Below are 94,836 nucleotides of genomic sequence, written 5' to 3'. Positions count from 1 at the left end.
TACTCATTGGGCTTGGCCTTTCTCATTCCTTGAGGTGGGGGTCTTCTCGACTGAAATAATAAATTGATCAGCTCGTCAACCAACGATTAGTCATTAATTGTAAACCCATACAATTCAAGCAAGGCACCCACGACAATAGCCCAACTACCAACAAATAAAAGGATCTTCCCTGTCGTTTCTTGCTCGTTAATCCTTGATATATGTCCGGATGACTCAATAGCTGAACCGACTGCGATAAACTCATTTCCTAGCACTTCTACTCTCCCTCTTCTTGTTGGCCTTGCAGATAATCCAACAGCTTCAAACCCTGCTCCTACGGATTGAACGCCACTTCCTAATGCATTTAAAGGTGTGCCTTCTTCTTCATTTCCTTGAATCTCTAAGGTTGTCGCCACTGCGTTTGTCGTGTTACCTGCTGCTTGAATCCAACAACCGATAATCGTATAAAGATCGGGTTGAAATCGCTCTTTTTCAAATTGTTTTGTCCGTCCAATGGCTTGAAGCGTATTCGCAACGGCTTCAACGCCATTCCCTTGAATAACCAAGACTCTTCCACTTTCCTCATTATAAATGGATTCTCTTGTTTGTCCGACTGCTGCAATCACCGTACCCACCACTAAAAGAATCGCACCTGCAATAATTAACTCTTCGTCGCTACCTATTTCTTGATTCATTTTATCCCCACCGTTCACGTGTACATATGTTAGTGTATTCAGTTTAGGGAAGATGTGCATGTAACAGTGATAACCCGATTTTATTCCTCCACATAATAAATCCCTTCTAGTTGCAATAACATTCTTTTCATATCGAGACCACCGCGATAGCCTGTGATTTTCCCGCTTTTCCCTATGACTCTATGACAGGGAATGGCAATCATAACTGGGTTTGCACCGATGGCAGCTCCGACTGCACGAACGGATGAAGGGCGGCCGATTTTCTCCGCAATATCTGAATACGCACACGTTTCACCGTACGGAATATCCATTAACGCAAGCCATACTTCTTCTTGAAAAGCCGTACCATTCACGTCAACTGAAAGTGAAAATGTTTTTCTTTGTCCGCTTATGTATTGTTGTAACTCTTTTATATAAGGCTGAAGTGCAGACTCATTTTCTTCAAAGACCGCACCTAGAAACCGCTTTTTAACAGCAGTCATACACGCTTCTACGTCTTCTCCTGGTGATCCAACATAGCAAAGTCCTTTTTCTGTTTTAGCAAGATAAACAGTTATTTCATCTGTTTTTAATACACCCCACTGAATGGTTATCATTTTACTGTTCACTCCTTCTTTTACTAGAGACAAAATTAACCCGATACGTTCCGTTTCTATCAATTCCTACATATAGTATACTAGATGAAAGGATCAACTTACATCTTAAAGGAGAGGAAACATGAGCAATCAATGGTTAGAATGGGCAAGGCGAATTCAGTCGATTTCGCAGGCTGGTCTGACGTTCTCAAAAGATGTGTTTGATATTGAGCGCTATGAGGAGCTTCAGAAACTAAGTGCTGAAATCATGGCTTCTTATACAAATATGAAACCGCATCAAATTATGGACCTATTTAAGCAAGAAAAAGGTTATCAAACTCCAAAAGTAGATGTGCGTGGCGTCGTCTTTCAAAATGGAAAGCTATTATTAGTAAAAGAAAAACATGATCATAAGTGGGCACTGCCTGGAGGGTTTTGCGAAGTTGGACTATCTCCTAGTGAAAATGTTGTAAAAGAAATAAAAGAAGAAGCAGGCTATGACGTTGTTGCAACGAAACTACTAGCTATACTCGATATGAACAAGCACCCTCATCCACCACAACTTTATCATTATTATAAGTTCTTTATTCAATGCGACATTGTCGGAGGAGAAGCACTCATCGGAACCGAAACGAGTGATGTAAACTTTTTCTCTGAAACGAACCTACCTACTCTTTCAACATCACGAAATACCCTTTCGCAACTTCACATGCTGTTTGATTATGGGCGAAATCCTAACAAACCTGTAACGATCGATTAAAAAAAGAAGACAAGCGTGACGAATCATGCGTACACCTCGTCTTTTTCACTTTGTTGACTGATCACTTGTTCGACTTCAAGTTACTGTAAAGAAGAACGATGATACTGTTTAAAAAGCAAAGCACTCTCGCTAACACAAATACCATCAATATAAAAAAGCAAGCTGAGCAAAAAATTGCTTAGCTTGCTTTTTATTTCTTATTTCACAGTCGGGAAGCCAAAACCTGATGCGTAATCATCACCCGCAGCTGCCCCACTTCCACTTAAAATGTCGTTACCTTTCGCACGGTTTTGAATTTCAGTACGAAGTTGATCAGCCGTTAAACTCGGATTGGATGCCCAAATTTTCGCTGCTAAACCTGATACATGTGGAGTCGCCATAGACGTTCCACTAATTGTGTTATATGATCCATCAAACCACGTTGATTCGATTGCACGACCAGGAGCAGACACTTCTACATCACGTTCTTGAATGACATAGTCGCCATCAGTTGAAGATACACCGCGAGATGAGAAATCCGCCACACGGTACGTCCCATTTTCTTGTACGTTCTCTAATGCAGCGACTGCCATCGCATCCACTAATGCACCTGGATAGCCGATTGTGTTTTCACTTGGTCCTTCGTTACCAGCCGCTGCGACAACGAGCACCCCTTTATTTTTCGCATACGTAACTGCATCAGAGATTAACGTATTTTTAGATGCAGCACCTAATGACATGGAGATGACTGTTTTTTGTCCTAAACGTGTGGCTTCATCAGCCGCGTGACGAATCGCATTGGCAATATCATCAGAATAACCTGATCCACGGTCCCCAAGTACTTTGTATGCCCATAGTTTTGATTCTGGCGCAACACCGTAAATGCCCTTCCCATCAGATCCACCGTTTGCTAACACAGTTCCCGCTACGTGTGTACCGTGACCATTTTTATCACTGCACGAGTTATCAACAAGCGGAGATTTACGCTGTGTAAAGTCTTTACATTGATTAGCCGTTCCCGCTAAGTCTGGGTGAGCTATGTTCACACCCGTATCTAATACCGCTACTGCTACGCCACTTCCACCTGATGTGGTCGCAATGGATTTATTTTGATACATTGCTTCGATTCCCCACGGAGTTTGATCGCTCGGTGTTGTACGAGTCGTCGTGCCACCTCCTGGTTTTGCCGCTGTTGTTACGATGTCAACAAGTTCTACTTTAACATTTTTATTTTTTTGAAGCGCCTCATATTGTTTTTGGTTCATTTCCGTTGTAAATCCTTTTTTACCAAAATCCGACCGCACTTCATAGTTAGCTTTTGCACGTTGAGCTGCGTGTTCGTTTGTTGAAGTAATTAACACACGAACCGTTTTCCCTTCGTCTACTTGAGCTGTTGCTGTCGATGCATACATTGGCATTGCAATCATCGCGCCCATAACTAAACTACTGACTACTTTTACCTTTTTCATACCTTTTCCCCCTTTAACTAGTTTGAAAAATCTAAAAATTTAGATTGTAATCTATCTTATCATAGAGGTAGAATGTCAGGTATTGAGAAACATGGTGAGTTTACTAGTTTAATAGAGTATAAAATGCCACTCTATCAGAAAGTCACTAGTTCTTTACACCTAGTTACATATGATGCAATGATGAAGGATTTCGAATATAATAAGTGTAGAATCAATTGTAATTTGAGGGGGTGATGGTGTGGCAATAAGGAGAGTGCCAGAGTTAGTAGCAGCTCATGCAAAGCCTAGCATCAATCGGGCGATTCTTTGCATGAGGTAGAAATCATTAATCGCCTACCGACATGACGTTTCATTGATCATAGGCTTTGCACCTTATTTAAGATGATTAAAAATAAGGAGCGAGCAATGATGAAATACGTAAAAGCAACTGCTGTTTTACCAGAACAGCTACTAACTGAAATTCAAAAGTATATACAAGGTGAAACGATCTACATTCCGAAGCCGAAAGCTACTCGCCAAAAATGGGGATCGCAATCAGGTGAACGGAAGCGGTTAGATGAACGAAACGCAGCGATTAAGCAAGCATTTCGAAATGGAACATCCATTACAAGGCTAGCAGATGAGCATTTCCTGTCTACTGAAACGATCAAGAAAATTGTATACTCGAAATGACTGTAAAGGCACGGATGATCTTTCATTTGTGCCTTTTTGTATCGATATGCCGAGTTTCATTCTAAATGATTGTCGCCATTGAATCATCACCTCCCATTAGGTAAAGTAAAAGCAGGAGTGATAAAAATGGAACCTTTTATTCGAAGTGATCAGTACAATTTCATAAAAGAACAAGCGCAAATACTAATCAACGCCCATAGTACGGTGAATGAAGCTCACGTTTTAAACGCATTAAAAGCAATCACGATTGAAAAAGTGGAAAATCAATTTTCAGCGCTAACAGACGCCCAAGCGCCACTTATTCACACGATTATGGATATCACAGATCGACTAGAGGCTGATAAAGCATTAGAACAACTAAAGTCTTCTGTCATTCCGTTTCAGATGATTAAAAGTGAAACGCTTCAAAAGCTTTTTCCAAAAGCAAAAAAACTCAAACTTCCTTCGTTTCCTGACTTAGACTTAAAAGAAACGACATTTTTAGGCTGGGACGACAAAGGCTCAGGTCGTAGATACATCGTTGCTCCCTATAAAGGAAAACTGACAGGTCTACACGGGACATTTACAAAAATGAATCAAAAAGGAATGTGTACGCTCTGTCATAAATACGAAGATCTTGGGATGTTTTTGTACGAGAAAAAAGGAAAAGAACCTGGAACGTTCACAAAACGAGGCAATTACATTTGTTATGACGCACAAACATGTAGCTCACAAGTGACGTCACTTGAGAAAATTGAGGAATTTGTAGAATTACTTAAAAAGTGAGTATGTGAAGTGGACATCCTATCAGTTAGAAGACGATGTGATGTCCATTTTCTATTTTAATCGCGTGACTCTAAGTACTCTTTTAACGATTCAAATTGTTCCATGTAAAGCCCTTTTGTTAGCCAGCCAAATAGTTTGATCATGATTTTATAATAGAAGTTACTTGGCTCTACTTCTAAATGCATCACGACGCGTGTGCGGTTTGCTGCCAGTGATTCACAAATGTATGTTATTTTGTTAACTCCTTCTTTTGTATTAGACTGAGCCGTCGTCTTATACGGCGCATCATATTCAAGTAACGTTCCTTCAAATGCGTATTCTTTCTTTCCTATTTTTGTCACACTCGTGTATTTCGTTCCAGGCTTATAGGTATGTCGGTCTTCCTCTGACTCGTAGCGATTTTCAACAAATAGACTATTCCATTGTTTAATCTGCTCATCTTCGTTAATCGCCGCAAATACCTCTTCTTGTGGTGCGTTAATGACAACTTCAACTGTATATTTCAACCTATTTCTCCTCTTTCTACTAAACTATGAGAAGATTATAGCACGGACTCTCTTTTTATGACGCTATTTTTCTAAAAAATAACGTGTACAACTTCAGTGTTTCTTATCACTTCACGCCTTTCCTTTCCACCCTTGCCTTCGTGAGAGTGGGACATAACGAAATGATTCCTTCTCAAAAACGAACAATACCGTTTCTGTCATCGTGATGTTACAACAACAAGTTCATTCCATTTCGCTCCAGTCACTCGCTTTCCGCAGGGAGGAACCCGAGCCTCCTCGTTCCTGCGGGGTCTCAGTCTTTCCTCTATTTCCCGCAAGAGTCGAGTTTCCTACGCTCCATTCCACTATTCTTTTAAACTGGTTTTTTAACCAAAAATACCCGAACTATAAATAGAGTATATTATAAATAGTTCGGATTTATTATCAACTGACACACTTATGTCCCAGCCTCGATTGAAAAAGCTATGACCTAGAAGGATATACACTTGAAACATTTGCATGTTGTCATACAAATCCCTTATAGTCATGGTATGAATAACTAATCGTTACACTGCAAAGTTATGGCTTTACTCGAAGAAGTTGATTACATATTTTTTTGAATAGAGGAGGACGATAAACATGACAAAGCTCATTGCGATTGACTTAGATGGAACGCTATTGAACAACGAAAATGAAATTAGCAACGAAAATCTACAAGCGATAAAAGACGCTCAAGCACAAGGTGTGGAAGTGGTTGTCGCGACAGGTCGTGCGGCGTTTGATGTGAAACAGATTTTTGCCAAAACAGATGTAAAAACGTGGATCATCGCTGCAAACGGAGCAACCATTCACGAACCAACGGGTGAGCAATACGTATCGGTTCCGATGGAAAAAACAGAAGCGCTTGCTATTTTAAAGTGGCTCGAAGAAAACGACTATTATTATGAAGTGTTTAGTGATGAAGCAATTTATACACCACAAAATGGTCGAGAGCTTATTGCAATTGAAATGGATCGTTTAAAAAGCGCAAACCCAGAACTAGATGTAGAGTCGTTACAACTGGCTGCTTCTAAACAGTTCAGTCAGTCAGGTTTTGCGTTTATCCCATCTTATACAGAACTCGAAAATCAGTCCTTACCAATCTACAACATTTTAGCGTTCTCATTTGATGAAGAGAAACTCACAAACGGCTGGAATCGCTTTAAGGACCGTCAAGATCTTACACTTGTTACATCAGCAAACCATAACTTTGAGCTTGAACATAAAGATGCGTCAAAAGGAAACGCGTTAAAACGATTAGCTGACCACTTACAACTTTCGTTAGATGAATCGGCTGCTATTGGCGACAGTATGAACGATTACTCGATGCTCTCTGTTGTCAAAACAGGTATTGCAATGGGAGATGCTCGCCAAGAAATCAAAGACATCGCAACATTTGTAACGAAAGAAAACGATGAGCATGGTGTAGCGCATGCCATTTATCGTCTGTTAAAGAGAAAGTGAATGAACGATAAAAAGTGAGGACTGAAACAAAAGGCACGAAGAACGCTCCTGCTTAATTCAGTCCTCTTTTTACGTTCCTGATTTAGTATGGTGATCTTTCCATTCCGTTCGACATTTGCATCACCTTTTTCACTTCAGCTAAAAACACATCATAGTTCAGTTTAATCCCAATTCTCGTTTGACCAGTGACGCCTTTTGGTCGTAAGTCAATATAGGAAAGTCCTTTAACATCTCCTTGTTCAACTACTTTTACGTCATAGTAAATGTAGTCAGCAACCTTTGAATTAACAATCATAACAAGTGGCACAATGTCATGAATTGGCGCACCGACAATGCCTGGCGATAACTCTTGATAGGCGCGAAAATAATATTGGAAAATCGGTCGAACCATGAAATAGTAAGGGTTTTTCACTGTTCTAGCAATTTCATCAATCACTTCAGGTGTTAAATATGCTTCATTGGTGACGTTTAATGGTGCAATCGTTAAATTATGGGCAAATTTTAAGATGAAATTAGAGGAAGTCGGATCTCCGTGAAAATTCGCTTCAGCAAGTGGGGTGACGTTTCCTGGTTTAAAGAAAGAGCCTCCCATTACATAAAATGCTCCGACTTTTTGAATTTGTTCATTAAATAAAATAAACGCAGATGCTAGTGTCGTTGAACGTCCCACATCCACAATGATTAATTCTTCTTTATAATGTTCAATGAGGACTCGAATTGTATCAAACGGATATACATAATAGACGAGATCATCTGGTGGCTGAATTGGACCAATGCCATTTTCACCGTGAATTTGTGGATAATAAATGACATCTTCTTGTTGAACGGGTTGAGCAGCACCTGGAATTACTGGGACATTTGGCTGTCCAGCTAGCTGCAATAAATAAGCTGCGTTACGAGTTGCTTGTTCTTTCGTCACGTTTCCAAAACTAGTAACGACACCAACGAGTTCTATATCAGGGCTTAACAAAGCATACATAATCGCAATCGCATCATCAATACCCGGATCACAAAAAAGCAGTACTTTTTTTACCATAAACGCCTCCTTCTTATTCCATTTTTTGTAATATTATATATGTATCTTTTCTATTAAATAGCACCTATTGTTCCTTTCATAACTGAAAAAGAGCCCCTTCTTCCTAAAGGGCCCATCTTTATAAGACGTCTCTTATGCGTTCTTTTTTCAAATTGATAATAAATAAAGCGGCTGTTAGGCCTACGAGACTAAGTAGTAAAACCGGCCAAAGGTGCTGTGGCAAAAAGACACTTGTTACGTCTTTTACTATGTAATCAATACCAATGACAATTAGTAAAAACATAACCGGAATTTGACTACCAATATTCGTCATGTAGTTTGGCGTCATACTTGAAAGGTAAGCAACAAGCAATAACAAAGAAAATCCGACGATGTAAATTCCGACAATTGTTAAGAGGATGTAATGCAAAAACGTGAGATCGTACCATGATAGTAAGTAATTAAAAATAGAGTTCATGTGTAACGGTAGAAACATCGATGTTCCGTTTCCTTTATATAGCACAAAGAACAGAAGCAATTGTAACGTGATAACAGCTGTCGTTGCGATCAATGCCGCAACGAACTTGTGCGAAAACGATCTTCTTCCTACTTTTGACGTATATTGAAGCAAGATGACGTTGTTTTTTCGATCTTGTAAATAGAGTGGGGTGACCATCGTCATGATGCTTAAGAAAATAAGCAAGGCAACATTTCCGATGAGGTTGTTGTAGTTTTCATACACAACCCAGCTCATTGTCGAGGTATGTTGCTTCTCTTCCAGTAGTTCATCAATGCGACTTTTCTGCTTTTCAGTTAACGGATCAATTGACATAGCGTGACCGAAACGTTCTGGATGTTCATACTGTGTAATGATCCCCTCTCTTGCTTGCATCTCCCAAAATACATCCACTTCTTCTTCAAAAAGAATGCGGTCTCGAACTTTATTAACGGTTTGATCGTCTCTTTCATACGCTCTAAACTTCTCATAAGAATCAATCCCTGCATTTACTAGCTCTTTTTGTGAATCGATGTAGGTTTCTGCTTCTTGCTTTTGTTGTTCATAGATACGCTTAAAGTTCTCAAACTCTGCTTCATCCATCCACTCTCCGTACTCATCAATCATTTGTTTCGCTACGTTAAATTCATCTGTAGCAGGGCGACCATTTGGGAAATGATCAAAATCAAACATGATAAATAAATGATAAAATACAAACGTAACAAGGCCGAGAAGGATGACCGTTTTAAGCGTGAACATCTTTTTTAACTCATTCCAAATCATCATTGTTTTCGCTTCCTTATGATAAATTTTGTTGATAAAAACGTTTGATGCAAACGAGACTTGTGGTTACAAGTAACACGAGCCATAAGCTAACGGTTACGAGTTCGTAATAGCGAAACGTCGTAAATGCTCCGCTTTCCATCCACCACTTTTTTGCACCAAGCATAAGTGTAAACGGTGTGTAATGCGCATAAATGATCCACTGGCTATCTCGTGGTAACTCTCCTGGCAAAAGAATAAACAGTCCAACGACGATTAAAAAAAGAAAGAAGACCACATAGCTATTTCGAATCCACATCGACAACACAAATGTCATGAATGTGACGAGAAACTGACAAACAAATACAAACAAACAACTCAATACTACATACTGAAGGAACGACAACTTCCACCAACTCATCAATGCCATGTTGTTGCTTTCTGTTAAAAAGCCTGAAGAGATTGGAACGTGCCACAGTCTTGAATAGTCGAATACAAGAAAATACGTAATCAGTGTACTACTTAATAAGAAAGCAACCATTGTCATGGATGCGATGATCGCCGCGCGTAATTTATCTTTGACGACTTTTCTTCCTCGCTTTGTCGAGTACGTAACAAGTGATGTCCGCTGATCAAACTCATAGTTCACAATAAAGGCGGTCACCAGCGCAATGAGCAATACTGCTTCAATCATCACAGAAAGAAAAAGGGTCTGAAACAATAAGTTATGAGTTTCATAGGCTTTTCCATTGAAAAAAAGGGACAAATGCTCATCATTCTGCTTTAGTTCATCTAATCGTGGTTGAAACGAATGGTATTGCTTTTTCACGAACTCAGCCGCTTCCCCACTCAATCCATACAGGCGAATATACATCGTGGCTAATTCTTCTAAATTGAGATCATTGTATCGTTGAACAATGTCTTCTGCCTCAAAAACATACGATTCTTTCACCGCCAACTCACTTGCTTGAACGAGCTCGTTTTCGGTGTACACCTTTTTCTCCATGATTGAATAGTAGTTTTCTGGTTTAAAGAAAGCTTCCATTGACTCATAGGTTTGTCCATGTTTCTCTTTTGACAGCTCATTCCACGCTTGCAGCTCTTCAAGGTAATCTGCTTTTAAGTTAGCTCGTCCCTGCTCGTCCATTACAACCCCATGCTCGTCGATGATCGCGTTTAATAGATGCATACTGTCTTTCATCGGCGCATGTAAATAAATTTGATAACTATTAAAAGCGGTAAACAAAAGCAACAGCACCCATACAATTGGTGACCTTGCGATTTTCTTCAACTCTAGCCACGTAATCATGACGATAACACTTCGTCCTGATAAAGATGTAGAAACACATCTTCTAAGTTCGGAGATACGGCTTTCCAATGAGGTTGTGCGGGCTCATTCGTTAAAAAACGCACGTGCATCTTTCCGTTTTCTTGTTTTTCGGATAGAGAAAGATACATTTTACGAAAAGAAGCTACCTCATCAAACGCCACTTCTGTTTCATACACAAGACCTTTGATTTTTTGACAAATGTTCGACACCGTCTCTTTATATAGTACTTGTTTGTCTTTGATCATAATGATTTCATTCGCAATCGACTCCACGTCCGAAACAATATGCGTCGATAAAATAACAATGCGGTTTCGTGCTAATTCTGTAATTAAATTCCGAAAGCGAACCCGCTCTTTTGGATCTAGTCCTGCTGTTGGTTCGTCTAAAATTAACACTTTCGGATCATTCAACATCGCTTGAGCAATCCCAACACGTTGAATCATTCCACCGGAGAATTTCTTCATCTTTTTATGTGCTACATCCTCTAAGCCCACCAGCTTTAAAAGCTCCACAACACGAGGGTTGGCTTCTTTACGATTGATTCCTTTTAACGCAGCTAGATAAAGTAAATACTTTGTTGGTGTGTAGTGCTTGTAGTACCCGAATTCTTGTGGTAAATAGCCAAGTACGTCTCGGTACCGTTCATCTAACTTACGAATGTCTTCTCCTTCGTACAAAATTTCACCACTTGTCGGAAATAAAAGTGTCGTAAGCATTTTAATTAACGTCGTTTTTCCCGCCCCATTTGGCGCAAGAAGACCATATACGCCGTGATGAAATTCAAGGTTCACATCGTGTAACGCTTGAAACGATCCAAAGTTTTTTGATACGTGTTGTACAACTAACATCTACAAAACCCCTTTTACTTGTTGATGGAACATCATATTTTTTAAACGTAGTACATACCCATACGCAAAAAGAATGAAGATCAGCATATAGACATACATCGGGATATGACGAAGAATGAGGGTATACAACTCTTCGCTATAGACAGCTGCCGTCATGTTTCCTATCACCCACACTCCGATAAACGCATAACTTCCCCATTTGCTTCTAACTTTTTGTGATAGATATAAAAAACTTGTAGCAAATACACTAAGCGAGCTCATTGACATACATAGTGCTTCTAAAACGTGAAGAGCTGGATAGAAACTTGATAGAACGACAATGAGTAGACCGTTGCATCCAATTGCTCCTACTCCAAACACAAGCATGCGAAAAGCTGCTAATTGAAACACGTGATATTTACATGTCATTTCGACTTCAAATGTACGTTGCTCACTCGCTCGGACGAAAAATAAAACAGCCAGCACTAAATAAAGGATCGGAGATGAAATAAATAGAACCGAATACAGTTCATTCATGGAATGTAGTTGCTCAGCCGTATAAAACCACCCTAATCCAAGAAGAGAAAGACCGATGAAAAACACAAACAATACGTCCGTCGCATCATGAAACAAGTAGCGCACTCCTACTTGCTTGTACATTTCTTTTAAATGAGCGGGAAATGAGCGTGGTTTTTTCACTCCTTTTGCGACGATTTCACGAATGTGTGACTTCATCGTTTGTTCATCTGGATAGTCAATGTTCCACGTTTCTTTTTTCATTGTTTTCCCCCTCCAGTTAGCTTTCGTTTTAATGTTCGAATGGTCGTGTAATATTTCGTTTTCACAGACGACTCAGGTACATCAAGCGTTGTCGCAATTTCCGCAAACGTATGATTAGCAAAGAGCTTTAAACGGAGAATTTGTTGAGGATATGAATCTAACTCATTAATATGAGCAATCACTTCCTCCACTTCTTCTTTTCGCTCCAAGGTTACTGTAAAATCTTCTTCGTCTGACACCTTATACGCTTCGATCTCATCAGATGTTCGGTCGTATCTGTAATGCTTTGAACGATAGTAGTCGACAATTCGATTCGTCGCAATTTTATACAGCCACGTTTTAAAGGACGCGCGCTTTCCTTCAAAATGGTGAATCGACTGAAGCATGCTTATAAAAATTTCTTGCGTCAAATCGAGTGATAACTCTTTGTTCATCGTTTGCTTGTACACAAACGCATACATTTGGGAATAATACATCGACACTAGCTCGTTCGCCGCCTGTTCATCTGCTTTTTTCTGAATCAGCTTGATCCACTTTTTCTCTTTGTTCAACATGTTATCTCGTCCATTTCTAGCTCGTTGTTTGCTCGTTCATTTTCTATAGTCGTAAAAAAGGTCGATATAGTTTTAAAAAACGCAAAAAAATGTAAACTTTTTATTCCCTGCTTTTTTCAGGTAGGATTTAGATCTTTTCGTATGTAAAACGATTATGAATGATGATTGGTTGCTGGCTAATAAGAAAAAAATTGTACCTCTTCTATTCTACTAATATAATGAAAACCAAACATCCATTTATTTACACAAAAAAGGAGAACGATTCATTCCGTTCTCCCTCTCCTTACACATCTTGTGACAACCGTATCATGTCCATACATTGAATACCGTTTTCATAAATGTCTTCCTCATAATGACGAAGAAAGAAATCTTTATCTACGCTAACAATACGAAAACCACATTTTTGATAAAGCGCGAGCTGTCCGATGCTGGAGTTTCCCGTGCCCACTTCAATCGTTTTGTATCCTGCTTCTTTCGCTCTTAAAATCGTATCTTGTATCAATTTCTTTCCAATCCCTCTGTTTTGTTGGTGTTCAGAAACTGCGATATTTACAAGTTCGACAGTTTCAGGTCTTGTCGGAAGGAGGACATAAACACCAACCACTTCCTCTTCTTCTATCACCACACACTGCCCTCGTTTCACGTAGTCGCTAACTAGCTTTTCAGACGGATCGGCTAGAAGGAGTAGTTGCATAGGAGGTTGTTCGTTTTTTGCTAGCAGACGTATGTGCATCTTCTTCACCTACCTATTAATAAGTCTATCGCTTTTGTCGCAAGTGAAAATCGTTCTTTCCACGTTCCTTTTACCTCGATATACTCGATCTTTTGCTCCAAAAGAATTTCTTGAACACGATCTCGAAATGCGAGGCGACGATGAAACAAGTTACGCTGACCATCATCGATCCAGTCAACATCTGGTTGGGTAAACAAGACACAATCCCACTGTTCGTTTTCGATAACTTGTCGTAACTCTTTGCTTACTCTCCCAAAATATATTTCTTGAAAAATACTAGAGACAATGGCATCTGTATCTGAAAAAACGAGTTGGACATTCGGATTTTCTTTTTGCTTTTCGACGAGTTGGTTTTGAGTGACGCCAAAATGAGTAATGTGGTCAAATGTTAGCTTCTCCATGTCACCATCAAGATTCGTATCAATCCAGTCACGAGCATACTCTTGTATGTCAGATGTTAAGTAACCTAGCTTTTTATAGTGATCTGCTAGATGGGTAGTGAGTGTAGATTTTCCTGTACTCTCCCCACCAATAATTAAAATCTTTTTAGAAAAATACGTTCGCACCTGTTCATTCATAAAGTTCCAATGTTTAAACGGCTGTGTTCGAATCATCGTACCACTCACGGGTACTGTTTCTCGTTTTACATCCACTAGCACAGGTTCACACGCTATGTAATGAGAGACCGGATAGACATATTCTTCCGATGCAAACATGTAGTCGATTTTAGCTCCGACAATGGCTTTTAATACGCCAGCCCACGTCCCGTAAAACACTTCCCTCGAATAACAATCGCTTGGTTCTTGTGGAATCCAATCTTCTTTCAAGTGAAAAACACGCAACCGACCTGCTGCGATTTCATGTTTGAAGCGCTGTTTCATCCACTGAAAGCGCAACTCTCCATCGATAGGCTCGGTAGATAACGTACAAACCACAACGGTAAGCTCATCACATTGAGTCACTCCTGTTTTAATTAAATGCTCATGTCCTAAGTGAAGCGGCATGAATTTACCTAGTACTACTCCACGTTTCATTGTGACTCACCTCCGTTACAGTTTTGTATTCTCGTTTCCATGTAATCCATCCATAAATGGCGATCATCAAGAACACAACATACGTAAATGCAATCATGAATAAATCTTTGTACACGTACATTCCAATGGATACGACATCAATTGCAATCCACAAAATCCAGTTTTCGAGCACTTTTTTCGATAAGAAATATTGTGCGACTACACTTGTGATTGCAACCGTCGCATCGATATAAGGGATGCTCGCATCGGTCCATTGATGTAACGCAAATCCCCAAGCAAACCCGAGAATCGGAATGAACACAATCGTTCCAATCACTTCAGCTTTTGTCATTTTTCTTGTTGGACGCACTTTTTGACCTTGACGTTTTGTCAACCAAACGTATAAACCAATCACCATTAACACAGCAAAAAAACCTTGTAAAATCATATCTGCATATAATTTTGCTTCGTAAAAGATGTAGGCAAACAATGCGACATTGATAAAGCCTACAGGATAATTCCAAATGTTTTCCCGCGCATTTAACCACACGCATATTAACCCCGTTAATGAAGCTAGCATTTCAAGGGTTGTTGAATTTGTCCATATGGCGAATGCTATAAATGCCAGTAGAACACTATATGTATAAACGTGTTTCACAACTCATCACTCTCCCTATCTAGTTGTATTATTATTGTAAAGGTTTGAGCTCCATAACGTTAGGGATTTTTTGTCATTTTTAAAAATTAAGTCAATGTTCATAGAAATTCTTTTTCAAAACCCCTTTACATTCACGCAACGTCAACCTGTATAGTTGAAATTGTCAGGAGGTGAACTCATGGAATATACAGTGAAAAAACTGGCGAAGTTGGCTGGAGTGACGAGCCGTACATTGCGGTACTACGATGAAATTGACATTCTAAAGCCGGCTAGAATCAATTCATCAGGTTATCGCATTTACGGAGAAGCAGAAGTCGATCGTCTTCAACAAATTCTCTTTTATCGAGAGCTAGATGTAGACTTAGAAACGATTCGCAACCTTTTGTCCTCCCCTACTTTCGATCATGTAAAAGCATTAGAAGAACATCGTGAAAAACTTCTGACAAAGCGGAAACAATTAGATTTATTAATTCAAAACGTAAATCAAACATTAGCCGCAAAAGAAGGGAGAATGACTATGACTGACCAAGAAAAATTTGAAGGTTTTAAACAACAACTCATTGATGAAAACGAGAAAAAATACGGAAAAGAAGTCCGTGAAAAATATGGGGAAGAGCAAATAAACAAATCAAACGATAAGCTAAAAGGCATGTCACAAGCACAATTTTCAGAAGCGGAAAAGCTTGGTGAAGAAGTACTGAATGTGTTGCACGAGGCGCTTCAAACGGGTGATCCTGCGAGTGAAGTAGCACAAAAAGCAGCGGATTTACACCGTCAATGGCTAAGTTTTTATTGGGATCAATACTCTAAAGAAGCACACGCAGGCCTTGCTCAAATGTATGTCGACGATGAGCGCTTTACCTCTTTCTATGACAAAAAGCAACCTGGCACAGCAGCGTTTTTACGTGATGCGGTTCTCATCTACACAGGGATGAAATCGTAAAGAAAAAGAGCGAAGACGATGAATGTCTTTGCTCTTTTTTATGCCAACACGTTTTTTTCTAGTCAGCAACAAATGAATAAATGTTTCACTACGTATCTGTCATTTTTAATTAATTAAAGAATTATCAATTCGAGATATTAATCCCGAAATAAGTACGCTTTAGAAACACTAAACGTTTAAATAAATACGATTTCCAGATGGATCTGTCGTCACAAAGCTGTTAGTTTCTTTTGAAACAGTTGCCCCTATCTTTCTTACATTATTTACGACGTTAGCTCTTGTTTCCTCACTCGGATACATTAATGTAAATGACTTCAATCCTACACTATTTTCTGAAGGGGTAGGTGCACCAATACCATTCCATGTGTTTAATCCAATGTGATGATGATAGTTTCCAGAAGAGATGAAAAGTGCCTGAGTTCCGTACTGATTCACCAATTCAAAGCCAAGCCCTTTCGTATAGAACTCCTTCGTTTTTTTAAGTTCTGATACATGTAAGTGAATGTGTCCCATTAATGTACGTGCAGGAAGCCCACTCCAAGAATCAGCTTGCCCTTCTGATAAAACACTTTCTACATGTAATGGTTCCGTTGCCATTAAGACTTCACCATTATTCCACTCCCATTCGGATGCTTCACGATCTGTATAAATTTCGATTCCATTGCCATCAGGGTCAGCTAAATAAATCGCTTCACTTACTAAATGATCGGATGCACCTTGTAAAGGATACCCGCTTTGAATAAGATGTTTTAGCATGTCACCTAAATCTGCACGACTAGGTAACAAAAGCGCAAAATGGTACAAACCTGTTGTGCGTGGTTGTTTTGGTATCACATGATCTGGCTGTTCGATGGACAATAAGATCGTTGTTCCATCGGCTGTTAAATGAGCTGTCCGCTCCGTCTCTTTCAATACCTTCAGACCGATTAGTTCTTGATAAAACGTGATGGATTGCTTTACATTTTGTACTTTAATCGTGACACTCTTTACAAATGTAATAGGCTTTGTGTGAAAATCCAATTCAAGCACCTCCAAATTGTTAGTTGATTACTTTATGTAAGTAACTATATAATTATAATTAAAAATTATCAAGCATTTACTTTTAAAAAGGACGTTCATTTTAAAATACAAAGGGATCATAAAAAGGAAGGACTGGGTTCAGTTGGATAAATCGATTTGTCCTAGATTTGAGAAAGCTATGGGGTTATTAAGTCAACGGTGGGCTGGCATGATTATTTACCAGCTCTTATCAGGGCCTCAGCGTTTTTGTACCATTGAATCATCAATTGGCATAAGTGGAAGAGTTCTCTCAGAAAGGTTAAAGGATTTAGAAAGTGAAGGGATTGTGAATCGGCAGGTATTTCCCGAAACCCCTGTTCGAATTGAGTATTCCTTAACTGAAAAAGGAGTAGCCTTAGAACCACTTATGAGACATATAGAGAAATGGTCGCAAGAATGGCTAGATTCTTAATGACGTGTTGAACATGTATAAGTAGACTTGTCTTGTTTTTAAAAAAAGAGCGAAGACGATGAATGTCTTTGCTCTTTTTTGAGCACCTTCTTTTTGATGATTACTCTATTTTCAATCTCTTTCTCCATCGCACCTAATTTTGCTTGGTACTGCTTTTTTAGCACGTTATAATGCTTTTCATGCAACTCTTTCTCATTAAAGATAATCAAGGCAATGTCACTTTTATTTGTAGTTCTGTCACCGGATTGTTTTCCCAATGAGTCGTTCCGTCACGATCATTATAAGGTTGAATGGTTAAAGATTTTGGTACTTCTTTAAATGGTGGTAGAAGTAACATGATTTCACGGCCGTTATGTCCTGTTGTTCCGACTTGCAACTTTAAGTCTCGATACACCTTCCCTTGATCGTCGGTAACCTTATAACGAAACATGGACCACGTATCATTTTGGTCTTGTTCTGCTGGATACTCCATTCCTAAATCAATGCGCGTTCCAAGTGTCATAAAAGCGATTTTCTTTACCGTCATTGCATACTGTTTATCATTTGTTTCTACTCGCTCATTTGGTTGAACAACGACTCGTTGCTCACTTCTCTTGTCTAATGGAAATGCGACTTCCCATGTTCCTTTTTGACCGAAGATGTTTTCTCCGTGAACCGTTACATCAATGTTGTCACCGAACTGATCGAGTTGTTTCAATGTATATTGATGAGATTCAATGACCGTACGTTCATCGATTGCATCTGAACTCACCCCGCCGAGTGCCACCTCTGGTTCTTGTCCATTAATGGTTAGGTAGCGAAACCCTTGGTCAATTTCTCCTTTTTCACCAATTAGTACACCATCCTTTCCTGTATATTCAACGGTTACAACTAAACGATTTCCATCGTAAACGGCTTCTTTTACTTTCATTGTAATCCCATTTGTCGTCACTTCTTTTTCAATTGGATCTGCTAGTTGCTTTTGTTCAATGTCTTTTCCTGCAATATCGTAAAGTTCTAGATAAATAGAGCCGACCACTGGCACTTGTGTTAACGTTTGAGCAAAAGCAGGTGATAAAAACCCGGCTCCTAGCATCGTTGTAAGTAAAAGTCCTGATGCGACCGTACCCGATACGATCCTTTTAACGCTTCGCTTTTTCTTTTTTGCTTTCATCATCGCCATTGATTCACGCTCTTTTAATTTTTGTTCTGGAACAATAATTTCATCCATTAACTGATTAAATTCACCTTTATCCATGTAAATACCCCTCCTTTAAAATGGGACGCATCGCTTTCTTCGCTCGATGTAAACTCGACTTAATTGTTCCTTCAGGACTGTTTGTGAGTCTCGAAATCTCTTTTACAGGTAGGTCGTAATAATAGCGAAGTAAGATGAGCGTTTTTTGCTCGTGATCTAGCGCTGCAAAAGCCGTTGTTACATCAAGTGAATGTTCAACATGACGAATCATATCCACTGAACATAAATGAGAGAATGAATCTGAGTCTGCAATAAACTGCTTGGATGACTTGCGAATAAAATCAATCGCTTTATTTGCAACGATTTTGACAATCCAAGCTTGAAAATGCTCCCGGTTCTTAAGTTTTTTTAGAGATATGTACGCTTGATAGATGGCATCTTGATATAAATCGAGCGCATCTTGTTCGTTTCGCACATAAAGGTAAGCTGTTTTGTACAGTCGATGACGAACACTCTCTATAAGCTGTTCAAAGGCTTTATCGTCTCCTTTTTGTGCGCGCTTTACTAATTCTGAAATTATCATCTCTTTGCTCCTTTCTTTCTTAGTAGTCGTTTGAATGATGAAATTCGTTGCAAGAAATGAAGGATTTTTAACGAATGTTTCATTTCGTTGTTCAATTTGTCGTTCACAATAAGCAAAAGCATTCACAACCTGTTCGAACCTTACTAAATATGGTAATATTTAAATAGATTGTTAGGAGGTAATTAAGTTGTTCGATAATTCATTACTCATTTTTTTCTTGATCTCTTTTGGCGTTCTTTTAATAGGAGAACTCTGGATAAGAAATCGCTTTCATATTCATCAACCGAAAGGAACTTGGTTTTATCGGCCTGTTAACCGACTACATACTGTATGGGAACTTACACTCTTTGTTGCGTTTCTCGCTGCCATCTTCTTTGTTGTCTCTGCAAAACAGCACTTTCTCCTTGTCTTTTTTTCATTTTTTGCTTTAAAAGACTTTATCCGAGGAATAATGGAGTATGTCTATAAAAGAGAAGAAAGACGTCATTTTGTTTCGTTTTTCAACTCAGCCGGTATGCTCATCTTATTTGTAGTTATATTTCTTTTTTTCACTTAATATGATCGGGGATATGTGATGAAACAGACGATTCGCCTTTTCTTGACGCTTGCTGTTATTCTTGTTGTTTGGCTGTTCTTTTTTGGATTTCGATTAATTGGTTATGTAGAATCTGTTCAACAAAAAGGCTTACGTGCAACCGAATGCGGAACGATGGGCTGTAGTGACCTTTCCTTTATCTTTAGCACATTGTGGACCGCTTCATTTTTTGTATTCATTCCCCTTTTATTACCAATTATCGTAGCTGTCTACGCATTTAAGAAAAAAGTATAAAAGGTTGAGACATCAGTTTCTTAGTAAATAATCGATTTGAAGTATTGTGAGTTATCTTTTTTGTTGGTTCGAAAAACACTTTGAAAAGAATAGTAGAATGGAGCGTAGGACACTCGACTCCTGCAGGAAATAGAGGAAAAGCTGAGGAGATTCGCAGGCACAAGGAGACTCAGGTTTCTCCCCGCAGAAAGCGAGTGGCTAGAGCGCAATGGAATGAACTTTCTTTTACAATCTAACGATTATAGAAAAGTGATGGCTCGTCTTTGAGAGGGAATCATCTCGTTATGCCTCAGTCTCCTTTCACCTCCTAAACCACTTTTCTTTTAGTAACAATCGAGTCTACATCGTCTAAACATATGACTTTATCCATTGAATAAGTGACACAAAGGCCATAACCCCTACCATCAAAACATGAATCCAAACGAACATTTTCAGTACAAATTGTGCCCACCCTTTTTTTCGTTTCGCAAACCAGAAAATAAGCAATAAAATCGGTAAACTAATGAAGCCTCTTATGTATTCTTCCTCCATAAAAAAGGGAACCATGTTAAAGATGACGACGAAACCAAATACGATGTGATAGATCGTTGCTTTTTTCTCGTTTCGTTTTGCTTCAAATGCTAATTGATACATGAACGTTCTCCTTCTTCTTATTTCTGTTTCTATTTTAACAAATTTCCCCTCTTTCTGGTTTTGTTCATTGAAAAAAAGCTTACCGAACTCGGCAAGCTTCTATCCTTATTCTTTGGCTGACAATTCACTTTCTGTTACCCATTGATGGTTTTTCACTTCTTCGCCATCAGTAGACGTGTAGTCAATCATATAAACGGTTGTTTCCTCCGCCGACTCAATTGTGGCTTTTGCACCGTTCATTCCTTCCATATGATTCGCTTCTAACGTCACTTCTTCTCCTTGTTCAAACGGCTTGTCACCTGCATCTTTGATTTCTTCATGAACGATCCATTTATGGTCTTTTACGCGCTCTCCACCGTTTGTTGGATCGTACGAAACGACATAGGCAACTGTGTCATAAGCTCCGACAATCGTCGCTTCAACACCTTCCATCCCTTTCATATGACCTTTTTCAATCATCGCTTGACTTCCAACTGGGTACGTTGGATTTTCTGCTTCTTTTAATCCCTCTGGCACTTCACCTGAACTTGAATGGTCCATTCCAGAATGATCCATTCCCTCATGTCCTTCATGACCTTCTTCCATGCTCTCTTCAGAGCTTGGTTGTTCCTCACTGTTTGGCTCTTGCGTGTTTTCATTGTTTCCTCCACAAGCAGTTAAAGCGAAAGCTAAAAAGGCAGATGTCATAGCTAATGTTAGTTTCTTGTTCATATATGGTCCTCCCTGAGAAATTTTCTTCGTTTCATTTTTTATAGAAGAAACGATTTCTTCTACTCTACATTCCCTTTACAGTGACGACTAAACTTTGTCTTTTGTAAATAGGTAGAAGTTTTATGTAGATTTTTTTCAAACAGTTCAATTGTCGCTCTTTCCATCACGAAACGCCGTAATTGTTGTTTTTAAAGATGCATACATCCCCACTGCAGCACTTCCATACACAAAGCCCATAAACAGTCCCGCACTCAAATGATCAGGATGGCTGTAAAAAAGGGAAATGGCTAGGCCAATCAGGTTCGCAATCGTCGGAACAAACGTACGTTTAATTGGAAAGATGCTTTTAATGAGTTGGGTAAGAATCATCGTAACAGGTACGGCAAGCACCGCATCCCATATATTCGTGTGAATAATAGGAAACTCTGTCATCTGTTACTTCTCTTCTTCCTTTTTATCTTCCTCTTCATTTCCCATTTCAATATGCATATTTTCTTCATTTTCTTTTTCTTGTTTCGACTGCTGCTCTGTTGGCTCTTCCTTCTTTTTTGACTCCTCTTTTGGCGGACCACAAGCAGTAAGGGCACAAATATAACCAATTAACGTGATAAACGCAAACACTTTTTTCATGACGATTGAACTCCTTCTCATGTTTTTACGGTTAGCGTGTTCATTCTGATTTGGATTCATTCATCACAAAAGCTGCGCTTACAATCTGTTGGTGTTCCACTCTTAGTTTTAGATACAAAACAAAGTTATGCTAATCTTATGAAGCTTGTCGACCACACAAAGAAAATGGCGTCATCTACTTCTGAACCTGTAACTAGTATTGGAAAATAAACGTTTTAAATAAAAACAATTAGAACACCTATCTTGTCCTTATTCCTCATCTACTCGTTTCACAACACGGCACGGATTTCCTACTGCCACCACGCCACTTGGAATGGATTTTGTGACGACACTTCCTGCGCCAATGACACTACCGTCACCAATGGTCACACCTGGCATAATGGAGACATTGCCGCCAATCCACACGTTATCACCAATTGAAACAGGGATGGCACTCGTTAAATAAGGTGCTTCTCCTTTTTTGGGAGAGGAAATAATGCGCTCTTTTGGATTAAGTGGGTGGGTTGCTGTGTAAATTTGTGTTCCAGGACCGATCAGTACACTTTGACCAATCGTAATTTTATTACAGTCTAAAAACGTACAATTGAAATTAATAAATGTATCTTTTCCAATCGAAATGTTTTCACCATAGTCACAAAAGAAAGGACGTTCAATCCAAACACCTTCTCCCATTTCACCTAGTAACTCCTTTAATATATCAGTTGGATCACCGGATGATGTGACATTTAATGTATGTAGTAACTTTCGAGCTTTTTGATTCATCGCTGAAATCTCAGCATCTCTTGTGTTGTAATTTTCTCCGTTTAACATTTTCTCTTTTTCCGTCATTGTAAGATTCGCCACCTTTTTAATGAATTTCAAACAGTGTATCATATAAAAAGGTAAAACAGTAACAAAAAGCTTTCTGTTTCTCATTCGTATCTTTCTACCCTATTTAGCACATACTTTTTACTAGCTAAAAGTTTGAACTTAAACGTGTACGAAGCAACGATGAAAAGGGTGAAAAGCATGTCACAGCAAAAATCAATTAGTGGAAGTGAACTCGCTACATTATGGATGACGTATCAACAAAAGACAATGATGCAGCGAATTTTAGACTATTTCATTGAAGTAGCAGACGATGAACAAGCAAAAGAGATTTTACAAGATACTCACAGTCAAGTGATACAATACATCGCGCGAATTAAAGACATTTTCACAAATGAAGGAGCCGTCATTCCCGTTGGTTTTACAGAAGAAGATGTAAACAAAGGTGTACCAAAGCTGTATGATTATCACTTTGATATTATGTTCCTTCGTTTACTGAAAGAAATTAGCATGGGACTTCATACGTTACACATTGGAATGGCTTATCGAAAAGACATCATTCTTTTTTATAAGGAGCTAACTGCCTTTACACAAAGTGTGTACGATCGATGTGTGGACTTTTTACAAGAAAAAGATGTGTTACCTAGTTCTCCATCTGTCACAATGCCAAAAGTCGTTGAGTTTGTAGAAGGACCAAGCTACATGTCAGGGCTCAACTTATTTTCTGACAAACGATCGTTAAATACAGTGGAACTTGCTCACATTTATTTTGCGATTGAATCGAATATCTTCGGAATGCAATTAATGACGGGTTTTGCACAAGTCGCAAATGAGACAGAAGTAAAGAAGTATTTTATTCGCGGAAAAGAATTATCGAAAAAAATTGTAGCTGACTATACACAAGTGTTACTTCAAAGCGACATTCAGCCTCCTTCAACATGGGGAGCAAAAGCGACGGATTCTAAAGTTGCACCATTTTCGGATAAACTGATGATGTATTGCACAAGTTTATTTTGCAGCTTTAGTTTAGGAAGTAATGCGTTAGGAACCGCTTTTAGTTTCAGAACAGACTTGCCACTTAAATTGATTGCAACCGCAAAAGATGTGCTAACCTACGCACAAGATGGTGGGAAAATCATGGCTAAAAACGGATGGATGGAACAGCCTCCAAGAACTGAAGATCGTAATCAATTAACAAAATAAGAAAGAGAGTAGGACATAACGAAAAAGGGATTTTCTTGTATTTTTTGCGCAAAAAAATATCGTAAGCTGAGTTGATTGAAGTGGAAAGCGCGAAGACTCCTGCGGGCGCAGCTGGTCAGGTGAGACCTCGCAAGAGCGAAGCGATGAGGAGGCTCAGCGCCAGCCCCGCGGAAAGCGAAGCGCCTGGAACGGAAATCAACGGACTAATTTTAGAAGCTAACCTAAAAAGAGGGTGCCCAAAAGTTTATACCTTTTGGGACATCCTCTTCTTATCGACTGAAACACTTATGTCTCAGCCTCATTTTGATGAGAATTGGCATCAAAACACCCTATTTATAGCTCTTCATCATTTCTGATAAAAGAGCTTTGTATGTGTTTTTATCATAGTGAGAATTGTTAACTTTTACTTTTTTAAGTGATAATTCTTTTACAATCTCACTCTCTAGCGCTTGTCGCTCTTTTAAGATTTGAAGTGTGCCCTCGATTCCTTCATAACCTCGTTTTCTTCCGTACTGTTGACCAGTGTAGTAAGATACAAACCCATCTAGCCACTCTGTTGGACGTTCACGCATCGCTTTTTCAAATGAGTACGTCAAATCGACTTGCTCTACATAAAACAAAACAGGCTGTAACGGCTCAATGATTTCTGCTAGTTCCTTTATGTATTGTTTAATTAGCGTAGGAGGTGCATCATATTTCATCATACCAATGGTGACTGGATTTTGAATAAAGCAACACTCAAAAATAGACGTTTTATTTGCTTTGTTCACAAATTCTTTCCATTGCGCTTTTATGACTTGCATATGTTTCTCTAGCGGAAGCTCATACACATCATATTGTGCAAAAGAATCATATAACGTTTCCGACAACTCATTTCTAAGTTTTCCATAAGGCACAAACACATTTTCTTCTTTGTGGATTGCTTGTTTTAAGATTAACTCTTTTGGACATTTATGTTGGTTTACTAGTTGATTGAGTTCTTTTTCGGTTAAACAAGCCACACTTTCAAAGTCAACAGGATGATGCACATCTCCTTCTAAAAACAATGTTGAAGGAATACCTTTTTCTTGTAAAATGTCGTAAACTAGTTGAGCCGTTGTTGTTTTTCCGAACCCTGGTAATCCTTCTATTAAATATAGCCGTCGTTGCATGTCATAGTCTCCTTTAGCTGTAGATAACGCTACACTTCTAGACAAGCGCTTCGTTTTCCTTCTTTGGATACAAAAAGCAACCTACCTATGTAGATTGCTTTTCAACTGCTTATAAAATATCCATCCAAATTTTCACCGCTGTTGCGAAGATTAATAAAGCTAAAACAACTTGTAAAATTTTTGTGTTAATCTTTTTACCTGCCATCGCACCTAGTGGCGATGCAATTAAGCTTGCAACAACCATAATCAGTGCAGGGAAGTAGTCAACCTGACCTGTCGTGATTTTACCGATTGTTGCGCCAATGGATGAAATAAATGTAATCGCAAGCGATGAAGCAATTGTCATGCGCGTTGGAATTTTTAACACAACGAGCATAATCGGTACGAGTAAAAACGCTCCTGCTGCTCCAACGATACCTGAACCAACTCCGACGATTAATGCTAACACAGCCGCTAACCATTTGTTAAACGTCACTTGATCAAGCGGGATGTCGTCGATGCCTTTTTTCGGTATAAACATCATCACCGCTGCAATTAACGCTAAAATTCCGTACACGACGTTAATGCCGCTTTCTGACATGACACGTGAGCCGAATCCACCGATAAAGCTACCAATTAAAATACTCACACCCATATAGGCAATGAGACTTTTGTTTAAATAGCCACCTTTACGATATGCCCACACACCACCGATTGTCGCAAAAAACACTTGCACAGCGCTAATCCCTGATACTTCATGCGCACTAAACGCAGCTAAGCCAAATAATGGCGGAATGTATAAAAGCATTGGGTATTTAATAATAGAACCACCAATTCCAAGCATTCCTGAAATGTAAGAGCCGATAAACCCGATTAAGAAAATAGTCATAATAAATGCAAAATCCATGATAAGCCCTCCTTTAATCTAAGCAGATCATATGTCAGTTCAAGACGAAACAAAGAGACTATTCAAACAAAATCCCTTGCCTATCTATCCACTTTTTTTACGGATCAATAGGCAAGGGATGTTGCGAGCTTTCTCAAATGAGACGTTGTCCACTCTCATCGAGAAAGCTCTCTCTCATTAGCCCTTCTTAATCCAGAATTTAAACACATCGCCTGCTTCTTCGTGCTTCACTAATTCGTGACCGCCCGATTTTGCCCAAGCTGTTAAGTCGCTTTTTGCCCCTTTATCTGTTGCGTGAATTTCTAAGACGTCACCTGACTGTAATTCATTCATTGCTTTTTTTGTTCGTACGATTGGCATTGGACATGCTAATCCTTTTGCGTCTAATACTTTTGTTGCTTCCATCATTAAAACCTCCTAAGTATTCATTCATTGGAGGGAGCTTCATCCCTCCAATTGTTATGGTTTAGCGAACTGCACAACGGTTTGGACCAATCTCCATTTCACGTTGTTTATCTTCATCTGGTGTGATTTTCCCCATGTTTGTTTGACGAATTTCCTGATATGCATTTGGTTGTGGTGGTAAGTTCTCTGTCACTAGTTTGCGGAATTCTTCTTCGTCTTCAATGTTTAAACCGTGGTTTTCCGCATAAAGTGTCCCTAACTTTTTCGCAACACTTCCGTCTTCATTTAACTCTTCGATAATCATAAAGTGTGCAGGCAACACGACTAGCTCATCTGATAATGCTTTGTAGCGTTTGTATAAGCTTTCGCGTAAGTCACCAACCCAATCTTCTGCCATACCTGCTAAATCAGGACGACCGATTGAATCAATGAATAAAATATCACCTGATAACAAGTACTTCTCATCAACAATAAATGATGTTGAACCGATTGTGTGACCTGGTGAATACAATGCATGAATGTTAATCGTTGTGTTTCCAATTGTCACATCACGACCGTCTTCTAACGCTTCATATTCAAATGTAACTTCTTCTGCATCTTTAGGTGGTAACCAGTATGTTGCACCTGTTTTTTCGGCAATTACGCGGCCACCTGAAATATGGTCAGCATGTAAGTGTGTATCAAATACGTGCGTGATATTTACATTCATGCTTTTAGCGAACTCAATGTATACATCTGTCATACGTGTAGAGTCGATGATTGCTGCTTCTCCATTTGAAACAACCATGTACGATAAGCAGCCTTTACCGATACGTACGAATTGGTACATCTCACCGCCATCTTTTAAATCTCCTACTTTAACTGGCTCTAAATACTCGCTCCATGCGCGCATACCGCCTTGTAAATAAGCAACATCCAATCCTTCATCTGAAAGCATCTCTGCCACCATAATGGATGAACCTTCTTTTGCACACACAACTAAAATCTCTTGATCTTTCGGAAGTTGATCCATGATTTCTTCCACGCCGTCTAATAAGTCGAAATAGGGAACGTTTAAGTAGTTGAAGTTTTCACCTTCAATTTTCCAATCTTGAAATGCATCTTCGTTACGAACATCTAAAATAAAGAATGATTCTTTGTTGATAACCTTTTTCGTTACTTCTTTCGCTGTCATTGGTTTTACTGCCATTTTAAATTACCCCCCACGGTATATAAGTAGTTAAAAAAATATTAAAATGTTAATGTCATAGCATCTTTGGCGAACTCTAAAAAGGTAACCGCTCCGCCAACTTCAATTCCATCGACAAACGCGTCCTTTTCTAAACCCATTACGTCCATTGTCATTTGACAACCGATGAATTTCACGCCCATTTCTTGTGCCATTGCTGCTAGTTCAGGAATGGATGGTACGTTTGCTTTTTCAAATCCTTCTGCAAAATGCTCTTTTCCTTCTGGCATTGGAAGATTTGCGTTTGCTTGTTTATGAATTAAGTTTAATCCTTCAAATGTGAAGAAAATCGCTACTTCTTGCTCGGTAGCTGCTGCTGCCGTTGCGATATTAAATACTTTGTATGCATCGAATAATCCACCGTTACTTGCGATAATTGCTACTTTATTGCTCATGTTAAATGCCTCCTAGTTTTGTAGTGCTATCATAATTTGTTGTGGGTCAAAGCCGATAACCCATGTGCCGTTTACATTTGTTTGTGGCACACCCATTTGTCCTGTCGTATTGACAAGCTTTTGCATTAGGGCAGGGTCACGCTCAACATTCACTTCGTTAAATGGAATGTCTTGATCGGATAAAAAGTTTTTTAACATTACACAATACGGACATCTTGTTGTCGTATAAACGGTTATAGACTTCATATCACTTACTCCTTTTAGTTTTTGCTCGTTGTCTGTCCAGTCCATTGACTCATACCAGGTACAACGTTCAACACGTTTTTAAAGCCTTGCTCTGTTAGTTTTTGCGCTGCTAAGTCACTGCGGCTTCCTGTACGACATACAATGAAGATATTTGCGTCTTTGTTTAATTCATTCACACGAGCCTCTAACTCACCCAATGGAATATTCACAGCGTTTGGAATATGATTAAATCCATATTCTGCTTCTTCACGTACATCTAACACAACAATGTCTTCATTAGCATCAAGCTTCGCTGTTAATTGTTCGTTAGTTACAACGTGTGGATGCTTTTTCTCAATTGCTTCATCATTGGATGATTTACGTAAAAAGTGCTTTAACACGTCGCCTTCTTCAATCGTGCCTAAATATTGATGACCTGTACGTTCAGCCCACGCTTGAAGATCTGCTTTTGACCCTTTATCAGTCGCTTGCACTTCTAATACTTGCCCTGCTTCTACATCATTCATCGCTTTTTTTGTTTTCACAATCGGCATTGGACATGCTAATCCTTTTGCATCTAACGTTACGTTTGCTTTCATATCATTACCTCCTAAGGTATATGTTCACTAAAAATTTTATTCAGTACGTCCTTCCCATGCAAGCATACCGCCTGTCATGTTGATGACGTTAAAACCTTGTGATGCTAAAAATTGTGATGCACGACCGCTACGGCCACCTGAACGACAAATCATAATATATTCGTTTGCTTTGTCTAATTCATTCATACGAAATTCAAGTAATCCTAACGGAATATTGATTGCTCCAGGAATTTTCCCTTCTGCTACTTCATCAACTTCACGTACATCAATCATGTTCAATTTTTTTCCTTCATTGATCAATTGTTCTACTTCTTTTGGTGAAATTTCTCTCATCATTTTTCCTCCTTAATGCCAAGCGTTCATGCCGCCTTTTACGTTTGTAACTTGCTTAAATCCTTTTTTCACGAGCTGTCTACTTGCTGCATTACTTCTCATGCCACTTTGACAAATAACCACGACTTCTTTTTCTTTCGATAGTTCATTTATTCGATTTGGCAACTGTTGTAGCGGGATGTTTTTAAATCCTCGAATGTTTCTTCCTTTAAACTCACCAGGTGTACGAACATCGATATATTGCTTATTTTTATCATTCAGCTCATTTTTTAGTTGAGCTGTTGTAATATTTCGCACACCATTTGTTGGTAATAAACGTCTTAGTAAAAAGAAAGCGACTAATCCAAAGAGTACGTATTGAATGTATTCCAATGAGCCTCTCTCCTTTTTAGATAAATAAGTTGACGTTACCTTCTTCAGCATCCGCTAAATAAGCTGCAACTCCAGCATAATCAATGTTGTCTAATAACTCTTCTTTTTGTAAACCTAGTAAATCCATTGTCATCGTACATGCAACAAGTTTAATATCTTGTTCTTGTGCCATTTCGATTAACTGTGGTAATGGAACGGCGTTATGCTTTTTCATCACATCTTTAATCATTTTCGGACCCATACCTGCAAAGTTCATTTTTGATAAGCCCATTTTATCAGCACCACGCGGCATCATTTTTCCGAACATTTTTTCCATGAAACCTTTTTTCACTGGTACTAATTCTTCTTTACGTAGTGCGTTTAATCCCCAGAACGTGTGGAAAATCGTTACCTCGTGATCGTAAGCTGCTGCACCGTTTGCGATAATATACGCAGCCATTGCTTTATCATAATCACCGCTAAATAAGACGATTGTTGTTTTTTTCTTTTCCATTGTATGTCCTCCTTGGTGTGTTTACTTATACCTGTATAGGTATATAAGTTTGTAAAAAAATTAGCCTTTTTGAATCCAGAACTTAAATACATTTCCTTCTTCTTCATGTTGTAATAACTCATGGCCACCTGATTTTGCCCATGCTGTTAAATCACTTTTTGCACCTTTATCCGTTGTATGAATTTCTAACACTTGACCTGACTCTAATTCGTTCATTGCTTTTTTTGTTTTCACAATTGGCATTGGACACGCTAATCCTTTTGCATCTAATACTTTATCTACATTCATTTGTATCCCTCCGTGTTTTTGTTTGTTTTATACCTATAGGGGTATATTACCAGTTATAAAAAAAGTTGTCAACACTTTGTTATCGACTTTTTACAAGTAAGTTAACCGCCTCTTTAATCATCTCATCGGCTGGTTGACCGTTTCTTTCCGCTTCTAGTGCGCATTCGACTAAGTTTGAACTAACAATGACACCGACTGTACGATCAACCGCTGAACGAACCGCTGATAACTGGGTAATGATTTCTTTGCAGTCTTTCTCTTCATCCATCATTTTCAAAATACCGCGAAGCTGACCTTCCATACGCTTTAATCGGTTTTTTACTTGCGCATTGTATTCCATAATTAAATGACCCCTTTCTATTTGGTTGTGTTTATGCTTTATATGCTTCTTTACACGTTATTGTTTAATACATTGCAACGTATGATTGCTTTCTACCTATTTTATAAGCAATCCTTTTTAAAAAAATTCCTTTTTTAATAAAGCATATCTTCTTTCTTTTTGTAAGAAGAAGTATTACTGATAATGTTTATTTTATACCCCTATAGGTATAATGTCAACTGTTTATTTGTATTTCCTTTTAAGTTAGTTACTTTTGTTTTCATAAAGCACATCTTCTTTCTTTTTGTAAGAAGAAGTATCGCTGACAATGTTTATTTTATACCCCTATAGGTATAATGTCAACTACTTATTTTACTTTCTTTTTATACGCAGATCATGATGATCTATCGAGACGTTGTAAGTATCAGCAAACTACCGCTTATGGTTGTGCTAGAATGGTCAATATTCATTTCTCATTTCTTTGTAAATAGCTTAAAATTGTAAAATCATTCTACTTTATTAAAGGAATTTCAAGATAAAATTGATGATATATGCCATCTGTTTTTACATATACACGTCCGCCTTGTTGGGTCATTAATTCTTTCACAATTGCTAAACCTAATCCATTACCACCAGATGCTCGACTACGTGAAGAATCAACTCGGTAAAATCGCTCAAAAAGTTGTTCGGATGTATCAGGAGGAATTTCTTGACCTTTACCCGCAACGCAGATTATATAGATACCTTCTTTCTTTTTTCCGCTAATCAATATCGTTGTATCTTCAACTGCATAACGAATAGCGTTGTCCAGTAAATTACCAATCACTTGCTTCATTCGATCTTTTGAGGCCATAATGGATGCCGGTTCAATTAATTTATTTAGTTGTACACTCTGCTTTTTAAGTTGAATGGTATAAAGGTCAATCATTTCATTTATAAGAGGTTTAATGGCACAAGATTCATTTGTGTCATGCCTTTTATACTCAGCCCACTCACGCTCTGACAGTTGATAAAGCTGTTCAATCATTTTTTTTAATCGTTCGGCTTCAGCATGCAACGATGTCAGCACTTGTTTATCTGGTTCGATTACATCATTTTTCAACGCCTCTAAATACCCTGTAAGGTTTGAAAGTGGCGTACGAACTTCATGCGCTAAGTCTGCGGTCATTTGCTTACGAAGTGCCTCACTACGCTTCATTTTAATGATTAAGTGATTAAATTGCTCTGTTAACTGACCAATTTCATTTTGTGTGACAACAGGAATAAGATCTGTATCTTTCTCCTCCCTCATCCGCTTTGTTGCCTCCGAAAGAGTTTGGAGCGGAACGACAATACGCTTTATCCATATGTAGTGAATGATAGCTGCGACGAAGAAAGCAAGAATGCTCGCACGTAACAAATAAAAGTCCATCGTTTCATTAAAAAAAGCTTGACGCTGATCTCCAATCATATTTAGTTCGTTCGCTAACACACACGAAAAATCTTTCACTGACACACCTGCAATCCAAATAACAATTGCAATAACTATAGCGTTAATTGTCGTTAATTCCCAAAAAATCTTTGTTTTCCACACGTTACGACGAGGTTTTTGAATCAAGTTTATATCCCACTCCCCTTACAGTTTGAATTGTCACGCCAAAAAACTCGTTCTGTTTAAGCTTCTCACGAATATTTTTCACATGCACATCAATCGTTCGCTCAAAAATTTCTTTTTCATGAAGAGGATCAATTGCTTGTATTAATTGCTCTCTTGATAACACTTGATTTACATTCAACATTAGCTCTTTCAATAATAAAAATTCAGAGACTGTTAGTTGAAGCTTGTGATGACCTAACCAAATTTCATGCTTTCTCGGTTTTAAAGTAAGTAAACCTATCTCGATTTTTTGACAATGGTGAGTCGCTCGCCGCAACACTGTCTCTACTCTTATTACAAGTTCTTCAGGGCTAAATGGTTTTACGACGTAGTCATCCGCCCCCATTTTCAATCCATTAATTCGGTCTTGTTCATCAATTTTAGCCGTTACCATAATGATGGGTACATCACTTTGATATGTCTCTCGTATGTATTGACACACCTCTTCTCCAGACATTTCAGGTAGCATCAAATCTAAAATAACAAAACATGGATGTTCTCGTTCAAAAACAGCGATTGCTTCCTTCCCTGTTGAAGCGGTAACGACATGAAAACCTGCTTTTTGAAAGTAAATAACCATAAGTTGCTGAAGCATTGCATCATCTTCAACCACTAATAATGTTTTTGACATCAATTTCACCTACTTATTGCTTGCTTTGTATCTGCTCTTCCATCCACTCATACGTCATTGGCCCTATTATCTGTTGCTGAATTAACCCTTCTTCATCAAGAATATAACTTGTTGGAATGGAATACACATTGTATTGATTTGCTATGGTACCTGTTTCATCGAGTGGAATAATAAATGTCAGCCCATATTCTTCTTTAAACCGTTGAATGTCTTCCTTATTCTTTTCAGCTTGAGTTAAGTTAACCGCCACAATCTCAACATTCTCTTTGCCGTACTTCTCATACAGTTTCTGCATATCTGGCATTTCTGCTTTACAAGGCGGACACCACGTTGCCCAGAAGTTTAAGATGACTTTCTTGCCACGATAGTCATTTAAGCGAAAAGATCCACCATCAAGAGTCGTTAACTCAATATTTGGTGGTCGTTGTCCTTCTAACAATCCCATTCCTGGTTGCACTGACGTTGTCGTAAATGGTTGTTGCTCTTCCTTTTTCTTCTCATTCAAGGTCACTTTCGGTTCTCCATATTCTTTATATAGAAAGAAGCCGATCACTGCCACAATTAGCATAAGTAACGACACATTCCATTTCATCTCTTCACTCCTCTGTTTAAAATGTAAACGGCGTAAGCCTTGCAAAATATGAGCTCAATTTTGTCATTTGTCCTGTAAACACAAGCAATCCAAGAATAATCATAATCGAACCATTCACTATCGCAAGCTTTCCTAAGTATCGATTAATCGTTCGAATGATTTTAACAGACTTCGTCATCAAATACGAAATCGTTAAAAAGGGAATACCCATCCCAACTGAATACACAACTAACAGCATCATTCCTTCGCTTAACGTGCCACTTGAACTCGCAAGCAGTAAAATCGATGATAGTGTTAATCCTACGCACGGAGTCCAGCCGCTTCCGAATGCAATACCTAGTAAGACAGACGAAAACCAGCTTTTTGGTTTTTCAAGACGATGATCCCACTTTTTTTCTTTCAATAAAAATGAAAACTGAAACACCCCCAGCATCTGCATTCCAAACACCACAATTAAAATGCCACTTAAATGTTCAATAAGCTGACGATTCATTTGAAAGAATTTCCCTAAAAAGGTAGCTGATGCGCCCATTAAAATAAATACGATGCTAAAGCCAATGACAAAGGCAATTGAGCGTTGAAGAAGCACCTTTTGATCTACGTGTAATTTTTGTTCTTGAATACTCCCACCCGTTAAGTGCGATAAATAAGCAGGGAGAATAGGGAAAATACAAGGAGAAAAAAATGATAATACCCCTGCTCCTAATGCAATCCATAACGATAATTGTTCCATCTCTTCACCTTCTTTATTTTTTACTTCTTTTGATTGTAAAGCGCAATTGTTAAATTTTGATGAAGAACAGAAAAAGAGGGTGGGACACAATGAAATAACTTCTTTTCAAAGACGAACAATGCCGTTTCTATTATCGTTAGGTTACAACAACAAGTTCGTTCCATTTCGCTCCTGTCACTCGCTTTCCGCGGGGAGGAAGCTGAGCCTCCTCGTTCCTGTGGGGTCTCAGCCTTTCCTCTATTTCCCGCAGGAGTCGAGTGTCCTACGCTCCATTCCACTATTCTTTTAAACTTGTTTTAATCAAAAAACACCCGAACTATAAATTGTTCGGGTGTCTTATTGACTGAAACACTTATGTTCTAGCCTCTTTCATCGATGGTTATTTTTTTGGAAACACAGATGAATATAATTTATAGCCACCATCTAGGTTTTTCACCTTAAAGCCGTTTTCCATTAAAATACGTGAAGCTAAATAGCCACGCAAGCCGACTTGACAAGTGATATAAAGATCTTTATCGGTAGGCACTTCACTTAAACGTTCGCGTAATTCATTGACGGGAATATTAACAGAGCCGCTGATAGCACCGCGTGCCACTTCTTTTTCATCACGAACGTCAATTAAATAGCCCCCATTTGCCACAACCTCATCAATTTCATGCCATTGAACGGTTTCAACTGTGCCTTCAATGATATTCGTTGCGACATACCCTGCCATATTAACCGGATCTTTTGCTGAGGAGAATGGTGGTGCATACGCTAATTCTAAGTCAGGTAATGCTTGAACCGTTAATCCACCTTTTATCGCGGTCGCAATGACGTCAATTCGTTTATCAACCCCTTCTTTTCCAATCGCTTGTGCACCGTAAATTTCGCCTGTTTCTTTGTTAAAGATAAGCTTTAACGTCATTTGAGAGGCACCTGGATAATACCCTGCATGATTATTCGGGTGAACGTGCACCACTTCATACGGCACACCAATTCGTTTTAGCGTTTTTTCATTGTTACCGGTTGCTGCGACCGTTAAGTCAAAAACTTTCGCAATGGATGTTCCCATCGTTCCGTTATAACGCACGTTTTTCCCATGAATATGATCTGCAACGAGGCGACCTTGGCGATTTGCTGGCCATGCAAGCGGCACAAATGTTTCAAACCCATTCACAAAGTCTTTTACCTCAATCACATCTCCAACTGCATAAATCGATGAATCCGACGTTTGTAAATGCTCATTCACTTTAATCGCACCACGTAAGCCGAGGTCTAACCCCGCATCACGTGCAAGTGTATTTTCAGGTTGAACACCAATTGCTAAAATAATCATATCCGTTTCAAGCTCTTTACCACTCGTTAAACGAACAATCTTTCCTTGTTGTTCAAATGAGTGCACACCGTCTTCTAATACAAGATTCACACCGTGCTCACGCATATGTGTATGAACGATTTGTGCCATTTCCACATCAATCGGTGCCATCACTTGATTGGCCATTTCAACAAGTGTTACATCAATGCCTCGCTCTATTAGGTTTTCAGCCATTTCAACTCCGATAAACCCCCCGCCGATAACGACTGCACGCTTTGGCTTTTCGCTATCTACGTAGTGTTTAATTCGATCTGTGTCAGGTACATTGCGTAACGTAAATAGTGCGCTCGCTTCAGAAAGACCTGGGATTGGTGGTACAATTGGTGTTGAGCCTGGTGATAAGATGAGTATATCATATGATTCGTCGTACTCTTCTCCTGTTTCAACATGACGAGCAGTCACAGTTTTTTCATCACGATTAATGCGAACAATTTCTGTTAAGTTGCGAATGTCCATATTGAATCGCTTTGACATCCCCTCTACCGTTTGGACAAGCAACTTGCTTCGCTCCTCAATTACTTCACCAATATAATAAGGTAACCCACAGTTTGCGAATGAAATATACTCTCCTCGCTCAAACATCACAATATGATTTTTTTCACTTAAACGACGTAATCGAGCAGCCGCAGAAGCCCCTCCTGCAACGCCTCCAACAATTAAAATCTTTTTCATTTCATAATCCCCCTCGAAACTAAAAATACCTATAGGGGTATAATAACAAATAAACAAAAAGTGCGAAAGTCTTTTTATTATACTTTCACACTTTTGTCATAACTAGCGTACCGCACAGCGATTCGGACCAATCTCCATTTCACGCTTTTCTTCGTTATCTGGACTGATTTTCCCCATATTTACTTGACGAATGTCTTGATATGCGTTTGGCTGAGGCGGTAAATTTTCGGTCACAAGACTTCTAAATTCCCCTTCGCTTGCAATCGATAGACCATGATTTTCACGATATAAAATGCCAAGCCTCTCTCCTACACTGCCATCTGCATTCATTTCTTTGCTCGTCATAAAGTGGGCAGGTAACACGAGTAAATCATCAGTTAGTTCCTTGTAGCGGTTATAAAGGGTTGTACGTAAATCCCCCACCCAGTCTTCTGCTTTACCCGCTAAGTCCGGGCGACCGATAGAGTCAATAAATAAAATATCGCCTGTTAACAAATATTGATCATCCACTACAAATGACGTACTACCAATCGTGTGCCCTGGTGAATAAATCGCTTTAATGGTCGTATCTCCCACTTTGTATTCATCACCATCTTGTAACGGTGTGTACTCAAATGTAACTTCTTCGGCATCTTTTGGTGGTAAATAGTAAATAGCCCCCATCTTTTCTGCTAGTTCTCGGCCACCTGAGATGTGGTCTGCGTGAAGGTGTGTATCGAGTACATGTTTAATTTTGATATTGTGTTGGGAAATAAACGATTCGTATTGATCCAACATGCGATTCGTATCAATGATTGCTCCTTCACCATTTGATTCAATGATGTAAGATAAACATCCTTTTCCAACACGGACAAATTGATAAATTGCTCCGTTTTTGACATGCCCAATTTTCACAGGCTCTAAATGTTCACTCCATGCTTTCATCCCACCTTCAACTGAATACACGTTGTCATATCCTGCTTCTGCGATTTGCTCGGCTACCATTTGCGATGATCCACCTTTTGCACAAATCACATAAATCGGATCACTTTTCGGTAAGTCGTTTACGATTGGATCAATACCTTCCATTAAGTCAAAATACGGTGTATTCATAATATGAACATGCTTCCCTTCGACTTTCCAATCATCAAATGCATCTTTATTTCGCACGTCTAAGATAAACAGATTTTCATGGTTTAAAATCTTTTTTGTTAGTTCTTTTACTGAAATGTGGTTTACAGTTGCCACGACCTTCACCTCGTTCAATCGAATTTTCCTTGCTTAGTTTATACTGTCTTGTTTACATGTATACCTGTTTAGGTATACATGTAAACAAAAAGAATGGAACATAGAGACAAACTTCAAAAAAGTAGATTTACATGCAAAAGCCCGCGCCTCTCTATCCATTGTTATTAATGGATGTTGTCGGCACGGGCTTTTGTAGGCTAAGTCAAACAGCGGCATTCTACCCCTTTTGACTCAAGTTCCTTTACGTTCGCTTCCTCGCAATTAAAATTGACAATTGAAAGACGGTCATCGGGAGCGACTGCCTTCTTCTACACGCTAAATATTTCGGTTCCCACCTCGTTGCGAATTTTTCTTTGTACCGTCGGATGCCATCAAATTGGTACAAGTAATGACCGTGACGATAAATGTTAGCGGCTACCTTTTCATCTAAAAAGGCGTACTTATTGCGGCCTACATTCGATAATGGGGCCATGCCTAAGTGAAACGCACGATAGCCTTGCTCTTTCGCATACTGAATGGCAGATAAAAACATCATATCCATCGTTCCATTTGGGGTTTCACTTTTATGACGCATTAAATCAACCGATATCGTCTCGTGTTCATCATACATTGGTACAAGGTTCATAAAAGCAATGATGTCACCCTCTTCATTTGAAAGCGTCGCAAGTTGTGATTTCTGTAAATAATTACAGTCAAAGAAACCGAGTGAGAACCCTTTTTCACGTCGATTGCCGAGCCATTCATCGGACACGACTTTTAACTGATGCATGAATTCTTTTGAAAACGGTGGGTCGTGAACGGTGAACGTGTGGCCACTTTTAGCGAATTTATTTAACACAGTGCGCAAGTTGGTTTTCTTTTTACCAACTAACGTGAATTCATCAAGGTCTACATATGCTTCTTCACCAAGTTTGAAAAATTGACAGCCATTTTCGTGATAAAGCGGTAGGTGTTTCGCTTCGACTTGATAAAACACAGGTGTTAATCCACGTACATCAGCATATTCATGCAGTTCACGAATGGCCTTTGGGAATGCTTTTTCATTTCCAATTGGATCGCCAAGCACGACTAATTTATTAGAGATTGTCGAAAACATAAAAAACACTTGTTGATCACTTGACCAAAAAAACTCTTTATCACGTAAAAACGCAAAGTGTGTTAACACATTTCCTTTATTTTTTTCTAAAAACGAAACAAGTTCTTCTTCATTAGCATCAGGCTTTTGCTTTTTAGTCATTAAAAACCGAAAACCTGTAAGATTAAATAAAAGTGCTAAAACAAACCCAATCACCGCTGTCATCACTAAATCAGCAGGCTGTTTCACTAATACACTTTCAATTTGTGGTGGTAACAATCGCTTCGGTTGATTTATATATCCAATCGCCACGTACGAGACAAGTGACGCAATCGTAACTGCACTCATTGTTAAAAAGCCAGTCCATGAATACGGATAGCTTTTTCGATAAAAACGCTTCTTAGAAAATCGCAGTAAAAGAGCGATGACGAGTAAAAACAACGCTTCTTCAAAGTCTAATCCTTTCGAAAACGTAAATACCGCACCGCTTAGTAATACGATATACGTTAATTTGTAAGCGGGTTTTACTTTTAAATAAATGCTTCGTGACAACAGTAAAAGCGAAATCCCCGCTGTAACGGATAATTGATTCGATACATTTAAAATCGTTTCTGATAATACTTTTTCAGCAATCGTGATGCGCTCAATTACACCTGGAGTAGCAGCTGACCCTAATAAAATGAGGCCACTTACAAATACTAAAAATGAAAGCATCCAATGGCTTACATTTGGAATGACACGTTCAGGAATTAATCTATACTTTTTTAATGACTGCCCAAACTTCGACTGAACAATCACGTCTTTTACTTCATTGATTCCTAATAAGCTCATGTTAACTCCTTTAATTTCGGTAATGAAAAATTGTGCTTATTCTCATTGTATCTAAATCAATTAATCCGTCAAATCCTCATCGTCTTGAAACAAGTGATGAAGCATTCGCTCTCTATTTTCAAGAAAATATTTTGTGATTTGATAATGATCCGTGTCTTCATACTGCACTTCGCTAATTTCTCCGTCATCGAAGCTTAGAATTTGCGCATTGGGATAGCCAAGTAAGATTGGTGAATGGGTTGCAATGATAAATTGGACGTTGTTTCCCTTTGTTAAGTCGTGAATGATTTTTAGTAGGGCTAACTGTCTCGCTGGTGATAGCGCGGCCTCGGGCTCATCTAATAGATAAATCGCTTTTTCGTTAAAGCGATTTGTAAATAATGATAAAAAAGATTCTCCATGTGATTGTTCATGAAGTGATTTACCACCATATGAACCGTACACATCGAACCCTGGCTCTTCTTTTTGAAGTTGATCAAGATAAGAGGCAAAGTGATAAAACGATTCAGCACGGAGAAAGAAACCACTCTTTATCTTCGGCATCCATGACAAGCGAATGTAGGAGCTTAACGCAGATTCACTTGCATGCACATCATAAACATTATTTTGATTACCACCTGATAAATTAAATCCACACTGATCGGCAATCGCTTCAAGTAAAGTCGATTTCCCAGAACCATTTTCTCCGACAAAAAATGTGACGTTTTTTGTAAACTGTAGCTCTTTAAACTGTTGAATGGTCGGAATTGAAAATGGATATGTGGAATACGAGGAGATTTTTTCTTTTAGTAACGTCACTCGTTTTAAAAACATAGAACGAACCCTTTCTTTTTTTAAAAAATACATGAATGAGTAACAATCATCCATGTGTTTTTTGTTTTTGATCACTTTAAGTAAGATGAAGCAATATAACCGACTACTTTGTTATCTGATGTACGAACTGGGTACCAAACGAATTTGTTTTCTTTTTGTTCATTCTTTTCATAAACAAAAGGACCAGCAATCGTCAATTTCGTTCCACTTGCAAGTTTTCCGACAGCTTGAGATTCTGTCGTGGCTTCTTTTCTCACATTCACTTCTGAAGCAGTTACCGTCACTTCATCGCCTTTTTTAAACTTATACGTCGTCTTGTTCATCGGTTGAGATAGTGTGTAGGCTTTCTTCACAAATTTAATGCTTTCTGTACTGTTACGGTCATAGTCAAAGTCCGCAGGTGTAAAGCCAAAATCTGCAAACGTTCGATTGCCCCATAAGCTATCTTGTAAAATACGCGCGAATACTTGTTCTTGATACGCTTTTGTATTCTTATTACCTGTTAGTTGTTCAGTTGGGCTATTGACGGGTTTAATGCCGTTATACGCCATCACCGCAAAGTACCAGCTTTCCATGTCATCACGACTTGCTCCTGTTACTTTAGGTAAGGAAGTGGAATTGTACTTTTCATTTAAAATCGCAATACCTGCTTCAATGTTATACTGAATGTCTGTTTTTAACTTCTGTTCATCGTATCCAGGGTGATTTGTAATTTGCATGATGCCAATTCCACCATCGTCTGATGCGACAGGCGTGCCATCTGAATTAAATTGAGTCCATTTCCCACTTTCTTGTGTTGCAACTGCTTTTACTACTTCAGGTGGAATGTTTTCTTTTAGTGCTGCTTCTGTTAATAACGCATTGATTTGCTGATAAGATGGATTTGTATTCGGTTTTACAGAACCTTTGTTTATCGCACGATCCACAAACGACGCAAATTGACCTCGTGTTACGTTTCCTTTTGGGTTAAACTTCTCCACATTCGTTATACCGTTTTCTGATAATATCGTAATATAGCGACGATACTCATCATCAAATGCTTCGTGTAAATCGGTTACTTTGCTTGTCGCACCAGAAACTCTCTCTAACTTAAACGTCTCGACTAACACTTTCGCCATTTGCTGACGCGTAATATTATTTTTCCATTTTAATTCCCCATTTGAGCCAGTAAAGATGCCTTTTTCTTTCATTTCATACGCCGCTGTTACGAGTTCCGAATCTTGGCCATTAGCTGGAACGTCAGCGAACACTTGTTGCATTTTCCCGTCACCTGGTAAATAGCGAGCGAAAATCTTTGAAACTTGTCCGCGTGTAATCGAGTTTTCAGGACGGAATGTTCCGTTCTCATATCCATTAATTAACCCACGCTCTGTCAGACGATCTATCGCTTCTTTATGTGTATGATTCGTTGACACATCCGTAAAACTAGCTGCTTGCGCAGGTAATGTCGAACCTGCTAACCAAACTGTTGCAACAGCTGAAATAGCAAGTGATTTCACTACACGTCTCATTTGTTTCCCCTCCAAAACTACTAAACTTCATCAATATAACTCTACTAAACAAATCTACCATAACATGGAATAAGATAAAAGATTAAACTCCGGAGCATATCCCACTTCCTCAATCCCCTCCTTCAAAGGTTCACCTATAACGAAGAGGCCATGACAGCTCTACCGTCATGGCCTCTTCGTTACATCAATCCATCATATTGGGTTGTTAACTCTTTTCCCACCTTATTTCGATCCACGCCTTCTCGAATGTACATGTTAATTAAACGAGTAAGAACCGAGACACCTTCTACAACGTATGGACCTTTGTTTAACATAATGCATTGCGTATGATTCGCCATCACTGCATCTGTGATTTCGGCGCGGGACGGAATTCCTTTTTTCAGTAACCGATCTAGCACTTGAGTCGCCCAGATGACGGGCACATGAGCAGCTCGGCACATTGATAAAATTTCTTGTTGGACATACGCTAAATGTTCAAATCCGACCTCGACCGCTAAGTCACCGCGCGCAATCATCACGCCGAAATTTTCGTGATCAAGTCCTTCTAATAAAATGCGGCCGAGATGATGAATGGCATCTTTCGTTTCAATTTTTGCGACAATCGGCAAATGACCAGCCGATAATTTAGTAAGCTCTGCTCGCAAATCCATCAAGTCTTTCGGTGAATGTACAAATGAAAGCCCAACAATATCCGCATGTTGCACAATAAACGGTAAATCATCGATGTCTTTTTTCGTTAAAGCCGTCACATTTAAACTAGGAAGCGAATCAGGCAAGTTAAATCCATTCCCTTCACGTACTTTTCGAGCTTTAACAGATGGATGCAAAATGTTTACATCAATAAAAGCAGACGTTTTATAGGAAACGATGCCGTGAACTTTTCCATCATCAATAAAAATACGATCGCCTACTTTTACGTTTTTAAACGCACTTGGCAAGGTTACTGTTACCGTCGGACTATCATTGTTATAGTGATGAAAGTGATAGTCATATAATTGCAAACGAAGTGTGTCTCCCTTTTTCACTTCAATGATTTCAGGAACGGAGACGAGAGAACGTACCACCATTTCAACTGTATCATGATGAAGAATCGTTCCTTCATCTACATAGGCTATGTCGTGAAGATGCACTTTGATGCAATTTTTATCGATTTTCTCAACGACTGTCACACTCCTTGCTTTTCCTCGTGTGTCAACAAAGTGCAGCTCATCTCCTTCTGTTATGTATTGAAGAGATGACGTTGCGCGCACAGCAAGCGTAAACGTTTTAAAGGGACTATCTGATTGTGCATGAATCATGGTATTTTCCGCTTCTGTATTAATATACCCTTCGACAGCACCTAACTTATGGCCATAAACATCACGTGGAATGGATAACTTAACTGGCGCAGTAGTCTGTCGAACAGGTCCAACACGAATTTTAGGTCCACCTAAATCCATGTAAATTTTACAGCTTACATGCTTTCCGTCTTGTTGGAGATTTTGTTCAGCTTCACGAATGCGATCAATGAGCGCTTTCCATATTGATGGAGAATCGTGGGCACAGTTAATTCTTGCGACATTCATACCGTGTAAAAGCAATCGTTCCATTAATCCATGTTCACTTACCATTGTCGCATCCATTGTAACCATAATAAACGGAGCAGCGCTGCTTCCAAACATATTTATTGTACGCTCTCGTAGCACCGCAGTAGCTTCATCGTTTGTTGGACAAGTAAATATAGACGGAGGTGATAATTTCACTCCGATATGATGAGAAAGCTGATGAAAATACGTCATCACATTCGTTTCTGCAGCACTTAAATCTGCTAATCCTTCTTTTTGTAGAAGACGTTGAAGTCTAGAAAGATTGATCTCTCTTAAAGCTAAAAATGCCAGTAAGTTATCTCGACTACATGACTCTTTTTCAGACGAAGAAAAAGGCATCATGCTCGTTATTTTTTGAGACAATTGATTGTAAAGATGAAGAATGGATTGAGTCATTTCTTCTCGTTGTGGAACGTGTTCCTTTTCCATCTCACTTCCTCCATTCATTTTTTCTCTGTCTATATTGTATTCGTTTAAAAGAAGGAGTATGTTACATAGTAAAAAGATGAGTTAACTAGAGAACAAACGGCTCTGTTCAACTCATCTTTTGTTCATTTCCAAACATATAAAGCTTCGTACGCATACTAACCCCTAACACAATGCCAATGGCCATCATATTCGTTAAAAGAGCACTTCCTCCATAGCTAATAAGCGGCAGCGCTAGTCCTGTTACAGGCATAAGCCCAATGGTCATGGCGATATTTTGATAGATTTGAAATGTCAATAGGCCGATGACACCCGCTACTAAATATGTAGCAAAAAGCGTATTCGCCTCAAAAGCAATCACAACCATGCGATACAGCATTATAAAATAAATAGCTAGTAAAACGGCTGCACCAACAAAGCCAAACTCTTCACCAATGACTGCAAAAATAAAATCAGTATGAGCCTCCGGAATACGTCCACTTTGAACTTGAATTCCGTTTGTAAATCCTGTTCCTTTCACTTGACCAGACCCAATTCCTAGTAACGATTGAGTAAGTTGATATCCGTAATTTGACGCATGTTCATGCGGATTGAGCCATCCATAGATTCGATCGAGCTGATGCGATTTGATGATTTTGCTAAATACATCAAAATAATGATTGTGCAAGAATACAAGAAAGCCAATGCCCGCAACAATACTTGCGACGATTAACCCAATCATCTTCATTGAGATACCTGATACAAGAATAAGGGTTAATGCAATAGAACCTATCACAAGTGCCGTTCCAAGGTCAGGCTGTTGCAAGATAAGAAAAAAGGGAACAATGCTGACAACTCCTACTAACAACACAATGGAAATACTTTGTTTAAAAGAAAAACGAGTCGCGCGGTGTTTACTCAGTTTACTTAAAATCGTGGCAAGTAGAATGATAAGAAAGATTTTCATAAATTCAGAGGGTTGTAGTAAAAAACCTCCTAAATTGATCCAACGCTGTGAGCCATTTTTATATGTACCAAAAAAATGGACTAAAATGAGCAGAAATAAGCCAATGCCATAAAGAGGCCAAGCAAGGTTCGGTAAAAGCTCATAATCAAACTTCATCACCACATACATAAGAATACCGCCAATCACATACCAAGCAAATTGACGTTTCACATAAAAATAAGGGTCTTGTACTTGATATTGTCCAGAACCACTATATACAGCAAGCAGGCTATAAATGAACAGTAACAGAAGCATAAAAAGTAATACGGAGTCAACAGTGAAGGAGTGTCGTTGTGTAGGTTTCATTTCATTACCTCCTTTTCATGAGTGTTTATTTTTTCTAAAGCGGTAGGCCTTTTCGAACACCCATCGTATCATATCGAAATTGACTGTAAAAGAGATAAGAACTAATTTTTTCTTTCTTTTCAAATTCACCTATGTCATTTCTTATTTAATAGAATTCATAGAATCTGATAGAGTGTATAAGAGGATAAAATCGACGTAAACTGAAGAAAAAATTTTTCCACATGCAACATCCCTTGCTTCTCTGTCCATTGTTATGACTGAATTTTAAAGGCAAGGGATGTTCCGGACGGAGCCAAACAGAGGTTTTTTTCCTCTTTTGTCCCTATCCTTTTGTCATATTAGTCTTCTTTCTCAACTTTTAACACTTTGCCTGTAGAAGCATCAATCGTTACTTCAAATACTTGGTTTTGTGATTTAACATCCACTTCATACACCTGTACACCATTTTCTGTATCAAGCTCCACTTTTACTACTGTACCAGGTACTTGCTTAAGCGCGATTTCTTTTGCTTGCGCTTCAGTGATTTGCCTTTGAGTAACCTCTACATTAGAAGTAGAAGCGCTTGCTACTGAAAAAGCTGAAAACGTTAATGTTGTGGCTACCACACATGCAGATGCAACTTTTACATATGTTGATTTCATATTTATCATCTCCTTTCATCGACCATATGTTTCCAAAAACAATCGTTCATTATACCTTTCTTTTCAATCACTTTTGATCCTAATCAAAAAAACGTTGGCAACACACTTATTCTTTGCTAGAATAAAATTATTGAAATAGGCGATGGAGTTCGCCACTAACTGCCAACGAGCTAATGACTCCTTCCAGTGAAGATCTGAAATGATCTGTCCCTGGGAGGAGTCTCTTTGTTTTTAAACGCGGGATTAGTGAACGCTTATCTTCATAACAAGAACAAAAAGGAGTTTAGTATGAAATCATTTCTTCAACATCAATTACATATCAATCTTCTGATTTACCTTGTAAAATGGACGTTATTAGGTGGAATTGTCGGAATTCTTGCGGGGTCCGCTTCTGCTTTCTTTTTAGTAAGTTTGGAGTGGGCAGCTGCTACACGTGAGACGTACACGTGGTTTTTATTTTTGCTTCCATTTGGCGGAATGTTTGTAAGTTTTCTTTATTGGAAGTACGGCTTAAATGCTGCAAAAGGAAACAACCTGCTTATCGAACAAGCGCATGGAGCAAGTGAAAGTATACCTTTTCGAATGGCTCCACTTGTACTGTTTGGCACGATTGTAACGCATCTATTTGGTGGGTCGGCAGGTCGTGAAGGAACAGCCGTGCAAATGGGTGGCGCATTTTCAGAGCTTGTCGGGAAGGTATTCAAGCTTGATTCCTTTGACCGTAAAATCATCATCATTTGCGGGATTAGTAGTGGATTTGCTTCTGTGTTTGGGACGCCACTTGCAGGTACGGTTTTTGGTTTAGAAGTATTGGCACTTGGTCTTATTCGTCATGAAGCGCTCTTCCCTGCTTTTATTGCGGCATTTGTAGGCGATTATGTGACGACCGCTTGGGGAGTGCATCATCACCATTATGATATCGGAATTATTCCAGGTGTATCGACGTTACTTCTAGCTAAAATTGTATTTGCGGCCATGTTATTCGGCTTAACCGCTATGCTTTTTTCTCAGTTGACTCATCATCTTAAAAAGCAGTTTACAAAACTTATGCCAAACCCAATGATTAAAAGCTTCGTAGGTGGACTCATCATTATTACACTTGTGTACATCGTTGGCACACGTAAATATATAGGATTAGGAATTCCACTCATTGATGACGCATTCACTGGAGATGTTTCACCGTTTACCTTCATTACGAAACTACTGTTTACATCGCTTACGCTCGGTGCAGGTTATCAAGGCGGTGAAGTGACACCGTTGTTTGTGATTGGCTCCACACTTGGTAGCTCACTCGGTGAATTTCTTAACGTCTCCATTCCGTTTTTAGCCGCATTAGGGTTTATTGGTGTCTTTTGCGGCGCAACGAACACACCGATTGCGTGCTTCATTATGGGCATTGAACTCTTTGGCGCAGAAGCGAGCATTTATTTATTTTTAGTTTGTACGATTAGCTATTTGTTTTCTGGCCATACAGGTATTTACACCTCACAAAAAGTAGCTGTCACAAAAAGCCGAATTGTAAAAGCGAATGAAGAAGACACATTGAGTACGATGAAACAAACGAACAAACAACTAGAAAGCTAAAAAAGTAGGCTGTTCCGTAAATGGGGCAGCCTACTTCTTTAGCCAATCCGTTTTTAAAAGCGAATAACTAACCGCATCATGTGACACACCATCTTGCATCATGTATTCTCGCAAAATCCCTTCTCGTTGAAATCCTTTTGTCAGAAGGAGTTGGTGTGAAGCTTCGTTTTCAACAAACACAACCGCCCCAATTCGGTTGAGTTGCCATTGTTGAAAGCCAAATTCAAGAGCGGCGTCTAACGCTTCAGACGCATACCCTTGTCCCCAATAATCAGGGTGTAGTTCGTAACCAATTTCTGCTCGTTTATGTAGATTGCTTTTTAAATGAAAACCAATCGTGCCCACCAGCTTTTGTGTTCCCTTTATCGTGATTCCCCAGCGAATGCCTTTTTCATCACGTGTTACTTGTTGAAAATGAGCGATGAGGTTTTCAGCTTGATAAATGCCTGTGAAGGTACTCATTCCATAAAAGCGCGTCACCTGATCGTTTGAAAAATACTCATACAACTCATCTACATCATCAAGCGTGAGTTCACGAAAATGAAGCCGCTTTGTTTCAATTGTTGAGAAGGTCATGTGCTAGTTCTCCTTCCGAAACCGATTACCTGTGTTGGAGTAAACGAGCGTGAACACAATAATGCCTGTAAACAACACCATACCGATCATAAACAAGAGTTGGTTGTGAAACACGTCACTTAATCCCCACAAAAAGATACTCACGCAAATGCCAAGCATCACTTTTCCCATAAACTTGCAGAGCGCGACTTCATCGTACTTCGCTTTTTCTTCTGCAGACTTTGTATTGTACCCAGCAATTAAGAAAGCACCTTTTCCTCTTAGTAACATAATTGCAAACACTAAAAATGGAATGAGTATGATGAAATTCGTGATAGCACCAGCCACAGCTATCCCCTCCTTCTTGAAATCGTTTTCTTCTACTATGTACTACGGTTAGTGAGACCGATAAGTTTCACAATATGCACAAAAAAATCTCTTCCTCATCAATCCGTAGAGTGAATGAGAAAGAGATGTGTATCGTTAAACACCTGGTCTGTCCGACGAGTTGTTTGGTGGAAGACTAGCTTCATCCATTTCATTCTTCACATGGTTTTCATCATGTTTTTTTAAGCTTGGTGACCACTGAAAGGCTTTCACCAACAACCATCCACCTGCCGCTAAAAGAACAACACCTAGTATAAGATCAAGCATCCGAATTCCTCCTTTGAAAGACGTTAGCTTTTATATAGGTTATGCTCCTTTACATATTCATAGCACGTGTCAGGCAACAAATAGCGCGGCTCACCACCAAGTGCGAGCTCATCACGAATGTACGTAGAGCTAATTTCCATTGCTAGTCCTTTATCAATGAGTTGGAATGTGCCGTAATCATTGTTGCGTAAAATCGGTGATTGACTAATCGCTTTTAGCATATCAATGCCGTTTCGGGCCATCACGATGAATTTGTTTTCTTTCACTAACTCTTCTGCGTATGCCCACTTCTGGTTGCCGATGTCAACAAGTAAGTCCGCCCCCATAATAAAATAAATCTCGTCCAGTGGATACGCTTCTTTAAAATGCTTCAACGTTTCGTAGGTTGATAGCTTCCACGCTTCTTGCTTCATTTCATAATCATCAGCCACGAACGTATCGTTTCCTTCGATTGCTACTTGCACCATCTTCCAGCGATGCTCATCGGTTGTATGAAGTCGTTTATCTTTTCGCTTGCTTGAACACGGTAAAAAAATGACTTGATCTAATCGGCAACGGTGTGCAACCGTACTTGCCGTCCAAAGATGTACGTTTGTGATTGGATCAAATGATGATCCATAAATTCCGATTTTCCCCATCGTCATCCCCCTTGTTTTATCGCGACATCTGTTTCACTTTTTCTTTCACTTCTGCAATTCGCTTCATTTTATTATCCCAACATGCTTGACTTAAATCGACCGGGTACTCTTCTGGCATCATCGGTCGCTTATACTCATCCCACAGTAACTCTAAGTTTTGTTTCGCAAATGCTTGAATGTCTATCAGTGCTGGTTGGTCGTATATACATCGACCGTTTTCAAAAATCGGATGCAACAACGCACGTGCTTCAAAGTTCGTCACAAATTTACTAATGAACGTATGAACAGGATGGAACATCTTTAATCGCTCTTCTTGCTGCGGATTTTCATCGTGAAGCGTAATGTAATCTCCTTCTGATTTACCGTTCACTGTATTCACAATGCGATACACATTTTTGCGACCTGGCGTGGACACCTTTTCAGGATTCGCACTAATTTTAATACGATCCATCATGTCACCGTGTTCATTTTCAATGGCCACAAGTTTATAAACGGCTCCAAGCGCTGGTTGATCGTACGCTGTAATAAGTTTCGTTCCGATCCCCCAACTATCAATTTTCGCACCTTGCGCTTTTAAGTTGATGATCGTTTGTTCATCTAAGTCGTTTGACGCAATGATTTTCGTATCTGTGAACCCCGCTTCATCAAGCATTTTGCGTGCTTCTTTTGATAAATACGCCAAGTCTCCGCTATCAAGGCGAATGCCTTTAAATTGAATGTGATCACCCATTTCTTTTGCGACTTTAATCGCATTTGGAACTCCTGACTTTAACGTATCATACGTGTCGACTAAAAAGACGCACTCTTTATGACATTGTGCATACTTTTTAAACGCCGTGTATTCATCTCCATATGCTTGCACCATGGAATGCGCGTGAGTTCCGGCAATCGGAATACCAAACTTCTTTCCTGCACGTACATTTGATGTGGCACTAAATCCTCCAATGAACGCCGCTCTCGTTCCCCAAATAGCCGCGTCTAACTCGTGAGCACGGCGCGTACCAAACTCCATCGCCACTTGATCACCAATGACTTGTTTAATTCGTGATGCCTTAGTTGCGATTAACGTTTGATAATTAATGATATTTAAAATCGCTGTTTCAATGAGCTGCGCTTCTACAAGCGGTGCTTCAACTTGTAAAATCGGTTCATTCGCAAACACAAGCTCTCCTTCTTTCATCGAGCGAATGTTTCCCGTAAAACGAATCTCTTTTAAAAAGGCAAGATACTCATCTCTATAGCCTTGTTCACGTAAATACGCAAGGTCATCGTCTGTGAACCGAAACTCTTTTAAGTATTCAATGACGTGCTGTAATCCTGCAAAAACACCGTATCCATTGTTAAATGGTAACTTTCGAAATGAAACATCAAATACCGCTTTTCGGTTGTGAAAGCCATCATTCCAGTACGTTTCTGCCATATTAATTTGATACAAATCGGTGTGTAATGTTAAGCTATCCCCGTTCATCGTAAACCCTCCGTTTTTCTCCAAAGCTGTTCGTTATTTAACAGTTGCACCCATGCACGCCTCAAAATGTGTTAACGCCCATTCATGTCCTGCTTGATTAAAGCTCGCAACTGCATCTTTGTACACGACGATCTTAAACCCTTTGTTGTAAGCATCAACTGCCGTATGAAGCACACAAATGTCGGTACAAACGCCCACTAAGTGAACCTCTGTAATGCCTCGTTCACGTAATTTAATGTCTAAATTAGTTCCTGCGAATGCCGAGTATCTTGTTTTGTCCATCCAATAGACGTTCGCACGTTCCTTTGATTGTTCATAAATCGCTTGCATGCTCCCGTACAAGTGACGTCCTTTTGTATGTTGAATGTTGTGCGGTGGAAATAATGTTGTTTCTGGATGATACGCATCCTTTTCATTGTGAAGATCAATCGCAAACACAACATACTCGTCATTTTCAATAAATTGCTTCGTAATCTCCGCTACGTTTGCTTCAATTTCTTGCCCTGGCGCACCGCAAGTGAGTGCTCCATCTTGTGCGACAAAATCATTCGTATAATCAATATGAATCAATGCTTTTTTCATTGTTTTTTCCTCCCATATCCCTTTTTAACTTGTCATTCTTTCACACATGGAGTCACGACAATCAATCTCTTCTTGACATCATGAAACCATCTTCACATCTTAATAACGCGCTGTATAGATTGGTTTAATCACATTCATTTCAACAAATTGATAGAGCTGTGTTGGAATCTTAGATGTACGTTGTGTTTTTTGTCCTTCAACCACTTGGATAAAAGGCAACGTTTTAATTTTTCGAGCAAAGGCTTGATCACTTGCGATAGCCGGATCATTCGTGACCGTGAGAAGTACGGCTTGAAGTTCTGAATAGGTGAATGTTTCTGGTAAAAATTGCTTCGCCACCGTCGTTTGTAATAAGTCGTTTGTAATGCGATCAATAGCTGCTTGAATAATGTCTGCATGATCAAACGCTATGTTCAGTGTGTTTATTTCCTCTAGTGAAAACAACTCGACTTCTGCCGCATCATCATTTGCTTGTCGTTTTGTTAACAATCGTTCAGGAACAATCGCATAATGCGCACTCGAGATAATCCATCCACGCGGATCTCTCCCTGGTTTGTCATATACCCCAAAATGGGTTAGATGAATGCCTTTTACACCTGTTTCTTCTTCTAGTTCACGCTGAGCTGCTTCAAAAGCAGATTCATTCTCTTGCACAAATCCGCCAGGTAATGCCCATTTGTTTGCTTCAATGTTCACGTCTCCTTCTGCATTATGCGAAGAGCGTTTAATGAGCATGAGTTTCAGCGTCATCTTTGGTGGCTTGTATTCCATTACTTTTTCAGAGACAATGGTAAACACCGCGATATCAGAGGTGTAGCCGTCTGGTGTTCTGTATTTCGATACGTTGTATTGTGTTAATGCTTCTTCGTTCGACACGATGCCGCCTCCTTTTAATTAACATTATGTTAATTGTTAATTATATTATATCCATTTTTCCAAAAATGTCTACAAAAATAACTTACTTTTTTTAATTCAAGTAAAAATACAGATGAAAGGTGGGGAAATTGTGCTAACTTATGTCCCCACCCCTTTATCTTAAAAGACATGTACCATCAACTCTTCATCAATACTCGTAAACTACGACTCTAGACCGAGAAGGTTTTACAGCTTCCACTTCTATTGAATACGTTTAAAAGTCATTATACTTTGGGTATGGAAAAGAAAATGGAGTGACAAACATGATGACAGTATTAAATGAATTAGGTACTTTAGGTGTCTTTCTTTCATTATTTATAGAAGGTAGTGCACTCCCTTTTTAGCAGGCATGACAAAAATGAAGTTGCTTCCTTATACGTTCCTAACGATGATCGGCATCGCACCGACAACGTTTTTCTTTTTAACCGTTGGGCAGTTTTATGGCGGAAGCAAGCAAGACATTATTCAGATTATTGAACAATCACAGTGGATGGTCGTTATGATTATTGTTATTGCAGCTATTCTCTACTTATGGAAAAAACGACGCGTGGCTTGTCATTGAGGCCAACGCGTCGTTTTTTATTAAAAAGTTATAGAAGCTTTAGCTTCCTGCCCTCCTCCTTCAAAAGTCTGAGTCTTTTTCCTACTCATTGGGGAAGGTACAACGAATAAGCATGTGCTATCATGACAGTAATGGAAGAAAGAAAAAGGAGGAACTTTTTATGATTCAAGGATTATATGAAGCACATTTACCGGTTCGGAATTTAAAACAATCAATTGAGTTTTACAAAAAACTAGAGTTAGAAATAGCGTTTCAAAATGACCAAGCGGCATTTTTCTGGATTGTGAAAGGGCAAAGCTGGATTGTGCTGTGGGAAACAGACTTTGTTGATACACCGTATCACCCATCTGTCCGTCATTTAGCACTTCAAGTGGAACTAGAAGATATCAAGAACGCTAAGCAGTGGTTAGCAGAACGGAACATTCGCGTGGTCGAAACATTTGGCTTTCCACCAGAGAAACAGCCACTCGTGCTACCGAACAACCCTCAAGCGCACGCAGCCATTTACTTTGAAGACCTTGATGGCAACGTACTAGAATTCATCGCACCGCTTCGACTAGATGTGAAAGAAGACTTTCCGATGATGTCGTTAGAGGAGTGGGAAAAGCGTAAGAAGTAAGATGAACAAACGGGGCAAAAAACATCCCTGTTTGACTCAGTCCGCAACCACCCTTGCCTCGGAATCCAATTATATCAATGGATAGAGAGGTAAGGGTGGTTGCATGTAAACGTAGTTTTTTTTGAATATATTAACTTATGCCCCCTGTTTTATTCTTCTAAACCCCAATCATTGTACGTATATGTTTCATTACGCTTTGATATCAATTTATGTTCTTCACAAAAATCAAGAAGCTTTCTACTCCTTCTATAAATGCTTATGTATCCATTCTTTCTAGGCAAGATACGCTCTTTCCTTCTAAAACGAAAAAAGGCGAGCTCCTTGCGCCTTTTTACTCACCATTCTGCAACTGAAATGTTTCTTCTTGTCCGTTCCATTTCACAGTAATTTTTATCACTTCATCTTCCTTCATTTTCGCTGCTCCTATAGAAGCTCCGCGATGCGTGATGATAATATCGTCGTTTTCATTAGGAGATTCAAAGGTTGTCGTTCCACTTCCCGCTCCAACTGTTGTTTCATACGAATACTCAAGCTCTTTTATCGATTTCTTCTCTTCCTTCATCCCAGTGAATGTCAAAATAAGCTCATCTTCACTTTCATGCTCATACCCCGTACGCCCATTCTTCTCGTTCCATACTTCCGTTCCTTTTACTGAATACTCTCCTGTCCAGTGCTCACTTTCACCTTTCAATGTATACTCGTACGTTGTCGTTTCTTTTTCTAAACAAGCAGTTAACAGTAAGATGGCTATAAACAAGACGAACCACATCATTTTTTTTATGTGAAGCTCCCCCTATCTTTGTGAAAGCACGCTACTTTTTTACGTTTACTTCTCTCACGTACTTTTCCTCTCCTTAATACGTTTTAATCTCCGCCGCCTCCACCGCAGCTTCCTCCACTATCTCCACCGCCCCAACTGCCACCACCATGACAGTCGGAGTTGTTGTCGCTACCGAAAAAGCCCACACTACCTGCAGAGTTATCCGCCCCTTGACTTTTTGAGCGTATTCGTTTTTTTGGAGATGGTGAAATGGTTTCTTTTACAACAATTCCTATCATAATGATAAAAGCAATGATTATAAAACCAGCAAACGTTTCCATATAAACAACTCCCTTCTGTTTTCTTATTAGTATATACGAAGAAAACAAAAAGAAGTTTCAAAAAATTGTCATTTAATTTAGTAATTCACCGGTTGGGTTCGTTGTTTTCTTCATAAACCAACGAAAAAATTGCCGAACAAGGAATAAAACAAGTACATTAATTATCGCTCCTATGTACCATTTCCATCCTGTATACGTAAGAAGATCTGTTGTTTCAGACAAGACGTCATTCATTAAAGCTGTTCCTATGCTAAATAAGATGTAATGCATGACTCTTTTTACACGATGACCTTTTGTTGGATACGTGAACATAAAGAACACAATGAGCCCTGGATACACAAAGTAATGAAAAGAAAAACTCAAATTGGTTGCGTGTGGAAATTCACGAAATGGAAACTTCACAAAGTCAAATGCGACTTGTAAAAACTGAACAAGCCACGTTAATGTTTGACTGAACCAAAAGATGAGCTGGGCTTCTTTTATCTTCTCTCTTGGCACGATGCGAATGAGTAATCCAATGATAAGTGCCAATGCGACAAGAAGAATAATGACTTCTGATTTCATACGGGATCACCATCAATGAACTTATGTTGAAACCAGCGGTAATAAATGTGATTAAGTAATAGGGCAATCGTGACAGAGATAAATGTCCAATACCATTTCCATTCGTCATATTGAACAAGGTTGGTCGTCTGTTCAACGATGACCTCTATCAATGTAAAAGCTCCCACAAAGCCAATTGTATACAACATGATACGCCACCATGACGCTTGCTTCGGATAATAAATACTAAATAAAATAGCGACAACAGGAAATAAAAAGAATTCAAAAGTAAAGCTTGATCGATTAAACTGATTTTCTTTCGGAAAAAGCTGAACGGGGTAATGTATCCACTCCATTTCAACCGCTAATAATCCCGCTGGCCATGTGATAAATTGCAAAAAAATCGCAATGATAACAGCATCTCTTACTTTCTTTCTCGGAACAAACAGAAACAACAACACCACGCTAAACAGCAAAATTACGATTAAAATCCATCGATCAATTATCAACGCTTGGATCACTCCTCATTTATCCTTGTTATAGCGTCTGTTGATTGTGTAAAATTCATTCATTAAACAAAAAGGTGAAAATGTTCACACAATCGTGACATTTTCACCTTTATAAATAGACAGAATTATCTTATTATTTAGATAAATACTTTTAAGAAAGTTGTGAGGACATGAGCCGCAAATTAAAAAAATCATTAAAAGAGCTTGTCAAAGAAAACAAGCAAGCATTATTAAAAGACAAACAAGCGATTGAAAAAATTGAAAAGCGTATTGAAAAAAGGCATGAAGTATAACAAACATGCTTCCCACCTTTGCGGGAAGCATGTTTGTTATGACTGTACATTCACAATTGTACGCCCTTGAATCTCTCCATTTGTAATACGCTCAGCATATTCTGGTACATCTGTTAATGTAATTTCAGTGACCATGGACTCAAGCGCCGGTGCATCGACGGACTGAGCTAACTGTTTCCATGCTTTCACTCGCTTTTCGTATGGAACCATGACTGATTCAATTCCAATCAGCTTCACACCACGTAAAATGAATGGAAATACAGTTGCTGGTAGGTCATTTCCTGCTGCAAGTCCACATGCTGCAACGGTTCCTTCATACTTCGTTTGACTCAATACGTTTGCGAGTGTTTGACTGCCGACTGTATCAATGGCCGCTCCCCATTTTTGCGCATCTAACGGCTTACCTTTTTCCGATAAAAGAGCTCGATCGATGATGTCAGATGCACCAAGCTGACGTAAGTAATCATGAGACGATTCTTTTCCTGTTGACGCGATGACTTTGTAGCCAAGCTTTGCTAACAAATACACCGCAAAGCTTCCAACACCACCAGTTGCTCCTGTAACAAGGACGTCTTCTCCTGTTTTCACCCCTTGCTCTTCTAATGCAACTATGGAAAGTGCTGCCGTAAAGCCCGCTGTTCCGATAATCATCGCGTCTTTTAACGAAAGACCGTCTGGAAGCGGCACAAGCCAATCTGCTTTCACGCGTGCATATTGTGCATAACCACCCCAATAGCGTTCTCCGACTCCCCAACCTGTTAAAATCACTTTATCTCCAGGCTTATAAGAAGCTGAATTCGATTCTTCGACGACACCAGAAAAATCCACACCAGGTACAAATGGAAACTCGCGTACAATTTTCCCTTTTCCTGTTACAGCTAGTCCATCTTTATAGTTCACAGCCGAATAATGAACCTTGACGAGCACCTCTCCTTCAGGTAATTCATTCAATGATAACTGTTTGATTTCTGGTTCCTTATTTAACACAAGTGCTTGAAAGTGACGACTCATCGCAATCTCCCTCTCTTTGTTTAGACTTTATCTCTAGTGTACGACTTGTATGGAAGATGACTCAACTATTAAGTTTGTATTTTAGGATTTTTTACCAAAACAAGTGATTGACATATGGAAGTTTATGCTAAAATAAGCAGCGAAGGAGTGAATATGATGATTGATGAACTAAAGAAACTTGTAAATGACTTAGAAGAAGACGAAGCAAAAAGCTTATTGTTTCACCTACTATACCGAGTGAAAATGTTTAACGATCCTGTTTATCCTAACGATGAGGTTATCAAAAGCTTACAGTATACAACTGAGGGATTTATCTCGATGAAAACGAACACGCCAACACCCATTACTAGTGATGTCGTCCACATCGTATTTGGTGACTCCCCAAAAGGCTCTCTAGGAATTGCGTTAGATGGAAAAGAACCAATCATTTCTCTTCCAACGATTCTTTCTGTTGGCCCGCTTTTTAACTTACACAATCCATCCGGAATCGAGGTGCGCTTTAACTGGTTTGACGAGCACTTTGTAAAAGAAGACCAAGATGAGATTGTTCTGTTTAAAGAGAGCTTCAAACAATCAATCAAAGACATTGAAAGCATTCCTGAAAATCAATCGGTGATGATTTGGATGGGTGAAAATGCACACGAACAAATCGGACTACGACTCGCGGTATATTTGTTAAAAGAAAAAAAGCATTCCATCTATACGATTAACACCAGTTTAGCGTACGAAACATTCGCAGCCAAACCTGACATTCTTTATACCGTTCGTCATATGGGAGAACTTCCTCCAGAGAAATTAGCGCAATTTTATTCAACTAAACAAACCGCGATTCTTTTATCAAAGGAAGAACGTCAATCGCTTGAACAAGATTGGGAACAACTTGCGATGACAGAGCATGTACTTAGGATTTGGCAAGACCGACACATTCGATCTGTCGATTGTCACTTTTATGATAATGTGCTAATCGGTGCAGCTCAATCGTTACACGAAAAGCGACAAAACACTAACTTTATGAAGTCCGCTCGACTCATTGGCGAAGTCATCGGGCATCTCGAGCAATACATCGGAGACGAATTTTTAGAATATCGGTTACGAATGCTGATTGAAAAAGGTGTCTTTGAGATGAAAGGATCACTAAAAGCAATGCGCTATTATGACGTACGATTAAATAGATAAGTGAACGTTGAAAGGTTTGGCTACTAGGTGGACATCGTCGCCTCATTTTCTAAGCTTTTTTACATACTGCGAAAAAAGCCTCTACGTCAAGCAAGCTATAAGGGTGGTAAATGGTGGATCGTGCACATAAAACGCAAAAGAACACGATTACTCGTGCTCGGTTGTTTTCTTTTTCAAGCGATAAACAATAGGTGTTAAAACATTTAACCCACAAATCGCAAGAAACATATACATTTGTGTCGCGTCTCCACCTAAGCCAATTTCATCGACAATAATCGCTTCATAGTAAATTAATTGTACGGCGATGATGATCGATAAAATGGAAATCCAACTAAGTAAAAAGCCATTAAAGTAACGCTCAAATCGTGGCAACAGCACAAGAACAAATAGTACAAACGAAGCAACAAACATGAACATAAAAATCGGTCGCATCAATGTAAACGCACCTAACGTTTCAAATGACTCGTATGTATACACCGTAACCCCTCGTTTCGTTTTAATTTTTCAAAAGAATGATAACAAAAACTTCCCTTATCGTACACTCCAACGATAGTGAACAAAATTGATATCCACGACATTCACACGTCCAACAAACTCGTCCTCTTCGTTTCGAATGAGATGGATAAACAAACGGAGGTTCAAAAGATGATGACGATTCACGAATTAAGTACAAAAGTAGCGTTATTCGAAGATGCCCTACAAGCGTTTTGGGGACAGTGGGGAAGCGATGACAACAAAGCATTTTACGAAGACTGCATGCGACATTCTTGTACCGCTAAAGATGAACTGCCCCGCTTTTATGTTGCGTTAGATCAAGAAAAAATCGTTGGTACATATGCTCTTCTTCGCAATGATTTAAATAGTCGCCAAGATTTATTCCCTTGGTTTGCTTGCTTATATGTGGACCCTGCTTATCGAGGTCAACAACTAGGAGCGACATTGCTGCAGCATGCCCTTAACGAAGCACGACGCAAAGGCTATTCGCAACTCTATTTAACCACCGACCTCGAAAACTATTATGAAAAGTATGGTTGGACACATTCAACAGAAGCAATCGGTTTAAGCGGGAACGTGTTGAAAGTGTATGAAAAGTCTGTATAAACAAAGGGGCTGTTAATATTGACATAGCCCCTTCTTTACTCTGGTGTGCCAACGACGGGATAAGCCAGTAACAGCTCATCTAGTTGCTCTATTAACTCATTCAAATACGATTGATCAGAAGCAAATTCAAACGTTAAAACCGCTCCATATCCTGCGGGGTAGCACGTTTCAGCTGTCCAGTGAATCATACCGGTTTTCGTCATTTCACCTTCAATTTGTATATAGTTATCTAAATTATGAAGTGCAGCTTTTCCTGTTAGCGTATCATTCATTTTCTTTAGTTGAGAGAAAAAGTCTTGTAGTTCATCCGTTCGAAGATACGAATCAAAGTGAGCGACATATCCTGGTATCTCTACTTTTATTCTAGAGTCAACCCAATTCCCATCCCAATAATCCATTGATGTCGGGTAACTCCGATGGATTAAATCAATCTCAATTTTGGCTTCTTCTCCTACTAGTAAACATTTCATCAAGCCAACTCCTTTCCATGTAACCAATGGTTGCACCAGGATGATACACAATCGCATCTGAACCTTCACACGCTTTATGCATATCTTCTTGCCCACCAATGATAAGTTCATTCAACTCATCGTTTTTAAAATTTAAACTTGAGAAAAATTTAAGAGGACCGTTTGCTTCTTTCACGATTCCACTCTCAATAATTTTCGTGACATCTCCACGAAGTTTCGCATATTCAAATCCATACCCTTCAACAAGCTGTTGGTACGATTCAGAAGCAGCAATACGCACGCGATATCCTTTCTTTTTCAACGCAAGTCCTAACGCAATAAAGGGTTGTGTGTCTCCTCTTGTACCTGTTGAAAGCATTGTAATTAACATCTTTGAACTACTCCCACTTAACACTCTTACGAGCTGTTTGAAGTGGGCGATTCCTAAGAACACTAACCTAACGGTTAGTTATTGATTAGGCGATCCCCGTAGTCCCTACGGTTAGAAGTCTTATTGCTTCATTTTTAAGATTTTGTCCTGCGTTAATATCTCGATCATGATGGGTGCCACAAGAAGGACAATCCCATTCACGGAGGTTGAGATTTTTAACGGCTTTGTTTTGGTAGCCACAAATTGAACATAATTGAGAACTTGCAAAGGTTTTAGACACCGTGACTACCTGTTTCCCATACCACTTTGCTTTGTACGCTAACATCGTTCTAAATTGCGACCACGATACTTCACTAATTGCTTTCGCTAACTTATGATTCTTCAACAGATTTGACACTTGCAAATCTTCGATACCGATTACATCGTGGTTTTTGATGATTTCAGTAGAGATTTTTTGCAAGTAGTCTGTTCTTGCATGCGTGATTTTCTCATAGAGACGAGCTACTTTACGTTTTTGCTTTTGATAGTTTTTTGCTTCCTCCAGTTGACAGTTTCGTTTGAATGCTAATTCCTGTCGTCTCGAAAGAACACGCTGCGCTTTGGCTAATGTTTCTTCTAGTTTGCGAAACCATTTAGGATTGCTAAATACTTCACCTGTTGAAAGAATCGCAACATCTTTTNTTTAGACCAACATCCACACCAACAGACGAGCCCGTTTAGCGAGAACAACCGATTGTTTTAGCGATTAAGATTTCTTGTTCCTTATTAGGATAGATCCGAAACTTATAGGCTTTATTGACTAACATGACTTTCACCTCCTCGCGTGTTGAGATATACATATTATACCATATTAGATAGATATTACATTTCATTTAGAGGTGAAGATATGGAAACACAATCGGTTGTCTTAAGATTTCCCAAGATTTTTTTAGATAGAGTCGACACATACAACGAGCGAAAGGGTTTTGGTACTCGTACACAAGCTATTTTTCATTTACTGCAACTCGCACTCGAACAGTCGGACAATCGAGATGGCAAGTAAGCCATCCCTTGTCCGAAGACGATTCATCCCCCACCTACTCATTGGGCTTGGCCCTTCTCATTCCTTGAGGCGGGGGTCTTCTCGACTGAAATGATAAATCCTCCTGGAGTATATTTTTTACAAAACGACAACATTGTCACTTTTCGATTCAACTGTTAGGACTTATACGAAAATCAGTGGAACTAAATAACACCCTCTCCTTATCATTTGATAAAAAAAGGGCGCAATCACCTGACGCTAACTATTTATCTGTTTTCAGTTTTGATCTCTCTTCCTCATCCGAATACACATCCGGTTTAACAGGGGTTAATTCTTCTGCCATTTCGGTTTGGTATTTAAACACATGCCAATGTGGCTTTCGATTGTCTGGATCCATGATGTCATCACGAATATAGCGATGAAAAAAATAGTCAGCAATGGCTAAACCGGTTGCGGACATCAATGCTGCTGTAAACGCGTTATATGTTAAGGAAAAATTACTTGTAAAAAACCAAATAAGAAAAAAAGTAATGGCTAGGTCAGCAAGGGATGCTTTAAACGACGTCGTTTTTGGTAACAACACATCATCTCCAATGACGTACGATACAGCACTAATAATGGTCGCCATAATAAAAACGGAAGGGAATCCTATGCCAAAAATAGACCCAAGCACAATGTATAAAATCAGTAAGCTAAATAAAAACTTAATTAAAAATGGCTTTACATGCTTCATGTGCAAGCCTCCTTTTACCACTAGTTTGCTTGTCTTTTCATTCCTTATTCCTTGTAGGATGTGGAAACAATGACGGATATAATAAAGAAGAAGCAGACAGAAAGGATGACTATATACGAACTATGGGCCATGCAACAAAGGCAAAAATAACGTTTATTGAAGAACAACATATGTGCCTAAAACAAAAAACATCTCTTGCCTATCTGTCCATGACGATCATGGATAGATAGGCAAGAGATGTGGCGAACTGAGCTAAGAAAGAGCACACTTTCCGCTCAGTTCATGCCCATTTGCTTATTGCTTTCTAAAAATGCCGTGAGCTGTTTCACATTTACCGCATTCACACCGTAGTCAACGAGTGTTAACGACTGAGATGGTCGACTAGCGATTGTCACTTTCGTTGTGTGCTCGTTTTCTTTCTCGAGTTGAATGGTCACGATTTCACCAAATGATTTTAACGTTTGACCGGTTTCTACTTCAATTAACCCTTGTGTCTCATCTTGTGTATGAATGGTTGGTTCATGTAATTCAGATAGTGCTTGCACGCATAACAGAAACGTCTGTTCATATGGTAGCGGCAGTGTCACCACATGATGTTGTTTTACGGATCCTTTTAAAGGCACACGGCTTTTTAGGCGCGATACCACATTATATGTTCCTAAACATACACTCATCAATCCACCAAATAATCCACCTGACCACGTTGCAAGCCACCAGTCGAATTCCCACGTAAAAACAGCAGCGAACCCTGCCATAATGAGGCCAAATGGAATCCCGCAGTAAAACAAGATTTTAAAATAGGTTCCCATGTTCCTCCCCCTTTCATCTCTCTAAAAAAACGGCTCGTCTTTGTTGCTTAATTTAATAATGAACGGAAAAAAAAGCGCAAACGCAAGACTAATATAACCAAGAGTCATCATCTTTTGCGTTTTCGCTGATATGTATTGACGTTCTCCACAAACCGAGCACGCTTTTCCTTGTTTTGAAAAGCCTAATCGCCAAATGTCTTTTGCTTTCCATCTCGTTTGACAGCTTGTACACCTTGCCATATTTATCACTCCCTCTCTTAGTATATACGAAAAGTGATGGAAAAAAGTTTCATTTTTGAAAGAATTTAATTGACAACGATATAGTTGTATAATACAATTATCCCAACAAGCAAATAATTAGAGGTGAAATCAAATGAATGAATCACATCAGTTACGTCAGATGCTTCAACTATTGATTCGACGTTTTGGATTGCTCGAAAAAGAAGGAGCGCAATGCTGTGGCGTCACTCTTGTACAAAGTCATATTTTATTTGAAGTCGGACGCACACATGCACCATCATTAAATGAGCTTTCCGCTTCTTTAGGGCTAGACAACAGTACATTAAGTCGTCACATTCAAGGATTAGTTGAACGTCATTTCGTTAACCGTGTACAATCACCAACTGATCGTCGTTATGTCACCATTACATTAACGGATGAGGGCAAACAGTACGAAGCTGAGATTGCGTCACAAATGAATGATTACATTCAAGAAATTTTATCCAACGTTCCACGTGACAAACAAGGGCAAGTAATTGAAAGCATCGATTTACTTTTAGAGGCTATGCAAAACAGCAGCTGCTGTTAATGCCTCTTTTTTAAAATTATATAGTTGTATTTTACAACTATCCTAAAAACCAACTAAAAGGAGAAATCAATTTATGCTTGATGCCATATTAACTGTTTTACATGAATTTTTATCGTTAAGCACACATTTACTTCTATTGTTTCTCGTGATTTCATTTTTCATTAGCTTTTTACAAGCATACGTCTCATTTGAAAGAATGGAAACATGGATGAAAAGTCAAAATCCGTTTCTCGGTAATGTAGCAGGTGCACTATTAGGTTTTGTCACACCTTTTTGCTCATGCTCGACCATTCCATTACTCATCACCATGTTAAACCGCAATGTTCCGTTTCAAACGGTGATGACCTACTTGTTTACATCTCCACTTCTCGACCCTTGGATTCTTGGTTTAATGGCATACATTTATGGAGTAAAAGTAACGGTCATTTATGCAGTGACTACGTTTGCCTTTTCTATGCTCGTTGGCTGGTATTTAGACCGAAAAGGATACAAAGATCAAGTGAAACATGTCATTGTCAAAGGAACACTTGGGAATCCAGATGAACAACGCCGAAAACACGTTTTGCTCAACCTAAAAGAATCTGTGAAAGAAACATTCCAGCTCATTCGCTCGGTAGTGCCCTACATTCTAATTGGTGCATTCATTGGAGCCATGATTAAAGAAGTTGTGCCCACAAACGTACTAGCATTTGTGTCAAACCAAAATCAATGGTGGGTCATTCCACTCGCAGCGATTATCGGTGTACCACTTTACATTCGCTTGTCGACAATGCTGCCGATTGCTCAGTCGTTACTCGTTAGCGGGTTCCCGATTGCGCCAACGATGGCTCTTTTAATCGGTGGTGCCGGTGCGAGCTTACCCGAAATAATTATGTTAAAAAGCATTTTTCATCAAAAACTTATTCGTGCCTTTATTGCATCTGTATTTTTAATAGCAACGTTTTCAGGTTATTTATTTTTACTACTTGAACGTTAAAGGAGGTGAAGGAAATGCTACTGTTTTCACTATTTAAATCAACGAAAAAGGATTGTTGTGAACTAGAGATTATTGAAGTGAAACAAGAAAAAAGTACGTGTTGTTCAACAGATAAAAATAAAAAAGGAAGTGACAACGCATGATGTACGAACTAGAATGGATCATTTTAGAAGAATGGCGACGACTGAACAACGAAACGTTTCATCATCAAACGGATGTGATGGTTTCACCGAAAGAACAAACAATTGAAAAACCAGCTTCTCCACCTTGTTGTGTGCCTTGCTGTTAATAAAAAAGAGATTAAGACATAACGAAAATACCCGAGCGATAATAGGTTTTAACCTATTATCGCTCGGATTTATCACCAACTAAAACACTTATGTCCCATCCTCTTTTTATCTTGTTAACAGCAGCTACTTTCCATTCCAACTAACACAAACCCTGGTCCTTGTGGGCTATCTTGTACGTCAAGTGTTAGTCCGTCTGTTGTTGATAGAATCGTTGTTTCAATAGCAACTTGAATGCCGTTTACTTCTTTTACAGTGTCAACATCTGTTGGTGGCTCTAATGATAAACCGATTTGTGGTCCGCAGCACCCTCCGCCTTCTGAGTAAAAGCGAATATTGCTTGCCCCTTGTTGCTTAAATACGTTTTCTAACATGCTTTTTGCTTCGTTTGTGATGTTCATCTCGTTTCCCCCTTGTTTTGTTTACGCTTCTGGAAATAAGCGTTGAAGTGATGCTTTCATTTCAGGTTTTACGTTAATCTTTGCACGAGCTGCTTTTGCTTTTTCTTCGGCTTCTTCGATTGTTTTTGCTTCGCCTAACGCAAGCAACGTTCCAATTGCCACTGTACCTGTGCGGTTACTTCCACCCGCGCAGTGGAAATACACTTTTTTACCCGCTTCGTACGATTTTACTACTTCGTTAATCGCTTTTTGAATGGATTCATCTTGTTGCTCAGCATCATCGACGATTGGTGTATGAACGCGTACATCTGGTGCATCGTGATCTAATGCTTCAGCACGTAGGTCATAAATGACGTCTGCTTTGTCATGTTCCATGACATCTTTTACGTCAGCTGCTCCTCCAATAAAAATGCGGTCTTTTAGTAATGGTTGATAGTTTTTTGTCATCGTTACTCCACCTCAATTAATTCTTTTACTTTGTCATAGCCAATCTTTTCTTCTGGTTGCCATGGAATAATGGCACAGTGAGCTGTTAATTGTTCACTCACTCGTTTAATCCACGCTTTTTCAGCATGTGCTCGACCCTTTAACACAGAATCTGTCGTGTTCGTTGCATACAAGCTTTGATTCACAACCCACCATTTTGGATTGATATTCGCTCGATTTAAGTCATCTTGTAGGCGAGTTGCTTCTAATACTGGTGTCGCTTCTGCTAATGTGACGATTACAACACTCGTTTCTTCTTTATTACGAAGGCGTGGAAGGAGCTTTTTCACATTCTCAGGCACATCTCCCGTCGAACGTTCAAGCTCTTTATGATAAGACTCCGTCGCGTCGAGTAAAAGAAGCGTGTGACCCGTTGGTGCTGTATCAATGACCACAATTTCATCATCAGACTTCGCGACCACATCGGCAAACGCACGGAACACTGCAATTTCTTCTGTACACGGTGAATTTAAATCCTCTTCCATGTACGCGACTTCATCTTCACTTAGCTCTGCACGCGCCTTTTCTAATACTTCTGCTTTATAGGCCTCGACTTCTGCTTTTGGATCGACACGACTTATACTCAATCGCTCTTTCGCTTCACTACTTTGAAACACAAAGTCTAAATGTGCCGCAGGATCAGTCGTCGTTAAATGAACAGAATGGCCTTTTTCAACTAAGCCAACCGCAATAGCTGATGCGACCGTTGTTTTTCCAACGCCACCTTTGCCCATCGTAAAGATAACCTTTGTACCATTCGTTGAAAAGTCATCCACCACCGCTTTAAATGGTGATAGTTTATCAGGTGAAAGCTGTACGTCTTTCACTTCCACTGCTGGTAATGTATAAGACTTAAATAAATGACGTAAAAATGAAACACCTGTTAGCGGGTACGATACGTACGGTAGTGAATAACTAACCATTTGCTTCAACTCATTTGGCATCTCCTTCAACGCACGTTGTTGACGCTCATAAAAGGCCGTTGAAATGTGATCTTCTCTCACACGTTCTTTTAACAAGCCATTAACGATTAAGCATTGATTCGAAATACCGATTTCTTTTAATTCTTTTGATGCTCGGTTCGCTTCTTGTAGAGATGAATCATCTGGGCGAGCGACAAGCATCAATGTTGTTTGCGTTGGGTTTGCTAGTGCTTCAACCGTTTTCGCATAAAGGCCTTTCTTTTTATCTAGACCTGATAATGGGCCTAAACAAGAAGCACCGTGTGTACTATCTTGTAAAAAACCTGTCCACGCTGTGGGCAATTGTAAAAGGCGCAGTGTATGACCTGTTGGAGCTGTATCAAAAAGAATGTAATCAAACTGATTGACCATCTCCTCATTCGCTAGCAAGTTTGTAAACTCGTCAAATGCGGCAATTTCAACCGTGCATGCACCGGATAATTGTTCCTCCATTGTCGCAACTACCGAATCTGGCAACTTCCCTCGATACGGCCCAACGACACTTTCACGATATGCGTTTGCAGCTTCTTCAGGATCTAAGTTGCATGCATAAAGATTTGGAACGGATGGAATCATCACAGGATCATTCGTTAATGGGATTTCAAACACATCTTGTAAATTTGAAGCGGGATCGGTACTTACAATAAGGACTCGATGACCTGCATCAGCTAACGACACAGCTGTTGCACAAGCTGTGGATGTTTTCCCTACACCACCTTTTCCAGTAAAAAACAAAAACGGTGTTTTCATCACATGTTCAGGTTGAAACGGTTGATACATGTTAGTCCCTCCTTACTTTAGGTCGTTTAGGTTTAACTTAATACGTACTTGCGGTTTTTCTCCTTTTAGATCTGACTCTTCTACACCGAACCACGCCGCAAACTCTTCATTCGTTGGGTAGCTTCCTTCTTTCGCTACTTCCCCGTTGACAAGAACGACTGGCAAGGCATCCGGACCTTTACTCATTAAGATGTTGTTCACAATTTCTTGTTCCACAAATTGATCCGGCTCACTTGTTAAGTTGTAACGAGTAATATCAAATCCTTTTTTCTCAAGTGCAAAAACCGCTGAAGCTACGCGCGTTAATTCAGGGTCAACACTCGGACCACATACACCTGTTGAACAACACATTGCTGGGTCGAAAATTTCCACTTTTTTCATCTCTTCATCCCTCTCTTTAAACAAAAAGCCGAGAGTGATTAAACTCTCGACTTATGCGTTTTTCTTACTCACCTGTTTCGGCAAAACGCTTAATACGCTCACCGATTTCGTCACGTACACGTTGGAAAAATGCCCATTTCTCTTCTTCTGTACCTTCTGCTTTTGCTGGGTCATCAAAGCCCCAGTGAACACGTTTAATGTGAGGTGGTGTCACTGGGCAATGATCAGCTGCATGTCCACAAAGTGTCACGACTAAGTCAGCATTGTTTAAAATCTCAGAATCAATCACATCTGATGTTTGATTTGAAATATCAATTCCTGCTTCGTTCATTGCTTTAACAGCGTTTGGATTTAATCCATGTGCTTCAAGACCCGCACTATAAACGTTCCACTCATCACCTAAATATTTTTTGGCCCAACCTTCTGCCATTTGGCTACGGCAAGAGTTACCTGTGCATAAGAAATAAATTGTTTTTTTCGTCATGTTGTCCATCTCCTTTTATGATGATTATGAAAGTATAAGCAACCAAATATATAACCCAACAAGTGTAATGAACAATGTTGGAATGGTTAACACAATTCCTGTTTTAAAATACGTTCCCCATGAAATCTTCACGCCTTTTGTTGAAAGAACATGTAGCCACAAAAGTGTCGCAAGAGAACCAATTGGGGTAATTTTCGGACCTAAATCCGATCCAATGATATTCGCATAAATTAATGCTTCTTTAATCGTGCCTGTTGCCGTCGTTGCATCAATCGCAAGCGCATCAATCATCACAGTCGGCATATTATTCATAACCGACGATAAAATCGCAGCGATAAAGCCCATTGAAATGGTCGCGATAAACAAACCTTGATCAGCACCTAACTGAATGACACTTGCAAGTACTTCCGTTAAGCCTACGTTACGTAAGCCGTATACAACGACGTACATTCCAATTGAGAAAAACACGATTGCCCACGGTGCACCTTTGATGACCGTTTTCGTTTGAACCGCTGGACTTCTGCGTGCCATTAGTAAGAAGAAAATCGCAATGATACTTGCAATAATTGATACTGGAACATGTACAAATTCAGATACGAAATAGCCGACTAATAGTACCGCTAACACAATCCATGAAAGACGGAACATTTTCTCGTCTTTAATTGCGTCAACCGGTTTCTGCAAATGTTCTAAATTGTACGTGCGCGGAATGCTTTTTCGGAAGTAGAGATAAAGAACAAGAATACTTGCACCTAATGCGAAAAAGTTTGGCACAATCATACGTGATGCATACTCAGAAAACCCGATGCCAAAGAAGTCAGCTGATACAATGTTTACTAAGTTACTCACGACAAGTGGAAGTGACGTTGTATCGGCAATAAATCCACTTGCGATAATGAATGGAAAAATCATTTTCTCATCGAGCTTTAATGCTCGAACCATTGCTAAAACAATGGGTGTTAAAATAAGTGCGGCTCCGTCGTTAGCGAAAAACGCCGCAACTAACGCACCGAGTAACGAAACATACACAAACATGCGAATTCCGTTTCCTCTTGCTGCACGGGCCATATGTAACGCAGCCCATTCAAAAAATCCAATCTCATCTAAAATTAATGAAATAATGATGATGGCAATAAACGTAAGTGTGGCGTTCCACACAATTTGCGTTACATCCACAACGTCGTTGAAATCAACAACCCCAACAAGTAATGCAACGGCCGCTCCAATACACGCTGACCAACCAATGGATAATCCTTTTGGTTGCCAAATGACAAAGATAAGCGTTACTAAAAAGATTGCGGATGCTACTAAAACTGATGTCAATGTCTAAACCTCCAATTACTCACAGCAACTAATACGTAACCCTTGTTTCTCTAAGTTTTCTAAGTGTGGATCTTGACTTGGCAATGATTCAAGTACACCTGAAATGAACTCATAATGGGCACTTTCCGTATTGGCTGAGTAAAAAATCCATTGTCCTCTTCGTCTTTCTTTTAGCAGGTCGGCATCTTTTAACTTGCGTAAATGCTGACTAATTGATGGTTGACTTGCTTGATAAATCTCCACTAACTCACACACACAACATTCATTTGTATGAAGTAACTTCATCATTGAGAGGCGTGTTTTATCACCTAGTAGTTTTAAAAGCTGAGCCCCTTTTTCAATTTCAATGGTCGTTTTTACACTCATTATTTGATGTCGCCTCCTTGTTTACGTAAATCATTATATAACAATATACTTATATAATCAACCGCTAATATAATGTTTTTTCATCCTTTATAGTATTTACGATATTTCCGTAAATAACGACGAAAAAACGGCAACTTTCTTTGACGATAATTAAGCAAAATGGTGACACCGACAAACATGCCAAACAATACAACGAACGCTGGCAATAATTGATCAACGTTCAGCATCTCTACCCACTCCCCTCTTATGGTCGTGTCTATTATCTTCACTATATGACGAAACATAGGCGGTTGTTCCTCATATAAGCTGTTAATTATATGGTAATAAGTCGTTGTGTGATTTTTGTAGGAATGTTGTTAAACCCCTGTAAAATGGGTGCTTAGAAGCAACTTAGTTTTATCATTGATTATTTAGAACATATATTAATTAGATATTATTTAAAGTGACTTTGACCTGTATGTTATTTCTCGATAATCAAAAAAATCCTTTCTAGTGAAGACATTTATATCCTTCTTCACTATTCAATTGCTCTAACTCTTGTTTTGATAATGGTTCTGAATCCGGCTCTTTCTTATCAATTCGTTCCCAACTCCCAAGTTTCTTTTTTGAACGTTGAACAAGAGATTCTAAAAAGTCAAATGCTGCCTTTTCATCTTGGCTATTCAGTCATGCTATCAATTGATGCAAACCTTCTTTACCAATGATTATACGTTATACCTTCCTTCATTTTCACATACGTTCATACATTATTACGTTAAAATTAGCATGTGCTTGGTCATCAACCAACAACGCAAAAAGCAGCGAGCACCAACGCTCACTGCTTTCCTCTTTCAATAGACCTTTTCGACTAAGCATGCTCTTTAGTTTTTTCAAACAGATTTAATAACGAGTCAAGCTCTTGGCTGCATGTAATGACTTTTGCGTGATGAAAGCCATATTTAGCGACAAGCTGCATGAGCTGCTCTCGCTTTTGTTCAATCTTAGCCGATAATGTGCTCACTTACCTAGACCCCTTTCTGCGTTTAGTGTGTCGTTTCTTGTTTGACTTCAACTGATTTAATTTGATGACCATCCATTTCTTTGACAATAAACGAATAATCCTGTTCGGTAATCACTTCGTTCTCTTTCACATCTACTTTTTGCGAAAGAATCCAACCACCAATTGTATCTACATCGTCATTCTTAATGTGCGTACCTAATAGATCATTAACCTCATCAATTAATACTTTCGCATCAAATGCGTAACGATCATCGCCTAATGATTGAATTGGAGCTTGTTCATCTCCGTCAAACTCATCACGAATTTCACCGACAATTTCTTCTAAAATGTCTTCCGCTGTCACAAGCCCAGCCGTACCTCCATACTCATCAATAAGCATCCCCATATGTGTACGTTTTTTCTGCATTGTCACAAGCAAATCGTGAATCGCAATTGATTCAATGACTTGAATAATTGGCTTCATATACGTTGTAATGGGTTGTGTTTTCACTGCATCATTTAACACAACATCATTTAAAATTTCTTTTATATTCACCATGCCGATAATCTGATCTTTATCCCCGCTTTGTGCGACAGGATATCGTGTATATCGGTCATGAACGGCTTCTTTTAAAAATTGTTCCACTGTACCCTCACTCGACACAAACGCAAATTCCGTGCGAGGCACCATAATTTCACGAGCAATCCGATTGTCAAATTCAAAAATGTTGTTTACGTATTTGAACTCTGACTGATTAATTTCGCCACCTTCGTAGCTTTCTGATAAAATGATTCGAAGTTCATCTTCACTATGGGCTTCTTCATGTTCAGACGCAGGTTTTAATCCAAACAAGCCAACAAGTAATCGTGCTGATCCATTTAAAAGCCAAATGAATGGATACATAAGGCGATAAAACCAAATAAGCGCTGGCGCAAAAAGTAACGTGACCGCTTCTGCTTTTTGAATCGCTACTGTTTTAGGTGCTAGTTCCCCTACAACAACGTGTAAAAACGTCACAAGCGTGAACGCAATCACAAATGAAACAACATGTGAAAGAGTTGCCGCAATCCCAGCATCTTCAAGTACAGGTGTTAAAATACGTGCGACAGTCGGCTCACCTAACCATCCTAATCCAAGTGCTGTAATCGTAATTCCAAGCTGACACGCTGACAAATATTCATCAAGATGCGTTGTCACTCGTTGAGCAGCCATTGCCCCTTTTCGTCCTTCCGCCACTAACTGATCCACACGTGAACTACGAAGTTTCACAATCGCAAACTCCGATGCGACGAAAAAAGCGGTTAAAACTAAAAGTAACACAAATAAAGCTAATTTAAATCCTATCAAACGTCCTGTCTGTCCACCAACTTGGTGTCAGACAAACACCTCCTACTTTCATCAAAACTTCATCTTGCTTGACGTTCTACACTCTCGAAAAATGAAGTTCAAAAAAGTATGATCTCTTGCATTTGTGCAGAACGCCTAAATGCAATTAGAACACATGGTACAACATCTTTAAAAAAAAGAAAAGAGATTCGGTATGAATGATACAAACTTGAAACATTTGTTTTACTTGTTCGTCTAATTCGTATAAGAATAAGATAGGAGACAATCATGATAAAAAAATGGATTTGGCTGGTTAGCTTTATTGTCGTTGTTATACTGTTACATAGTCACCCTCACACTGCGTTGCGTACACACGTATTATTACTTGGGTATCCAAAAGCTGCGATTACATCTGACATTGTAGACGATACGTATCATAATGATGTCGATCGTGAGAAGTTTAAAGAACTGAACGCAAAAGCCTACACACTCACCGAACCACCCATTGAAAAAGCTACACAAGGACTGCTTAGGAACTACCTTGTAAAGCGGATTGGCTTTTTGTATGTTGCGGAGTTTTATGGGGAGATGTGAATTCACCAACGAAACACATGCTCATATTGTGCATTCATAACCCCCTTGTCTTGTTTATCCATTACTTGCTCCTTAACTATGATACAATGAAAAAATCATACATATGGAGGTGCTTTTAATGTTACCTACTATTTTGATTACTGTTTCTCTTATCATTATCACCTTGTCATCAGTTGCCGCTTGGTTAAATACACAGCTCATCGTTCGAGAATTATCGCAAATAAAAACGCATTTAGGGATTAAAGAAGAAACGAAACCTTCCTTTTTTGACAATGATTTAGATCGTGATGTATGAAGGTTCTTTTCATACTCACAACTACCCTTGCATGTATTAATGGTTATTTACAATGAAAAAGTGTCCTCTTTCATGTGATGGTTTATTTCCTTCTCGATAACGAAATTTATATGTCCCATTCGCTCTATTAATCTATTATGCTTTCGTTATAACAGAAATATCCAAATTCATTACCACCTTGTAGTAAAATAAAACCATCCACTAACATTAAAGGAGAAATTACAATGAAGATCCATACTGAAGGAATGTCTGAACTTGTATTAGAAGTAAAATCGATGGAACGAGCTGTTGATTTTTGGTCGAAGCAGTTAGGTTTTCCGATTGTTGAACAATGGGGTTATGATGAAGGGCAATTTACTAATCGTCATGAACATGTATGGGCTACGTGGCTTTATGTAGGAGGACCTACCCGGTTAGGGTTGTGGTTACCTCGAAACTTTACTGAAAAAGAGCGAACAGAGAAGAACAAGCCTGTTTCTAAATGGGACGGACTGTTTGACGAAGGTGGTTTGCATGTCCATTTTGCTTTACATGTAAAACAAGAACATTTTGATGATGCCATCGATATTTTGCAAAACATCGGTGTGGATATGAAACTAGTAGAAGAAGAGACGAGTTCAAAAGAACGAAGAGTTTATTTCAAAGATACCGAAGACAATATTGTGGAGTTTTACACACGTGATATGAAAAGAGACTATTTAAATCGGTTATAAAAGGAAGAAATGAAAAAAGAGTGTTAACGAGTAACGCTTGCATCGTTAACACTTTTTTCTTATGCATCACGTTTCACAACCGTATCAATCATTAAAAATGCTCCGACGCCTGAAATTGTAAACAGTGTATTGGACAACGAGGAATCATGTGTAAGAAACCCTGCGGTAACAAATACGATCAATAGAATGAGTTGATAGGCAAGTTTGACTTTCCAGCGCTTCATCTTGTTCATATGACTCCCCTCTTTTTTATGTACAGTTATCGCGCGTTCCTCGGTAAATACTTAATAAAATACGCACCTGTTAGTAAAAAGATGAGATTGAACATCACAAACATCATTGCGATCTCGCTAAACGTTATAATTCCTAAACTCGATAAGCTCACACCGAACATACAAAGTGATGGCATCGCACTTTTCCAGCCCTTCAAGCCTAACTTTTTGCGCTTTTGAAAAACATAGAACATCGTGATAAATGTTGCAAGTAATAGAATAAGTGTAATGGATAATTGCATGCTTGAATCACTCCTTTTTTGTGCTGTTAATAGTTATACGAACGACAGCGAAAATGGTTTCGATTTTTTGGTTCTTTTCATTTTATAATGCTTCAATGACGGTTATTTTTTGCTGGATAAAAGCATCTAACTTCTTAGTAAGCTTGTCCATTTGACCGATCTCTGCTTGTAAGCCAAACTGAGCTCTCATGTAAAGAGGTGATTGGAGCTTATTATCCGTTAATACATCGATGCCAACAATGCCTCGAACCTCGTACATAAAGATACGTAATTTCACATAATGTGTGACGTTTTCACGGTCTTCTCCAGATGTCCAAACAAATTCTTTTCTTCTCAAGTAAGTAACATAACATGCCTTGTTTTAATTCTTCTAACTTGCTATTTGCGGTGTAGAAATTCAATTCTCCTTGACAACAATCACCACAAACTCAAAAATCCACTTCGAAAAAGTCAACATCTTCCCATCTTTTTTTCATCTGTAATCGGCAAGGATACCCCCACTTCAATCGTGTGAAGGGCATAGCCCAACGATAAGTGGGGGAGGAATTGCCGTCAGATACGGTAAGGTACGGTAAAATCGTAAGATTTTGTACCATAACAAGTATCTGAAATTCCACCTTGCCCTCCTTTCGTGCTATAATTTTAGATAAGAGAAAACCGTTGCGTAAAAGGCACTTTTATCAAGTTCTTAGACAACTAAAGATAGTAGGTTGGTTGCAGGAAGTCGTTGCAACCGTAAAATCTTTAACGTACAAACATAACCGTTGAAACGGTTACCACAAGGGCATGACCCTTGTGGTAGGGGCGAAGTCAACCATCCTTATGTTCCACCACGCTAAGGTAGGAGAGCATGGCTCGTTTGCACTACTGGGTAGGAACAAGCGTAGTTGCTATCTATGAGGGTAGAAGCACTGTCGAACTCTGACAGACGCAAGCCCCCACTTCAAACAGACCGCAAGGTCGTTAAGTGGTGGGTTGTTGACGCAACGTCATTGCCTGAGCAAGCGTGGCCGTTGTTTCGATATTACCAAATGATAAGCCTAACTGCACAGCAGTTTGAGCGATTTCAGCGCGAATACCTGACAGAGTTACCGTCACACCTACTAATTTTAATGCATCAATAAGCTGGAAAATCTGGTGAGCAACCATCGTATCAATGATAACGACACCTGACAAATCAATAAATAAGTGTGTGATGCGCTTGTCCACACACTGCATTAACGTATGTTCTAAAATGAATTTGGCACGTACTGTATCAATGTCTCCTACAAGCGGCAACAATCCATTTTGTTCTCTTAATAAAATAACAGGTGAGCTTAGCTCGTTAATCATTTCTTGCTGTGCTTGTAGCTTTAGTTGTAAGTGATTATGATGTTCTTCTGTAAAACATGACATCACTTCCGCAAACGTTTTGGTCACAATGTTTGTCCATGACTGAATGACTTCTTTGGAATAGTTGTGGCCATATTGCTCAACAAACTCATTAATTAAATAAAGATATTGCTCTTGTGTTCGGAAAAATTCATTCAAAATAAGATGAACTGGCGTATTTAAATGTTCTTCATCTTTGGCAATCTTTAAAATCCAATCCCCAAATTCTTTCTGAAATTCAACGTTTTCTTGTTGAAACACTCGGCAAAAACGCTGATGAAACTCATGATTTTGTTGCTTAAGTGTGTGAATGACATCCGGGTCAGTCGATGCATATACCCCGCCTGATTGACTTTTATCTAACGACTCATACCATTGTTCGGTTAAATCCCACGTTTTATCCAACATATACTCATACAACTTTTTATCTTTATGCATAAAGCCCCCTGGTAATCTTGTAAAATTGTTTTCTTCTATTTATTCTATAATTTTTGGTGTAGATGTCAATGCGACAAACAATTGGAAATAACCTAACAATTTAACACTTCTTGCACATTAATATCTAACTTCTTCATTCGATACTGCAACGTTTGTCTACTTAACCCTAATAGCTTTGCAGCATGTGAGACTTTGCCATTACTTTGCTTTAGTGCATGTTCGATACATTGCTTTTCATAAGCATCTAGTTGGTCTTTTAGTGGTTGTTCTTCTTTTTTCTCTTGAACGAAAGCTGTTATCTTTGGAGCGACTGTAACACGATCTGTTTTTTTCCATTTGTTTCGATATTGAAGAGGTAAGTGTGCATATTGAATGATGTTATCCTCAATCATCACATTCATTGCCGCTTCGATAATATGTTCTAGTTCACGGATATTCCCTGGCCAATCGTATGTCAGAAATAAGTCCATTACTTCGCTATCCAATCCTTTTATGTCCATTTGGAATAGTTGATTATACTTGTTAATAAAATGCTCCGAAAGGAATGGAATATCTTCTTTTCGCTCCCGTAACGGTGGGACAAATAATGTTACCACTCCTAAGCGGTAGTACAAATCCTTTCGCAAGTGATTGTTCGCAATCGCCTCAATTGGATCTTCATTGATGTTGGCAATTACGCGCACATCAATAGGTGTTTCATTCGTATCACCAATTCGTTTAATCGTTTTTTCTTGTAAGACGCGAAATAATTTTGCTTGAAGGTTCGGGTTGAGCGAGTTAATTTCATCTAATAAAAGCGTTCCCCCTTCAGCTTGTTCAAACAAACCCGGGTGGTCCATCGCACCAGTAAATGCTCCTTTTTTCGTTCCAAACAAAAGACTCTCAATTAAATTCTCAGGTAACGCCGCACAGTTTTGTGATATAAACGGCGCTGATGAGCGATTACTGCCATTATGTATACCTTGTGCAAACAATTCCTTCCCCGTTCCTGTCTCACCAATAATTAAGACGTATGAAGACGTGCGAGTGGCACGCTTTGCATTTTTCAACAACTCTTGAACAGCCGCGCTTTTTCCGATAATGCTGTCAAACGTATACCGAGCACTCCCTTTTCGCTTAATGTTTTCGCGTACTAACCGTTCAATTTTCGTCACATCTTTGGCAATTTCCACTGCACCTTGTATGTCACTTCCTTCAATAATGGGAAAAGTGTTATTAATGGTCGTAATCTTTTTCCCTTTATTATTAAAATACGTTTGTGTCACATTTGTTGTTGCTTTCCCCGATTGTAACGCTTTAACTAACGTACTTTCTTCATTCTCTCGGAACATAAACACATCTAAAAAGTGTTTATTCATCACATCTTCACTATTCATTGATTCAAGCTGCATCATTTTTTTGTTGTATAGAATCGTTTTCCCAGTACGATCCACAACATGAAGACCAACGTCAAGCTCATCCATGACCTTTTCATACGTGCGCTTGACATATTGTAAATAATTAAGGTCTTGTTCAGACATTTTCTCTCCTCCTTGTATGTAACCCCTTTCTTTCATTTTAAAACAACCTTTTATTAAACGCGCAAATTTTTTTGCATTTTTTTACTAAAATTCGTTCTTGCAAAATTTTCGGCGCACTTTTGCTTCATTTTTTTCGTACAAGCAAAATTTTTTGCCACTTGTTTTCTAAAAAACTTGATTAGATACCATTTGGAAAGTTGGCACACTACTTGCATTATATAAAAGTGAACGCTTTAGCGGTGCAAGGATTTCGTATTTTGTACAAAATATCAGACTGCTATTGCAGAGGAGGTTGCTCATGCCTCTCACTTTAGAGGATAGAGTTAGATACAATCATCTGGAAATGATGAAGCTTTCTAAACAAATGGAGGAATGAAAAATGTGGATTATTACAGGCTACTCAAAAAAGGAGATTAAGATGTTTGAATTTAGAACAGAAAAAGAAGCACGCGAAGCGTTAAAAACGATTCAAGGTTGCAAGATTTTGACGCATGTGATGTAAAGTGATACTTACTTTTAACGATAAACAAGAGTGACTTTTATGTTACGTAAATAGGACTATCAATGCAAACTCTTTGTATAGTAGAGCTTATATTGCAGTCCCATCTGTCTTTTCTTTATCTAAAATACATGCCACAACTATATAAAACAGCTGCTTTCATTCCCAAAGAATGCTGCTAAACTAGAGACCTGTTTTCAAGTATTTGTTTCAATCTACCTATCCATATAGAGTGCGACAAAAAGGAGCGATGAAAAATGAAAATTAATTATATTTCAATCCACGCACCCATATAGAGTGCGACAAAAAAGGTGAAAATCCTTCCAGTTAAATTATCAATTTCAATCCACGCACCCATATAGAGTGCGACAGAAATTGAAGACGAAGAAGACATGTGCGATTGGATTTCAATCCACGCACCCATATAGAGTGCGACTAGAGCTAGACCTGCACCGTCAATCGTAAAAGGAATTTCAATCCACGCACCCATATAGAGTGCGACGATTGTAACAATAGTAAAATGAGTAATCAAAAGATTTCAATCCACGCACCCATATAGAGTGCGACATACTTCAGTTCGCCCACCGTAATAACCTTGACATTTCAATCCACGCACCCATATAGAGTGCGACAATTATAAACTGCCTAACTATGATGACCTTTTGAAATTTCAATCCACGCACCCATATAGAGTGCGACGCTTATCAGCCAGTTCAATTGGAACTATTCACGGATTTCAATCCACGCACCCATATAGAGTGCGACAGCGATTTTCAGGTAAATATCGGGTAGGTTTGATATTTACATCTAAGTTTTCGCTATTTTCTTTACAATAGTAAAGAACAAAGTATTTGACAAAAGATTAATCGACAAATTTCTTCTAATTATGAGGTGCGAATACCCTTAGTAAATCATGTGCGCTTTATATTCGCACTAAAAAATTAATGGCGCTTCTATATCAATTGATTTTTTTGATCCAATATGACTGACTTTATTTTTATAATTATTTCCAAGTTGATAAAATCTAAGACTGTCAGTGTTCTCATCAATTATACTTGATAATTGTAGCTTTAGAGATGTAAATTGCGTAGTATCTACTACACATTCGAAGACAGAGTTTTGTACTCGTTGACCATAGTTTTGACACACTTTAGCCACTTTGCGTAATCGTTTCTGTCCACTACTACTCGTTGTGTTTACATCATATGTAATTAATACCAGCAACTTATCCACCTACTTCCACAAAAACGGTGGGTATTCGTCTAAGTCATGGCGTAAATAACGAGCAAGCAACAAAGCTTGGGCATGAGGCACTAATCCCCACGTGATTTTCTCACCTAAGTAAGGATGAGTAATTTTTTCTTGTTTCTTACTTTGCCAAGAGGTTAAAAACTTTTTTCGTGCTTCATCAGACATAATGACCGCACCGTTTTCTTTTTTTATAAAGTCGTTAGAGTTGATCACTTTTTTATTTATTAGTGATAACACAAACTTATCTGCATAGATCCCTCTTAATTCTTCCATCATATCTAAAGCTAGAGAAATTCTACCTGGACGATCTCGGTGTAAAAATCCTACGTATGCATCTAGTCCCACTCCTTCTAGTGCGGCTGCTACATCTTTAGCTAGAAGTGTATATGCAAACGACAGTAACGCATTTACATTATCTAAAGGAGGCCTTCGGGAGCGAGTATGAAAATAAAAATCCTCTTTTTGTTGAAGAATCATATCATTAAACAATTTGTTGTAACTAAGTGCCGCTTGTCCCTCTAAACCTCTTAATCTTTCTAAGTCCTCACACTCTCGAATTTCCATTAATAGACTCGATAAATGTTTTGAGGTTTCTTTAAATTTAGATACATCAATTCTCATTGGGTAATCCCTTGTCATTCGTTCAACAACCCATTTATTGTTGTATACTTTACCAATGATAAAATTACGGGCAATTTTTGCTGATTTCACTTCATCATCAGAGATGCGATATTGTGTTTTTCTTAATGTGACATTTCCTTTTGTCTCACCCGAAACTCTTGCAAGAAAACGGCCATTCATTTTTAAAAATACGATTGAAATATTTCGCTCTGCACAATATCCCATCAACGCTGGACTTGCTCCTGTGTATCCAAATGAAACAATCGATTCTAAATTATGAAGAGGAAGCCTACCTAACTTTTCTTCTTCTTTTAAAAGAACAACATTGTCTCCATCTAATGATAGGTAAACATCAGGTTGTGTGACGAATAACGTATTCAACAGTTTTTTCACTCCGCTATTCTCCCTTCGATATAGCGCCTTACCGATTGCTTATTCATCAAGGTTGGTAAGCAAATATGTTCAAGAGAACAACTCTTGCAAAACGTTCCTGTCTTTACTTTTGGAGTGTATCGACGATCATAGTAATCTCTCATTTCTGACACAACACGTTTTACTTTTGTCTTTTGCTCAGGTGAGATTGATACTTCAATTCTATGTTTGATCTCATTATAAAAAATGTATCCAGTATTTACTTCACAAAGTAACATTTCTTCCAAACACATTGCCTGAGCTACTAATTGCATAATATCCTCATCATCTGTCTTAGGCTTTCCTCGCTTATATTCAACAGGATACACTCTATACTTTCCCTCTTCACCATGTAATTCTACACCTTTATCATCCCTTACAAACTCCACAACATCGCATATACCTGAAATTTGTAACTCATTTGATTTTACAGGCATCGCTCTAACCGTCAACTTATTTCCCCGCTTTTCACGAACGAATGGTTGATCTGCTTTTTTATGGAGGTATTGACCTTCAACTGTTTTTGTATTCTCAGCCCATTCTTGTTCAATATGAATGAGCGCCCATTGCCTTCGACAAAATTCAAAATGTTGAATGCCCGAAAGCATCAAATAATAATCTTCGTTATTGACCATCAATTACTTCGACCTTTAAGCCTTCTAATTCTTGGACTTCAATAATATAGTCCTCAAAAGATTTTGGTTCCTCTACCGACTCAATCTTTAACGAACGGTGTACTTTTGCAGAAGAATATTGACCTAATTTTGTGGAATGCTCCCACCAAACTACTTTATTGACTTCCATACTTCCATCAGGACGTGCAGCAGATGAATCATTTTCAAATAGTGTAATTAATGCTTGCTTTAACTTTTGTGCATCTTCAATTGAAAACCCAGTTTTTTCAGCTAACTGAGTATTAATACTTCCATAAAACACATATGTTCCAAAATCAACACGGTGCTTCATCCCCATCGTATCAGATCCTTTTTCTTTACCAGGCTCTGAATTAACACTTTTTGTAATTTGCATGCTCGTAATATCAATTGGATCAATACTCGTAGCTGTATGAATCGATACAGGACCTCTTACACCGACTGGTACACCAGTTTTCGCTCCTTTAAAAGCAAATACTTGACCAAAACTTCTAACATCTAACCATTCTCGACAAGCAACTGCTGCAAATTCTTCATTTGAAATTTCTTTTGCTTTAAACATTTTACCTAATAATTCGTTACCTTCTACACGCTCTCTCAAACTTCTAAACTCATCTACATTGCGATCATTTGACTGAACAAAAATGGACTCACCCATATCTTGAAGACGGTTACGAATCTTACGCTTAATAGCTACATCTGAAATTTCTCCATATCCATCATAGTTTTGACGCGGGCGATTACCATTTAGCGGATCACCATTTGGATTTGCTTTCGTTACTGTTAAAACAACTGCAAAATCAATCTTATAATCTAGAATCGACATGTTATTTTCCTCCTTCGTTTATTAAAACTTCTACTTCTGCGCTTTTCTCTTTCTTTTGATAAAGATCATATCGTTGACTATAAAAACCCAGCAAATACTTTCCTGATAACGGTTTATTATTAAAATCATCAAATTGAATGTGCGACGCTACCTCATCAATTAAACTAGATAAATAGCGAGATTTTGTGCCTAACTTTGCTTGATAAGGTTGCAAAGCATCTTGAATCGTTTTCCACGTTCGAGCAGGGTGCTTAGAAAATGAATTCATATAACGAATGGCATTTGTTGCGCGTGTTTCTTCTTTTCCTAGAGCTTGTCTTTCAAGTACATCTGCAATAGCTAGTAATCTTCCAAACAGGTAGTCACGATTTAGATTTTCTTTATCTAACGACACTTCATACCCCTCCTCTTTATTGATTAAAGAACATGTGACACTTAATGTTTTTTCCCACTCCCATCTCTCCATTGAAACTGGGCTTGAAGCACGCTGGATGGCACTCCTAACAATATCTAACGGAATTTTTTTATCATCAAGAATACAAGGTAAAATTCGCTCTACCAAACCTTTCACAACTTTATCACTCGCTCTTGTACCATATGCAGCGAACGCAATGTCTTTAGGAGATGGCGCTCCGATAAATTCAATATATCGATCGTTTTCATCTTTCCGATAGCGATGTTGCCAAATACAAGATGAATACCATGACTTCAAGCGATTTAAATAAAGTTCTTTGTTCATATAACGATAGTAAAGAACCGCCATTCTTCCAGTTGTTGCAGAATCCAGAATAAGAATGTTTACTTCTTTTTTATTAATCAACGTTAAGTCACCTTTATAACCATCTAACGCTTTCGCTACTTCTCTCGCAAACTCTTGATGTGTAAACGCTTGTTTTTGAATAGTAGAAACATCTAGTGCAAACGAATCATCTAACGGGTCTGGAATGTCCTCTGCATCGTTTTGCCATACAAGAAATACACGTTGATCCATCACTTTCCCTTGACGTTGAATGAGCCACTTTAACGCATTATGGGCTTTTTGTGATACATCGTAGCCAATACTTGCTACTTCTTTACTAATTTGAAAACGTCCTCTAAATGTGAAACCACTTGTATCATTTGCTGATATTAACTTAGCTTTATCTCCGGCGTGCCTAATTTTATTCGCATGTTTATCAGTACTAGGTACGCGCTTTCCTGTTACAAAGCATAAATCTTGATCGCCTAATTGATTTTGATAATAGCTAACAAACGATTCAAACATTTCTTGGTCTGCCCATACGTCTCTTAAAATTTTTGTTGGTGAATAAACATTAAATCGAACGAAAGCGCTTTCTTGATCACTTGCGATAACCGAAAAGATTGCTGGCTTTTGATGATACAAAGAATCATATTTAGTTTGCCATTTCTCGATAAGTTCATCATTTTCATCTAAAGCTAGTATATTTGCCTTAACCAAATCTTTTACTAGAGACTCTTTTTTTAGGTACGTATAGATACTTTTTACTTTACCCGTAGCGTATGGGGATTGCGCCCAGTCACGCAAATTCTTTATATAATAATGAAAAGGCTCTTCTTTTTTTATTTTTCCACCATATGTTACAAAATCACCTGCAACATAGCTTAATTTATCATGCAGCGGATAAGGGGCAATTTTAGACCCTGCTCGACTAGATGATTCTTCTGTACACGGAATAAGTGTGTTTCCTTCACCTTTATCGATGACAAAAGCCGAATGAAACTCTCCATCTTCCGTTACATTCACCTGAATATGTGCAGTTTGAGTTGTATGAGAAATGGGGAGTAATGTATATTCTTGGCCATTTCTTTTCTTTTCTACTTTTCCTACTTGTTCAATATTCGCTTCATACGTTTCATAAAGGTTTAACAGCCAACTCATTGATTCATCTCCATTTCTGTTACAAGAAATGTCTCATCCACTGACTCTACATTTGTGTGATCAAAATTCTTAACTGACATATCCCTAATCGTTCTAACTTGTGTGCATTCATCAGGACGAATAAATTCAATGACACCATCTTTCATTACCGGGGTCCATAATCGTACTTCCATTTGATCACGACCTGTTTCGTCAGGATAATTAATCCCATGAACCATTGTGCCTAAATGTAGTTCTCCATATCCATCGTAAAAGCTTTCACCTTCTCCAAATACACAAGGCTCAACATATCCTTGACACTCTCTTGTTCCTAAGAAGATATCTCGCCTTCCACCCATTTTTAAAGAACGCTTTAAGATATTGTGGTGTTTGTGTTCATTCCGATCAAACGCCATCTCAGGTCGATGTGGATTAAAGATGAAATGTGCCTTTACTTGATAATGCACATCTTTTAGATAGGTATAATTGGCAAGTGTATTTCTTCCACTGTAATCAATGGGCCTAATCCCTTTTGATTCCATGCGAATCGATTTCATGACGCGAATTGCATCAACTACCATTAATAGTGTTGGTTTCCAATATATGCTTTCTACAATTCCTTTTAACGCTTGATAAGTAGGAACATGGTATGAATGCTTTTCTCCACCCATCTTTGTGAGCGGATCAGTAAACAATGCATAGTTACCGAAAACTTCAAATTCAATTGAATTTCTCATCGTATCCTCCTTTCCTCTATATGAAAATATTACCATAATAACGGTATCATTTTACCATTTATTTTGTAAATATTTTTAATAATATATTATATGAATTTTTTGTTAACTTTTAAGAATATGCTATAATAAATTGTCACTTACCTAAGTGCGGATTGAAAAATATAGTATATGATTAACTGAATCAAAAAAGACACCCGATCATCGTTGTACAAACAACTTGAAATGATCGGGTGTCTTTTTGTAAAAATGGAACACACCACTAAAAGGATAGAGGTTTGATTATAAATGATTCGACTAGGGCTGGGCCAAAAGGGATAAAGAGCACCCCTGTTTAGCTCAGCCCACAACAGCACGGGCTGTTGCATATACACGTTCTTTTTTAGTTTTATTAACTTATGTACCAACCTCAATCAAACCTGAACAGATTGTAATAGTCAAAATTCCAATCCGCGCACTCATATAGAGTGCGACGGATATGAGGCGGTGCGCTCAAAGACAGTTGAAGATTTCAATCCACGCACTCATATAGAGTGCGACCAATAAGTATCTCACATCTGCATTATCTAGTTGGATTTCAATCCACGCACTCATATAGAGTGCGACTTGACCAGGCGATAAACCAATCGTACAACGAAATATTTCAATCCACGCACTCATATAGAGTGCGACTTTTCCTAAAAGTTTTTTGAGTAACAAGGAAAAATTTCAATCCACGCACTCATATAGAGTGCGACTTCCGATGAAAAAACGATGATGATAAAAGGTTAATTTCAATCCACGCACTCATATAGAGTGCGACCGTGTAAACATACGAAACATATCAGTAAACATCTATTTCAATCCACGCACTCATATAGAGTGCGACTTTAAGCCCCTCAGCATCATCAGTTAATGCTCTTATTTCAATCCACGCACTCATATAGAGTGCGACTTATATTGGGATTTATTAGAAAGTAACGGGAGTTTTATTTCAATCCACGCACTCATATAGAGTGCGACTAGGCAGTTTATAATTAGATGGAGTATCCAAAGATTTCAATCCACGCACTCATATAGAGTGCGACCAGCCACAATAGCACCAGCTAATGGCAAAAGTAATTATTTCAATCCACGCACTCATATAGAGTGCGACAAAACCCTTTTATATCAACATTTTGACCACAATATTTCAATCCACGCACTCATATAGAGTGCGACAGCGATTTATCGATAAAAATAGGCTCATAGTACATACTTTCACCTATAAACCACTATTTTCTTTACTAAAGTAAAGAACAAAATGTTCAAATGAAGATTACTCGACAATTATTTACAAATCATGAGGTGCGAATGTCCCTAGAAAATGATGTGCACTTCACATTCGCACCCACTAGTCTATAAAGTACATTTCTTCATAGACTAATCACTTTCCTGTATTACAACAAGTTTTATCTTCCGTACTCAACAGATTACTCTACTTAAAAAAAGTTTAATTCCATTACACTATCACTTTCTAAATTCAATCCATATTCTTTACTGTATGATCCTTCTTTTAAAACAAGAAGGTTGCCATCTAGATAACTTACAATTCCGTCTTGCTGAGATAGATGTTGAAATTCGTGTTGGTAAATATTAATTGTATATTGTTGTGCTCTTTTTAATAGTTTTGAAAGTTCAGCAATGGTTCTTTGGCTGTTTAATTCAGCAATGATATCTTTTCCTTCTCCGTATGGAACGATTACAGATTTAGTATGGTTGGCAATGACCTCAAAATAATCCGCTGCTGTCTTATAACTATTCGCTAAAAAGAGCGGCAATTGTTTCCCTTCTTTTTGATACAGTGCTTTGTAGTAGCTATGGTTATATTTTGTTTCGGTCAATAGTGCAATCATTGTTTTTTCCAACTTCGGGATGAAATAATCTAAATCAAGTGCGAATGAAGTATAATATCGTTTGAAAAAGAACTTCATTGCTTGTCTGGACAAAAGGTGTCCCCCATGATTCTCTTTATTTTGTTTTAAATCTAATAAAATTCCTTGCGCTATTTGCTTTCCTTGTTTAATTTCTTTTAAGCGAATTAAGTTTTCTTCCTCATGATCAATGATATAAACAGATCCCATTTCTTTTTCACCATGTCGATTACAACGACCAGACGCTTGCGCAATTGAATCAAGCCCAGCCATTGAGCGTATGACACAATCAAAGCTAACATCAACACCAGCTTCAATTAACTGGGTACTGACACAGATGATAGGATTGCCTTTTGCTAAATGATTTCTTACTTCGCTTAAGATATCATTTCGATGAGCGGCACACATAGACGTACTTAAATGATAAATAGGGATTCCCCATCCTTGCTCATTAAGTCTTTCATATAAGTCCTTGACTACTGACTTTGTATTTAAAATCACTAATATACTCTGGCTATTTTCTTTCTTTTCGTTAATGAAATCAACCAGTTTATGATTACTGAATGTTTCATTTGTCGCTCGATCAATGAGCTCTACACGTTTAAATGAATCGATTACTGTATCTAAGTCACTTATCATCTCTCGATCTGGCTGTAGATCTAATTTATGTTCAACAAAATCTAAGGCCGGCTGAGTGGCCGTACAAAGCACAATACTTGTATTTCCATATGTATGTAAAAAGTTGAGCGCATCATTAAAAAGTGAAACACACGAAACAGGAACTTTTTGTACTTCATCAAAAATAATAACCGCTTCCGTTAAATTATGAAGCCTTCTAGTATTTCGATTTCCTTTTGCATAAAAGACATTTAAAAATTGAACCATTGTTGTCAAAATAATGGGCGCATCCCAATTGTCTTTCGCATGCTTTAGCTTTTGACTTACGTTCATCATACCGTCTAACTTCTCATCATCTTCTTCTATATCTTCAATAACATTTGAATGATGTTCTAAAATATTTGCTTCATCTTTTAATACACTTCTAATTTCATTGGCATTTTGTTCAATAATCGTCGTATAAGGTACAACATAAATAATGTGTTTCTTGTTATAAAGAGTTGCATGTTTCAATGCATATCTAAGACTAGCAAATGTTTTCCCACCACCTGTAGGGATAGACAGTGTGTATATACTAGATGGTTTTTCTGCAAACTGATCACATTGATTAGACATATTCGCTCTTAACTGATTAATTGGTGTTTCTACCTTAAAAGAATCAATTTTTCTCATTAAACGCTCATAGTATGTATGAAATAGTTGCTTATCATCTATAGAGATGTCTTCTACTTTATTCTCTTCAAATAATCTCGTATTTGTGCGATCCGCATCGATCAGTGTGCTAAAAATAAACTTCGTTAAAAACATTAATTTTTTTTCATCATGACTAGACGATTGCTTTTTTAAAAATATATCTAGCTCAGTAGCTGCCTGATTTACATATTCCTGAAATTCGTTTTCTCTCATAACGTGTTCATAAAAGTGCTGAATGATTGTTTCAAATTGATTTAATTCCTGTGCTTGCTTATCTCGAACTCTGTATAAATATTTTGATTCCAAATCTGGACTTAAGAAGTCTTGTAAGTACGAATGATGAGAAAGAATTGCGTTCCCAACCACCTCTGCGATTAAAGCCTTATTTTTGTCATAAGGTGGTGTACTATGGAACAACTGATATAAAAATCTTCCACCAGCGGTTGAGTGATCGACACTTCCTCTTTTTGGTGGAGAATGTGGATTCTCAACTGCCTCAATGATATAATCTCGAAATTGTGTCGTGTACTTTCCTAAATCATGAAGCATTCCTGCAAGACCTGTTAAATGCTTCACACCTAACTTCTCTCCATATGTTTCCGCTAGCTGTTTTACACCTAACAAATGCTCTTCAACCGTTTGAATACATCCATCACTTTCACGAATGTGTGCGATATAGTTCAATGAGTACTCAACTCCTTCTCATCACTCGTATAATATATAATTTCACACGCAACAAGTAAGTCTAATTACCTATATAAAATATACATTATTTTCTAATTATAAACAATAACTTACGTAGATTTTAATTCTCATATTTTAATAAAGCACAACACAATTAAAGCGATGCCAACTTCTTACACGTTTGACATCGCCTTTTTTATCATTCTATTTAAAAAAAAGTTAACCTCTCAACCACTACATGTACTCACGAGAAATACTGTCCTCCACTCTTATCGGCAACTTCCCTTCTCACGTATTGCTGCTTTGGCATTGGTTTTAAGGATATTTTCCTCTCCATATGAATCAAGTGCTTTTTACCGTCCCATTCTACAATTAATTCTTCATTTCCTAAAAGAGCCGTATCAGGCTTTAGCATTTGATCTTCAATCCAGTGTTTTATCCTACCTATGATGCGATTATTAAAGTCTTCAATTGCTTTATCTTTATAATCGTTCGTCGATTGTGGGAATAACGAAAGATGAACAGTTCGATCTTGATTAAACGTAACGGAGGCAACTACATTTCCTTTCACTGTGAGCTTGTTAGAAATTCCCCTATTCGACTCGAAAGTCCGATTTAATCCAAAGTATACATCTAGTTGTTCAACATCAGCAAAAACAGACTTGAGATACTTTTTCGTTGTCGGATATTGCTCATTTTTATTTAGCTTGCGGAAATGGGAAATTTTCATGTAGGCACACTCCTTACAAATAGTCGGTTTTATCATGTATATGTGTGGAGGGGTATGTCACATGCATGGTTTCTTCGATTGTTCTTAGTCGAGGAGTTCTCATCTATGTTCTATTTTGATTAACCACTTGTTCTTCTATAAGAAAGACTACTCGCCAAAAAATAAGCCGCCATCTATCACTCCATCTTCAATTGATGATGGACTGAAATATATTTTCAACCATTTTTTAATCGCGTATAGAAAAGCATTCCCAATTCTTTTGGCCATTGCAGAAATAGATGATTCACCATCAGGATCAACAAACATTACAGGGTTATTATTCACATAATTATAAACATTCATTGTAATAGGATTCTTAGTATCCCGCGTACCGGATCAAAAGATAAAAAAACTCCTGTATCTAGGTAATCATCGCTTCATCTTCTTTTTGTTATGACAAGCTCAAAAAGAAGATGAAGCCGTATCACGCTAGAAATTTGTACATACAACTATCTACTTAAAATTTTTCACTTCTCTTCAAACACCACTTCTACTTCTGTTCGATTTTTGTACATGTCGTAAAAAGCTTCGGCAATGTTGTCAGGTGAGAAATAGGTTCCTTCTTCGACAAATCCTTTAATTGTTAACGTTCCTACATACACGCCTTTTTCACTAAGCTCTTGATGCAAGCTGTAAGCTAAGTTACGGATCCCTGCTTTACTAACCGCCAACGATGCGTAATCAGCATACGGATAAAGAGCCAATCCACCACCTGTTAGTAAAATTGCACCCTTTTCCATAGAAGGCAACACTTCTTTCACACTTGTAAGAGCTCCCGCTACGCTCACTTTGAAGTCTTCTATTAATTGATCGGCACTCAATGTTGTGGGTTTGCCTGGTGTTCCTGAAGCTGCGTTGTATAACAGAACATCAATACGACCGAACGTTTTCACAACTTCTTGAATCGCTTCTTTTAAAGACTGTTCTGACGACACGTCTCCTTGAAATCCTTTTGCTGTGATTCCATCTTGTTGCAGTTCGGTTTCGTATTGGTGTAATGCCTTTTCGTTACGTGCCATTAATGCGACGTTAAACCCTTCTTTTCCAAATTTCTTTCCTGTATATAAACTAATTCCTGGACCTGCTCCAATAATAAGTACTGTTTTATTGACCATCATTGTTCCTCCTCATATTTGTATATACAAGTGAAAGAGTAAAAAAATTTAGCTTTCTTTCTCTAACTTATTACTTGCCTCGTGAAGCATAAGGCTTAACTCTTTACTAAATTCTTTTCCTAATACGTCTGAATAGCTAGTAAAAAGTTCTTTTAGTGACACGCGAAATTGCGTATATACCTTTTCCCCTTCATCCGTTAACGAAATGTGTGTTTGTTTACCAATTGTTTTTCTTGTGACTAGCTTTAATTTTTCAAGTTTATCAATGAATCTCGTACTCGTAGACGGCGCAATTGATAACTTTTGACACAAGTCTTTCTGTGTGATTTCTGGATGGAACTTCACAATCATAATCATGTAAAGATACGAAGGAGCTACACCTTCTACATCAAATGTTTGCTCAGCTAATTTTGTAATGTTTCGAGCAAAGCGACTTGCAGTGAAGTAAAGACAATGAATCAACACTTGTTCTTCTTCATTCATGTAATCAACCCTCTTTTCATTTGCATATACAAGTTAACACGAACAACGTGTGAAGTCAACAATCTCTTTCCCTATTCCTTTCCACAAACCTTATGTGTTAGTCACTCCAAAACAAAAAATCGAGCAGAACACTACTCGATTTTCCAACTAATTATCACGAATAAACCTAGCTTTTTGGCAACTTTATGTTCACGACAAATCTTCTTTCATGTGAGTTCACGTCAAGCGTTCCTCCGTGCAGAGTGACAATTTGTTGCACAATCGACAATCCAATACCTGAACCCGCATTAGAACGGGATTCATCAGACATGTGAAACATTTCCGTAAACTGATTCACTTCGTCTTTTGATAGCGTATGTGAAATGTCATTCGAGCAAACAAGTTCAATGTCATACTCGTTCTCACGAAGTTCCCACACCACGTTCCCTTCACCATGCTTCCACGCATTTTTTGCGACGTTTTCAATGAGACGAACAAGAAGCATCGCATCTCCTGAAAACAATAGACGTTCAGGGCCTTCGTACCGATACGTAAAGGAAGGAATCGTGTCGATCACTTGTTTTAACAACGTCACCAAATCAAGTTCAGTTCGCTCAATCGGATAGTGGGCATCCGATAACTTAGCAAGTGTAAACAACTCCTCAATCCGCCCACCTAGCTTTTCCGTTTGACGAGTGAGAACATGAAGAGAGTCTAATCGCTGCTCATTTGATAACTTGTCGTTTTGGTCGGTTAACCATTGTACATATCCTTGAATCGACGTAAGTGGCGTTCGCAAGTCATGAGAAAGGCTTGTAATAAGGCGAATCTTCTCTTGATAACGTGCAGCTTCTTTTTTTCGCAGCGTCCATAACTCATGTTCAACTTCTTGCATCGTGCGCTCAAATTGGTAAAATTCTTTCGGTCCACCGTTTGGTTGAAACGCCTGTTCTTTTCCTTGACTGAGTAAACGCAAATGGTGTTCCCATCGTCTAAATCGTTTCGAAATGTAGCGAGTTAATAGCGTCGTTAACCCAACAAATGCGACGACAGAAAAAAACATGTACCAATTCGCATTTCCTACTTGCAGTCGATTTAATTGACCGCGTTCACGCTCAATCGCTAAAAAGAATGCGGGTTCGTTTTCATTTGGAAGTGCGATGTTAGACATATAATGAAGCAATCGTTCTTCAGGTTTAGTGGACGGCTGTCGTTTCGTTGGATCTACTTTAGATAGAAACCGAGTTGGCGTCAATTCGTTCGGATAACGTGCACTTTTATCGACTGCTTCTCCGCTTGACGAATAAATGGCCCACTCATAGTCCACATCTAACTGACCGCTTTTTTCATACGTTTGAATGTCTTGTTCGATTCGCTGTTTACTTTCTTCATACGTCGAATAATAATAACGAGGTGACGTTTCTTTCCCGATCGGAAATTGACTTGTTAGTGACCACGACACGAGAAAACTAAGCACAAAACAACCGAACAATGCTACCCCAAGCCAAATCGTTAAATTGATTTTTTTCATGGCTCTAGCTTATATCCTACTCCCCACACCGTTTGAATATAGCGTGGAGATTTTGGTGTTTCCTCTACTTTTTCACGAAGCTTATGAATCAATACCATAACTGCATTGCTTGAACTACCCAGTGCATCCTCTTGCCAAATTTTCTCGTACAATTCTTCTGCTGTAAACACACGTTTCGCCTGCGTTAAAAGAAGCGATAATAAATCAAACTCTCGCTTCGTTAATGCTAGTGGCTCATTCTCTTTTAAAATGAGGCGTTCATCTTCTCGTAATTCAAACGGACCGATTAGACGGGCTTCCGATGACTGGCTAAGTTGAAATTGATTCACTCGTCGAAGCATTGCTTTTACACGGGCGATCACCTCTAGCGGGTTAAATGGTTTTTTAATATAATCGTCTGCTCCGTACGTAAGCCCTTGGATCAGGTCCATGTCTTCTTGACGAGCAGTCAACATCAATACAGGGACTGCATTCCCTGATTGCCTTATTTCTTGAACGATTGTAAATCCATCTTTTTTCGGCATCATCACATCTAAAAGAACAATGTCAGGATGATGCTTGTTCATCATCTCTATCGCTTCTTCCCCGTTTTCTGCCTCGATGATGTTGTACCCTTCGTTTTGAAGATAAAGTGTAAGTAACTGACGAATGTCTTTATCGTCATCCACGAGTAAAATACGTGTCATGCTTTTGCTCCTTTTTCACATCTGTTTGGTTGTATTGTCTATGATTGAAAAGAAAATCGCAAGAAATCGATTGTTTTTTAAGAAATGCTTAAGATTTACTGTAGAAAAATTGAAAGAATTGTCTCCTACAATGAAAACATTACGATTGAAAACGGAGGCAAGAAACATGTTTACTTTTATAAAAGAAATGATCAAACATCCACAGGAGATTGGAGCAATTATGCCGAGCAGTCCCTTTTTATCTGCTAAAATGGCAAAAGAGGCATGTCAATCTAGACCGAATGTCATTGTTGAAATTGGTGCTGGTACAGGAGCCATCACAAAATTACTTTTAAAGCACCGTGATCCACATACACATCTCATTATTTGTGAGCAAAATCCCGTATTTGAAGAATCCTTAAAAAAGTGGATACAAACTGAACAAAATGTGGCATTATTTATTGGAGATGCAGAAGATTTACCAACCTTCCTGACCGCACATGGCTACGTGCCTGATGTGATCGTAAGTGGACTACCTTTCACATCAATTCCAAAGAAAAAGCGGATGCGACTTCTGTCCACCATTCAAGAGATGTTGAAAGAGGCAAACGGAACCTTTGTGACGTTTCAATATTCAAAACTGCAATTTCAAACATTTCATCAGTTTTTCACAAAAAAGAACGTAAGCTACGTCTTCATGAACGTTCCCCCTGCGTATGTATGGAGTGGAACGGTCTCGATGGCAAAAACGATACAACGAAAGGTGATTTAACGTGACTTCATGGATTGTTCAAGTACTGAATGAGTTTCCTGCACAAGCTCTTTTTATTAGCATTTTCATTAATATACTCATTAGTATTTTCGCATTTGTTCCAAGCTTTTTCCTTACAACCGCTAACATTGTCGTATTTGGATTCGAAAAAGGATTGCTTCTTTCTTTTATCGGAGAATCAGTTGGTGCCATCGTCAGCTTTTGGCTGTACCGAAAAGGATTGTTGCTGTTAATGGAAAAGAAAACACCCACGTATATGAAGTGGGTAAAACGCTTTGAAAACGTGAACGGAAGAAAAGCTTTCCTCTTGGTTCTGTCTTTACGCTTTTTGCCATTTATGCCTTCGGGCTTAGTGACCATTTTAGCGTCCACAAGTACGATGGGCATCCTATCCTTCGCCATCGCCAGCACACTTGGAAAAATTCCTGCTGTGTTCATTGAAGCGCTAAGCATGAATCAACTTCTAAAAGTGAACGAACACACTTTTTCTGTCATTGGCTTGGTAACGATTGTGCTTATCGGAATGTCCTATGTTAAAAAGCAGCGAAACTCGGTAACCAAATAACACTCAACAAGCAACGCTCTATTCCTACCAGGAGCGTTGCTTTTTTTCAATCATCACGTTCTTTCAGGCACTTCTCTAAACATATGTCTTGTACACCACACCGCTCCAATAACTCAACCCAACGATGGACACACTTAGGTAAAACATGAAATCGGGTGTCCGTTACATACTCATAATGCCCTGTCACCAATGACGATCAGGTAATCCCTTAAATCTCATCTTCACTCTCACATCAAACGGTGGCTTATGAGTCGTTTCGTTTACTTTTGCGATCGACATTCTTTATCCTCCTTTACGTTGCACACAATTTAGCACAGCACAACGACACCTTCTACCTTATCATTCTATCACTTTTCTAAATTGTTACATGATGTTCTAAAAATGGAGACAAATAGCGTGTGTTCCACTCCATTTGCCCCCATCGCTCAAGAATCCCGATCTTTCCCCTTAAAATCCAAAATCGCCACCACAAACATGCCAAAGCCCAACATTAACGACAACGCTTCAAATGTACTCATCACGGTATCGCCTCCCTTATCACAAGCCTTCCCAAATCACAGCTTGTCCTATACGGTAAAAGAGGTGAATCGTTATTTTTCTCTTCATTTTGGTTTCTCCTTTTTATTTATAAAGCTCTCCAGTTTTCTCTCCTTTAATGATATAAATACACTAGCGTTGCATAAATATAGTTTGAATTTTCAGTTTAATACTTTTTCGGATTTAT

119 protein-coding genes, 1 pseudogene, 2 CRISPR repeat arrays and 1 riboswitch are annotated in these 94,836 nt (G+C 38.7%); of the genes and pseudogenes, 27 read left to right on the top strand and 93 right to left on the bottom strand.

Annotated elements, in window-relative coordinates:
* Positions 1-86 precede the first annotated feature (86 nt).
* On the bottom strand, positions 87-674 hold the full coding sequence (locus DIS06_RS03450) for a DUF6944 family repetitive protein (RefSeq protein WP_162595861.1): 588 nt from the start codon (positions 672-674) through the stop codon (positions 87-89).
* 80 nt (positions 675-754) lie between these two features.
* Entirely contained in the window at positions 755-1,270 is a 516-nt protein-coding gene (locus DIS06_RS03445) for a methylated-DNA--[protein]-cysteine S-methyltransferase (protein WP_204166742.1), read from the bottom strand.
* Between the two features lie 121 nt (positions 1,271-1,391).
* On the opposite strand from DIS06_RS03445, the gene DIS06_RS03440 reads away from it, so the two are divergent.
* Positions 1,392-2,009: an NUDIX hydrolase gene (locus tag DIS06_RS03440; protein ID WP_110111869.1), complete on the top strand. Its 618-nt coding sequence runs from the start codon at positions 1,392-1,394 to the stop codon at positions 2,007-2,009.
* Positions 2,010-2,206: 197 nt separating this feature from the next.
* Here DIS06_RS03440 and DIS06_RS03435 read toward each other — a convergent pair whose 3' ends face one another.
* The gene (locus DIS06_RS03435) at positions 2,207-3,457 is read right to left on the bottom strand and encodes a S8 family peptidase (RefSeq protein WP_110111868.1); all 1,251 of its coding nucleotides are present in this window, start codon (positions 3,455-3,457) and stop codon (positions 2,207-2,209) included.
* A 408-nt stretch (positions 3,458-3,865) separates the two neighbouring features.
* Here DIS06_RS03435 and DIS06_RS03430 point away from each other — a divergent pair, with 408 nt between their 5' ends.
* Positions 3,866-4,129, top strand: a complete 264-nt coding sequence (locus DIS06_RS03430) for a CD3324 family protein (RefSeq protein ID WP_110111867.1) — start codon at positions 3,866-3,868, stop codon at positions 4,127-4,129.
* Positions 4,130-4,255: 126 nt separating this feature from the next.
* The gene (locus tag DIS06_RS03425) at positions 4,256-4,894 is read left to right on the top strand and encodes a FusB/FusC family EF-G-binding protein (protein ID WP_110111866.1); all 639 of its coding nucleotides are present in this window, start codon (positions 4,256-4,258) and stop codon (positions 4,892-4,894) included.
* Positions 4,895-4,950: 56 nt separating this feature from the next.
* Here the strand turns inward: DIS06_RS03425 and DIS06_RS03420 are convergent, their stop codons facing one another.
* Positions 4,951-5,400 carry an SRPBCC family protein gene (locus DIS06_RS03420; protein WP_110111865.1) on the bottom strand — a complete coding sequence of 150 codons (450 nt, stop codon included), beginning with the start codon at positions 5,398-5,400 and terminating at the stop codon, positions 4,951-4,953.
* A 618-nt stretch (positions 5,401-6,018) separates the two neighbouring features.
* Between DIS06_RS03420 and DIS06_RS03415 the strand changes: the two genes are divergently transcribed.
* Positions 6,019-6,882 (top strand): Cof-type HAD-IIB family hydrolase, encoded by an 864-nt coding sequence (locus DIS06_RS03415; protein ID WP_110111864.1) that lies wholly within the window; start codon positions 6,019-6,021, stop codon positions 6,880-6,882.
* 82 nt (positions 6,883-6,964) lie between these two features.
* Here the strand turns inward: DIS06_RS03415 and DIS06_RS03410 are convergent, their stop codons facing one another.
* From DIS06_RS03410 to pnuC, 9 genes are all read right to left on the bottom strand, one after another.
* Positions 6,965-7,918 (bottom strand): nucleoside hydrolase, encoded by a 954-nt coding sequence (locus DIS06_RS03410; RefSeq protein WP_110111863.1) that lies wholly within the window; start codon positions 7,916-7,918, stop codon positions 6,965-6,967.
* A gap of 118 nt (positions 7,919-8,036) precedes the next feature.
* The gene (locus tag DIS06_RS03405) at positions 8,037-9,179 is read right to left on the bottom strand and encodes an ABC transporter permease (protein ID WP_110111862.1); all 1,143 of its coding nucleotides are present in this window, start codon (positions 9,177-9,179) and stop codon (positions 8,037-8,039) included.
* 13 nt (positions 9,180-9,192) lie between these two features.
* The gene (locus DIS06_RS03400) at positions 9,193-10,464 is read right to left on the bottom strand and encodes a hypothetical protein (protein ID WP_110111861.1); all 1,272 of its coding nucleotides are present in this window, start codon (positions 10,462-10,464) and stop codon (positions 9,193-9,195) included.
* On the bottom strand, positions 10,461-11,333 hold the full coding sequence (locus DIS06_RS03395) for an ABC transporter ATP-binding protein (RefSeq protein ID WP_110111860.1): 873 nt from the start codon (positions 11,331-11,333) through the stop codon (positions 10,461-10,463). The genes DIS06_RS03400 and DIS06_RS03395 overlap by 4 nt, the downstream gene beginning before the upstream one ends.
* Positions 11,334-12,092: a hypothetical protein gene (locus tag DIS06_RS03390; protein ID WP_110111859.1), complete on the bottom strand. Its 759-nt coding sequence runs from the start codon at positions 12,090-12,092 to the stop codon at positions 11,334-11,336.
* Entirely contained in the window at positions 12,089-12,646 is a 558-nt protein-coding gene (locus DIS06_RS03385) for an RNA polymerase sigma factor (protein ID WP_239421829.1), read from the bottom strand. The genes DIS06_RS03390 and DIS06_RS03385 overlap by 4 nt, the downstream gene beginning before the upstream one ends.
* Before the next feature lie 283 nt (positions 12,647-12,929).
* Complete coding sequence (locus DIS06_RS03380) at positions 12,930-13,379, bottom strand: GNAT family N-acetyltransferase (RefSeq protein WP_110111858.1); 450 nt, start codon at positions 13,377-13,379, stop codon at positions 12,930-12,932.
* 5 nt (positions 13,380-13,384) lie between these two features.
* Positions 13,385-14,413, bottom strand: coding sequence for an AAA family ATPase (locus tag DIS06_RS03375; RefSeq protein WP_110111857.1), 1,029 nt, complete (start codon positions 14,411-14,413; stop codon positions 13,385-13,387).
* A complete protein-coding gene (pnuC, locus tag DIS06_RS03370) occupies positions 14,388-15,050 on the bottom strand; it encodes a nicotinamide riboside transporter PnuC (protein WP_239421827.1) in 663 nt (220 codons plus the stop codon). Before pnuC ends, DIS06_RS03375 begins: the two co-directional genes overlap by 26 nt.
* Positions 15,051-15,228: 178 nt before the next feature.
* On the opposite strand from pnuC, the gene DIS06_RS03365 reads away from it, so the two are divergent.
* A complete protein-coding gene (locus tag DIS06_RS03365; protein WP_204166741.1) occupies positions 15,229-15,993 on the top strand; it encodes a MerR family transcriptional regulator in 765 nt (254 codons plus the stop codon).
* Positions 15,994-16,161: 168 nt separating this feature from the next.
* On the opposite strand, the gene DIS06_RS03360 is transcribed toward DIS06_RS03365, so the two are convergent.
* Positions 16,162-17,013, bottom strand: coding sequence for a VOC family protein (locus tag DIS06_RS03360; protein WP_110111855.1), 852 nt, complete (start codon positions 17,011-17,013; stop codon positions 16,162-16,164).
* A 142-nt stretch (positions 17,014-17,155) separates the two neighbouring features.
* On the opposite strand from DIS06_RS03360, the gene DIS06_RS03355 reads away from it, so the two are divergent.
* A complete protein-coding gene (locus DIS06_RS03355) occupies positions 17,156-17,464 on the top strand; it encodes a winged helix-turn-helix transcriptional regulator (protein WP_110111854.1) in 309 nt (102 codons plus the stop codon).
* A gap of 205 nt (positions 17,465-17,669) precedes the next feature.
* Here DIS06_RS03355 and DIS06_RS03350 read toward each other — a convergent pair whose 3' ends face one another.
* On the bottom strand, positions 17,670-18,701 hold the full coding sequence (locus DIS06_RS03350; RefSeq protein ID WP_110111853.1) for a DUF4179 domain-containing protein: 1,032 nt from the start codon (positions 18,699-18,701) through the stop codon (positions 17,670-17,672).
* The gene (locus DIS06_RS03345; protein ID WP_110111874.1) at positions 18,694-19,224 is read right to left on the bottom strand and encodes a sigma-70 family RNA polymerase sigma factor; all 531 of its coding nucleotides are present in this window, start codon (positions 19,222-19,224) and stop codon (positions 18,694-18,696) included. The genes DIS06_RS03350 and DIS06_RS03345 overlap by 8 nt, the downstream gene beginning before the upstream one ends.
* Positions 19,225-19,411: 187 nt before the next feature.
* Here DIS06_RS03345 and DIS06_RS20885 point away from each other — a divergent pair, with 187 nt between their 5' ends.
* Both DIS06_RS20885 and DIS06_RS03335 read left to right on the top strand, forming a co-directional pair.
* A complete protein-coding gene (locus DIS06_RS20885) occupies positions 19,412-19,780 on the top strand; it encodes a DUF4181 domain-containing protein (RefSeq protein WP_162595860.1) in 369 nt (122 codons plus the stop codon).
* A gap of 18 nt (positions 19,781-19,798) precedes the next feature.
* On the top strand, positions 19,799-20,053 hold the full coding sequence (locus DIS06_RS03335) for a hypothetical protein (RefSeq protein WP_110111851.1): 255 nt from the start codon (positions 19,799-19,801) through the stop codon (positions 20,051-20,053).
* Between the two features lie 348 nt (positions 20,054-20,401).
* Here the strand turns inward: DIS06_RS03335 and DIS06_RS03330 are convergent, their stop codons facing one another.
* The 4 genes from DIS06_RS03330 to DIS06_RS03315 form a co-directional block, all read right to left on the bottom strand.
* On the bottom strand, positions 20,402-20,686 hold the full coding sequence (locus tag DIS06_RS03330; protein ID WP_110111850.1) for a hypothetical protein: 285 nt from the start codon (positions 20,684-20,686) through the stop codon (positions 20,402-20,404).
* A 105-nt stretch (positions 20,687-20,791) separates the two neighbouring features.
* A complete protein-coding gene (locus tag DIS06_RS03325; RefSeq protein WP_110111849.1) occupies positions 20,792-21,397 on the bottom strand; it encodes a YdhK family protein in 606 nt (201 codons plus the stop codon).
* A 144-nt stretch (positions 21,398-21,541) separates the two neighbouring features.
* On the bottom strand, positions 21,542-21,829 hold the full coding sequence (locus DIS06_RS03320; protein WP_110111848.1) for a hypothetical protein: 288 nt from the start codon (positions 21,827-21,829) through the stop codon (positions 21,542-21,544).
* Between the two features lie 3 nt (positions 21,830-21,832).
* On the bottom strand, positions 21,833-22,027 hold the full coding sequence (locus DIS06_RS03315; protein ID WP_110111847.1) for a hypothetical protein: 195 nt from the start codon (positions 22,025-22,027) through the stop codon (positions 21,833-21,835).
* Between the two features lie 36 nt (positions 22,028-22,063).
* Here DIS06_RS03315 and DIS06_RS20880 point away from each other — a divergent pair, with 36 nt between their 5' ends.
* The gene (locus DIS06_RS20880; protein WP_110111846.1) at positions 22,064-22,237 is read left to right on the top strand and encodes a DUF3189 family protein; all 174 of its coding nucleotides are present in this window, start codon (positions 22,064-22,066) and stop codon (positions 22,235-22,237) included.
* Positions 22,238-22,276: 39 nt separating this feature from the next.
* Here DIS06_RS20880 and DIS06_RS03305 read toward each other — a convergent pair whose 3' ends face one another.
* Positions 22,277-22,855: a sugar O-acetyltransferase gene (locus tag DIS06_RS03305; RefSeq protein ID WP_110111845.1), complete on the bottom strand. Its 579-nt coding sequence runs from the start codon at positions 22,853-22,855 to the stop codon at positions 22,277-22,279.
* A 180-nt stretch (positions 22,856-23,035) separates the two neighbouring features.
* Between DIS06_RS03305 and DIS06_RS03300 the strand changes: the two genes are divergently transcribed.
* Positions 23,036-24,037 (top strand): DUF3231 family protein, encoded by a 1,002-nt coding sequence (locus tag DIS06_RS03300; RefSeq protein WP_110111844.1) that lies wholly within the window; start codon positions 23,036-23,038, stop codon positions 24,035-24,037.
* A gap of 329 nt (positions 24,038-24,366) precedes the next feature.
* Here DIS06_RS03300 and DIS06_RS03295 read toward each other — a convergent pair whose 3' ends face one another.
* The 24 genes from DIS06_RS03295 to DIS06_RS03180 all read right to left on the bottom strand — a co-directional run bounded on the left by DIS06_RS03295 (position 24,367) and on the right by DIS06_RS03180 (position 45,753).
* Complete coding sequence (locus DIS06_RS03295) at positions 24,367-25,188, bottom strand: P-loop NTPase family protein (protein WP_110111843.1); 822 nt, start codon at positions 25,186-25,188, stop codon at positions 24,367-24,369.
* 109 nt (positions 25,189-25,297) lie between these two features.
* A complete protein-coding gene (locus DIS06_RS03290) occupies positions 25,298-26,074 on the bottom strand; it encodes a sulfite exporter TauE/SafE family protein (RefSeq protein WP_110111842.1) in 777 nt (258 codons plus the stop codon).
* Positions 26,075-26,251: 177 nt separating this feature from the next.
* Positions 26,252-26,479 carry a sulfurtransferase TusA family protein gene (locus tag DIS06_RS03285; protein ID WP_110111841.1) on the bottom strand — a complete coding sequence of 76 codons (228 nt, stop codon included), beginning with the start codon at positions 26,477-26,479 and terminating at the stop codon, positions 26,252-26,254.
* A 61-nt stretch (positions 26,480-26,540) separates the two neighbouring features.
* Positions 26,541-27,668: an MBL fold metallo-hydrolase gene (locus tag DIS06_RS03280; RefSeq protein ID WP_110111840.1), complete on the bottom strand. Its 1,128-nt coding sequence runs from the start codon at positions 27,666-27,668 to the stop codon at positions 26,541-26,543.
* A gap of 41 nt (positions 27,669-27,709) precedes the next feature.
* Entirely contained in the window at positions 27,710-28,102 is a 393-nt protein-coding gene (locus tag DIS06_RS03275; protein WP_110111839.1) for a DsrE/DsrF/DrsH-like family protein, read from the bottom strand.
* A 12-nt stretch (positions 28,103-28,114) separates the two neighbouring features.
* On the bottom strand, positions 28,115-28,348 hold the full coding sequence (locus DIS06_RS03270; RefSeq protein WP_110111838.1) for a glutaredoxin family protein: 234 nt from the start codon (positions 28,346-28,348) through the stop codon (positions 28,115-28,117).
* 14 nt (positions 28,349-28,362) lie between these two features.
* Positions 28,363-28,926, bottom strand: coding sequence for a sulfurtransferase TusA family protein (locus DIS06_RS03265; protein ID WP_110111837.1), 564 nt, complete (start codon positions 28,924-28,926; stop codon positions 28,363-28,365).
* A gap of 36 nt (positions 28,927-28,962) precedes the next feature.
* On the bottom strand, positions 28,963-29,259 hold the full coding sequence (locus DIS06_RS03260; protein WP_110111836.1) for a rhodanese-like domain-containing protein: 297 nt from the start codon (positions 29,257-29,259) through the stop codon (positions 28,963-28,965).
* Positions 29,260-29,271: 12 nt separating this feature from the next.
* The gene (locus tag DIS06_RS03255; protein WP_239421825.1) at positions 29,272-29,631 is read right to left on the bottom strand and encodes a rhodanese-like domain-containing protein; all 360 of its coding nucleotides are present in this window, start codon (positions 29,629-29,631) and stop codon (positions 29,272-29,274) included.
* A gap of 16 nt (positions 29,632-29,647) precedes the next feature.
* The gene (locus tag DIS06_RS03250; RefSeq protein ID WP_110111834.1) at positions 29,648-30,124 is read right to left on the bottom strand and encodes a DsrE/DsrF/DrsH-like family protein; all 477 of its coding nucleotides are present in this window, start codon (positions 30,122-30,124) and stop codon (positions 29,648-29,650) included.
* A 60-nt stretch (positions 30,125-30,184) separates the two neighbouring features.
* The gene (locus DIS06_RS03245) at positions 30,185-30,412 is read right to left on the bottom strand and encodes a sulfurtransferase TusA family protein (RefSeq protein WP_110111833.1); all 228 of its coding nucleotides are present in this window, start codon (positions 30,410-30,412) and stop codon (positions 30,185-30,187) included.
* A gap of 79 nt (positions 30,413-30,491) precedes the next feature.
* Positions 30,492-30,752 (bottom strand): metal-sensitive transcriptional regulator, encoded by a 261-nt coding sequence (locus DIS06_RS03240; protein ID WP_110111832.1) that lies wholly within the window; start codon positions 30,750-30,752, stop codon positions 30,492-30,494.
* A gap of 490 nt (positions 30,753-31,242) precedes the next feature.
* Positions 31,243-32,328 carry a sensor histidine kinase gene (locus DIS06_RS03235; protein WP_110111831.1) on the bottom strand — a complete coding sequence of 362 codons (1,086 nt, stop codon included), beginning with the start codon at positions 32,326-32,328 and terminating at the stop codon, positions 31,243-31,245.
* Positions 32,306-32,998: a response regulator transcription factor gene (locus DIS06_RS03230; protein WP_110111830.1), complete on the bottom strand. Its 693-nt coding sequence runs from the start codon at positions 32,996-32,998 to the stop codon at positions 32,306-32,308. Before DIS06_RS03230 ends, DIS06_RS03235 begins: the two co-directional genes overlap by 23 nt.
* A 13-nt stretch (positions 32,999-33,011) precedes the next feature.
* Entirely contained in the window at positions 33,012-33,590 is a 579-nt protein-coding gene (locus tag DIS06_RS03225) for a peroxiredoxin family protein (RefSeq protein ID WP_110111829.1), read from the bottom strand.
* A 16-nt stretch (positions 33,591-33,606) separates the two neighbouring features.
* On the bottom strand, positions 33,607-34,323 hold the full coding sequence (locus tag DIS06_RS03220) for a cytochrome c biogenesis CcdA family protein (protein WP_110111828.1): 717 nt from the start codon (positions 34,321-34,323) through the stop codon (positions 33,607-33,609).
* A gap of 379 nt (positions 34,324-34,702) precedes the next feature.
* A complete protein-coding gene (gene cdr, locus DIS06_RS03215) occupies positions 34,703-36,352 on the bottom strand; it encodes a CoA-disulfide reductase (protein ID WP_110111827.1) in 1,650 nt (549 codons plus the stop codon).
* Between the two features lie 102 nt (positions 36,353-36,454).
* Positions 36,455-37,579, bottom strand: a complete 1,125-nt coding sequence (locus DIS06_RS03210) for an MBL fold metallo-hydrolase (RefSeq protein WP_110111826.1) — start codon at positions 37,577-37,579, stop codon at positions 36,455-36,457.
* Between the two features lie 241 nt (positions 37,580-37,820).
* Entirely contained in the window at positions 37,821-39,485 is a 1,665-nt protein-coding gene (mprF, locus tag DIS06_RS03205) for a bifunctional lysylphosphatidylglycerol flippase/synthetase MprF (protein ID WP_110111825.1), read from the bottom strand.
* Positions 39,486-39,545: 60 nt separating this feature from the next.
* A complete protein-coding gene (locus DIS06_RS03200; protein WP_110111824.1) occupies positions 39,546-40,298 on the bottom strand; it encodes an AAA family ATPase in 753 nt (250 codons plus the stop codon).
* A gap of 71 nt (positions 40,299-40,369) precedes the next feature.
* Positions 40,370-41,809 carry an S-layer homology domain-containing protein gene (locus tag DIS06_RS03195; protein WP_110111823.1) on the bottom strand — a complete coding sequence of 480 codons (1,440 nt, stop codon included), beginning with the start codon at positions 41,807-41,809 and terminating at the stop codon, positions 40,370-40,372.
* Between the two features lie 179 nt (positions 41,810-41,988).
* Complete coding sequence (locus tag DIS06_RS03190; protein ID WP_162595859.1) at positions 41,989-43,824, bottom strand: pyruvate kinase; 1,836 nt, start codon at positions 43,822-43,824, stop codon at positions 41,989-41,991.
* A gap of 106 nt (positions 43,825-43,930) precedes the next feature.
* Positions 43,931-45,112, bottom strand: coding sequence for a rod shape-determining protein RodA (gene rodA / locus DIS06_RS03185; RefSeq protein WP_110111821.1), 1,182 nt, complete (start codon positions 45,110-45,112; stop codon positions 43,931-43,933).
* 338 nt (positions 45,113-45,450) lie between these two features.
* Positions 45,451-45,753: a PepSY domain-containing protein gene (locus DIS06_RS03180; RefSeq protein WP_162595858.1), complete on the bottom strand. Its 303-nt coding sequence runs from the start codon at positions 45,751-45,753 to the stop codon at positions 45,451-45,453.
* 129 nt (positions 45,754-45,882) lie between these two features.
* Positions 45,883-45,943: riboswitch (Fluoride riboswitch) on the top strand.
* A gap of 98 nt (positions 45,944-46,041) precedes the next feature.
* Between DIS06_RS03180 and DIS06_RS03175 the strand changes: the two genes are divergently transcribed.
* Positions 46,042-47,337, top strand: coding sequence for a voltage-gated chloride channel family protein (locus DIS06_RS03175; RefSeq protein WP_110111873.1), 1,296 nt, complete (start codon positions 46,042-46,044; stop codon positions 47,335-47,337).
* A gap of 30 nt (positions 47,338-47,367) precedes the next feature.
* Here the strand turns inward: DIS06_RS03175 and DIS06_RS03170 are convergent, their stop codons facing one another.
* From DIS06_RS03170 to DIS06_RS03145, 7 genes are all read right to left on the bottom strand, one after another.
* A complete protein-coding gene (locus DIS06_RS03170; protein ID WP_110111819.1) occupies positions 47,368-47,913 on the bottom strand; it encodes a GNAT family N-acetyltransferase in 546 nt (181 codons plus the stop codon).
* Between the two features lie 3 nt (positions 47,914-47,916).
* Positions 47,917-48,240, bottom strand: coding sequence for a DUF3784 domain-containing protein (locus DIS06_RS03165; RefSeq protein WP_110111818.1), 324 nt, complete (start codon positions 48,238-48,240; stop codon positions 47,917-47,919).
* Between the two features lie 135 nt (positions 48,241-48,375).
* A complete protein-coding gene (locus DIS06_RS20045) occupies positions 48,376-48,546 on the bottom strand; it encodes a hypothetical protein (RefSeq protein WP_162595857.1) in 171 nt (56 codons plus the stop codon).
* Between the two features lie 23 nt (positions 48,547-48,569).
* The gene (nadD, locus tag DIS06_RS03160; RefSeq protein ID WP_110111817.1) at positions 48,570-49,184 is read right to left on the bottom strand and encodes a nicotinate (nicotinamide) nucleotide adenylyltransferase; all 615 of its coding nucleotides are present in this window, start codon (positions 49,182-49,184) and stop codon (positions 48,570-48,572) included.
* Between the two features lie 16 nt (positions 49,185-49,200).
* Positions 49,201-50,652, bottom strand: coding sequence for a nicotinate phosphoribosyltransferase (locus tag DIS06_RS03155; protein WP_110111816.1), 1,452 nt, complete (start codon positions 50,650-50,652; stop codon positions 49,201-49,203).
* 33 nt (positions 50,653-50,685) lie between these two features.
* Positions 50,686-51,234 carry a cysteine hydrolase family protein gene (locus tag DIS06_RS03150; protein ID WP_110111815.1) on the bottom strand — a complete coding sequence of 183 codons (549 nt, stop codon included), beginning with the start codon at positions 51,232-51,234 and terminating at the stop codon, positions 50,686-50,688.
* Between the two features lie 99 nt (positions 51,235-51,333).
* Positions 51,334-52,110 carry an NUDIX domain-containing protein gene (locus tag DIS06_RS03145; RefSeq protein ID WP_110111814.1) on the bottom strand — a complete coding sequence of 259 codons (777 nt, stop codon included), beginning with the start codon at positions 52,108-52,110 and terminating at the stop codon, positions 51,334-51,336.
* Positions 52,111-52,507: 397 nt separating this feature from the next.
* On the opposite strand from DIS06_RS03145, the gene DIS06_RS03140 reads away from it, so the two are divergent.
* Together DIS06_RS03140 and DIS06_RS03135 are read left to right on the top strand one after the other, a co-directional pair.
* The gene (locus DIS06_RS03140) at positions 52,508-52,711 is read left to right on the top strand and encodes a hypothetical protein (protein WP_162595856.1); all 204 of its coding nucleotides are present in this window, start codon (positions 52,508-52,510) and stop codon (positions 52,709-52,711) included.
* 160 nt (positions 52,712-52,871) lie between these two features.
* The gene (locus DIS06_RS03135) at positions 52,872-53,330 is read left to right on the top strand and encodes a VOC family protein (RefSeq protein WP_110111812.1); all 459 of its coding nucleotides are present in this window, start codon (positions 52,872-52,874) and stop codon (positions 53,328-53,330) included.
* Between the two features lie 331 nt (positions 53,331-53,661).
* Here the strand turns inward: DIS06_RS03135 and DIS06_RS03130 are convergent, their stop codons facing one another.
* The 4 genes from DIS06_RS03130 to DIS06_RS03115 all read right to left on the bottom strand — a co-directional run bounded on the left by DIS06_RS03130 (position 53,662) and on the right by DIS06_RS03115 (position 55,483).
* Positions 53,662-54,102 carry a hypothetical protein gene (locus DIS06_RS03130; RefSeq protein ID WP_110111811.1) on the bottom strand — a complete coding sequence of 147 codons (441 nt, stop codon included), beginning with the start codon at positions 54,100-54,102 and terminating at the stop codon, positions 53,662-53,664.
* A gap of 92 nt (positions 54,103-54,194) precedes the next feature.
* The gene (locus DIS06_RS03125) at positions 54,195-54,431 is read right to left on the bottom strand and encodes a hypothetical protein (protein ID WP_110111810.1); all 237 of its coding nucleotides are present in this window, start codon (positions 54,429-54,431) and stop codon (positions 54,195-54,197) included.
* A 72-nt stretch (positions 54,432-54,503) separates the two neighbouring features.
* Positions 54,504-54,995: a CBO0543 family protein gene (locus tag DIS06_RS03120; RefSeq protein WP_110111809.1), complete on the bottom strand. Its 492-nt coding sequence runs from the start codon at positions 54,993-54,995 to the stop codon at positions 54,504-54,506.
* Complete coding sequence (locus DIS06_RS03115) at positions 54,992-55,483, bottom strand: CBO0543 family protein (RefSeq protein ID WP_110111808.1); 492 nt, start codon at positions 55,481-55,483, stop codon at positions 54,992-54,994. Before DIS06_RS03115 ends, DIS06_RS03120 begins: the two co-directional genes overlap by 4 nt.
* A 170-nt stretch (positions 55,484-55,653) precedes the next feature.
* On the opposite strand from DIS06_RS03115, the gene DIS06_RS03110 reads away from it, so the two are divergent.
* On the top strand, positions 55,654-55,776 hold the full coding sequence (locus DIS06_RS03110) for an FbpB family small basic protein (protein WP_110111807.1): 123 nt from the start codon (positions 55,654-55,656) through the stop codon (positions 55,774-55,776).
* 36 nt (positions 55,777-55,812) lie between these two features.
* On the opposite strand, the gene acuI is transcribed toward DIS06_RS03110, so the two are convergent.
* Positions 55,813-56,787 carry an acrylyl-CoA reductase (NADPH) gene (gene acuI, locus DIS06_RS03105; protein ID WP_110111806.1) on the bottom strand — a complete coding sequence of 325 codons (975 nt, stop codon included), beginning with the start codon at positions 56,785-56,787 and terminating at the stop codon, positions 55,813-55,815.
* A 156-nt stretch (positions 56,788-56,943) separates the two neighbouring features.
* On the opposite strand from acuI, the gene DIS06_RS03100 reads away from it, so the two are divergent.
* Positions 56,944-57,963, top strand: a complete 1,020-nt coding sequence (locus DIS06_RS03100) for a DUF1835 domain-containing protein (protein WP_162595855.1) — start codon at positions 56,944-56,946, stop codon at positions 57,961-57,963.
* Between the two features lie 147 nt (positions 57,964-58,110).
* On the opposite strand, the gene DIS06_RS03095 is transcribed toward DIS06_RS03100, so the two are convergent.
* Positions 58,111-58,440 (bottom strand): hypothetical protein, encoded by a 330-nt coding sequence (locus DIS06_RS03095; protein ID WP_110111804.1) that lies wholly within the window; start codon positions 58,438-58,440, stop codon positions 58,111-58,113.
* A 171-nt stretch (positions 58,441-58,611) separates the two neighbouring features.
* Between DIS06_RS03095 and DIS06_RS03090 the strand changes: the two genes are divergently transcribed.
* Positions 58,612-59,064, top strand: a complete 453-nt coding sequence (locus tag DIS06_RS03090; RefSeq protein ID WP_110111872.1) for a GNAT family N-acetyltransferase — start codon at positions 58,612-58,614, stop codon at positions 59,062-59,064.
* A 35-nt stretch (positions 59,065-59,099) separates the two neighbouring features.
* Here DIS06_RS03090 and DIS06_RS03085 read toward each other — a convergent pair whose 3' ends face one another.
* The 7 genes and pseudogenes from DIS06_RS03085 to DIS06_RS03060 form a co-directional block, all read right to left on the bottom strand.
* On the bottom strand, positions 59,100-59,534 hold the full coding sequence (locus DIS06_RS03085) for a WapI family immunity protein (protein WP_110111803.1): 435 nt from the start codon (positions 59,532-59,534) through the stop codon (positions 59,100-59,102).
* Complete coding sequence (locus tag DIS06_RS03080; protein ID WP_110111802.1) at positions 59,497-59,904, bottom strand: glycosyltransferase; 408 nt, start codon at positions 59,902-59,904, stop codon at positions 59,497-59,499. The genes DIS06_RS03085 and DIS06_RS03080 overlap by 38 nt, the downstream gene beginning before the upstream one ends.
* Positions 59,905-59,989: 85 nt before the next feature.
* Positions 59,990-60,584: pseudogene (locus DIS06_RS03075) on the bottom strand (RNA-guided endonuclease TnpB family protein); the annotation flags it as partial.
* 36 nt (positions 60,585-60,620) lie between these two features.
* Complete coding sequence (locus DIS06_RS20495) at positions 60,621-60,710, bottom strand: helix-turn-helix domain-containing protein (protein WP_239421823.1); 90 nt, start codon at positions 60,708-60,710, stop codon at positions 60,621-60,623.
* Between the two features lie 477 nt (positions 60,711-61,187).
* Positions 61,188-61,658, bottom strand: coding sequence for a YndM family protein (locus DIS06_RS03070; protein ID WP_110111801.1), 471 nt, complete (start codon positions 61,656-61,658; stop codon positions 61,188-61,190).
* A 275-nt stretch (positions 61,659-61,933) separates the two neighbouring features.
* Positions 61,934-62,467 (bottom strand): hypothetical protein, encoded by a 534-nt coding sequence (locus tag DIS06_RS03065; RefSeq protein ID WP_110111800.1) that lies wholly within the window; start codon positions 62,465-62,467, stop codon positions 61,934-61,936.
* A 21-nt stretch (positions 62,468-62,488) separates the two neighbouring features.
* Positions 62,489-62,707, bottom strand: a complete 219-nt coding sequence (locus DIS06_RS03060) for a hypothetical protein (RefSeq protein WP_110111799.1) — start codon at positions 62,705-62,707, stop codon at positions 62,489-62,491.
* Positions 62,708-62,840: 133 nt separating this feature from the next.
* Between DIS06_RS03060 and DIS06_RS03055 the strand changes: the two genes are divergently transcribed.
* The 4 genes from DIS06_RS03055 to DIS06_RS20040 all read left to right on the top strand — a co-directional run bounded on the left by DIS06_RS03055 (position 62,841) and on the right by DIS06_RS20040 (position 64,540).
* Positions 62,841-63,275 carry a MarR family winged helix-turn-helix transcriptional regulator gene (locus tag DIS06_RS03055; protein WP_110111798.1) on the top strand — a complete coding sequence of 145 codons (435 nt, stop codon included), beginning with the start codon at positions 62,841-62,843 and terminating at the stop codon, positions 63,273-63,275.
* A 73-nt stretch (positions 63,276-63,348) separates the two neighbouring features.
* Positions 63,349-64,251, top strand: coding sequence for a permease (locus tag DIS06_RS03050; protein WP_110111797.1), 903 nt, complete (start codon positions 63,349-63,351; stop codon positions 64,249-64,251).
* Positions 64,252-64,265: 14 nt separating this feature from the next.
* Positions 64,266-64,394, top strand: coding sequence for a hypothetical protein (locus DIS06_RS20705; RefSeq protein WP_275425414.1), 129 nt, complete (start codon positions 64,266-64,268; stop codon positions 64,392-64,394).
* Positions 64,391-64,540: a hypothetical protein gene (locus tag DIS06_RS20040; RefSeq protein WP_162595854.1), complete on the top strand. Its 150-nt coding sequence runs from the start codon at positions 64,391-64,393 to the stop codon at positions 64,538-64,540. Before DIS06_RS20705 ends, DIS06_RS20040 begins: the two co-directional genes overlap by 4 nt.
* Before the next feature lie 114 nt (positions 64,541-64,654).
* Here DIS06_RS20040 and DIS06_RS03045 read toward each other — a convergent pair whose 3' ends face one another.
* The 10 genes from DIS06_RS03045 to DIS06_RS03005 form a co-directional block, all read right to left on the bottom strand.
* Positions 64,655-64,939 (bottom strand): adhesin, encoded by a 285-nt coding sequence (locus tag DIS06_RS03045; RefSeq protein ID WP_110111796.1) that lies wholly within the window; start codon positions 64,937-64,939, stop codon positions 64,655-64,657.
* Between the two features lie 21 nt (positions 64,940-64,960).
* Entirely contained in the window at positions 64,961-65,386 is a 426-nt protein-coding gene (locus DIS06_RS03040; protein ID WP_110111795.1) for a protein-tyrosine phosphatase family protein, read from the bottom strand.
* A 2-nt stretch (positions 65,387-65,388) separates the two neighbouring features.
* Entirely contained in the window at positions 65,389-67,167 is a 1,779-nt protein-coding gene (arsA, locus tag DIS06_RS03035; RefSeq protein WP_110111794.1) for an arsenical pump-driving ATPase, read from the bottom strand.
* A 12-nt stretch (positions 67,168-67,179) separates the two neighbouring features.
* Positions 67,180-67,548 (bottom strand): arsenite efflux transporter metallochaperone ArsD, encoded by a 369-nt coding sequence (arsD, locus tag DIS06_RS03030; protein ID WP_110111793.1) that lies wholly within the window; start codon positions 67,546-67,548, stop codon positions 67,180-67,182.
* 64 nt (positions 67,549-67,612) lie between these two features.
* Positions 67,613-68,032, bottom strand: coding sequence for an arsenate reductase (thioredoxin) (gene arsC / locus DIS06_RS03025; RefSeq protein WP_110111792.1), 420 nt, complete (start codon positions 68,030-68,032; stop codon positions 67,613-67,615).
* Between the two features lie 24 nt (positions 68,033-68,056).
* Positions 68,057-69,355, bottom strand: a complete 1,299-nt coding sequence (locus DIS06_RS03020) for an arsenic transporter (RefSeq protein WP_110111791.1) — start codon at positions 69,353-69,355, stop codon at positions 68,057-68,059.
* 15 nt (positions 69,356-69,370) lie between these two features.
* Complete coding sequence (locus DIS06_RS03015) at positions 69,371-69,721, bottom strand: ArsR/SmtB family transcription factor (RefSeq protein WP_110111790.1); 351 nt, start codon at positions 69,719-69,721, stop codon at positions 69,371-69,373.
* 80 nt (positions 69,722-69,801) lie between these two features.
* Positions 69,802-69,948 (bottom strand): hypothetical protein, encoded by a 147-nt coding sequence (locus DIS06_RS20035; protein WP_162595853.1) that lies wholly within the window; start codon positions 69,946-69,948, stop codon positions 69,802-69,804.
* A gap of 620 nt (positions 69,949-70,568) precedes the next feature.
* Positions 70,569-70,721 carry an aspartyl-phosphate phosphatase Spo0E family protein gene (locus DIS06_RS03010; protein ID WP_110111789.1) on the bottom strand — a complete coding sequence of 51 codons (153 nt, stop codon included), beginning with the start codon at positions 70,719-70,721 and terminating at the stop codon, positions 70,569-70,571.
* A gap of 22 nt (positions 70,722-70,743) precedes the next feature.
* Positions 70,744-72,048 carry a hemolysin family protein gene (locus tag DIS06_RS03005; RefSeq protein ID WP_110111788.1) on the bottom strand — a complete coding sequence of 435 codons (1,305 nt, stop codon included), beginning with the start codon at positions 72,046-72,048 and terminating at the stop codon, positions 70,744-70,746.
* A gap of 267 nt (positions 72,049-72,315) precedes the next feature.
* Here DIS06_RS03005 and DIS06_RS03000 point away from each other — a divergent pair, with 267 nt between their 5' ends.
* The 3 genes from DIS06_RS03000 to DIS06_RS02995 all read left to right on the top strand — a co-directional run bounded on the left by DIS06_RS03000 (position 72,316) and on the right by DIS06_RS02995 (position 73,629).
* Positions 72,316-72,621, top strand: coding sequence for a hypothetical protein (locus DIS06_RS03000; RefSeq protein WP_110111787.1), 306 nt, complete (start codon positions 72,316-72,318; stop codon positions 72,619-72,621).
* Positions 72,622-72,739: 118 nt separating this feature from the next.
* Positions 72,740-72,916 carry a hypothetical protein gene (locus DIS06_RS20030; RefSeq protein ID WP_162595852.1) on the top strand — a complete coding sequence of 59 codons (177 nt, stop codon included), beginning with the start codon at positions 72,740-72,742 and terminating at the stop codon, positions 72,914-72,916.
* Between the two features lie 224 nt (positions 72,917-73,140).
* Positions 73,141-73,629, top strand: coding sequence for a VOC family protein (locus DIS06_RS02995; RefSeq protein WP_239421814.1), 489 nt, complete (start codon positions 73,141-73,143; stop codon positions 73,627-73,629).
* 59 nt (positions 73,630-73,688) lie between these two features.
* Here the strand turns inward: DIS06_RS02995 and DIS06_RS20025 are convergent, their stop codons facing one another.
* The 5 genes from DIS06_RS20025 to DIS06_RS02970 form a co-directional block, all read right to left on the bottom strand.
* A complete protein-coding gene (locus DIS06_RS20025) occupies positions 73,689-73,862 on the bottom strand; it encodes a hypothetical protein (RefSeq protein WP_162595851.1) in 174 nt (57 codons plus the stop codon).
* Positions 73,863-73,888: 26 nt separating this feature from the next.
* Complete coding sequence (locus DIS06_RS02990) at positions 73,889-74,143, bottom strand: hypothetical protein (protein ID WP_110111786.1); 255 nt, start codon at positions 74,141-74,143, stop codon at positions 73,889-73,891.
* Positions 74,144-74,225: 82 nt separating this feature from the next.
* A complete protein-coding gene (locus DIS06_RS02985) occupies positions 74,226-74,480 on the bottom strand; it encodes a hypothetical protein (protein WP_110111785.1) in 255 nt (84 codons plus the stop codon).
* A gap of 626 nt (positions 74,481-75,106) precedes the next feature.
* Positions 75,107-75,952, bottom strand: coding sequence for an STAS domain-containing protein (locus DIS06_RS02975; protein ID WP_110111783.1), 846 nt, complete (start codon positions 75,950-75,952; stop codon positions 75,107-75,109).
* 92 nt (positions 75,953-76,044) lie between these two features.
* A complete protein-coding gene (locus DIS06_RS02970; RefSeq protein WP_110111782.1) occupies positions 76,045-77,472 on the bottom strand; it encodes a sigma-54 interaction domain-containing protein in 1,428 nt (475 codons plus the stop codon).
* A 379-nt stretch (positions 77,473-77,851) separates the two neighbouring features.
* Between DIS06_RS02970 and DIS06_RS20700 the strand changes: the two genes are divergently transcribed.
* A complete protein-coding gene (locus DIS06_RS20700) occupies positions 77,852-77,974 on the top strand; it encodes a hypothetical protein (protein WP_275425413.1) in 123 nt (40 codons plus the stop codon).
* Between the two features lie 204 nt (positions 77,975-78,178).
* Positions 78,179-78,736: a CRISPR direct-repeat array (repeat unit 32 nt; unit sequence ATTTCAATCCACGCACCCATATAGAGTGCGAC).
* A gap of 168 nt (positions 78,737-78,904) precedes the next feature.
* On the opposite strand, the gene cas2 is transcribed toward DIS06_RS20700, so the two are convergent.
* The 13 genes from cas2 to DIS06_RS02905 all read right to left on the bottom strand — a co-directional run bounded on the left by cas2 (position 78,905) and on the right by DIS06_RS02905 (position 92,796).
* Complete coding sequence (cas2, locus tag DIS06_RS02965; protein ID WP_110111781.1) at positions 78,905-79,195, bottom strand: CRISPR-associated endonuclease Cas2; 291 nt, start codon at positions 79,193-79,195, stop codon at positions 78,905-78,907.
* 9 nt (positions 79,196-79,204) lie between these two features.
* The gene (cas1c, locus tag DIS06_RS02960) at positions 79,205-80,236 is read right to left on the bottom strand and encodes a type I-C CRISPR-associated endonuclease Cas1c (protein WP_110111780.1); all 1,032 of its coding nucleotides are present in this window, start codon (positions 80,234-80,236) and stop codon (positions 79,205-79,207) included.
* The gene (cas4, locus tag DIS06_RS02955) at positions 80,233-80,889 is read right to left on the bottom strand and encodes a CRISPR-associated protein Cas4 (protein WP_481746837.1); all 657 of its coding nucleotides are present in this window, start codon (positions 80,887-80,889) and stop codon (positions 80,233-80,235) included. The genes cas1c and cas4 overlap by 4 nt, the downstream gene beginning before the upstream one ends.
* Positions 80,879-81,733, bottom strand: a complete 855-nt coding sequence (gene cas7c / locus DIS06_RS02950; protein ID WP_110111778.1) for a type I-C CRISPR-associated protein Cas7/Csd2 — start codon at positions 81,731-81,733, stop codon at positions 80,879-80,881. The genes cas4 and cas7c overlap by 11 nt, the downstream gene beginning before the upstream one ends.
* Before the next feature lies 1 nt (position 81,734).
* Complete coding sequence (cas8c, locus tag DIS06_RS02945) at positions 81,735-83,633, bottom strand: type I-C CRISPR-associated protein Cas8c/Csd1 (RefSeq protein WP_110111777.1); 1,899 nt, start codon at positions 83,631-83,633, stop codon at positions 81,735-81,737.
* Positions 83,630-84,349 (bottom strand): type I-C CRISPR-associated protein Cas5c, encoded by a 720-nt coding sequence (gene cas5c, locus DIS06_RS02940; RefSeq protein ID WP_110111776.1) that lies wholly within the window; start codon positions 84,347-84,349, stop codon positions 83,630-83,632. The genes cas8c and cas5c overlap by 4 nt, the downstream gene beginning before the upstream one ends.
* A gap of 439 nt (positions 84,350-84,788) precedes the next feature.
* Positions 84,789-85,546: direct repeats of the CRISPR family, unit length 32 nt; unit sequence ATTTCAATCCACGCACTCATATAGAGTGCGAC.
* 260 nt (positions 85,547-85,806) lie between these two features.
* The gene (cas3, locus tag DIS06_RS02935) at positions 85,807-88,233 is read right to left on the bottom strand and encodes a CRISPR-associated helicase Cas3' (protein ID WP_110111775.1); all 2,427 of its coding nucleotides are present in this window, start codon (positions 88,231-88,233) and stop codon (positions 85,807-85,809) included.
* A 244-nt stretch (positions 88,234-88,477) separates the two neighbouring features.
* On the bottom strand, positions 88,478-88,963 hold the full coding sequence (locus DIS06_RS02930; protein WP_110111774.1) for a hypothetical protein: 486 nt from the start codon (positions 88,961-88,963) through the stop codon (positions 88,478-88,480).
* Between the two features lie 147 nt (positions 88,964-89,110).
* Positions 89,111-89,305, bottom strand: a complete 195-nt coding sequence (locus DIS06_RS02925; RefSeq protein ID WP_110111773.1) for a hypothetical protein — start codon at positions 89,303-89,305, stop codon at positions 89,111-89,113.
* Between the two features lie 164 nt (positions 89,306-89,469).
* Positions 89,470-90,117 carry an SDR family NAD(P)-dependent oxidoreductase gene (locus DIS06_RS02920; RefSeq protein WP_110111772.1) on the bottom strand — a complete coding sequence of 216 codons (648 nt, stop codon included), beginning with the start codon at positions 90,115-90,117 and terminating at the stop codon, positions 89,470-89,472.
* Positions 90,118-90,165: 48 nt separating this feature from the next.
* Positions 90,166-90,600 (bottom strand): MarR family winged helix-turn-helix transcriptional regulator, encoded by a 435-nt coding sequence (locus DIS06_RS02915; protein WP_110111771.1) that lies wholly within the window; start codon positions 90,598-90,600, stop codon positions 90,166-90,168.
* Positions 90,601-90,766: 166 nt separating this feature from the next.
* Positions 90,767-92,110, bottom strand: coding sequence for a sensor histidine kinase (locus tag DIS06_RS02910; RefSeq protein WP_110111770.1), 1,344 nt, complete (start codon positions 92,108-92,110; stop codon positions 90,767-90,769).
* Complete coding sequence (locus tag DIS06_RS02905) at positions 92,107-92,796, bottom strand: response regulator transcription factor (RefSeq protein WP_110111769.1); 690 nt, start codon at positions 92,794-92,796, stop codon at positions 92,107-92,109. Before DIS06_RS02905 ends, DIS06_RS02910 begins: the two co-directional genes overlap by 4 nt.
* Before the next feature lie 166 nt (positions 92,797-92,962).
* On the opposite strand from DIS06_RS02905, the gene DIS06_RS02900 reads away from it, so the two are divergent.
* The 3 genes from DIS06_RS02900 to DIS06_RS20490 all read left to right on the top strand — a co-directional run.
* Positions 92,963-93,547 carry a class I SAM-dependent methyltransferase gene (locus tag DIS06_RS02900; RefSeq protein WP_162595850.1) on the top strand — a complete coding sequence of 195 codons (585 nt, stop codon included), beginning with the start codon at positions 92,963-92,965 and terminating at the stop codon, positions 93,545-93,547.
* 1 nt (position 93,548) lies between these two features.
* The gene (locus DIS06_RS02895; RefSeq protein WP_110111767.1) at positions 93,549-94,112 is read left to right on the top strand and encodes a TVP38/TMEM64 family protein; all 564 of its coding nucleotides are present in this window, start codon (positions 93,549-93,551) and stop codon (positions 94,110-94,112) included.
* A 381-nt stretch (positions 94,113-94,493) separates the two neighbouring features.
* A partial coding sequence (locus DIS06_RS20490; protein ID WP_239421812.1) for a hypothetical protein occupies positions 94,494-94,836 on the top strand: 343 nt, incomplete at its 3' end.

The sequence above is a fragment of the Bacillus sp. CGMCC 1.16541 genome, assembly GCF_003184905.1.
Classification (GTDB): Bacteria; Bacillota; Bacilli; order Bacillales; family Bacillaceae_H; genus Priestia.
This window is presented reverse-complemented; position numbering and strand designations above follow the sequence as displayed.

Bases quoted from the DNA above. Each gene is read 5' to 3' on its own strand.
- DIS06_RS03450 (WP_162595861.1), bottom strand. From the start codon at position 674: ATGAATCAAGAAATAGGTAGCGACGAAGAGTTAATTATTGCAGGTGCG.
- DIS06_RS03445 (WP_204166742.1), bottom strand. From the start codon at position 1,270: ATGATAACCATTCAGTGGGGTGTATTAAAAACAGATGAAATAACTGTT.
- DIS06_RS03440 (WP_110111869.1), top strand. From the start codon at position 1,392: ATGAGCAATCAATGGTTAGAATGGGCAAGGCGAATTCAGTCGATTTCG.
- DIS06_RS03435 (WP_110111868.1), bottom strand. From the start codon at position 3,457: ATGAAAAAGGTAAAAGTAGTCAGTAGTTTAGTTATGGGCGCGATGATT.
- DIS06_RS03430 (WP_110111867.1), top strand. From the start codon at position 3,866: ATGAAATACGTAAAAGCAACTGCTGTTTTACCAGAACAGCTACTAACT.
- DIS06_RS03425 (WP_110111866.1), top strand. From the start codon at position 4,256: ATGGAACCTTTTATTCGAAGTGATCAGTACAATTTCATAAAAGAACAA.
- DIS06_RS03415 (WP_110111864.1), top strand. From the start codon at position 6,019: ATGACAAAGCTCATTGCGATTGACTTAGATGGAACGCTATTGAACAAC.
- DIS06_RS03410 (WP_110111863.1), bottom strand. From the start codon at position 7,918: ATGGTAAAAAAAGTACTGCTTTTTTGTGATCCGGGTATTGATGATGCG.
- DIS06_RS03405 (WP_110111862.1), bottom strand. From the start codon at position 9,179: ATGATGATTTGGAATGAGTTAAAAAAGATGTTCACGCTTAAAACGGTC.
- DIS06_RS03400 (WP_110111861.1), bottom strand. From the start codon at position 10,464: ATGATTACGTGGCTAGAGTTGAAGAAAATCGCAAGGTCACCAATTGTA.
- DIS06_RS03395 (WP_110111860.1), bottom strand. From the start codon at position 11,333: ATGTTAGTTGTACAACACGTATCAAAAAACTTTGGATCGTTTCAAGCG.
- DIS06_RS03390 (WP_110111859.1), bottom strand. From the start codon at position 12,092: ATGAAAAAAGAAACGTGGAACATTGACTATCCAGATGAACAAACGATG.
- DIS06_RS03385 (WP_239421829.1), bottom strand. From the start codon at position 12,646: ATGTTGAACAAAGAGAAAAAGTGGATCAAGCTGATTCAGAAAAAAGCA.
- DIS06_RS03380 (WP_110111858.1), bottom strand. From the start codon at position 13,379: ATGCACATACGTCTGCTAGCAAAAAACGAACAACCTCCTATGCAACTA.
- DIS06_RS03375 (WP_110111857.1), bottom strand. From the start codon at position 14,413: ATGAAACGTGGAGTAGTACTAGGTAAATTCATGCCGCTTCACTTAGGA.
- DIS06_RS03365 (WP_204166741.1), top strand. From the start codon at position 15,229: ATGGAATATACAGTGAAAAAACTGGCGAAGTTGGCTGGAGTGACGAGC.
- DIS06_RS03350 (WP_110111853.1), bottom strand. From the start codon at position 18,701: ATGGATAAAGGTGAATTTAATCAGTTAATGGATGAAATTATTGTTCCA.
- DIS06_RS03345 (WP_110111874.1), bottom strand. From the start codon at position 19,224: ATGATAATTTCAGAATTAGTAAAGCGCGCACAAAAAGGAGACGATAAA.
- DIS06_RS03335 (WP_110111851.1), top strand. From the start codon at position 19,799: ATGAAACAGACGATTCGCCTTTTCTTGACGCTTGCTGTTATTCTTGTT.
- DIS06_RS03330 (WP_110111850.1), bottom strand. From the start codon at position 20,686: ATGTATCAATTAGCATTTGAAGCAAAACGAAACGAGAAAAAAGCAACG.
- DIS06_RS03325 (WP_110111849.1), bottom strand. From the start codon at position 21,397: ATGAACAAGAAACTAACATTAGCTATGACATCTGCCTTTTTAGCTTTC.
- DIS06_RS03320 (WP_110111848.1), bottom strand. From the start codon at position 21,829: ATGACAGAGTTTCCTATTATTCACACGAATATATGGGATGCGGTGCTT.
- DIS06_RS03315 (WP_110111847.1), bottom strand. From the start codon at position 22,027: ATGAAAAAAGTGTTTGCGTTTATCACGTTAATTGGTTATATTTGTGCC.
- DIS06_RS03305 (WP_110111845.1), bottom strand. From the start codon at position 22,855: ATGACGGAAAAAGAGAAAATGTTAAACGGAGAAAATTACAACACAAGA.
- DIS06_RS03300 (WP_110111844.1), top strand. From the start codon at position 23,036: ATGTCACAGCAAAAATCAATTAGTGGAAGTGAACTCGCTACATTATGG.
- DIS06_RS03295 (WP_110111843.1), bottom strand. From the start codon at position 25,188: ATGCAACGACGGCTATATTTAATAGAAGGATTACCAGGGTTCGGAAAA.
- DIS06_RS03290 (WP_110111842.1), bottom strand. From the start codon at position 26,074: ATGGATTTTGCATTTATTATGACTATTTTCTTAATCGGGTTTATCGGC.
- DIS06_RS03285 (WP_110111841.1), bottom strand. From the start codon at position 26,479: ATGGAAGCAACAAAAGTATTAGACGCAAAAGGATTAGCATGTCCAATG.
- DIS06_RS03280 (WP_110111840.1), bottom strand. From the start codon at position 27,668: ATGGCAGTAAAACCAATGACAGCGAAAGAAGTAACGAAAAAGGTTATC.
- DIS06_RS03275 (WP_110111839.1), bottom strand. From the start codon at position 28,102: ATGAGCAATAAAGTAGCAATTATCGCAAGTAACGGTGGATTATTCGAT.
- DIS06_RS03270 (WP_110111838.1), bottom strand. From the start codon at position 28,348: ATGAAGTCTATAACCGTTTATACGACAACAAGATGTCCGTATTGTGTA.
- DIS06_RS03265 (WP_110111837.1), bottom strand. From the start codon at position 28,926: ATGAAAGCAAACGTAACGTTAGATGCAAAAGGATTAGCATGTCCAATG.
- DIS06_RS03260 (WP_110111836.1), bottom strand. From the start codon at position 29,259: ATGAGAGAAATTTCACCAAAAGAAGTAGAACAATTGATCAATGAAGGA.
- DIS06_RS03250 (WP_110111834.1), bottom strand. From the start codon at position 30,124: ATGGAAAAGAAAAAAACAACAATCGTCTTATTTAGCGGTGATTATGAT.
- DIS06_RS03245 (WP_110111833.1), bottom strand. From the start codon at position 30,412: ATGAATGTAGATAAAGTATTAGATGCAAAAGGATTAGCGTGTCCAATG.
- DIS06_RS03240 (WP_110111832.1), bottom strand. From the start codon at position 30,752: ATGGAATACAATGCGCAAGTAAAAAACCGATTAAAGCGTATGGAAGGT.
- DIS06_RS03230 (WP_110111830.1), bottom strand. From the start codon at position 32,998: ATGTCAAAAACATTATTAGTGGTTGAAGATGATGCAATGCTTCAGCAA.
- DIS06_RS03225 (WP_110111829.1), bottom strand. From the start codon at position 33,590: ATGAAATGGAATGTGTCGTTACTTATGCTAATTGTGGCAGTGATCGGC.
- DIS06_RS03220 (WP_110111828.1), bottom strand. From the start codon at position 34,323: ATGGAACAATTATCGTTATGGATTGCATTAGGAGCAGGGGTATTATCA.
- cdr (WP_110111827.1), bottom strand. From the start codon at position 36,352: ATGAAAAAGATTTTAATTGTTGGAGGCGTTGCAGGAGGGGCTTCTGCG.
- mprF (WP_110111825.1), bottom strand. From the start codon at position 39,485: ATGAGCTTATTAGGAATCAATGAAGTAAAAGACGTGATTGTTCAGTCG.
- DIS06_RS03200 (WP_110111824.1), bottom strand. From the start codon at position 40,298: ATGTTTTTAAAACGAGTGACGTTACTAAAAGAAAAAATCTCCTCGTAT.
- DIS06_RS03195 (WP_110111823.1), bottom strand. From the start codon at position 41,809: ATGAGACGTGTAGTGAAATCACTTGCTATTTCAGCTGTTGCAACAGTT.
- DIS06_RS03190 (WP_162595859.1), bottom strand. From the start codon at position 43,824: ATGGAAAAGGAACACGTTCCACAACGAGAAGAAATGACTCAATCCATT.
- rodA (WP_110111821.1), bottom strand. From the start codon at position 45,112: ATGAAACCTACACAACGACACTCCTTCACTGTTGACTCCGTATTACTT.
- DIS06_RS03180 (WP_162595858.1), bottom strand. From the start codon at position 45,753: ATGAAATCAACATATGTAAAAGTTGCATCTGCATGTGTGGTAGCCACA.
- DIS06_RS03175 (WP_110111873.1), top strand. From the start codon at position 46,042: ATGAAATCATTTCTTCAACATCAATTACATATCAATCTTCTGATTTAC.
- DIS06_RS03170 (WP_110111819.1), bottom strand. From the start codon at position 47,913: ATGACCTTCTCAACAATTGAAACAAAGCGGCTTCATTTTCGTGAACTC.
- DIS06_RS20045 (WP_162595857.1), bottom strand. From the start codon at position 48,546: ATGCTTGATCTTATACTAGGTGTTGTTCTTTTAGCGGCAGGTGGATGG.
- nadD (WP_110111817.1), bottom strand. From the start codon at position 49,184: ATGGGGAAAATCGGAATTTATGGATCATCATTTGATCCAATCACAAAC.
- DIS06_RS03155 (WP_110111816.1), bottom strand. From the start codon at position 50,652: ATGAACGGGGATAGCTTAACATTACACACCGATTTGTATCAAATTAAT.
- DIS06_RS03150 (WP_110111815.1), bottom strand. From the start codon at position 51,234: ATGAAAAAAGCATTGATTCATATTGATTATACGAATGATTTTGTCGCA.
- DIS06_RS03140 (WP_162595856.1), top strand. From the start codon at position 52,508: ATGAAGTTGCTTCCTTATACGTTCCTAACGATGATCGGCATCGCACCG.
- DIS06_RS03135 (WP_110111812.1), top strand. From the start codon at position 52,872: ATGATTCAAGGATTATATGAAGCACATTTACCGGTTCGGAATTTAAAA.
- DIS06_RS03130 (WP_110111811.1), bottom strand. From the start codon at position 54,102: ATGATGTGGTTCGTCTTGTTTATAGCCATCTTACTGTTAACTGCTTGT.
- DIS06_RS03125 (WP_110111810.1), bottom strand. From the start codon at position 54,431: ATGGAAACGTTTGCTGGTTTTATAATCATTGCTTTTATCATTATGATA.
- DIS06_RS03120 (WP_110111809.1), bottom strand. From the start codon at position 54,995: ATGAAATCAGAAGTCATTATTCTTCTTGTCGCATTGGCACTTATCATT.
- DIS06_RS03110 (WP_110111807.1), top strand. From the start codon at position 55,654: ATGAGCCGCAAATTAAAAAAATCATTAAAAGAGCTTGTCAAAGAAAAC.
- acuI (WP_110111806.1), bottom strand. From the start codon at position 56,787: ATGAGTCGTCACTTTCAAGCACTTGTGTTAAATAAGGAACCAGAAATC.
- DIS06_RS03100 (WP_162595855.1), top strand. From the start codon at position 56,944: ATGATTGATGAACTAAAGAAACTTGTAAATGACTTAGAAGAAGACGAA.
- DIS06_RS03090 (WP_110111872.1), top strand. From the start codon at position 58,612: ATGACGATTCACGAATTAAGTACAAAAGTAGCGTTATTCGAAGATGCC.
- DIS06_RS03085 (WP_110111803.1), bottom strand. From the start codon at position 59,534: ATGAAATGTTTACTAGTAGGAGAAGAAGCCAAAATTGAGATTGATTTA.
- DIS06_RS03080 (WP_110111802.1), bottom strand. From the start codon at position 59,904: ATGTTAATTACAATGCTTTCAACAGGTACAAGAGGAGACACACAACCC.
- DIS06_RS20495 (WP_239421823.1), bottom strand. From the start codon at position 60,710: ATGTTAGTCAATAAAGCCTATAAGTTTCGGATCTATCCTAATAAGGAA.
- DIS06_RS03070 (WP_110111801.1), bottom strand. From the start codon at position 61,658: ATGAAGCATGTAAAGCCATTTTTAATTAAGTTTTTATTTAGCTTACTG.
- DIS06_RS03065 (WP_110111800.1), bottom strand. From the start codon at position 62,467: ATGGGAACCTATTTTAAAATCTTGTTTTACTGCGGGATTCCATTTGGC.
- DIS06_RS03060 (WP_110111799.1), bottom strand. From the start codon at position 62,707: ATGGCAAGGTGTACAAGCTGTCAAACGAGATGGAAAGCAAAAGACATT.
- DIS06_RS03055 (WP_110111798.1), top strand. From the start codon at position 62,841: ATGAATGAATCACATCAGTTACGTCAGATGCTTCAACTATTGATTCGA.
- DIS06_RS03050 (WP_110111797.1), top strand. From the start codon at position 63,349: ATGCTTGATGCCATATTAACTGTTTTACATGAATTTTTATCGTTAAGC.
- DIS06_RS20705 (WP_275425414.1), top strand. From the start codon at position 64,266: ATGCTACTGTTTTCACTATTTAAATCAACGAAAAAGGATTGTTGTGAA.
- DIS06_RS20040 (WP_162595854.1), top strand. From the start codon at position 64,391: ATGATGTACGAACTAGAATGGATCATTTTAGAAGAATGGCGACGACTG.
- DIS06_RS03045 (WP_110111796.1), bottom strand. From the start codon at position 64,939: ATGAACATCACAAACGAAGCAAAAAGCATGTTAGAAAACGTATTTAAG.
- DIS06_RS03040 (WP_110111795.1), bottom strand. From the start codon at position 65,386: ATGACAAAAAACTATCAACCATTACTAAAAGACCGCATTTTTATTGGA.
- arsA (WP_110111794.1), bottom strand. From the start codon at position 67,167: ATGTATCAACCGTTTCAACCTGAACATGTGATGAAAACACCGTTTTTG.
- arsD (WP_110111793.1), bottom strand. From the start codon at position 67,548: ATGAAAAAAGTGGAAATTTTCGACCCAGCAATGTGTTGTTCAACAGGT.
- arsC (WP_110111792.1), bottom strand. From the start codon at position 68,032: ATGACGAAAAAAACAATTTATTTCTTATGCACAGGTAACTCTTGCCGT.
- DIS06_RS03015 (WP_110111790.1), bottom strand. From the start codon at position 69,721: ATGAGTGTAAAAACGACCATTGAAATTGAAAAAGGGGCTCAGCTTTTA.
- DIS06_RS20035 (WP_162595853.1), bottom strand. From the start codon at position 69,948: ATGCTGAACGTTGATCAATTATTGCCAGCGTTCGTTGTATTGTTTGGC.
- DIS06_RS03000 (WP_110111787.1), top strand. From the start codon at position 72,316: ATGATAAAAAAATGGATTTGGCTGGTTAGCTTTATTGTCGTTGTTATA.
- DIS06_RS20030 (WP_162595852.1), top strand. From the start codon at position 72,740: ATGTTACCTACTATTTTGATTACTGTTTCTCTTATCATTATCACCTTG.
- DIS06_RS02995 (WP_239421814.1), top strand. From the start codon at position 73,141: ATGAAGATCCATACTGAAGGAATGTCTGAACTTGTATTAGAAGTAAAA.
- DIS06_RS20025 (WP_162595851.1), bottom strand. From the start codon at position 73,862: ATGAACAAGATGAAGCGCTGGAAAGTCAAACTTGCCTATCAACTCATT.
- DIS06_RS02990 (WP_110111786.1), bottom strand. From the start codon at position 74,143: ATGCAATTATCCATTACACTTATTCTATTACTTGCAACATTTATCACG.
- DIS06_RS02975 (WP_110111783.1), bottom strand. From the start codon at position 75,952: ATGCATAAAGATAAAAAGTTGTATGAGTATATGTTGGATAAAACGTGG.
- DIS06_RS02970 (WP_110111782.1), bottom strand. From the start codon at position 77,472: ATGTCTGAACAAGACCTTAATTATTTACAATATGTCAAGCGCACGTAT.
- DIS06_RS20700 (WP_275425413.1), top strand. From the start codon at position 77,852: ATGTGGATTATTACAGGCTACTCAAAAAAGGAGATTAAGATGTTTGAA.
- cas4 (WP_481746837.1), bottom strand. From the start codon at position 80,889: ATGGTCAATAACGAAGATTATTATTTGATGCTTTCGGGCATTCAACAT.
- cas7c (WP_110111778.1), bottom strand. From the start codon at position 81,733: ATGTCGATTCTAGATTATAAGATTGATTTTGCAGTTGTTTTAACAGTA.
- cas8c (WP_110111777.1), bottom strand. From the start codon at position 83,633: ATGAGTTGGCTGTTAAACCTTTATGAAACGTATGAAGCGAATATTGAA.
- cas5c (WP_110111776.1), bottom strand. From the start codon at position 84,349: ATGAGAAATTCAATTGAATTTGAAGTTTTCGGTAACTATGCATTGTTT.
- DIS06_RS02930 (WP_110111774.1), bottom strand. From the start codon at position 88,963: ATGAAAATTTCCCATTTCCGCAAGCTAAATAAAAATGAGCAATATCCG.
- DIS06_RS02925 (WP_110111773.1), bottom strand. From the start codon at position 89,305: ATGAATGTTTATAATTATGTGAATAATAACCCTGTAATGTTTGTTGAT.
- DIS06_RS02920 (WP_110111772.1), bottom strand. From the start codon at position 90,117: ATGGTCAATAAAACAGTACTTATTATTGGAGCAGGTCCAGGAATTAGT.
- DIS06_RS02915 (WP_110111771.1), bottom strand. From the start codon at position 90,600: ATGAATGAAGAAGAACAAGTGTTGATTCATTGTCTTTACTTCACTGCA.
- DIS06_RS02910 (WP_110111770.1), bottom strand. From the start codon at position 92,110: ATGAAAAAAATCAATTTAACGATTTGGCTTGGGGTAGCATTGTTCGGT.
- DIS06_RS02905 (WP_110111769.1), bottom strand. From the start codon at position 92,796: ATGACACGTATTTTACTCGTGGATGACGATAAAGACATTCGTCAGTTA.
- DIS06_RS02900 (WP_162595850.1), top strand. From the start codon at position 92,963: ATGTTTACTTTTATAAAAGAAATGATCAAACATCCACAGGAGATTGGA.